Origin of the sequence: Roseomonas elaeocarpi (assembly GCF_042433915.1) — a bacterium.
Taxonomy (GTDB): Bacteria; Pseudomonadota; Alphaproteobacteria; order Acetobacterales; family Acetobacteraceae; genus Roseomonas; species Roseomonas elaeocarpi.
This window is the reverse complement of the sequence record NZ_JBHLUN010000006.1, coordinates 166,920-278,280: the sequence shown is the minus strand read 5'-3', so window position 1 is coordinate 278,280 and position 111,361 is coordinate 166,920. Positions and strand designations below refer to the sequence as shown.

The following is a 111,361-nucleotide window of genomic DNA, read 5'->3' as shown; positions in this document are numbered from 1 at the left end:
AGATGTACGCCGACCCATCCGGTGCGCGCCCGAGGCTGAGCGACGACGCCCTCGTCATCGAGGATCTCCGCACGGAGTTCCGCATCGGTGGCCGATGGCACCCGGCCGTGCGCGACCTGTCGCTGCACCTGCGGCGCGACGAAACCCTGGCGCTGGTGGGCGAGAGCGGTTCCGGCAAGAGCGTGACTGCGCTGTCGCTGATGGGGTTGGTCACCACCCCCGCCGGTCGCGTCGCCGCCGGGCGCATCCTGCTGGAAGGCCGCGACATCACCGCCCTGCCCGAACGCGAGCGCGAAGCCTTACGCGGCAACCGCATGGCGATGATCTTTCAGGAGCCGATGACCTCGCTCAACCCGGTGATGACGGTGGGCGACCAGGTGGCGGAGTCGCTGCGCGTCCATCGTGGCCTGGGACGCGCGGCGGCGCTGGAGCGGGCCCGCGCGCTGTTCGAGGAAGTGAAGATCCCCTCCGCCGCTCAGCGCCTGCGCGAATACCCGCACCAGTTCTCGGGCGGCATGCGCCAGCGCGTGATGATCGCCATCGCGCTGGCCTGCGATCCGGCGGTGCTGCTGGCCGATGAGCCCACCACCGCGCTCGACGTCACCATCCAGGCGCAGGTGCTGGGGCTGCTGGACGACGTGCGGCAGCGCCACGGCACCGCGGTGCTGTTCATCACCCACAACATGGGCGTGGTGGCGCAGATCGCCGACCGGGTCGCGGTGATGTACGCGGGTGAGATCGTGGAGGAAGCGCCGGTGCGGCGCATCTTCCGCGCGCCCGCCCACCCCTACACGCGCGCCCTGTTTGCCGCGATCCCGCGCCTCGATGCGCCCGAAGCGGCGCTGCGGGCGATCGGTGGCCGGGTGCCGCCGCTGGATGCCATGCCGGTGGGCTGCCGCTTCGCGCCGCGCTGCGAGCTGCGCCGCGCCGGCTGCGAGCGCGAACAGGTTCTGGCCCCGGTGGAGGAGGCGCACGCGGCGCGCTGCCACGTCGCCACGGGCGTACTGACGGATGGGAGATTGGCCGATGCTTGAGGCACGTGGACGCGTCGCGCTGGTGACGGGCGCCTCGCGCGGGATCGGCCGGGCGGTGGTGGAGCAGCTGCTCAACTCCGGCTTCACGGTGTCCGCCGGGGTGCGGCGGCCGGAAACGCTGGAAGCGCGGCCCGGGTTGGAGGCGCACCGCTACGATGCCGAGGACGCCGACAGCGCCCGCCGCTGGGTGGCGGCCGCGGCGGAGCGGCACGGGCGGATCGACGCGCTGGTGAACGCCGCCGGCGTCAACACCATGGCCACGCTGCACGACGAGGATGACGAGGCGCTCGACCAGCTCTGGCGCGTCAACGTCAAGGGACCGCGGCGGCTGATCCAGCTGGCCTGGCCGCATCTCGTGGCCGCCGGGCACGGGCGCGTGGTCAACCTCGCCTCGATGTCAGGCAAGCGGGTGCGCAACCGCAATCTCGGCTACGCCATGAGCAAGTTCGCGCTGGTCGCGATGACGCACGAGGTGCGCCGCGAGGGCTGGGACCACGGCATCCGCGCCACCGCCGTCTGTCCCTCCTTCGTGGCCACCGAGATGACCGGGCACGTCACCAGCGTTCCGCGCGAGCGCATGACCCAGCCGGCCGACCTCGCGCGGCTGATCGAAACCTGCCTGCTGTTGCCCGACGAGGCGGTGGTGGCGGAACTGCTGGTGAATTGCCGGTTGGAAGACATGCTCTGACCGTCTGCACGGCGGGGCCAGGAACGGGAGAACGGGAGATGCGCCTGGTAAGCTTGCGGATCGTGGCGGTGGCTGCCGCACTGGGTGTTCCAACGCTGGCGTTAGCGGAACCGCGCACCACGCTCAACATCGGTATGGCGGCGCAGGATGTCGGGCGCCTCGACCCGCATTTCGCGGTCAGCACCACCGACCGCATCCCGGTGTCCTGGATGTTCAACGGCCTCGTCCGGTTCAAGCCGGGCAGCATCGACCCCGCCACGATCGAGCCCGACCTCGCCGAGAGCTGGGAGCACAGCGAGGACGGCAAGGTCTGGACCTTTCATCTCCGCCAGGGCGTGCAGTTCCATGCCGGCATGGGCGAGATGACCGCCGACGACGTGGTGTTCAGCCTCCGTCGCGCGGCCGACAGCAAGAGCAGCGCCTTCGCCGCCGACTACCGCGCCGTCGAAAGCGTGGAAGCGCTGGACCCGCGCACGGTGCGCATCACCCTGCGCGAGGTGGTGCCCTCGATGCTCGGCCTGCTGGCCAATTATTCCGGCGGCTTCGTCGTCAGCCGCAAGGCGGTGGAAGCGCGCGGCGCCGACTTCGCCCGCCAGCCGGTCGGCACCGGCCCCTTCGCGCTGGATGCCGTGACGCCGAACCAGCAGGCGAGCTTCGTGGCCAACACCGCTTATTTCCGCGGCGCGCCGAAGCTGCAGCGCGTCAACTACCGCTTCATCCCCTCCGACGCCTCGCGCGACCTTGCCTATCAGAGCGGCGAGCTCGACGTGAACTATGCCCGCACCGACCAGGCCTGGGTGAACCGCACGCGGCAGCTGCCGAACACCATGGTGGACGTGTTCGAGCCAACCGAGCTCTCGACACTGAGCATCAACGTCACCAAGCCGCCCTTCAACGACATCCGCGTGCGGCAGGCGGTGGCCTACGCCATCAACCGGCCGGAGCTGGTGCGCTGGCGCGGCGCCGACGTGTCGCGCGAAGGGCAGTCGCTGATCCCTCGCGGCTACCTGGGCTTCACCGCCGACAACGGGCTGCTGCCCAACGACGTCGCCAAGGCCAAGGCGCTGCTGGCCGAGGCGGGCTACCCCAACGGGCTGACCGTGAAGATGATCCACACGCAGCTGCCCGACATGCTGGGCGGCATGCAGGTGATCCAGGCGCAGCTCAAGCGGGCGGGCATCAACCTCGACATGCAGGTGGTGGAGCACGCGACCTTCCACCAGCAGATCCGCCAGGACCTGTCGCCGCTGGTCTACTACGCCGCGGCACGCTTCCCCGTGGCCGATATCTACCTGTCGCAGTTCTGGCTCGGCCGTTCCACGGTGGGCACGCCGACGGCGGTGACCAACTTCTCGCACTGCGACGTGGCCGACAAGGAAATCGATGCCGCCCGCGTCGCGACCGACGAGGCGGAGCAGAAGCGCCTCTGGGCCGAGGCGCAGCGCAAGCTGGTGACCAATGTTTGCGGCGTGCCGCTGGCCGAGACCTTCCTGGTCTTCGCCCGGCGTGCCGACCTCGACTACGGCTACGAGCTGAAGGGCTCCATGAACCTCGGGCCCATGGTCACCGAAGCGACGCACTTCCGGTGAGAGCGGTGGAGGCGGCCAGATGATCGGTTACGTCGCGCGGCGGCTGCTGGCGGCGGTGCCGACGCTGCTGGCGGTGCTGACGCTGGTGTTCCTGATCGTGCGGATCATCCCGGGCGACCCGGCCCTGGTGATCCTGGGCGATCAGGCGACGCCCGAGGCGGCGGCGGCGCTGCGCGCCAAGCTCGGCCTCGACCAGCCGGTGGTCACGCAGTACCTCCAGTTCCTCGGTGCCGCGCTGCGCGGCGACTTCGGCACCAGCCTGGTCACCGGCCGCCCGATCCTGAGCGAGGTCGGCGCGGTGCTGCCGCACACGGTCGACCTCACCCTGGCCTCGATGCTGCTGGGCGTGGTGGTGGGCGTGCCGGCCGGCATCTGGTCGGCGCTGCGGCGCAACGGCGCGGTGGACATCGTCGCGCGGCTGCTGTCGCTGGTGGGGCTATCGCTGCCGGTCTTCGTGCTGGGCATCTACCTGCTGCTGGCCTTCTCGCTGCACTGGCGTCTGTTTCCGGTGATCGGCTCGGCGGATCTCGGCAGCCCGCTCGACCGGCTGCACAAGGTGGTGCTGCCGGCGGTCGCGCTGGGCCTGACCATGGCGGCCTACATCATGCGCGTCACGCGCGGCGCGATGCTGCACGCACTCGGCGAGGACTACATCCGCACCGCCCGCGCCAAGGGCATCCCGCGCTTGCGCATCATCTGGGTCCACGGATTGCGCAACGCGGCGCTGCCGATCGTGACGGTGGTGGGCCTCTACGTCGGCATCCTGATCGGCAACAGCGTCTTGACCGAGATCGTGTTCAACCGCCCGGGCCTGGGCAAGATCATCGTGGGGGCGCTGAACCAGCGTGACTACACGATGCTGCAGGGGCTGATGGTGATCTACTGCTTCCTGATCGTGGTGGTGAACCTCGTGACCGACCTGCTCTACGGCGTGATCGACCCACGGGTGAAGGCGTGAAGGCGATGCCACGCAGGAGGCCCCGGCCGTGAGCGCCACCATCCTGCCCGGCACGCCCGCGCGGCCCGGCATCCTGCGCCGCCTGGCACGCGGGCTGCTGGCGCACCCGATGACGGCGATCGGTGCCGTGCTGTGCCTCCTGATCGTGCTCGGCGCCGTGCTGGCGCCCTGGATCGCGCCCTTCGACCCGGCCGAGCAGGCGATCCTCGACCGGCTGGCCCCGCCCGGCGGCGACTACCTGCTGGGCACCGACCAGTTCGGGCGCGACGTGCTGTCGCGGCTGCTCTGGGGCGCGCGGATCAGCCTCGTGGTCTCGCTCGGTGCGATTGCCGCCGCCATGGTGGTGGGCGGGCTGATCGGCACCGTGTCGGGCTACGTCGGCGGCCGCTTCGACCTGTTCACCATGCAGGTGATGGACGTGCTGCTGAGCTTCCCGTCGCTGATCCTGGGGCTGATCGTGGTGGCACTGCTGGGGCCGGAGCTCGTCAACCTCGTGGTGGCGATCGCGCTCACCGCCGTGGCGCCCTTCGCGCGCATCGCCCGCGCGCCGACGCTGGCGCTGAAGGAGCGTGCCTTCGTGGAGGCGGGCCGTGCGCTGGGCTATTCCCACGCGCGCATCGTGCTGCGCCACATCATCCCCAACATCCTGCCGGAGGTTCTGGTGATGGCCTCGCTCTGGATGGCCACCGCCGTGCGCGTGGAAGCGAGCCTGAGCTTCATCGGCCTCGGCGTGAAGCCGCCCACCGCCACCTGGGGCGGCATGACGCGCGACGGCTTCGAGAACATCCTCGATGCCTGGTGGCTGGCGGTGTTCCCGGGCATCGCCATCCTGATCCTGGTGCTGGCGCTGAACATGGTGGGTGACGGGCTGCGCGACGCCACCGACCCGAAGCTGCGCGCCGAATGAGCGCCGTGGCGCAAGCGCGGCCCGACGGCGTGGCCGATCCCGCGACGCCCCTGCTTGAAGTCGAGGGCCTGCGCAAGCACTTCCGTGTCACGCGCGGCGTGGTGCGGCGCGAAACCGTGACCGTGCGCGCGGTGGAGGATGTTTCCTTCCGCATCCGCCCCGGTCAGGCTTTCGGGCTGGTGGGCGAGTCCGGCTGCGGCAAGTCCACCGCCGCGCGTGCGCTGCTGCGGCTGGTGGAGCCCGACGGCGGCAGCGTCCGCTTCCGGGGCGAGGATGTTCTGGCGGCGCGCGGCGCGGCGCTGACGCGGCTGCGGCGCCGGCTGCAGATCGTGTTTCAGGACCCGTATTCCAGCCTCAACCCGCGCCAGACCGTCGGCGAGGCGCTGACCGAGCCGATGCGCGTCCACGGCCTCGCCCACGGTGCGGCGGCGCGCGACAGGGCCGCGGCGCTGCTGGAGGAGGTCGGCCTGCCGCCCGCCGCCCTTCGCCGGTTGCCGCACGAGTTTTCCGGCGGCCAGCGCCAGCGGATCGGCCTCGCCCGCGCCCTGGCGCTGGAGCCGGAGCTGATCGTGGCGGATGAGCCGGTGAGCGCGCTCGACGTGTCGGTGCAGGCGCAGGTGCTGCTGCTGCTGCGTGAGCTTCAGGCAAGGCGCGGACTCGCCTTCCTGTTCGTCAGCCATGACCTGTCGGTGGTGCGCTGGTTCTGCGAGCGGGTCGCGGTGATGTACCTGGGCCGCATCGTCGAGGAAGGCCCGGCCGCGCGCGTCCTGGCGGAGCCGCTGCATCCCTACGCCCGGATGCTGCGCGATGCCTCGCCGATCCCGGATCCGGAACGGCGTGGGCAGTTACCGCGCATCGTGGGGGAAATCCCCTCCGCCGCGAACCCGCCGCCGGGCTGCCCCTTCCACACGCGCTGCCCGCACGTCATGCCGGTGTGCCGGACGGTGATGCCGGGCTGGACCGCCGCCGGGGATGGCGGCGGCGTGGCCTGCCACCTGCACAGCTGATCGGGGGTGCTGCTGATGGGCAGCGTCGGCGGGGGAGAGAAGGAATTCTCTCCCCCAGACCCCCACTCATCTTTCTCTGGAACGCTGCCGCGGGAACGGTGAAGGTTGGTCGCGATACGGCAGCCGCCAGCGCTACCCAGGAGAATTAAAGCTTCCTGTCAGCACAAGCTGATGCGTCCTTCGCTCCGGCTCGATGAGCCGGAGCGCACGACCCTGGCCACGCTCCTGCGGCAGCGTCTGAGAAAAAGATGAGGGTGGAGGGGTCCGGGGAGGGGGAGAACACCTTCTCCCCCTCCCCGGCGCTGCCAGCAGCCCTCAGCAGTTGAACGATGCCTCCACCGGCCTCAGCCGAAGGCGACCTCCTCCAGCGTGATCGGCGAGAAGAAGCTGAGCAGGCCCGGCAGGTTGGTGAAGCCCTGGACGTCGCTGGTCATGGCGTAGCCTTGGGCGCGGTAGCACAGGCCCACGATCGGCGCCTGCTCGGTAGCGAGTTGCTGCACCTCGTCGTAGATCGCCTTGCGCTTCGCCGGGTCGCTCTCGCCCCGTCCGGCCTCGAACAAGGCGTGCAGCTTCGGCACCGAGAAGCCGGTGGAGCGGATGTAGGAGGGCGCCAGCTCGTTGTCCAAGACGGAGCTGAGACCGTCCGGATCGGTGATCTCCGCCGCGGTGCCGTTCACCGCGATTTCGAACTGCCCGCGGTTGCCGAGGCTGACGCGCGTCGCCCAGTCCGGCGTGCTGAGCTGCGCCTGAACGCCGATCGCGGCCAGGTTCTGCTGCACGACCTCGGCGCTGCTGAGATGCATCCCGTACTGCGCGGTGGAGAGCAGCGTGCAGGAGAAGCCATTCTCGAAGCCGGCCTGGCGCAGCAGCGCCTTCGCACGCTCCGGATCGTGGCGGAAGTATTCGGCGCGCGCCTTGTCATAGAAGGGACTCTCGGGCATCAGCGGCACGCCGGACAGCGGCGCCCCGCGCCCGAAGAAGGCGGAGCGCACGACGTCGTCGCGGTTCACCGCGAAGCCCACGGCCTGCCGCACCAACGGGTTGCTGAAGGGCCCAGACTTGCCGTTGAAGGTCAGGTACATGAAGGGGCCGTTCTGCGTCGTCAGCCGCAGCTTCGGATCGGCCTCGATCCCCGTCATGGACTGCCAGGGCACGTAGTCGATCAGATCCACGTCGCCCGCCTGCAGCGCCGCCACGCGCGCGTTCTCGTCGGCATAGGCCACCACGCGGATCGCCTGGAGCTTCGGCAGGCCGGGCTTGTAGTACTTGTCGAAGCGCGCGAGGTCGATCGACACGCCGCGCTCCATGTTCTTGAGCATGAAGGGACCGGCGCCGATGCCGGGGCCGCCGCGCTCGATGGAATCGCGCGCCACGATCGGCATGTAGTAGTTGGCCAGCCATTCGGGGATGGTGACCATCGGCTGCCGCATCACCAGCCGCACGGTGCGCTCGTCGGGCGTGTCGATGCGCTCGACGTTCTGGAACTGCGTGCGCATGTAGGCGGTGGATTTTTCCGCCGCGACCTGTTCCAGCGACCACTTCACGTCGCTGGCCGTGACCTTGTTGCCATTGTGGAAACTCGCGTCGCGCAGGTGGAAGACCCAGTCCTTGCCGTCCGCTTCCCAGCGCTCAGCCAGCTCACCGCGCAGCCCGCCGTCGGGGCCGTAGCTCAGCAGCCCGCGGTGGATCAGCGTCATCACCGCGCCCGTCGCGCCGCCGGCGTTCAGCCAGGGCGCGAGGTTGGGCGGGTAGGAGGAAAGCCCGAAGCGCAGCGTGCCCGGTGTCCGCGCCGCGCGCGCGGGAACGCGCAGCAGCGGCAGCGCCGCGGCCGATCCCAGGAACGCCCGCCGCCCGATGGTCATGGACATGCTTCCCCTTTCCTCCCTCTCGTCCGGACCCTTCGGCGGGTCCCTCGCTCAGACGGCGCCGTAGACGGCGCGCGCCGTGGTCTCGTCGATGCGTCGCTCGGCGATGTCGCGCCGCACGCTCTCGGCATCGCGCTCGGCAGGCGGGCCGTAGCCGCCGGCGCCGGGCGTGATGATCTCGATGACCTGGCCCTTCCGCAGCTGGCCGGAGCCGTGGTCGAAGGGCACGACGCCCTCGCCGTAGCGGAAGCCGCCCTGCCCGCCCGGCAAGCCCCCGGCGAGACCCCAGGGCGCCGAGCGCAGGCGCGATCCGTCGACGCGCAGCCGGCAATCGGCCTCGGCGCGATAGACGCGGCGCAGGCCCATGCCGCCCCGGTGCCGGCCGGCGCCGCCCGAGCCGTCCACCAGCTCGTAGCGCAAGAGGGTCAGCGGGTATTCCAGCTCCAGCGCCTCGGCGGGCAGGTTGGAGGTGTTGGTCATGTGGACGTGGACGCCGTCGAGCCCGTCCTTGGTGGCGCGCGCGCCGGAACCGCCGCCGATGGTCTCGAGGTAGACCCAGATCTCGCCGGTGCCGGGCTGCTCGCCCACGAAGGTGGCGGAGGCGACGGAGCCGTTGGTGGCGGCGATCACGCGCTCGGGCACCACCTGCGCCAGGGCGCCGTGGATCAGGTCCACCACGCGCTGACAGGCGGCGATGCGGCCGTTCACCGCGGCAGGTGCCACGCAGTTCAGGATGCTGCCCGCCCGCGCCTCGACGGTCAGGGGACGCGCCAGCCCGGCATTGGGCAGGATGGTCGGGTCCACCACCGTCTTGACCGCGTAGTACACGGTGGAAAGCAGCGCGGTGTAGACCATGTTCAGCCCGGCGCGGACCTGGTCGGGCGATTCGAAGCGCAGGGTCATCGCGTCGCCGGCCACCGTGATGTCGCAGGACATCGGGATGTCCCGGTCGACCTCAGGGTTGTCGAACACGTCCGAGAAGCCGTAGGTGCCGTCCGGGATAGCGGCGATGCCGGCGCGCATCTTGCGCTCGGCATAGTCCAGCAGCGCGTCGCCGGCGGCCAGCACGGTGTCGGTGCCGTACTTGCGGCACAGCGCCACGAAGCGCTCCACCCCCAGCCGGTTGGCTGCCATCTGCGCGCGCAGGTCCGACAGGCGCTCGCGCGGGACCTGGCAGTTGAGCAGGAAGAGCTCCTGCACGTCGGCCTGCAGCTCGCCCGCGCGGTACAGGCGGATCGGCGGGATGCGGATGCCCTCCTGGAAGATATGCGCGTGGCCGCGGTCGGCGAAGTCGGCGTGGTGCGCGGTGTTCACCGCCCAGGCGACGATGCGCCCGTCGGCGAAGATCGGCTCGGCCAGAACGATGTCGGGCAGGTGCGTGCCACCGCCCTCGTAGGCGTCGTTGCCGATGAACACGTCGCCCGGCTTCATCTGGTCGACCGGGTGGCGCTTGAGGATGTGCGGGATGATGCCGATGAAGGATCCCAGGTGCATCGGGATGTGCTCGGCCTGGCACAGCGTGTTGCCGCGCGTGTCGAACAGCGCGGTGGAGCAGTCCCGGCGCTCCTTGATGTTGGTGGAATAGGAGGCGCGCACCAGCGCCTCGCCCATCTCCTCGACGATGGAGGAGAGCGCGGAGGAGATCACCTCGACGGTGATCGGATCGACCGTCACGTTCGCGGTCACGGCGGCGTCGCTCATGCGGCCTCCAGGATCAGGTTCAGGTAGGGCTCGACGGTGGCGGTCATGTCGGGCAGCACCACGGTGGTGGTGTCCATCTGCTCGATGATGGCGGGACCCTGGATGCGGTTGCCGGGCTTGAGCTTCGCGCGGTCGTAGATGGCGCAGGGCGTGAAGCCGCCGCGCTCGGGCATCCAGACGTCACGATGGCCGATGATCGCACCGCTCGCGTCGGGGCCGGCCTCGGGCTGCGGCTCGAAGCTGGCCTTGGGCACCAGCCCCGCCGCTTCCACGCGGAAGGTCACCAGCTGCACCGTCTCGCCCTCGGCCACGAAGCCGTAGCGCTGCCGGTGCGCGTTGGCGAAGCCTTCCGCCAGCGCGTCCAGCGACGCCTGGGTGACCGGCCCGTCCGGCAGGGGGATGCTCAGCTCGTAGTTCTGGCCGGCGTAGCGCATGTCCACGGTGCGGGTGATGCGGCGCGACACCGCCTCGATCCGCTCGGCCGCGAACCATGCCTCGGCACGCTCCACCAGCCCGGCGAAGTGGCGCTCCACCTCCGCCAGCACGCCCGGCGCCAGCACCGAGAGGCGGGTGGAGGCGAAGTCGGCGCGCAGGTCAGTCAACAGCAGCCCCATGGCGCAGAGGATGCCCGGCGTGCGCGGCACCAGCACGCGGCGGATGTCGAGCTCCTTCGCCAGGCGCGCGGCATGCAGCGGCCCGGCACCGCCGAAGGCGATCAGCGTGTAGTCGCGCGGGTCATGGCCGCGCTGCACCGAGATCACGCGGATGGCCTTGGCCATGTTGGCGGTGACGACGCTGATGATGCCCTGCGCGGTGGCCATGACGTCGAGGCCGAGCTTCTCGGCCAGCCGCCCGATCGCTTCCTTGGCCAGGTCCTGCCGCACCGGCATGCGGCCGGCCAGCAGGTGCGTGGGGTTGAGCGTTTGCAGCACCACGTTGGCGTCGGTCACCGCGGGCTCGGTGCTGCCCTTGTTGTAGCACACGGGGCCCGGGAAGGCGCCGCAGGATCGCGGGCCGACCTTGAGCAACCCGCCGCTGTCGACATAGGCGATGGAGCCGCCGCCCGCGCCCACCGTGTGGATGTCGAGCATCGGCGCCTTGATCGGGTAGCCATGGACCACCGCCTCGCTGGCCATGTGGCACTGGCCGCCTTCCAGCAGCGCCACGTCGGAGGAGGTGCCGCCCATGTCGAAGGTGATCAGGTTGGGCATGCCCACCATCGCGCCCACCGCCTGCGCCGCGACGACGCCGGTGGAGGGGCCGGACAGCACGGTGCGCACCGGCAGGCGCGCGGCCTGCTCGAAGCCGATGACGCCGCCGTTGCTTTGCGTCAGCTGCGGCGTGACCGTCAGCCCCAGGTCGCGCAACCGGCCCGACAGGCGGCGGATATAGCCCTCCATCACCGGGCCGAGGTAGCTGTTCACCGCCGCGGTGGACATGCGCTCGTATTCGCGGAACTCGGGCGCGACCTCGTGGCCGGTGCAGGTGAAGGCCTCGGGGAACTCCTCGGCCACGATGCGGCGGGCGGTTTCCTCGTGCTCGGGCCGCACGAAGCCGTACAGGAAGGAGATCGCCACCGCCTCGACACCCGCGGCCTTGAGCGCGCGGGCGGCGTCGCGCACCGCGTCCTCGTCCAGTGCGGTTTCCACGGTGCCGTCGTGGCGCACGCGCTCGGGCACTTCGAGGCGCAGGTCGCGGGCGATCAGCAGTTCCGGCTTGTCGGCCTGCAGGTCGTACAGGTCGGGGCGTTTCTGGCGGCCGATCTCGAGCAGGTCGCGGAAGCCGTCGGTGGTGATCAGCCCGGTCTTCACGCCGCGATGCTGGATCAGCGCGTTGGTGGCCACCGTGGTGCCGTGGCCGAAATAGCTGACCTCGGAAGGCTTCGCGCCCACGCGGGCGATGCCCTCGGCCACGCCCTGCGAGATGCCGCGCGACGGGTCGTCGGGGGTGGAGGACACCTTCCACACCTCCACCGCGCCGGTGCCTTCCTCGAAGAGGCAGATGTCGCAGAAGGTGCCGCCGGAATCGACGCCGATACGCCAGGTCATCGCAAACTTCCCCCTACCAGTGACACGCGGCGGACCATGGCGCGGACAGGAGATCCGCGCCGCATCTCAGGCGTCCGCCCGCGTGGCGGCCCGCCCGGTGATCTCCCTGCCCTCGCCGCTCCAGGGAGCGCCGTGGCCGAAGCCGCCGTGCCAGCCGCAAACCTCGGCAGCAAATTCCGCGCCAGCCCGCAGCGCCGCGGGCAGATCCCCGCCGCGGAGGCGCGACACGAGAAAGGCGGTGATGAAGCCGTCGCCGGCACCCAGCGTGTCCACCACGGTGGCCGGCACGATACCCTGCCGGTGCAGCGCGCTGCCATCGAAACCCACAGCCCCTGCCTCACCGCGCGTCACCACGGCCAGCCCGGCGCCGCGGGCGGTGCAGGACCGCAGGAGAGCTTCGCACTCGCTGTCGGAACGACCGGGCGCGCTGAGGAAGGCGATGTCCAGGAAGCGCAGCGTCCGGTCGAGGTAGGGCTCGGTCCAGCGCTCGGAGAAATCGAAGGAGAGCAGCGGCGCCGCCCGCCGCAGCTCGGGCAGCGCGCTGTCGATCTCGCTGTAGATGCTGGTATGCGTCAGTGCGTGTTGGGCGACGTAGCCGTAGTCTTCCGGCCCCAGGCCGATCTGCGCCCGCACGCCGGCGCGCGAGCCCAGGAAGCGGCGGTCGCCATCGGTGTGCCCGATCAGGGCGCGGGCATTGGGCCCGTCGCGGCGGCGCAGGCGGCTGAGGTCCACGCCCTCATCCGCCAGTGCGGCCTCGATCAGCGCGCCCGCCTCGTCCGACCCGACGGCGCCGAGATAGCTGCTCTCGACCCCCCGGCGCCGCGCCATCGCCGCGACGTTGACCGCGTTGCCGCCCGGGTACTGCGTCGCGGCATCCACGTAGGTGTCGACCGTGTTGTCGCCGAGGCCGAGGAGCCGGATCGTCACCGCTCGCCCCTCAGCCTGCCGCGGGGTCCGGCGCGCCGGCCGGAGATGCGCCCCGGCAGGACACCGCAACAGTCATGGCCGCGCCGCGCGTCACGGGTTCAGTACTCGGTCTTCCACATGTAGCGGCGCGTGGTCAGCGGCTGGTTGTGCCAGACCGAGAGCCGCGCCGAGAAACGCTTCAGCGCCGATTGCAGAATATAGGGCGCGACGAGCGGGCGGATTTCCGGGTCGATGCCGGGCATGGCGAAGTCGCGCGCGTCGTAGATCATCAGCCGCTCGGTGTACTTCTCGCAGAAGCGCACCACGCGCTCCATCAGCGGGCGGCTCGGGTCCTCGCCCAGGATCAGGATCAGCGGGGTGTTCTGGTCCACGATCTCGAAGGGGCCGTGGAAGAACTCGGCGGCCTCGATGGGATAGCTGTGCATCCACAGCATCTCCATCAGGATGCAGACGCCGAAGACGTAGGCGGTGGTGAAGCCCGGGCCGGAGGCGACATGGTAGAGGATGCGGTCGTCCTTGTAGATCCGCGCGTCCTCGGCCGCCCGCCGGTCGTTCTGCTCCGCCGCGTCGGCCACCGCGCCGGGCAGCGCCTGGAGCGAGCGCAGCAGCTTCGCGTCCAGCTCCCAGCCGTCCTTCGCCGCGAGGATGCCGCCCACCAGCGCCTGCATCAGCATGTACATGGCGATGAAGGACTCGTCGGTCGGCCCCGCCAGGAAGCGCGTCTCGACCTTCTGCGCCAGCGGCTTGTCGCCGTGGAGGCTGAAGCCCACGGTGCGGCAGGGCTTATCCTGCAGCCACTCCGCCGCGGCCACGGTTTCCGGCGTGGTGCCGGACTTCGAGGCCAGCAGCACCAGCGTCCGCTCATCGAGACGGCGCGGGTTCTGCGCCATCAGCTCGGAGGGGAAGTAGCGGCGCACCTCGATCGTGGGGCTGAAGTGCTCGATCCAGTATTGCAGCCCCAGCATCGCCCGGTTCGCCGAGCCGTGTGCCACCAGGTAGATGCGGTCGATTTTGGGGCCGAGCTCACGTCCCAGCGCCATGGCCTCGGGCAACAGCGACACCGCCTGGGCGAGCCCGTCCATGATTGCCGCCCGGTTCACCGCTACCGCCATCGCCGCAACACCGCCCTCGTTCTGCGGGCGGTATTTGGTATACTCCAATCACCTGCTGTCAACGGTTTTGGTGTATACCAACCCTGTGTGGCGGTTTTCGAACGGTTCGGTGACGTGAAGGATTGCGGCCGCCCCCGGCACGGGGCCTGATAACCGCTTCAGCCCCCTGAGGAATCCGCGTGATGCCGCCACAGATCGACACCGTTCCTTCCGACACCGAGATGCCGGCCCAGGCCGAGGTGGTGGTGATCGGCGGCGGCGTGATCGGCGTCAGCACGGCGCTGTTCCTGCGCCAGCGCGGCTTGTCGGTGGTGCTGTGCGAGAAGGGGCAGATCGCGGGCGAGCAGTCGAGCCGCAACTGGGGCTGGGTGCGCACCATGGGGCGCGATCCGGCGGAGATCCCGCTCTCGCTCGAAAGCCAGCGGATCTGGCAGGGGCTCGAGCGCAGCACGGGTGCCGAGACCGGCTTCCGGCAGTCCGGCATCCTCTACCTCTGCGACACCGAGCGCGACGTGGCGAAGTACGAGCAGTGGCTGGAACAGGCGCGGCCCTACCAGATCGGCAGCCGGCTGCTGTCGCAGGCCGAGCTCGCGGCCAAGCTGCCCGGGCTGCAGCGCCGCTTCGCCGGCGCCCTTTACACCGAGAGCGACGGGCGCGCGGAGCCGATGAAGGCGGTGCCGGCGCTGGCGGCCGCGGCGCGACGCGAGGGCGTGACGATCCTGGCGCCCTGCGCGGTGCGCGGGGTGGAGACCACCGGCGGTCGGCTGTCGGCCGTGGTGACGGAGCGCGGGGCGATCCGCTGCGGGAGTGCCGTGCTGGCGGGCGGCGCCTGGTCGCGGCTGTTCTGCGGCAACCTCGGCATCGACCTGCCGCAGCTGAAGATCCTGGGCTCGGTGCTGCGCACGCAGCCGATCGAGGGGCTGCCGGAGCTCGCGGCCGGCGCTTCGGACTTCGCGTTCCGCCGGCGCTTCGATGGCGGCTACAACATCGCCCATCGCGGGGCGAGCGTGGCCGAGATCGTGCCCGACACCTTCCGCCAGTTCTTCGAGTTCCTGCCGGCCCTGCGCGCGCAATGGGGCACGATGCGCCTGCGCCTGGGTCGCCGCTTCGTGGAGGAATGGCGCATCCGCCGTCGCTGGGCGATGGACGAGGTGACGCCCTTCGAGGAGGTGCGGATGCTGGACCCGGAGCCGGACGCGCATATCCTAGACGAGGCGATGCGAAACCTCCGCCGCGCCCTGCCCGGCTTCGCGGCGGCCAAGGTTGCCGGCAGTTGGGGCGGGCTGATCGACGCTACGCCCGACGCGGTGCCGATCATGGACCAGACGGCGCAGATCCCGGGCCTGTTCGTGGCCACCGGCTTCTCGGGCCACGGCTTCGGCATCGGCCCCGGCGCGGGGCGGCTGATGGCGGACCTCGTGACGGGGCGCGACCCGGTGGTGGACGCCACGCCCTTCCGCCTCAACCGTTTCCGGCGGGACGCGCGCCGGGCGGCGGCCTGAGCCACGGCCGGGCGGGTGGTTCAGAGAATGGGCAACGTATAGCTTCGGAAGGCGGCTCGGATGCTGGCCCAGCCACCGGCCTGAGCGGCAACCCGGAAAAGGGCCTGACCAGCGCCCCTCGCGCTCGGGCGCACCGGCCCGCTATACCGGCGCGGCAACCGCTGCGAAGGCTTCCCGCTTGGCGACACCTCCGGCACGAGGGCCGATCCTGCGGAGCCGGCACGCCGCCCTGCCGGTGTACCGCGCGATCCAGGAACACCTGCGCGCGCTGATTGCCGGCCCCGACTACGGCCCGGGCGACCGCGTCCCGTCGGAGCGCGCGCTGGCCGAGCAGCTGGGCGCCAACCGCATGACCGTGCGCAAGGCGATCGACGGGCTGGTGGCGCAGGGCGTGCTGGAGCGCAACGGCACCAGCGGCACCCTGGTGGCGGCGCCGCGCGTGCGCCGGCCGGTGGACGCCAACACCTCCACCGGCATCGCCCGCATCGTGCAGAGCGCCGGCGGCACGCCCGGCAACCGGCTGCTGCACTTCGAGGAAGCGCCGGCCAGCGCCTCGGTGGCCGGGCGGCTGCGGATCGCGGAGGGCGAGGCGGTGATGCTGTTCCGCCGCCTCTGGACCGTGGACGCGCAGCCCTTCTGCATCGAGACGAGCCACCTGCCGGCGCGGCTGGTGCCGGGATTGGCGGCGGAGGACCTGGTGGCGGGCCAGTCGCTCTACGCCCTGCTGCGCGCGCGCTACGGGCTGGGGCCGCTGACCGGCGAGCGCGAGATCGGGGTGGCCAGCTGCGGCGAGATGGAAGCGCGCCTGCTGGAGCTGGAACCCGGGGCGAGCTGCCTCCTGCTGCGGCTGGTGTCCTCGGACGCGGACGGGCGGCCGGTGGAATACACGCGCTCGGTCAACCACCCGGGACGCGTGGTGTTCCGCAGCTGGAAGGCCGAGCTGAACTAGGATCGCCCCGGGCTGGTCGCCCGTCGCGGGATGGCTGCGGCGGGACGGTCCGCGCGGATGGCTGCCAAAGGGTGGCTGTCAGGAGATGCGTGCCACCGGCTATCTGCCGCGGGCTGCCCCGCCGCCGGGAAACCGGCCGCGCCGCCCGGCGATTGCCGCCCGGGGCCGCCGCCGGTATATCCATCCGGACATAACGAAGGGATTGTTCCGGATGCTACGCCGTCGCTTCCTGCCGCTGGTCCTGGGGGCCCTGGCGCTGCTGCCCGCCACCCTTCCGATGGCCGCCCCCGCTGCGGCGCAGGCGCCCGAAGGCCCCGTGGTCTTCGCCGCCGCCAGCCTGACCGACGCCATGAAGGCGCTGGGCGAGCAGTGGAACAAGATGGGCCATCCGGTGCCGCGCTTCTCCTTCGCGGCCTCCTCCGCGCTGGCCCGGCAGATGGAGCAGGGCGCGCCCGCCGACATCTTCGCCTCCGCCGACGAGCCCTGGATGGACTACGTTCAGGAACGCAAGCTGATCGTGGATGGCACGCGCTCCAGCCCGCTGGCCAACAGCCTGGTGCTGATCGCCCCCGCCGATCGTCCGGCGCCGGCGGTGACGCTGACGCGCAGCACCGACCTCGCCGCGCTGCTGGGCGCCGACGGCAGGCTCGCCACGGGCGATCCGAGCAACGTGCCGGTCGGCAAGTACGCGCAGGCGGCGCTGACCTGGATGGGGCAGTGGGACAAGCTGTCGCCCCGCATCGCGCGCGCGGACAACGTCCGCTCGGCGCTGCTGCTGGTGGAGCGCGGCGAGTCGCCGCTGGGCATCGTGTATTCCACCGACGCCGCCGCCTCGAAGGGCGTTCGCGTGGTGGCGACCTTCCCGGCCGAAAGCCACCCGCCCGTGACCTACCCCTTCGCGCTGGCCAGCCGCGCCGCCGGCAACGCCGAGGCCAAGGCCTTCTTCGCCTTCATCACCGGGCCCGAGGCGGCGGAAACCTATCGCCGCTTCGGCTTCGTGCTGCGCCCGAAGTCCTGACGCTTCCGGGGTCGCGGCACCGTTGCTGTCTTCCGTCGCCGCGCCCGGAACCTGGCTGACGCCGGAAGAATGGCAGGCCGTCCATCTCAGCCTCGCGGTGGCGTTGCGCTCGGTGGTGTTCGGACTGCCGCCCGCGATCCTGGTGGCGGTGATCCTGTCGCGCGGGCGCTTCGCCGGGCGGGGCCTGCTGGACGCCTTCGTCCACCTGCCGCTGGTGATGCCGCCGGTGGTGGTGGGCTGGCTGCTGCTGGTCACCTTCGGCCTGCGCGGGCCGGTGGGATCGCTGCTCAACGAGTGGTTCGGCGTCCGGCTGGTGTTCACCACCGGCGGCGCGGCGCTGGCCACGGCAGTGATGAGCTTTCCCTTGATCGTGCGCGCGGTGCGGCTGAGCCTGGAGGCCGTCGACCCCAGGCTCGAGGCCGCGGCGCGAACGCTGGGCGCCGGTCCACTCGACCGCTTCGTGACGGTGACGCTGCCGCTGATGGCGCCGGGCATCCTGTCGGGCGCCATCACCGCCTTCGCGGCGGGCCTGGGCGAGTTCGGCGCGGTGATCACCTTCGCTTCCAACATCCCCGGCGCCACGCAGACGCTGCCGCTGGCGATCTACAGCGCCACGCAGACGCCGGGCGGCGAGGCGACGGCCGCCAAGCTCGCGCTGGTGTCCTTCATCCTCGCGGTTGGGGGGCTGATCCTGGCGGACTGGGCGGGGCGGCGGATGAACCGGCTGCTCGGCCGCACGGCGCGCTGAGGGCAGGCACGGTGATCGAGGTTTCCCTGCAACACCGCTTCGCGGGCGGCGATGGCGGACGGATGCAGGAGGCGGGGTTCGCGATCGACCTCGCCTTCCGCTCCCCCACGCCCGGCGTCACCGCGATCTTCGGCCCCTCGGGCTGCGGCAAGTCCACCACGCTGGCGGCGGTGGCCGGGCTGCTGCGGCCGCAGGCGGGGCGGATCGTGCTGGATGGCGAGGTCCTGTTCGACAGCGCCGCGCGGCGCATGGTGCCGCCGGAGCGCCGCCGCTGCGGCGTGGTGTTCCAGGACGCGCAGCTGTTTCCCCACCTCTCGGTGCGCTCCAACCTCCGCTACGGGCTGCGGCGGGCGCCGCGCGGGGCCGAGGGGCCGGCGCTGGAGGAGGTCGTGGCGCTGCTGGGCATCGAACCGCTGCTCGACCGCCGCCCGGCGCGGCTTTCGGGCGGCGAGCGTCAGCGCGTGGCGCTGGGCCGCGCGCTGCTGTCGCGCCCGCGCCTGCTGCTGATGGATGAGCCGCTCTCGGCGCTCGATGCCGCGCGCAAGGCGGAGGTGCTGCCTTTCCTGGCCCGCGTGCGCGACCGCTTCCGCATCCCGATCCTCTACGTCACGCACGCGATGGACGAGGTGGACGCGCTGGCCGACCGGCTGGTGGTGCTGGAAGCGGGCCGCGTGCTCGCCGAGGGCACGGTGGAGGCGCTGGCGGCGCGGCCCGACCTGCCGGCGCTGGCAGGGCGGCGGGACGCCGGCGCGGTGATCCGCTGCACGCTGGCGGAGCAGTTGCCCGGGCGCGGGCTGACGCGGCTGGATTTCGCGGGCGGCGCGCTGCTGGTGCCGGCCGTGCCGGGCGCCGTGGGCGAAGCCTTGCGGATCCGGGTGCCGGCGCGCGACGTTTCCGTGGCGGTGGCGAGGCCAGAGGGGCTGTCGGTGCAGAACATCCTCGCGGCGCGGCTGGAACAACTCACGCCCCTGCCCTCCGGCGAGGTGATGCTGGCGCTGGCGGTCGGCCCCACCTCGGTCCTGTCGCGCGTCACCGCCGATGCCGCGGCGCGGCTGGCGCTGCGCGAAGGAATGCCACTCTGGGCGCTGGTGAAGGCGGTGGCGCTCAGCCACCGGTCGGATGAAGAGGCTGCGGCCGGGTAAGCGCCGCGTCCCGCGCGGGACCGTTTTCCGGGGCCGCTCACGCGAACAATCCCGGGACTGTTCCCGGGACCAAACTCAGGGATCAATACCGGGGGCCAACCATGGGACCAAGCTCAGGGGCCAACCCTGGGCCACCCGAGGCGACCCGTGCAGCCCTCGAGGTCGCCGGCATGGACGGCGGCGGCCCCGCGTGATTGCCTGCTCGCCATGCCACGGACCAAGCGCGCACTTCCCCCGGACGCCAACCCTCCCGACACGGACGACGCGCCACGGCTGAGCCTGCGCATCGACCTCGGCCAGGGGCTGCGGATCGGGCCGGGCAAGGTCGTGCTGCTGGAGGAGATCGGTCGCAACGGCTCGATCTCCGCCGCCGGCCGGGCGCTGCGCATGTCCTACCGCCGTGCCTGGGAGCTGGTGGAGGATCTCAACCGCGGCTTCGGCACGCCGGTGGTGGAAACCGCGGCCGGCGGCGCCGGCGGCGGAGGCGCCCGGCTGACCCCGGCCGGCGCGGCGGTGGTGCAACACTATCGCGCGGTCGAGGCGCGCGCGGCCGAGGCGGTGGCGGAGCATCTCGGGGCGCTGAGCGCGATGCGGCGGGGCTGAGCGCGCGGCGGCGCGCCCGGCACCACGCCGGCCGGAGCGCCCCCCCCCCGCGTTACGCTGCCCGCCGCGTGGTCAGCCGGTTCCGCTGGCCGCCAGCCGCATCGCCTGGAACGGCACCGTGGCCAGGCGGATCGCCCAGCCCTTGCCGAAGGTCGCCCAGGTGGACAGCTTGGTGTGGAAGGTCACGCGCTCGCGCTGAAAGGCCTCGCCCAGCGTCACCGGATCGGCCAGGGCCAGGGCGGCGCGGGTCACGGGGCCGATCCTGCCGTCATCGGCCACGCCCAGCGCGCGCTGCAGGAAGCGCGCCGCGTTGCCGGGCCCATTGTTCACCGCGCTGTCGAAGACGAGGTCGCGCATCAGCGGCGGCAAGGCGTCGCAACCGGTGCGGCACCAGAAGTCGCGGAAATACAGCGCCTCGGCCCGTTCCGGCGTGAGGTTGCGGATGTCCTCCTCCGGATAGGAGGCGGCGGCGATGCCGTAGCGGGTGCCGTTGAGCACCCCCTTTCCCACCGCGCCGCCGGTCCAGTTGCCCGGGTCGGCGGCGTTGAGCGTCAGCCCGCCCTCGTTGCCGATCAGCGCCACGAAGTAGGGGTGGAAGGCGGCGCGGGCCGCGTCGTCGCTGCTGTCCGTCATGGCTCAGCCCGCCACCGGGGTGCCGCGCAGGCGGGACATCGCGGCCAGGATCGCGGTGGCGTCCGGCGCCGCGCTGCCGGTCGCGGCAGCGGCCTGGGCGGCGGCCAGGACCTGCGCCGGCAGCGCCTCGGCGGTCTTGCCCAGCACCAGCTGCTCCACGCCCCCTGGGCTGCCGCCGAGCTTGGTCAGGGTTTCGCGCACGTTGCCGGTCATGGTGGCGACCAGGGCGTTCTTGGCCTCCTCGATCGCGGCCGAAGCCTTGGGATCGGCCATGATGGTGGCGGCGAGCTGCGCCCCGGCGCGGGCGCCGATATCGCCCAGGCGGCCGAGCGCGCTGGCGCGGGCGGCCTCCCCGTTCACCACCGCGCGGCTCCAGGCCCATTTCAGCAGCGCCAGCGCGGCGGCGGGGATCGACACGGCCAGCGAGGTGGCGAGCGCCACCAGCGCCGGCTGCACCACGGGCATGGTGATGGACCAGAAGGCGGACATGCGGGCTCCTTCACCGCGCGGCGGACGCGCGGCGTTGCCCCGGGGGCGGGGCGCCACCGGGGGTGAGGTTCGGATGGGAAGCAGAGGATGCGCGCGGGGAGCGAGGGGCCCGCGACGCGGGCGCAGCTCACCCGCTGGCCCGCCGATATAGGATTATTTTCTCTCTCGCGTCAAGTGCCCGTGATGCGGCGCGGGCGGGTTCAGCCGCGGTAGAGTTCCGCCGTCATCTCCTGCAGGTCGAGTTCGCGCTCCAGCTCGGCCAGGACGTGGTCGTGGATCTCGCCCGCACGGTGCAGCCGCAGCACTTCCTCGCGGCCGGCGCGGATGGCGTCCAGCACCACGCTGAAATGCTCGATCTCCTTGGGCCGGTGGGCGGCGGTGTCGGCGGCGTAGCCGATGCTGATCCGGGCGCGGTAGCTGTATTGTTCCAAGAGGCGCGGATGCCGCTCCGTCCCGTCGGGCTGGCGCGACGCGGCCGCCACCGCCGCGAGCTGCGCCTGCGCCATGCGCGACCAGGCCATCTCCTCGGTGATCTGCCCCGCCGCCAGTGTTCCGACGCCGTCCAGACCCAGCCAGCGGATCAGCGGGCCGAGCGTGCCACCCTGCACCAGCACGGTGACCAGGATCACGCCGAAGCTCGCGGCCAGAACGAGGTCGCGGCCGGGCAGTTCCTCGGGCAGCGACAGGGCAGCGGCCAGCGTGACCACGCCGCGCATCCCGGCCCAGCTCATCACCGCGGCCGCCGCCGCGGAGGGCGGCTCCACCCGGTCGCGCCGCAGCGTCCAGGCGAGGCGCCGCACGAGGTCGGAGCCGAAGATCCAGAGGAAGCGCGACAGCACCACCGCGGCGATCACGCCCAGCACCGGCCAGAGCAGCGCTTCCGCCGCGTCGGCGGCACCGCCGAGGCGCTGCAGCACGCCGCGCAGCGACAGGCCGATCAGGATGAAGACCAGCGATTCCAGCAGGAACACCAGCACGCGCCAGAAAGCCTCGGAGCGCACGCGCGTGGCGGCGGTGAAGTCCTCGTGCTGCACGCGGCCCAGGATCATGCCGCAGGTCACCGTGGCCAGCACGCCCGAGGCGTGCAGCGTTTCGCCGCCGATATAGGAAGCCCAGGGCAGCAGCAGCGTGGTGACGATCGCGAGCTGCGTGTCGCGCAGCCGGCGCAGCACCGCGGTGCCGAGCAGGCCCACCACGGCACCCACCGCGACGCCGCCCACCGCCAGCACGCCGAAGGCCAGCGTCGCCTCGCCCAGGCTGAAGCTGCCGGTGAGCGCAGCGGCGACCGCGAAGCGGAACAGCACCAGCCCCGCCGCGTCGTTGAGCAGGCTTTCGCCGCGCAGCAGCGCCGTCAGCCGGCCCGGCAGGTGCAGCCGTTCCAGCACCGCCTCGGCCGCCACGGCATCGGGCGGGGAGACGATGGCGCCGAGTGCGAAGCAGACGGCCCAGGGCAGGCCCGGCACCATGGCATGCACCACCACGCCCACCAGCAGCGTGGTGAAGATCACCGCCCCCACCGCCAGCAGCAGGATGCCCGCGAGGTTGTCGCGGAATTCCCGCCACACGGTGAAGTAGGCGCTGCTCATCAGCAGGGGCGGCAGGAACAGCACGATCACCAGTTCCGGATCCAGCACCAGCTCCGGCACGCCGGGGGTGAGTGCCAGCGCCGCGCCGCCGAGGATAAAGGCCGCGGCCGGCGGCAGGCCCAGCCGGCGCGCGGCGAGCGTCAGCGCCAGGATCAGCACGAGGAGGCAGAGGACGAACTCGAGCTGGTGTACGGCGGTCAAGCGCATCTCCCGTTGCGGCAAGGTCGCCGCATGCTGCCATGGCGGCGGCGACGTGATGAAGGCTTCTCGCCGGTCCGGCCACGCCCGCTCTAGCCACCTGTGGCCCTGCCGCCGCATGCTGCGCGCCACACCGTCACGAGGAACCCCGCAGCATGGACGAACGCAGCCAGGCCCGAATCCAGGCCCTCCTGCCCGAACTCACCGCGATCCGGCGCGACATCCACGCGCATCCCGAGATCGGCATGGACGAGCACCGGACCTCCGCCCTGGTGGCGGCCAAGCTGCGGGAGTGGGGGCTGGAGGTGACGGAGGGCATCGGGCGCTTCGGCGTGGTGGGCACGCTCAAGGGCCGGCGCCCGGGGCAGCGGGCGATCGGGCTGCGCGCCGACATGGACGCGCTGGCGCTCGAGGAACAGACCGGCAAGCCCTATGCCTCGGAGAACAAGGGGCTGATGCACGCCTGCGGGCATGACGGGCACACCACCATGCTGCTGGGCGCGGCCAAGGCGCTGTCGGAGGACCCGGACTTCGGCGGCACGGTGCAGTTCATCTTCCAGCCGGCCGAGGAAGGGCGCGGCGGCGCGGTGGCGATGCTGAAGGACGGGCTGTTCGAGCGCTTCCCCGTGGACGCGATCTACGGGCTGCACAACGAGCCTGGTTATCCGCTGGGCACCTTCATGACACGCGTGGGGCCGGCGCTGGCGGCGGGCGACCGCTGGACCGTGACCTTCCGCGGTACGGGCGGGCACGGCGGCGCCACGCCGCACCTGAGCACCGACGTGCTGGTGCTGCAGGCGCAGTTCATCACCGCGTTGCAGACGATCGTGAGCCGCAACGTGGCGGCGGTGGATTCCGCAGTGATCAGCGTGGGCGCGGTGCATGGCGGCTCGGCCGAGGCGCTGAACGTCATGCCGGCCGAGGTGGTGCTCGGCGGTACCGCGCGCTCCTATACGCCGGCGGTGCGCGACACGATGGAGCGCCGGATGCGGGAGCTGGCGACCGGCCTCGCAGCCTCCTTCGGCTGCACCGCCGAGGTCAGCTATCGCCGCCACGGCACGGCGCTGGTGAACCACGCCGAGCAGACGGCGGTGGCGGTGGCGGCCGCCACGGCGCTGGTGGGCGCGGGCAAGGTGGACGGCAACTCGCCCCCGGTCACCGGCGGCGAGGACTTCGCTAACATGCTCGAAGTGCGGCCTGGCAACTTCGTGTTCATGGGCCAGGGTGCGGGGGGCGCCACCTCGGAGGGTCTGCACACGCCGACCTACGACTTCAACGACGAGGCCATTCCCTTCGGCGTCGGCTACTGGCTGAGCGTCGTGCAGCAGGAGATGGGCTGCGCGGCGGAGGCGGAAGGCTCGCCCAGCTGAACCTGGCGCGGCGCAACGGTCCGGGGATCGTCGCGCCGCCTGGACGCGGCTGGCGGCTGCGGCAGGACTGCCCGCCCCTGCCCAGCCGCCGGACGCGACCGGGCGCGCGGCGTCAGCCCGGCACGGTCGGCCCCTGCCCGCGCCCGGGCGCCCAGACATCGTCGGGCGCGTGCCACAGCGCCGGATCGCGGATCGCCGCCGCCAGTTCCTCGGCCAGGATCTGCAGGATCGCCTCGCCCTTCTCAGGGGTGCCGGCGCGCGGGTCGCCACGCGTGCCGGTGACGGGCGCGCGCTCGCTGAAGCTCCAGAAGCGGCTGTAGCCCGGCCGGCCTTCGCGCGGGGCGGGCGCCTGCTGAACCGCGTCCTCCAGCCGGTCGCGGCGGACGAGGGCGGGCGTCATACGCATCATCAGCGAGGTTTCGGCCTCGCAGGCGTGCTGCACGTTCCGCTGCCGCTCCAGCAGCGGGGCGATGCGCTCCGTGGTGCTGGCCCAGGGCGTGGTCGCCACCACGGCCAGGCCGAACTCGTGCGCCAGTTCCCGCGCCGAGACCGCCAGAGGGTCGATGTTGCCGCCATGGCCGTTGACCATCAGCAGCCGCCGGAAGCCCAGGGCGCGCAGCGAGCGGGTGACGCCGCGCAGCACGCCGTGGAATTCCGCGTAGTTGAGGCTGATGGTGCCGCCGAAGGGCAGGTGATGCTCGCTCATGCCGGTCCACATTCCCGGCAGCACCAGGGCCGGCGGCGTGCCGTCGAGCAGGCGCGCCGCACGGATCGCCGCCTCGCTGGCGGAGCGCGTGTCGGTGAACACCGGCAGGTGCGGCCCGTGCTGTTCCAGCGAGCCCACGGGCAGGATCGCGATCGCCGCGGGATCGGCCGCGACCTCGCGGATCTCGGGGCCGGTGAGATGCGCCCATTCGACGTCCCGGGGGGTCACGGCTGGCATGGTGTTTGGTCCTTCTCGGCTTGGCAGGCGGGAGGGGACACCATCACGCCGCCCGCCGCAACGCGGTGACCCGCGGGAAGACGCCGTTCCGACCGGACGATCCGCCCCCCCGGGCGCTTTCTCCCAGGCGCTCTTCCCCAAGCGCCTTCGCGGAGTCGATGCCTCAGCGCGGGCGGATATCCATCGCGCGCGTCAGCTCGTCCGCGCGGGGCGTGTGCACCAGCGTGTCGCGCATGGCCCAAACGTTGACCTGGGTGTGCAGCGGGATCCAGCCGATGTCCTGGGCCGCCAGGCGGGTGGCGTCCTGCCACAGCGCCTCGCGCTTCTCGTCATCGGTGGTGACCAGCCCCTGTTCCACGATCTTGTCGTAGGCCGGGTTCGAGTACAGCGCCGTGTTGACCGTGCCCCAGCCACGCGCCACGTCGCGCGTGCCGAGCAGGGCTCGCAGGCCGGAGGACGGCTCGCCCGTGCTGTTGGCCCAGCCGCCCAGCACCACCGAGAAGTCGCGCCGGAGGTTGCGCTGCGCGGTCACCGCGAAGGGCATGGTGTCCACCTTGGCCTTGATGCCGATGCGGGTCCACATCTGGCCGATGGTCTGGGCGATCTGCGCGTCGTTGACGTAGCGGTCGTTGCTGGCGTTGATCGTGATGGTGAAGCCGTTGGGGAAGCCCGCCTCGGCCAGCAGCTTCTTCGCGCGGTCGGGGTCGAAGGGCGGCGGCTGGATGTCGGCAGCAAAGCCGTAGGCGCCGGGCGGCATGAACTGGCCGGTCGGCAGAGCGGCGCCCGACATGATGCGCTCGGCGATGGCCTTGCGGTTGATCGCGATGCTCAGCGCCTCGCGCACCCGGTGGTCGAGCAGCGGGTTGGTGTCCAGCTTCTCGCCGTTGGGACCGCTGACGTAGGGGCTCGGACCGTCGGTGCGGAAATCCGTGCGCAGGTAGATCGAGCGCAGGCTGGTGGCCTGCGAGGTGGTGATATGCGGCTCGGCCTTGATGCGGGCGATATCCGCGGTGGGCACGGCGTCGATGAACTGCACGTCGCCCGCCTGCAGCGCCGCCACGCGCGCGCCGTCGTTGGAGATGAAGCGATAGTCCACCTTTTCCCAGGTGGGCTTCGCGCCCCAGTAGTTGTCGTTGCGCACGAACTCCGCACGGTTGCCGCTCTGGTAGCTCTGGAGGCGATAGGGACCGGTGCCGATGGCGTTCTTGCCGTTGTTGAAGTCGCCCGTGGACGGGTTCGCCCCCAGCCCGTGCCAGATGATCGCCACCTGCGAGATATCGGCCACCATCAGCGGGTCTACGGCGCGGGTGTGAAAGCGGATGGTGTGCGGATCGACGATCTCCACCCGCTCGATCGGCTTGGTATAGACCGCGTAGGAGCCGGGGCTGTTCACCACGTTGGGCACGCGGTCGATCGAGTAGGCCACGTCCTCCGCCGTGAAGTCCTCCCCATTGTGCCACTTCACACCCTGGCGAAGCTTGAACTCCCAGGTCTTGTCGTCGATCAGCTTCCAGGACTCCGCCAGCGCCGGAACCGGCTTACCGTCCGCGGTCAGGCCCACCAGCGTTTCGAAGATCTGCGATCCCACCGCGACGTTGGGCGAGAGCGTGTAGTAGTGCGGGTCCAGCGAATTGGGCGGCGCCGCCACCGCGAGAGTGAGGCTCTGCGCCCGCAGCCCGGCCACGGGCAGCGCCGTGGCGAGAGGCAGGGCGAGGCAGGCGAGCAGAACGGCCCGGTAAGCGCGCGGCATGCAATATCCCCACTCGGACCGCGGCGGCCCGGCATGGTGCCGGCCGGCAGGTCACGTTCGATTGCGCCGCGCGATCCTCGTTCCCGCCTTATCGGGCAGGTTCCCTGGCCCGGATGTCAGCAGCGCCCTGCCGCGCTTGTCAATCGCCGGCTCCGCTCATCCTCCGCGGTGGCACCGGGCTTTCCGACGATCCGGACCGGCAGGCCCGCCGGTCCGGAAGCCCCGGCGCCCGTGCGCCGAGGCAGGTCACGCGCTCTCAGCGCGGGTGGATGTCCATCGCGCGCGTCATCTCGTCGGCGCGCGGCGTGTGGCTCAGCGTGTCGCGCACGCCCCAAACATTGACCTGCGTGTGCAGCGGGATCCAGGCCACGTCCTTGGCGGCGAGGCGCGTGGCGTCCTGCCACAGCTTCTCGCGCGCCTCGTCGTCGGTGGTGACCAGCGCCTGCTCCACGATCTTGTCGTATTCCGGGTTGGAATAGAGCGCCTGGTTCACCGTGCCCCAGCCGCGGTTGAGGTCGCGCGTGCCGAGCAGCGCCTTCATGCCGGCCGAGGGCTCACCGGTGCTGTTGGCCCAGCCGATCAGGTTGGAGGAGCTGTCGTTGCGCGCCGCCCGCTGCGCCAGCACCGCGAAGGGCATGGTGTCGACCTTGGTCTTCACGCCGATGCGCGACCACATCTGGCCGATCGTCTGCGCCACCTGACCGTCGTTCACGTAGCGGTCGTTGGAGGAGATCAGCGTGATCTGGAAGCCGTTGGGGAAGCCCGCCTCGGCCAGCAGCTTCTTCGCGCGCTCGGGGTCGTAGGCGGGCGGCTGCAGGTCGGGCACGTAGCCGTAGGAATTCGGCGGCATGAACTGCCCGGTCGGGATCGCGGCCCCCGACATCACGCGGTCGGTGATGGCCTTGCGGTTGATGGCGATCGTCAGCGCCTCGCGCACCCGGTGGTCGAGCAGGATGTTGCGGTCGAGCTTCTCGCCGTTCGGGCCGCTGACGTAGGGGCTCGGGCCGTCGGTGCGGAAATCCGTGCGCAGGTAGATCGCGCGCAGGCTGGTGGTCTCGGAAATCTTGGTGTGCGCGTCGGCCCTGATGCGGGCGATGTCGGCCGGCGGCACGGCATCGATCAGCTGGACGTCGCCCGCCTGCAGCGCCGCCACCCGCGCGCCGTCGTTGGGGATGAAGCGCTCGGTGACGCGTGCCCACTCGGCCTTCGGGCCCCAGTAGGCGTCGTTGCGGGTGAACACGGCCATGTTGCCGCTCTGGTAGCTTTCCAGGCGGTAGGGGCCGGTGCCGATGGCGTTCTTGCCGTTGTTGAAGTCACCGGTGGACGGGTTCGGTCCCAGCCCGTGCCAGATGATCGCCACCTGGGTCAGGTCCGACACCATCAGCGGGTCGACGTCATGCGTGTGGAAGCGGATGGTGTGCGGGTCGACGATCTCCACCCGCTCGATCGCCTTAATGTAGGTCGAGTAAGAGCCGGGGCTGTTCACCACGTTGGGCACGCGGTCGATGGAATAGGCCACGTCCTCGGCGGTGAAGTCCTGGCCGTTGTGCCACTTCACGCCCTGGCGGAGCTTGAACTCCCAGGTCTTGTCATCGATCAGCTTCCAGGATTCCGCCAGCGCCGGAACCGGCTTGCCCTCGGCCGTGCGGTCCACCAGCGCCTCGAAGATGTGCGACGCCATCGCCGCGTTGGGCGTCAGCGTGTGGTAGTGCGGGTCCATCGAGGTCGGCGGCGCGGCCACCGCGAAGTTCAGGTTCTGCGCCTTGGCGAGCGCCGGAAAGGCGGAGGCCGCGGCAAGGATCAGGGCAGCGCGCAGCGCCGCCCGCTTGGCAAGAAACATCACGTTCTCCGCGCGGCGGGGCAGCCCGGCCTGGATCGGCGGAGGCACCCCGGACGCCATGGTTTGCAGCAGCCGCGCTGACCGGGCGCCGTCCTCTTGAGGTAACGGTTCTTCCCGAAAGGCGGGAGTGCAGCAGCGCCACGGCGCCCCGTCAATGGCCAGGTGGAACGATCGCGACGGCGCCCGGGGCGGCACCGGCTGGCCCCGCCGTCAGGCTCATGGCGGCCCGGCTCGCGACGGCCCGCCATGGGGCGAGGTTTGCAGGGCGGAGAAGCACGGCCCTTCCCGGTCGCGGAAACGGCAACCCCTGACAGGAGCCGGGTTCGGCGGCCGGAACGACAGAGGGCCGCCCCTCGCGGGACGGCCCTCCTGACGCTTCGGGATGAGGCGGGCGGCTTATTCGGCCGCCGCGGCCTCGTCGGCATCCGCCTCGGGGGCCGTCAGCATGGTCTCGGCCACCTGACCCGCCTGGGCACGGATACGCTGCTCGATGGAGGCCGCCATCTCCGGGTTGTCGCGCAGGTACTGCTTGGCGTTCTCGCGGCCCTGGCCGATGCGGGTGCTGTCGGCCGAGAACCAGGCGCCCGACTTCTCCACCACGCCGGCCTTGACGCCGAGGTCGATCAGCTCGCCCACCTTGGAGATACCCTCGCCATACAGGATGTCGAACTCGACCTGCCGGAAAGGCGGGGCCATCTTGTTCTTCACCACCTTGACGCGGGTCTGGTTGCCGATGACCTCGTCGCGGTCCTTGATCTGCCCGATGCGGCGGATCTCCATGCGGACCGAGGCGTAGAACTTCAGCGCGTTGCCGCCCGTCGTGGTCTCCGGGTTGCCGAACATCACGCCGATCTTCAACCGGATCTGGTTGAGGAAGATCATCATGCAGTTCGAGCGCGAGATCGAGCCGGTCAGCTTGCGCAGCGCCTGGCTCATCAGGCGGGCATGCAGGCCGACATGGCTGTCGCCCATCTCGCCCTCGAGCTCGGCGCGCGGCACGAGGGCGGCGACCGAGTCCACCACCAGCACGTCGATGGCACCCGAGCGCACCAGCGTGTCGGCGATCTCCAGCGCCTGCTCACCGGCGTCGGGCTGCGAGATCAGCAGGTCATCGACGTTCACACCGAGCTTCTTGGCGTAGCCCGGGTCGAGCGCGTGCTCGGCGTCGATGAAGGCGCAGGTGCCGCCCTTCTTCTGGGCCTCGGCGATGGCGTGCAGCGCCAGCGTCGTCTTGCCCGAAGACTCCGGACCGTAGATCTCGATGATGCGGCCCTTGGGCAGGCCGCCGATGCCCAGCGCCACGTCCAGACCCAGCGAGCCGGTCGAAACCACCTCGATGTCGGACATGTTCTGCTTGGCACCCAGCCGCATGACCGAGCCCTTGCCGAAGGCCCGCTCGATCTGGCTGAGCGCCGCGTCGAGCGCCTTGTTCTTCTCCATCCTGTCCCCTCTTCGCTCCCGCTCCGGGAGCACCCGTGCTGCAACTCTGGGTGGAGGCTGCCGGCGACACCGTCCGGTACAGACCCCACCGATTTCCCGTCAGCCTAGAGCGGGACGGACCCGCGCGCCACAACTCCCCGCCGGGAGGGCTTCGGCTTCGTTCTCTATATGTTCACTTCCGGCGGGTCGTTCAACCATTTTCCTGCACCGGCTGCGACACCGCGGCGCGTATCTGCTCGACCAGTTCGCGCGGGCGGTAAGGCTTGGTCACGAAGCGCACTTGGGGTTCCAGTGCCCCGCCATCCAGCGCTGCTTCGGCATAGCCGCTGACCAAAATCACCGGCAGGTCGGGGTGGCGCAGACGCACCTCGCGCAGCAGGGTGACGCCGTCCATGCCGGGCATCGCGACGTCGGACACGAGAACATCCGGCACGAAGCCCGCGAACAGCTCGTCCAGCGCTTCCTCGCCCCCTTCAGCCGCACGGACCTCCATGCCGGCCGCTTCCAGCGCACCGGCGGCGAGGCGGCGCAGCAGCGCCTCGTCCTCGGCCAGCAGGACCCGGATCGGCGCGGCACTCGGCAGGGGGGTGACGGCGGGCGCCTCGGCCGCGGCGGGCGCCTCGCCCTGGTGGCGCGGCAGGAAGATACGGAAGGTGGTGCCCTCGCCCGGCTGGCTGGTGACCTGCAGCGCGCCGCCCGACTGCCGCACGATGCCGTGCACGGTGGCCAGGCCCAGCCCCGTGCCGCCTTCCTCGCCGCGCGTGGTGAAGAAGGGCTCGAAGATGCGGCCCAGCAGCTCGGGCGGGATGCCGGGGCCGCTGTCGGCCACCGAGATCACAGTCCAGCGGCCGGGCGGCAGCGGGTCGGGCTCACCCGGCTCCTCGCGGATGGCGACGGCGGATTCGGTGGCGATGCGCAGCTGCCCGCGCGCCCCCATGGCCTGCCGGGCATTGCGGGCGAGGTTGAGCACCACCTGGTCGAGCTGTACCGGGTCCACCAGCGCCCGCCGGCCGGGGGCGTTGGGTTCCAGCACCAGTTGCACGCCGCGGCCCAGCAGCGGGCGCAGCAGGGCACGCATGCCCTCGATCGCCTCGTCCAGCACCAGCACGCGCGGTTCCAAGTGCTGCCGCCCGGCGAGCGCCAGGAGGCGGCCCACCAGCGCCGCGCCGCGGTCGGCCGCGGCCAGCACCGGCTCCAGCCCTTGCGCCAGTCCTTGGGTCAGCTCCTGGGTCGACTTCCGGGCCACCTCTTGGCCCCCCCTTTGGGCCACCCCCTGACCGCCCCCCTGGGCCAGTCCTTCCGCGCCCTGGGCTTCCTCGGTGAGGAGGCGCTCGCGGGTTTCCTCGGTGGCCGCGACGATGATGGCGAGGAGGTTGTTGAAGTCGTGCGCGATGCCGCCCGCCAGCTGCCCCACGGCACGCAGGCGCTCGCCCTCCTCGGCGCGTTCGCGGAAGCGGCGGCGCTCCGACAGGTCCTCGATCAGCAGCACGCGGTTGCCGCGCAACAGAGGGCGCAGGGTGCAGGCCGCCTCGGGCGGGCGGCTGCCTACCGGTGCAGCCAGCGCGGCTTCCAGCGTGGCGGAACCGCCGGCGGCCAGCCATTGCCGGGCCGCCGCGCGCGCCGCCGGGTCGAACAATTGTTCCGCCGGCATCGGCGCGACGGCCAGCGCCGGCCCCAGCAGCGCCCGAAGCGCGGGGTTGAGGGCGGTGACGGTGTTTCCGGCGTCGATCAGGGCGGCGGGGCAGGGCACGGCGTCGAACAGGCTGCCGAAGGCGCTCTCGCCGCGCCGGCCCAGGCGGTTCGGCAGGGCGCCGGCCCAGCGATTCGGCGCGGAGCGGCCAGGGGCCGGGGCATCGGGCAGGCGGGGTGGCGGATGGTCCGACCGGCCAGCCGCCGCGCCACCACCGGCTGGGAGCGGGTCGATGCCATGGCTAATGCCAGGGACGGTGCCAAGGGTGATGATGGGGGTGGCGGCCGGGACGCGGCCCAGGAACTGGCGCAGGGCGCGGCGCCACCCGCCGGAACGGCCGGCGCCGGGCGCCCCTCCCTCTTCCGCAGCCAAGCCCCGACTCCCACTCTATTCGCCGACGCATGGTGAGGGCGAGGATGCGGGGACGCAACATCTGGACCGTGATGGCCCTGCTGGTGGGCCTGACGGGAGCAGGGCTGCCGGGGTTCGGCGCCCCGGGGCTGCCCGGGCTGGGGCTGATCGGGGTGGCGCGGGCCGAGGGCCTCGATGGCACCGTGATCATGGGCTACCAGGGCTGGTTCGGCTGCCCCGACGACCCGGAAAGCCTGGGCCGCTGGGGGCACTGGATGCGTGAGCAGCCAAACAACCAGCCGCCGCGGGCCAGCGTAGACATGCTGCCCGACGTGTCGGGAATGCCGGAGGCCGCGCGCTGCGACACGCCGCTGCGCGACGCGCAAGGCAAGGTGATCCAGGTCTTCTCGCAGCTGCGGCCGGCGACGCTGGACACGCATTTCGCCTGGATGCAGCGCTACGGCATCGGCGCGGCGATGGTGGCGCGCTTCGCCATCGGCATCGGCACGCCGCCCTTCGCGGCCACGGACCGCACGCTGCGGCTGGCGCTCGACGCGGCGGAGCTGCACGGGCGACACGCCTTCGTCTCCTACGACCTGACGGACCTGTCGCAGGACAAGGTCGACGCAGTGGTGGAGGACCTGCGGCGGCTGCGGGCCGAAGGGCTGCTCGACCGGCCGGGCTGGCAGCGCCACCGCGGCAAGCCGGTGATCGACATCTTCGGCCTGGGCACGCCGGGCATCCACTTCGACGCGGCGCATGCCCGGGCGCTGCTGGAAGGCCTGCGCGCCACCGGGCCGCTGACGGTGATGGGCGGCGTGGGAGCGGGCTGGCGGACGCTGGGCGCGGCGTCCCGCAAGGAACCGGAATGGGCGGCGATCTACCGTTCCCTCGACATCATCAGGCCCTGGCCTGTCGGGGCCTTCACCGACGATGCCGGGGCTGACCGCTTCCTGCGGGATTACGTGATCCCCGACCTCGCGGAAACGCGGCGGCTGGGGATCGGCTACATGCCGGTGGCGATGCCGGGATTCTCGGCCATGAACCTGAAGACCCTGGCCGGAAACCATGGGCCGGTGAACCAGATCCCCCGCCGCTGCGGCGACTTCTACTGGCACCAGGTCCGCAGCCTCCTCGGCGCCGGGGTGACGATGCTGCAGGCCGGGCAGTTTGACGAGGCCGACGAGGGCACGGCGATGATGCCCTTCCGGGCCGACGTGCCCGCCGACGCGCGGGGGCAGCCGCTGTTCCTGTCGCGCGACGCGGATGGCTGCGCGCTGCCGGCGGACTGGTACCTGCGGCTGGCGCAGGAAACGGCGCGGGCACTGCGCAGCGGCCACGTGCCGGGACCGATGCCGCAGCCAACGGAACGGTAAGCGGAGGGCTTGGGCTCCGGCGCCTCAGCCCGGCGCCTCAACCCCGGCGGCGCCACACGAAGGCGATGATCTCGGCCACCGCGGCGTAGTGCTCTGGCGGGATCTCGGTGTCGAGCTCGATCTTGTAGAGGGCACGTGCCAGCGGCGGGTTGGCCATCAGCGGCACGCCAGCGTCGCGTGCCGCCTCGCGGATGCGCGCGGCCATGGCGTCCACGCCCTTGGCCACGATGCGCGGCGCGCCGCCGCCCTTCTCGTAAGCCAGCGCCACGGCGTAGTGCGTCGGGTTGGTCACCACCACCGCCGCCTTGGGCACCGCCGCCATCATGCGCTTGCGCGAGGCCTGCTGCTGCAGCTGCCGGCGCTTGGCCTTGATGTGGGGATCGCCCTCGCTGTCCTTGTGTTCCTCCTTCAGGTCCTCGCGGCTCATGCGCAGCTGCCGCAGGTGTCGGAAGCGGACCCAGGCGAAATCGGCACCCGCCAGCACCACGAGCGCCGCCAGCGTGGCGAGCAACAGCCGCTCGAGCTCCGCGGACATCAGCCCGCCCAGAACACCCGGCGGCATCAGCAGCGCGTCGCGCAGGACGGTCGGGGCGGGCAGCACCGCCCAGAGCGCGGCAGCCACCACCACGAGCTTGAGCACCGCGCGGAGCAGCTGCACCCCGCCCTGGATCCCGAACAGGCGCTTCAGGCCGGAGAGCGGCGACAGGCGCGATAATTGCGGCGTCAGCCCGCGCGCGCTGAACATCCCGCCCGTCTGCGCCAGCGTCGCCGCCACACCGCCGAGCGCAGCAGCGCCCGCCACCGGCAGCACCGCCAGCAGCGCCGGGCGCAGCAGCCCCCAGGCCTCGCCCGGGGCCAGGGTGGAGGACTGCGCCAGCAGCCCGCGCATGGCGCGCATCATCTCGGTGCCGGCCTGGGGCAGCAGGGTGGTGATCGCCACCGCCGCCAGCGCCAGCGCCGCCACCGAGGCGGCATCGTGCGACAGGGGAACCTGCCCCTCCTCGCGCGCCTTCTGCAGGCGCCGGGGAGTCGGGGCTTCCGTCCGGTCCTCGGCCTCCGAATCGCCCGCCACGGCTCGGCCTCAGCCGAGACCGGGCAGGCTGGCCCAGCCCTGCCGCAGCGCGTCAAGGAAGGCCGCCAGCAGCGGCCCGGCCAGGATCGCCAGCAGCGCCATGCCGCCCAGGATCTGCCCCGGCGCCACCAGCACGTTGACCTGCACCTGCGGCGCCACGCGCGACAGCAACCCGCTGGCGAGGTTGACCAGGAAGCCCGCGAGAACGAAGGGCGCGGCCAGGCGCAGCGCCAGTTCCAGCATACCGGCACCGGCCGCCAGCCAGGCCTCGGCAGCCTCGCCCGCCGGCCAGGGCGCGCCCGGCGGCAGCACCGCGTAGCTGCCGGCCAGCGCCTGCAGCGGCACGGCGTAGAGCCCGGTCGAGAACAGCAGCACCGCCGTGGCGAGGCTGCCCAGCCGCCCGAGCACCGCCGCCTGCGCGCCCATCTGCGTGTCGGGCGCCAGCACCGAGGCGATGCCCATCACGATCGCCACCACCTGCAGCCCCGCGGCCAAGGCCAGCGAGGCCACGCGGGCGAGACCGCCGAGCCAAAGGCCGGTCAGAACCTCCAGCACGAGGAGGCGCAGAAGCGCCGGGACGCCCGGGGGTTCCGCCGGCAGCACGTCGCCCAGCACCGGCAGCAGCAGCGGCACCAGCGCCAGGCCCAGGAGCAGGCGGACGCGGGCGGGGATCTCGCTCTCGCCCAGGCCGGGCAGCACCATGGTGGCGGCGCCCATGCGGGCGAAAAGCAGCACCGCCGCGAAGGCCAGCGACGGCAGACGCGCCAGGAACTCCGCTTCCGACACGAAGGTCAGCCCGCGCCGCCCAGGGCCACCATCCGGTCGAACAGGCCAGTCGCGTAGGCGCGCAGGACCCCCACCATGAAGGGGCCCAGCAGCAGCAGCCCGCCGCCGCACACCGCGAGCTTGGGCAGAAAGGCCAGCGAGGCCTCCTGCACCTGGGTCATCGCCTGGAACAGCGCGACCACGAGGCCCGCCGCCAGCATCGCGCCGAGCAGCGGCCCCGCGAGCTGCACCGCCACCCAGAGGGTTTCGCGCAGCGCGCCCGACAGCACGTCACTTTCCACCGTCGCATCCTCCGTCCTGGGGGCTTGCCACGATGCCGAAGGGGTCAGATCGGCATCCGCATGATGTCCTGGTAGGCGGCCACGACCTTGTCGCGCACCGCCACCGCCGTTTGCAGCGTGAGCTCCGCCTTGGACACGGCGAGCACCACGTCGGTGACGCTGCCCTGCCCCGTCAGCGCCTGGGTGGACGCCGTGTCGGCCTGGTGCCCGGCCTCCACCGCGCCCTGCATGGCGCGGGTCAGCACCGAGCCGAAGCTGTCCGCCGTGCCAGTGACGCCGGCAGTGGCGTCCCCGCCCGGCTGCGTTGCCGCGCGATAGGCCGAGAGCGCGGTGCTGACGGCGCCGACCGAGCCGGTCATCCGCGCAGCGCCTCGATCGTGCGCGTCAGCATCCCGCGCGTGGTTTCCAGCACGCTGAGGTTGGCGCTGTAGGAGCGGTTGGCCTCCCGCATGTCCATCATCTCCACGAAGCTGTTGACGTTGGGGGTGCGGACGTAGCCCTGCGCGTCGGCGGCCGGGTGCGAGGGCTCGTAGCGCGTAGGGAACTCGGCCGCGTCGGTGCCGACGCGCGACACCCGCACGCTTTCCTCGCCGGTGGCGCGGTCGACGCTGTTGCTGAAGGTCACGGTCTTGCGGCGATAGGGATCGGCGCCCGGCGCGTTGCCGGTGCTGTCGCGATTGGCCAGATTCTCCGCCACCACGCGCAGCCGGGTGGACTGCACGCTCATGCCGGCGGCCGAGATGCGCAGCGCGCGGTCGAGGTCCACGGCGATCCTCCCTTACCGCTGCCCGAGGGCGGTGCGGAACATACCCATCCAGGAATTGCGCAGCCCGGTGGCGAGCTGGTGCGCCGTGTCGGTCTCGGCGACCTTCAGGGCCTGATCCTCCAGCGAAACGGCGTTGCCGTCCGGCGCTTCCTCGGTCGCGCGGCGGTCCGACACCACGCGCCCCTGCCCCGCCCCGCTCGGCTGGATGTGCCCGGCCTGGGTGGCGGCCAGCGCCGGTCCGGCGGTGCCTGCCAGGACCTCGGCAAAGGGGGTGACGTCGCGCGCGCGGTAATGCGGCGTGTCGGCATTGGCGATGTTCTGCGCCAGCACCGATTGCCGGCGGTCCAGCCAGCGCAGCCGTTGTTCGGCCAAGGCAAGAGGATCGTTGCGCGTCGGGTCCATGCCGGCACTGTGCCGTCGAGAGATGAAGGCTCCGTCAACGGCGCGACGGTTCGGACCCATCCCGGCGCGACAGATGGAAAGGAGGAACGAAACGAGGCGGCGGAAACCGGTTGGCAAGGATTGCGGGCGCAGGCTGGCCCCGATGCAGAACAACCAGCCCCAACAGCATCGCGACGCGGTGCGTGCGGCCATCCAGGCGATGCAGGGCACGCTGACGGTGGCCGACGCGCTGCTGCGGCACGGGCGCGCCATCGATCTCGCGGGCCTCGATGGGGAGGTGGTGCGGATCTGCGCCGCCGCCCTGGCGCTGCCCGCGGCGGATGGCAGTGCCCTGCGCGATGACCTGGCGCTGCTGCTCGAACAGACCGTGGGGCTGGAGGCGCAGCTGCGCCGCTGAACCCGCTTTCCTTCCTGCTGGCAAAAGGCCGCGATGGAACATGCTTTCGACCTCGACACTGCTGCTCAGCGCGGGGGCCCTGCTGGGTATCCTGGGGCTGTTGTGGCTCCTCGCGCGCGGCGCGCGCTTCGCCGGGCTGGCGCAAGGCGGCCCTGGCAAGCGGATCGCGATCCAGGAGAGCGCCGTGCTGGATACGCGGCGGCGGCTGATCCTGGTGCGGGTGGACGGGCGTGAGGTGCTGCTGCTCACCGGCGGCACGCAGGACAGCGTGGTGGGGTGGCTGCCGTGAGCCCGCGTTACCGGTGGGTGCTGGTGGCGTCGCTGCTGCTGCTGCCCGTGCTGGCAATCCCCGCCGCGGCGCAGTCGGTGTCGATCGACCTGGGCGCCTCGGGACAGGCGGGGGCGACCTCGCGGCTGGTGCAGCTGACGGCGCTGATCGGACTGCTGTCGCTGGCGCCCTCGCTGCTGGTGATGGTGACGGCGTTTACGCGCATCACCATCGTGCTGAGCCTGCTGCGCTCCGCCATCGGCGCTTCGGGCGTGCCACCCAACACCGTGCTGGTGGGGCTGTCGCTGTTCCTGACCTTTTTCGTGATGCAGCCGGCGATGGAGCGGTCCTGGGAGAGCGGGCTGCAGCCGATGATCCAGGGCCAGATCAACGAGATGGAGGGGCTGCAACGCTCCGCCGAGCCGTTCCGCGCCTTCATGGCGGCGAATGTGCGCGACAACGACCTCGCGCTGTTCCTCGATATGGGTCGGCTTCCGCCCTCGGAACCTGCGGCGGCGCCCTGGCGGGCCCTGGTTCCGGCCTTCCTGGTGAGCGAGCTGCGGCGCTCCTTCGAGATCGGCTTCCTGTTGTTCCTGCCCTTCCTGGTGATCGACCTCGTGGTGGCGTCGCTGCTGATGTCACTGGGCATGATGATGCTGCCGCCCAGCGCCGTGGCGCTGCCGTTCAAGATCATCTTCTTCGTGATCGTGGATGGCTGGCGGCTGGTGGCGGGCAGCCTCGTGCAGGGCTTCGCGAACTAGCGCAGCCCCTGTGGACCGGAGGGATCATGCTCCCTCCGGCCAGGCGCGATCAGCAGTGCGACGGAATGGCGTCCAGCTTTTCCAGCACGCCGTTCACGGTGAACTCGCCGAAGTCCATCTTCATGTCGTCGGCCACGCCGTTGCTGTAGTAGCGCAGGCCGACCTCGTAGTCGGGCGTCGCGGCGCCGCTGCCGTTGCCGTCCTTGCCGAAGAAGGAGATCCGCATCCGGCCGCTGGGCAGGTTCGCCAGCAGCGGGAAGCGGGGGCTGGCGGGGCCCTGCGCGTTCCAGCCGAGCAGGAAGGTGCTGCTGTCCTGCGCCCCGTCCTCGTCGGTGCCGTCCATCAGCGGCGCCAGCATCAGCTTCTTGCCGCTGCGCACCGCGTCGATGGCGTGGATGGTGTGCATCATCGGAAAGAGCGTGCCCGCCGGCATGGCCACGTCCTTCTTCTCGGGCTGCTCGTAATGGATGGTGCCCGAACCGTCGGCCGATCGCGTCGCCTCGCCCTCGACGCGCTGGCTGACGGCGCCGCCGCTGCTCTGCGTCATCGAGAAGCGCAGGGTGTGGCCGTCCTTGCTCTCGTAGGTCGAGTAGTCCGACGCCGTTTCGACCTGCTGCCCGTCACGGTTGATGATCTGCAGCGTCAGGCGCTGGCGCGTGGTCCAGCCCTCGCAGGCATCGAGCACCTCGAACAGCATGGCGCCCTGGACGCCCATGATGTCGCTGTTCTCGCGGGTGCGGTCCAGCGTCAGCCGATAGGCCGCGCGATGCGCCGCCATCGCTTCAGCCCCCGGGATGTGCTCGGGGTGCGCAGCGCCGGCCGGCGCTGCGCCGGGCTGAGCCGCGCCAGGTTGGGCGACGCCGGAGGCCGCAGGAGGGGCGGCCTGCGGAGCGACGGGCGCCTGGGCGAACGCCGGCCCCGCCATCAAAGCGATGGCGAGGGTAGAAACGTGACGCAGGCGCATCAGGTGATCCTTGTGAACAGCCAACGCCTATCTAGGCATTCGCCTTGGGGGCGGAAGCCTCGGGCGCAGCCTTCGGTGTTTCCTTCTGTGACGACCCGCCCGGCACCGTGCCCCCCGCGGAGGCGGCAGGCTTGGCTGGCGGCAGGTCGAGCCTGATGGAAAGCTCCTTCAGCCGCGCGGGTTCCACCGGCGCGGGCGCGCCCATCATCAGGTCCTCGCCACCCTGGTTGAGCGGGAACAGGATGACCTCGCGGATGTTGGGCTCGTCGGCCAGCAGCATCACCATGCGGTCGATGCCCGGGGCCGAGCCGCCGTGCGGCGGGGCGCCGTAGCGGAAGGCGTTGAGCATGCCGCCGAAGCGCGCCTCGACCTCGTCGGCCGAGTAGCCGGCGATCTCGAAGGCGCGGATCATGATGTCGGGACGGTGGTTGCGGATGGCGCCCGAGCTCAGTTCGATACCGTTGCACACGATGTCGTACTGGAAGGCCTTGATCTCCAGCGGATCCATGGAGTTCAGCGCCTCGAGCCCGCCCTGCGGCATGGAGAACGGGTTGTGGCTGAAGTCGATCAGCCCGGTTTCCTCGTTCAGCTCGTACATCGGGAAGTCCACGATCCAGCAGAAGCGGAACTCGCCCCCCTCGATCAGGCCCAGCTCCTCGCCCAGCCTGGTGCGGACCTTGCCCGCGAACTTCGGCGTCTCATCCTTCTTGCCGGCGGCAAAGAACACCGCGTCGCCGGGCTGGAGGTTGCAGGCGGCCCGGATCGCCTCGACGCGCTCGGGCTCCAGGTTCTTGGCGATCGGGCCCTTGGCGCCGTCGGCCGCGAACTGGATGTAGCCCAGGCCCCCGGCGCCCTGCGCGCGGGCCCATTCGTTGAGCTTGTCGAAGAAGCCGCGGGGCTTGTCGGCCGCACCCGGCGCCGGGATGGCGCGCACGATGCCGCCACCCGCCACGACCTTGTTGAACAGGCCGAAGCCGGAATCCCGGAAGGGCTCCGTCACGTCGGTGATCTTCAAGGGGTTGCGCAGGTCCGGCTTGTCGGAGCCGTATTCCAGCATCGCCGTGTCATAGGCGATGCGCGGGAACGGGGTGTCCGTGACCTTCCGCCCGTTGCCGAACTCCTGGAACACGCCCGCCATCACCGGCTCGATCGCGGCGAAGACGTCTTCCTGGGTGACGAAGCTCATCTCGAAGTCGAGCTGGTAGAACTCGCCCGGCGAGCGGTCGGCGCGCGCGGCCTCGTCGCGGAAGCAGGGCGCGATCTGGAAGTAGCGGTCGAAGCCCGCCACCATGCAGAGCTGCTTGAACTGCTGCGGCGCCTGGGGGAGCGCGTAGAACTTGCCCGGGTGGTTGCGCGCCGGCACCAGGAAGTCGCGCGCCCCTTCCGGCGAGGACGCGGTCAGGATCGGCGTCTGGAACTCGACGAAGCCCTGCTCGATCATCCGCCTGCGGATCGAGGCGATCACGCCGGCGCGGAGCAGGATGTTGCGGTGCTGCTTCTCACGCCGCAGGTCGAGGAAGCGGTAGCGCAGGCGCAGGTCCTCGGGGAATTCCTGCTCGCCCGCCACCTGGATCGGCAGCACCTCGGCCGCGGACTGCACCGCCAGCTCGCGCACCCGCAGCTCGACCTCGCCGGTGGGCAGGCGGGGGTTCACGGTAGAGGGTTCGCGCAGCACGACCTCGCCGGTCAACGTCACCACGCTCTCGGGGCGCAGGGCGTCGGCGGCCTCGAACACGGGCGAGCCCTGCGCCACCACGCACTGGGTGATGCCGAAATGGTCGCGCAGGTCGAGGAAGAGCAGTCCCCCGTGGTCGCGCTTGCGATGCACCCAGCCCGAAAGCCGGGCAGTGCTGCCGGCGTCGGTGGCGCGCAGCGCGCCGCAGTTATGGGTGCGGTAGGCGTGCATGGGGAAACACCCTGGATCAGTGAGGCTGGAAAACGGAGCGGGCAGGAAGGGGATCGGGGGCGGTGCTGTCAAGCCTGCCGGGCGCTTGCCTGCTCCGTTCGGCCGGGAACGGCGTGTTCCTGATGGGCCGGCAACAGAATGGACCCCCTTCGGGCCGGAGAACCAAGGGGATTTACGCCCCGCCCCACCAGCCCCGCCGGGCACCGCCACCGGCATGACGAGGCATTTACCCGCCGGGCCACGATGGACCTTGCCCCGGCGCCCCCCTAGAAACACCGGAATGACCCGCCGTCCCCAGCACCGCGACGCCACCCCGACGCTGATCACCGACACCGAAACGCTCGCCGCCCTTTGCGCCCGCCTGCGCGAGGAAGCCTTCGTGACCGTGGACACCGAGTTCATGCGGGAGCGGACCTACTGGCCGGAGCTGTGCGTGGTGCAGCTGGGCGGTGAGGCGGACGTGGCGGTGGTGGACGCCCTGGCCCCCGGGCTGGACCTGGCCCCGCTGGGCGAGCTCATGGCCGATCCCAAGGTCATCAAGGTGTTCCACGCCGCGCGGCAGGATGTGGAGATCTTCCTGCTGCGCTTCGGCGACACGCCCAGGCCCATGTTCGACACTCAGGTGGCGGCCATGGTGGCAGGCTTCGGCGACCAGGCCTCCTACGACAGCCTGGTGCGGGCCCTGGCGGGGGCGCAGATCGACAAGGCACACCGCTTCAGCGACTGGGCGGCCCGCCCGCTCTCGCCGGCGCAGATCACCTACGCCGCGGCCGACGTGACGCACCTGCGCCGCGTCTACGTCGCGCTGCGCGACCGGCTGGAGCGCGAGAACCGGCTGGACTGGGTACGCGAGGAGATGGCGGCGCTGACCGAGCCCTCGACCTATCGCACCGAGCCGGAGAGCGCCTGGGAGCGGCTGCGCCCGCGCACCACGAACCGACGCTTCCTGGGCGCGCTGCGCGCCGCCGCCGCCTGGCGGGAGCGCGAGGCGCAGCGCGTCAACGTGCCCCGCCAGCGGCTGGTGCGTGACGAAAGCCTGCTGGAGATCGCGGCCACCATGCCCGCTGACGCGGCGGCCCTGGCGCGGGCGCGCGGCGTGTCGGAAGGCTTCGCGCGCGGCAAGTCCGGCGCCGGGCTGCTCGCCGCCCTGGCCGAGGCCAGGGAGCTGCCCGAGGAGCTGCTGCCCGAGCCGCCCAAGGACCGCGTCGGCACGCCGCCCTCGCCGGCGCTGGTGGCGCTGCTCAAGGTGCTGCTGGCCGCCAAGGCGGAGGAGCACCACGTCGCGCCCAAGCTGATCGCCAACAGTGAGGAGCTGGACCGCATCGCCTCGGAGGACGAGGGCGAGGTCCCGGCGCTCACCGGCTGGCGGCGCCGGGTCTTCGGCGAGGACGCGATCGCGCTGCGCTCAGGCAGGCTGGCGCTGGGCGTCGATGGCAAGCGGGTGCGCCTGATCCCGGCGGGGTAGCCCGCCCGGCCGCCGCGGAAGCGGCGGAGCCGCTGAACGGCTTCCGCGGTCAGCCCTCGACCAGTTCCGCCCGCAGGTTCAGCGCCGTCGCCAGCCCTTCGAGGCGGCGCAGCGCGCCCTCGCCGGCGAAGAGGCCCTTGCCCGCTTCCAGCGTCAGGCGCAGCGTGCCGTCCATCACCGACAGGGCCGAGGCGCGCAGCAGCGCCAGCGTGCCCCCCGACAGCGTATAGGCCAGCCGCAGCGCGGCGCCGAGCAGCTCGGCCTGCCGCACCTCGGCCGCCCCCAGGAGGGCGCGGGCCGGGGCGAGTGCCACGGGGTCGGGCGCGGCCTCGTAGCGCAGGGCCACGGCCAGGGCCAGGAAGGCGCGGGCATGGTGGTCCAGCCCGACGCCCGGCTGCCGCAGGATGCGCAGGAAGGCCTGCTCGGCGCGGTAGTCGGGATGATCGTGGCTGCCGACGTCGGACAGCCAGCAGGCGGCCTCGCGCAGGGCGCGCTCGAAACCCGTTTCCCGCGGAAACAGCGGCGCGGTCCAGTTGATCAGGGCCGGCGGCAGGGTCTCGTCGCGACCGAAGCGGGCCGACATCTCCAGGCTGGCGGCGAGCAGCGGGTCCTCGGCCCGCACTCCTGCCTCCAGGCGCCGGGCGTACCAGCCCTCGCGCAGCCCGTTGGCGCTGAACACCACCCGGTCGGCGCCGCTGGCCCGCAGGAGGCGGCGCAGCGCCACCGCGGCGAAGGGCAGGTCGGCGGCGCGCCTGGCCTGGGCGCCGGGCAGCTTTTCCAGCTGCGCCTTCTTGCTGGCGATGATCAGGGCGCAAAGGTCGCGCGCTTCCTCGCGCGGCAGCACGTAGTGATGCACGATCGAGAGCGGGTAGTGCGTCTGCGACATGTGGATCTTGGCCATGGCGCGCCAGGCCCCGCCCACCAGGTAAAGGTCCCGCCCCTTTCCGCCGGCGAGCCAGGGCACGGTGGCGAGGTCGGCCTCGGCGATGGCGCGGGCCTGGGTCACGTCGCCCCCCGCCCGCTCCGCCAGGCGGATCACGCCCAGTGGCAGGCTGGCGGAGTTCCGGGCTTCGCCATCCCGCAGGTCCACCACCTCCAGCGAGCCGCCGCCGATATCGCCCAGGATGCCGTTCGCCTCGGGGAAGCCCAGCAGCAGGCCCTCAGCCGACATGCGGGCCTCGCCCTCGCCGGTCAGGATGGTGACGGGCACCTCGGGCAGGCGTTCGCGCAGGCGGGCGGCGAAGTCCGGGCCGTTGCTGGCGTCGCGCATCGCCGCGGTGGCCAGGATCTCCATCGCAGGCGCGCCCATCGCCGTGGCGACGGCGTGGTAGCGGGCGAGCACCGTGAGCGCCTGCTCCACCGCCGCCTCGTTCAGCCGGCCCGTGCTCTGCAACCCGCGGCCCAGGCCCAGCACCGCCTTCTCGTTGAAGATCGGAACCGGGTTCCGGCCCAGCCCCTCGAACACCACCAGGCGCACGGAGTTGGAGCCGAGATCGACGATCGCGCTGCGCGGGGGGTGCTGCGGGGCCTGGAGGGCGGCGGAAGCGAGACCGTCCATACGGTTCCTTTGTTCAGTCCTGCGCGACGCGGTCGCGCCGCCGCTTCGGGGGGATACTGCGCGCCGGCTTCAATGCACTGCCGCGGCCGGAGAGTGAAGGGTTGGTCATGAACCAGTCATGAGCCGAGAGCGGCTTCTCGCCCGGGTCCACCCGGCGGTACTGGCCGTCCGGCCCCAGCGTCCAAGACTGCGCGGTGTCCTTGAGGTTCACCACCATGATCTGGTCGAGGATCTGGGCGTGCACGGTGGGGTTTTCCACCGGCACCATGGTTTCCACCCGCCAGTCCATGTTGCGCGCCATCCAGTCGGCCGAGGAAATGAACACGCGCGCCCGCCGCGACGGCAGGCGGTGGCCGTTGCCGAAGACCAGGATGCGGGAGTGTTCCAGGAAGCGGCCGACGATGCTCTTCACCCGGATGTTGGAGGACAGACCCGGAACGCCCGGGCGCAGGCAGCAGATGCCGCGCACCACGCAGTCCACGCGCACCCCGGCCTCGCTGGCGCGGTAGAGCGCGTCGATCAACGCTTCATCCACCAGGGAGTTCATCTTGAGCCAGATCATGGCCGGGCGGCCGGCCTGCGCGAACAGGATCTCCTGCTCGATCAGCCCCATGATGGTGGAGCGCAGCGTCAGTGGCGCGAAGGCCAGCGCCTGCATCTTCTCCGGCCGCGCGTAGCCGGTCAGGTAGTTGAACAGCCGCGAGGCATCGCCGGTCAGCCCGGGATCGGCCGTGAAGAAGGAGATGTCGGTGTAGATGCGCGCGGTGACCGGGTGGTAGTTGCCCGTGCCGAAATGCGCGTAGGAACGCAGCTGCCCGCCTTCGCGCCGCACCACCAGGCTGATCTTGGCGTGGATCTTGAGGTCCACGAAGCCGTAGACGACCTGCACGCCCGCGGCCTCGAGCTGGCGGGCGATGGCGATGTTGCGCTCCTCGTCGAAGCGGGCCTTGAGTTCCACCATGGCGGTGACGGACTTGCCGGCCTCGGCCGCCTCGATCAGCGCGCGGGCGATCGAGCTGTCGCGCGAGGTGCGGTAGAGCGTCTGCTTGATGGCCACGACGTTGGGGTCGCGTGCCGCCTGCCGGATGAACTGCACCACCACGTCGAAGCTCTCGTAGGGGTGGTGGACCACGATGTCCTTGGCGCGGATCGCGGCGAAGCAGTCGCCGCCGAAATCCAGGATGCGCTCCGGGAAGCGCGGCGTGTAGGGCGTGAACAGCAGGTCGGGCCGGTCGTCCACGATCAGCTGCGTCAGGTCGCTCAGGCCCAGCAGCCCTTCCACCGTGAAGACGCCGCCGCGATCGGCCTCGGTTTCCTCGGACACGAAGTCCACCATGTCGGCGGGCGTGTCGGAGGTGACGGTCAGGCGGATGGCGCGCCCGCGCCGGCGGCGCTTGAGCGCCGTCTCGTAGGACCGCACGAGGTCCTCGGCCTCTTCCTCGAACTCCACGTCGGTGTCGCGGATCAGGCGGAACAGCCCGCGCTCGGCCTGGATGTAGCCGGGGAAGAGGTGCGGCAGGTTCATCGTGACGAGGTCTTCCAGCGTCACGAAGCGGATGCCGCCCTCGGGGCGTGCGGGCAGGCGGATGAAGCGGTCAACCTGCGGCGGCAGCGGCACCAGCGCCCGCATGGTGCCGCCATCCTCCTCGCGGATCAGCTTCAGCACGAGGCAGAGCGCGAGGTTGGCGATGAACGGGAACGGGTGCGCCGGGTCCACCGCCAGCGGCGTGAGGATCGGGAAGACGCGCTCCAGGAACCAGTTCTCGAGCCAGCTGCGCTCGCTCTCGTCCAGTTCCACCGGCTCCAACACCGAGATGCCTGCCTCGCGCAGCAGGACGCGCATCTGGCGCCAGGCGGTCCGCTGGTTCTCGATCAGCGCGCCGGCACGCTCGTGAACGGCGGCCAGCTGCTGCCCCGGCGTGGCCCCGTCGGGGGACAGCTTGGTCAGCCCCGCGCGCGCCTGCCCGGCCAGCCCGGACACCCGCACGGAGTAGAACTCGTCGAGGTTGCTGGCCGAGATGGCGATGAAGCGCAGCCGCTCCAGCAGCGGGTGATCCGGATGGGCCGCCTGCTCCAGCACGCGCTCGTTGAAGGCGAGCCAGGAAAGTTCCCGGTTGATGAAGCGCCACGACGAGGACGCGAGGTCGCCGCCCGGCATGTCTGCGGGCAGTTCCACGGGGACGGTCGGTGTGTCGGCTTGGCTGAGGGCGTCCATGGCGCCGGAGCCTACAGCAGGGTCGGCGTGGCGTTCGAGTCGTCGGCAGCGCGTGCCACGGAAACGTCATCCTCGTCCCCCAGCCCCCCGTCACCGAAGCCGGGAAGGTCGGACAACACCTGCCGGGCCAGGGCACGGGTCACGGCGCCGCCGGTGCCCATCGCCGCGCGGTCGAGCCGGGCCGCGGCCGAGGCGACCGCGGCGGCCTCGCGCGGCAGGCGGAGCAGCAGCCAGTCCTGGGTGGCGGCATCCACCCGCACCTGCCGTTCGGCGAAGTGATGGGCGAGCAGGGTCCGCAGCAGGGCTTCCGAGGGTTCCTCGACCTCCACCGCGTGGGTGGCGCGCAGCCGGGAGGCGAGGTCCGGCAGCCGCACCTGCCAGCGCGCCGGCGGCTCCCGCCCCGCCAGCAACAGCAGGGCACCGGCGCTGGCGCAGGCGTTGATCAGGTGAAACAGCGTTTCCTCGTCGGCCGGGCAGTCGGCGTCGTCCACGGCGGAGGGCAGCCCGTCGGGCACGCCGCGCAGCGTCGGGCCTTCGAGCACCCGCAGGCCCAGCCGCGCCGCGGCCTGCCGCAGCAGCAGCGACTTGCCCACGCCCGCCGGGCCGAACAGCGCCAGGCGCCCGCCCGGCCAGTCGTCGGGCGCGCCGAGCCAGGTGCGCGCCACGGCGTTGGAGCCGTCATGCATCACCGGCGCCCCGCGCTCGGGCGGCAGGGCCAGCGGCAGGGGCAGCTGTCGCCCGGTCATGCGCCGGTGCCCGTGCGGGGCGGGTCGAGGTAGAGGGGGCTCGCCAGGTAGCGGCGCAGCCAGTGACGGGCCACCACGCCGATCGCGGCGGCCATCGGCACGGCCAGCAGCACGCCCAGGAAGCCGAAGGCCACGCCGCCCGCGAAGAGCGCGAAGATCACCCAGACCGCGTGCAGCTCCACCCGGTCACCCAGGAGGCGCGGATAGATCACGTAGCCCTCGATCATCTGCCCGAACACGAACACCCCCGCCACCAGCGCCACGCCCTGCCACGCCCCGAACTGCCCCAGCGCCAGCAGCAGCGCCGTTACCAGACCCGTCATGGAGCCGACATAGGGGATAAAGGAGAGCAACCCCGACAACAGCCCGACGAGCAGCCCCAGCTCGAGTCCCACGGCCTGGAGCGCCACCGCATAATACACGGCCAACAGCCCGCAGCAGATCAGCTGTCCGCGCAGCCAGGCCGAAAGCACCCGGTCCATGTCGCGGCCGAGCGAGCGGGCGGTGGCGGTGTAGCGGCGCGGCAGCCAGGATTCGACCCGCAGCACCATGCGCGGCCAGTCGCGCAGGAGGTAGAAGCCCACCACCGGCGTCACCACCGCGTAGGTGAACAGCGCGTAGCCCACCGACAGCAGCCCCGAGGCGCCGCCCACGAACTGCGCCGCGGTGGTGGCGACGTAGCCCAGGATGGCGCCGGTCTGGTTCACCGCGAGGTCCTGCAGGCGGCTGTTCAGCACGTCGGGCCCCAGCCGCTCCGACGCCGCGGCCAGGAGGTCGCGCACCCCCTCGCCGATGCGGGCAGCGTAGGCCGGCAATCTTTGCAGCAGCACGCCGGCCTGGGAGATCAGCAGCGGGTAGAGCAGCAGCAGAGCCACCAGCGCCACGGCGCAGACCGCCAGGATCATCAGGAAGGAGGCGAAGCCCCGCGGCACGCCCAGCCGCGCCAGCCGCGTCGTCGGGGGATCCAGGAAGTAGGCGATGCAGCCGGCCAGCACGAAGGGCGTCAGGATCGGCGAGAACAGCCAAATCCCCACCAGCAGCGCCGCCACCGCCCCGAGCAGCAGGCCGATCCGCTGCCCCCGCGTCGCGGTCTGCGGGCCGCGCTGCGGCAGCCCGGCGCCCGCCAGATAGCCGGGGGGCAGGTGGGTGCCACCAGCCTGAGCCGGGTGGTTCAGCGCACCCGCCGGAACGCCCGGGCGGGCGCCCAGGGGCGATCCCACCGGAAGAGCTGCCGGGGAACCTCCCGGGGAACCCCCTTGAGCACGCGCGGGGGCGCCGTGCAGGGCCGCCCCGGCAGACGCACCGGCCGAGCCCCCCGCCGCGCCCGGGTGGAGCCCCGTTGCGCCACCGGCCTTGGGCGGCGGCGCCTGGCCGCCGGAACGGAAGGGCTTCATGCCGCCCCCTGCCCGCGCAGCACGGCACGGACATAGGCGGCGCCGGACGCCACGGTAACCGCGGCGGTGAGCCAGACCAGCGCGTCCAGCAGGATCGGCGCATCGATCCGCCAGCCCTGGAACATCAGCGCCGTGGCCGCGAGAAGGATCTGCAGGACCGTGTTCACCTTGGAAATGAAAAGGGGGCGGATCGCCGGCGGCATGCCCAGCAGCAGCAGAACCGCCAGGCCGCCCACGATCAGCACGTCGCGGAACACCACCAGGATGGCCAGCCAGTCCGGCAGAACCTCCGTCACGGCGAGCGCGACGTAGATGCTCACCAGCAGCGCCTTGTCGGCCGCGGGGTCCAGCACGGCGCCCAGCGTGGAGCGCGCATCGAGCCGGCGCGCCAGCCAGCCGTCCACCGCGTCCGTCACCCCCGCCGCCACGAACAGCAGGAAAGCGAGGTCGGGCCGGTGATGGATCACCAGCCACACCGTCGCCGGCACGGCGAGCAGGCGCGCGAAGGTCAGGATGTTGGGCAGCGTCAGCAGCGTATCGTGGCGATGGGGGTCCGCCGCGACGGGACCACGCCTCAGGGCCGCCAGGATCCCCGGCGCCCGCGCGGGCTCCGCCGGGCCGGCGCCCCGCGCGCCGCGGTCGACGCGCGAAGGCTGCGGCCGGTCTCGGTCGGCCTCAGGCGCCTCCGGCAAGGCCGATGCGCCAGGTGCCGTCGGGCGCCGGCTCCATCGCCACGCCAACCCGCGCGAGATCCGGCGCCGCGAGGTTCACCGGGTTGCGCAGCCCCAGGCGGAAGCGGGCGCGGTCGGTGGAGATGGCGCGCAGCTCGACGCTGGCGACGTCGGGATTGGCCAGCAGCCGGCGCCGCAGGTCGAGCCACTGGCCCAGCGAGCCGTAGCTGGCGGCGGCATCCACCCAGGAGGAGGCGGGCGCCCCGGCACTCACCGGCGGCGGCGTCAGCGTGCCGCCCGAGGAGGTGCCGGAGGAAATACCCGATGACGCGCCACCCGCCACGGCGGTGCCAGCGTCGCCACCCGGCGTGCGGCCGCCCAGCGCCGCCACCCGGCGGGGATTGAAGTTCACGGTCACCCGGCCGTTGAAGCCGGTCAGCGTCGAGCGCTCCTGCTCCACCACCACGGAGCTGACGAGGCCGTCGATCTGCCCCGCCGACAGGCCCTGCGGCAGGCCGAGCTCGGTGGCCATGCGGCCGTAGGCGATGCGCTGGGCGGAGGCGTAGGCGAGCTCGCGCGCCTTGACCGCGTTCTCGGCGGTGGCCTCGGCCGGCACGCCGCGCTGGCTGTAGCCGCCACCCGTGGGGGCACCCGTGCTGGCCGTCGCGGCGGCGTCCTGCGCCCGGGCGCCGCCGCCCGGCAGCGGCGCGGCGGCCAGAAACAGCGCCGGCAGCACCGAGAAGGCAGCCGCCCGCAGCACGGCGGTTGCGCGGCCGCCGCGAACGTGGTGTTGGCTTCCGCGCGCCTCGCGGCTCGGCAGTGGGTTCGGCATCGTCCGCCCTTTGAGTCCCGAACCATGGGGCATAGCCGATCGGGAGCGACCATGACCAGCCTGACCTATCGCGACGCAGGCGTGGACATCGAGGCGGGCGACGCGCTGGTGGACCGCATCAAGCCTTTGGCGAAGAGCACGAATCGCGCCGGCACCATGGGTGGCCTGGGCGGCTTCGGCGCCTTGTTCGACCTCAAGGCCGCGGGCTTCACCGACCCGGTTCTGGTGAGCTCCACCGACGGCGTGGGCACCAAGCTGCGGCTGGCCATCGATTCGGGCCACCATGGCGGGGTCGGCATCGACCTCGTGGCGATGTGCGTGAACGACCTCGTGGTGCAGGGCGCCGAGCCGCTGTTCTTCCTGGACTACTTCGCCACCGGCAAGCTGGAGGTGGCGCAGGCCGCCGAGGTGGTGTCCGGCATCGCCGAGGGCTGCCGCCAGGCCGGCTGCGCCCTGGTGGGCGGCGAAACCGCCGAGATGCCGGGGATGTACGGCAAGGGCGACTACGACCTGGCCGGCTTCTCGGTGGGGGCCGCCGAGCGCGACACGCTGCTGCCGAAGTCCGACGTGGGCGCGGGCGACGTGCTGCTGGGCCTGATCTCCACCGGCGTGCATTCCAACGGCTACTCGCTGGTGCGGCGCATCGTGGAAGCGGGCAATGCCGGGCTGAACGACCCCGCCCCCTTCGCGGCCGGCAAGACCCTGGGCGAGGCGCTGCTGGAGCCCACCCGGATCTACGTGAAGTCCGTTCTCGCCGTGCACAAGGCGGGGCTGCTCAAGGCCGCGGCGCACATCACCGGCGGCGGCCTGCCGGGCAACCTGCCGCGCGTGCTGCCGGCGGGCACCCTGGCCGTGGTGGACGGCGCCTCCTGGACGCCGCCCGCCGTGTTCGGCTGGCTGGCCCGCACCGGCAACGTCGCGGCGGAGGAGATGCTGCGGGTGTTCAACTGCGGCATCGGCATGGTGCTGGCCGTAGCGCCCGAGCACGTCGAGGCCGCCACGGAGATCCTGCGCGAAGCCGGCGAAACCGTGGCCGCGATCGGCCGCATCGAGGCCGCGGCCGAGGGCGCGGACGCCTCGGTGCGGGTCGACAACCTCCCGGCCGGCTGGCCCCTGCGCCCGTGACCGAACCCGCGGCCGCCCCGGGCGCCCTCCCCCGCGATGGCGGTCGGCCGCGCGTCGCGGTGCTGATCTCCGGGCGCGGCAGCAACATGGTGGCCCTCCTGGAGGCGGCGACCGATCCCGGCTACCCGGCGGAGATCGCGCTGGTGCTGTCGAACCGCGCCGATGCCGCGGGGCTCGCGCGGGCGGAGGCGGCCGGGGTCGCCACCGCGGTGGTGGAAAGCCGCGGCTTCAAGGGTGACCGGGCCGGCTTCGAGGCCGCGATGCAGCGGGAGCTGGAGCGGCACGGCATCGCGCTGATCGCCCTGGCCGGCTTCATGCGGGTGCTGACGGAAGGCTTCGTGTCCCGCTGGTCGGGACGGATGCTCAACATCCATCCCTCGATCCTGCCCTCCTTCCCCGGCCTCGACACCCATGCGCGGGCCCTGGCGGCGGGGGTGAAGCTGCACGGCTGCACCGTTCACCTCGTCTCACCCGGCGTGGATGAAGGGCCGATCGTGGCGCAGGCCGCCGTGCCGGTGCTGCCGGACGACGACGAGTCGCGGCTCGCGGCCCGGGTGCTGGAACAGGAGCACCGGCTCTACCCGGCGGCCCTGGCCTGGCTGGCCACTGGGCTGGCCGGAAATGGCCCGCCGCCGCCCGGCGCCTCGGGCAGCCTGGCAAACCCCTTGCCGCGCTTCGAGCCGCTGCCTACACGGGAAGGCTGAGCTCCAGCGCAGCAGAATTGGGGACAAGATGGCCGAGCCGCAGCATCAGATCGACATGGTGGCCGTGGGCACGGACGACATCCTGCCCGAGCGCCAGAACATCTGGCATCGCTTCACCACCGCCGTGACCTACGGAATCGGCGTCGTGGCGGTGATCCTGATCGCCCTCTACCTCGTAACGGGCTGAGGCGGGGAAACAGCGCCGGGGTCGCCTGCGCGGCGGATCAGCGGCGCGCGTCCGGCCCTCATGCGGGCCGGGGTGCGGCGGGGCCGCGGGGATGAACCCCGCGACGCCCCGCCACGATCAGGCTCAGCCGACGATCTCGAGGCCGGCGAAGAAGTAGGCGATCTCGATCGCCGCGTTCTCCGGGCTGTCGGAACCGTGCACGGAGTTCGCCTCGATGCTCTCGGCGAACAGCTTGCGGATCGTGCCCTCGGCGGCGTTGGCCGGGTTGGTGGCACCCATGATCTCGCGGTTCTTGGCCACCGCGTTCTCGCCCTCGAGAACCTGCACCACCACCGGGCCGGAGGTCATGAAGGACACGAGGTCGTTGAAGAACGGACGCTCCTTGTGCACGCCGTAGAAGGTCTCGGCCTGCAGCTTGCTCATCAGGATGCGCTTCTGCGCCACGACGCGCAGGCCCTGCTCCTCGAACACGGCGTTGATCTTGCCGGTCAGGTTGCGGCGGGTCGCGTCGGGCTTGAGGATGCTGAAGGTGCGCTCGGTGGCCATGGCGGGGTGTTCCGTTTGAAAGATTGAGGCGCGCGCCCGATAGGCTGCCCCGCGCCGGGGCGCAAGCCTCTGCCGCGTGGCGCTTCGGTGACGGGGCCGTGGCCCGAGGTCCCGCGGCCCGCCGGCCGGACGGCCGCTCCGCAAGGTTCACGGGGCCGACACACCACACCGGTTGCGGCACGCGGCGGTCCTCGTTTAACGATAAACATGAGCCACGACGCCACGCTGGAAACCGTCGCCACCCCCGAAGCCGCGGTGGAGCGCCTCGAAGCCCTTTACGAGGCCGCGCTGGAGGCAGAGCGCCTCGCGCTGGATCGCTTCACGCGCGACGGAACGCCCCCCACGGCTGAGGAGCGCGCCCGGTTCCGTTACCCGCTGCTCAGCCTGCGCTGGCAGGCCGACGGCCCCCTGCCCCGCAATCGCCGCGCCTGGGGCAAGCTGCAGGTCGAGGGCGACCACCGCACCACGGTGACCCACCCGGCGGCCTTCCGCGACTACCTGCTGTCGCAGCTGCGCCCGCTGGTGGAGGAATATGGCGCCACCCTGTCGGTGGGGCGGAGCGAGCAGGAAATCCCCTATCCCTACGTCCTGGAGGGCGGCGACGAGCTGGCGCGCGGCGGCGTGTCCGCGGCGGCGCTGGCACGGCACTTCCCGGTGCCGATGCTCTCGGCCGTGGGCGACGAGATCGCCGACGGGCTGTGGCACTACCGCGAAGGCGCGCCGCGGCCGCTGGCGCTGTTTGACGCCGTGCGCATGGACTACTCGCTGCGCCGGCTGGTGCACTACACCGGCACCGACTGGCAGGCGGTGCAGCCCTGGATCCTGCTGACCAACTACCAGCGCTACGTCGATCAGTTCGTGGGCTGGGCGCTGGCGGAGCTGCAGCGCGACGGCAGCCCCTATACCGAGCTGGTGCTGCCCGGCGGCAGCACCGTCACCCGCGACGACCCGCCAGAGGCCGCGGCGGAGCTGGTGGCGGCCGCCCCCTGGCAGCGCTTCCAGATGCCGGCCTATCACCTGCGGCGCGGCGCGGCGGGCGGCGGCGTGACCATCGTCAACATCGGCGTCGGCCCTTCCAACGCCAAGACGATCACCGACCACCTGGCGGTGCTGCGGCCGCATTGCTGGCTGATGATCGGCCACTGCGGGGGCCTGCGCGCCAGCCAGGAGATCGGCGACTACGTGCTGGCGCACGGCTACCTGCGCCGCGACAAGATCCTGGACGATCTGGTGCCGCCCGAAATCCCCATCCCCGCCCTGGCCGAGGTTCAGGTGGCCCTTCAGGAGGCGGCGGCGGCGGTCACGGGCGACCGGGGTGAAGCGCTCAAGCGCCGCCTGCGCACCGGCACGGTGGTGAGCTACGACGACCGCAACTGGGAACTGCGCTGGTCGCAGGAACGCCGGCGCATCAACCTGTCGCGCGCCATCGCGGTGGATATGGAAAGCGGCACTCTGGCGGCGCAGGGCTACCGGCTGCGGGTGCCCTACGGCACGCTGCTGTGCGTGAGCGACAAGCCGCTGCACGGCGAGATCAAGCTGCCCGGCGCCGCCACCGCCTTCTACCAGCGCGCCGTGAGCGAGCACCTGCGCATCGGCCTTGAGACCTTCGAGATCCTGCGCGAACAGCTCGGCGCACTGCATTCGCGCAAGCTGCGGGCCTTCGACGAGACGCCGTTCCGGTAAGGGTCGGACCGACGCCGGGAGAGCCGCGCATGGCACCTCCCGGCGCCTGCCGCGGCGCGGCGCCCGGTCAGGCCACGAGAAATCGGCAGGAGAATAGGAATATGTTCTTTACGCGCCGTTCCGAACTGCTATGATGCCTCTGTCAGCGGGCGAACTATGCCCGGCGACAACGCCTTCCAAAGCCTGCCCCGATTGATCGGTGGCAGGCTTTTTTGTTGCGCGTCGATCAACCCGGCGACCCCGGAAAAGGAACCCTGTCGATGACCACCGATTCCCGCCCCGTTCAGCTGCCGATCATCAACAGCCCCGTCGTGACCGATGCCGGCGTGGTCCGTCTCGGCGGCCAGTCCCCGGTCTTTGCCCCGCCCGCCATCGCCGACGGCGGCAAGGTCCGCCTGGGTGGTCAGAGCCCGGCCTTCGCCCCGATGGCCGTGGCCGATGCCGGCAAGGTCCGCCTGGGCGGTCAGAGCCCCGCGTTCTGATGCCAGCCCCCGGGGCAGCGGGTGCTGCCCCGGGAATGCTTCCAGCACTCCCCGGCCGACGGAAAATCACGATGACGGATTTGGCAGCTTCTCCACTGGTCCGCTTTTTCAAGGTCACCGAGGAAGGTCGCCCGCCGCAGCGCGCGGACCGCGCGGCCGGTGGAACGCTGCCGACCCGTGCCTTCCGCTACTGCGAAGCCGTGACAACCGCGGCGGCGCTCGGCTGGTACATCTTTCCGCCCATCGACTTTCAGCTCTACTGGGACGGCGACGAGATCCTCTGGACCTACGAGAATGCGGGAGGATGGTTCCCGCTCGGCGCTTCGCAGTTCCCCAACTTCCGCACGCAGTTCGACGATGCCGCGCCGGAGGAGATCAAAGGCTACTCGCCCACCTTCCTCGGCGCGCTGCCGGAACCTGGCGTGGTCCAGGTCTGGTCCGGCCTCTTCGCGCGCAGCCGCCCGGGCTGGAGCCTGCTGGTCAGACCGCCCGTCAACCTGCCTCGCAGCCGCGGCTACGACCTGTTCGAAGGCATGGTGGAGGCCGACCGCTGGTTCGGGCCGCTCTTCATCAACGTCCGGCTTACGCGAACGCATGCGCCCGTCGAGTTCGCCGCCAACATGCCGCTGTTTCAGGTTCAGCCCGTTCACCGCGCGTCCTACACGGATGAGAACCTGAACAGCTTCGCCGTCGAGCCGGGGTTGTCCTCGCTGGGACCCGGTGAATGGAGCGCCTACCACGAGACCGTGGTCTGGCCGAGCCAGAACAAGTGCCCGCACGGACGCGATGCCACGGCCGTTCGCAAGCGCCGGCGCCTGGAGATGGCCGACAGCCAGAACTGAGCGCTTCCCCGCCACCCGGTCACGTCAGGCCAGCGAGACGCAGCCCCGTGAGGTAATGTTCCAGGTGATCGCGCCGCTTGTAGGGCGACATGAGCCGCATCTTCCGCAGGGAGAAATCAGGCTCCAGGCTGAGGAGCCGTCCGAGGACGGCGCGCGCTTCCTCCCTGCGCCCCGCATGGGCGAGCGCCGCGATATAGGCCTTGAAGGCCGAGGTGAAGCGGGGGTGCATCTGCGTGACCTCGCGACCCAGCGCGATGGCGGCATCGTAGTCGCCCGCCAGCATGTGGACGATCACGAAGGCGCCGTCGCGAAAAAAGGCGTGCGGATCGCGCGGTGCCAGGCGGCGGCACCGTTCCAGCCGCCTGCGTGCCTCGGACAGGTTGCCCGCGTAGGCATGCGCCATTCCCGAGAAGTGCCAGGCGGTGGCCAGGCTCGGATTCAGCAGCAGCGCGCGCTCATGCAGTGCGATCGCTTCATCGACCCGGCGGTGCAGGAAGGCACGCACGTGGCCTGCGATGGTCAGGCCGCGGGCATCGTTCGGGTCCAGCAGGATCGCGCGTTCGGCCACCTCCGAAGCGCGCGCGAGGGCACGGGCGGGCTCCCGCAACAACACCTCGCCATGCGCGAAGATATGCCAGTGCGCCAGCCAGGCATAGGCCGCCGCGTAGTCCGGCTCCATGGCGATGGCACGGTCCAGGAGAGTGCCGGCCTCCAGGAACGCTTCCCGGTCGAGCCTGTAGATCGCCGGGATGGCGCGCAGCACCAGGTCGTAGGCCGTCATGTTCTGCGGCGGGCGTCGGCGTATCCGCTCCGCCTCGATCAAGAGGATCTCGGGATCGAGCCCTGCCACCACGGCTTCGGCCACCTCGTCCTGCAGCGAGAAGATGTCGTCGCCGGCGCGGTCGAAGCGCGCCGACCAGACCACCGCGCCGCCCTGGTCGAGGTCCAGGAGCTTCACCGTCAGGCGAAGCTGATTGCCCGCCCGCTGCAAGGTCCCGTCGAGGATGAAGTCGATGCCGAAGCTTTCGCGCAGGTTCGAGAAGCCGGTGTCCGGGTCGCGCACGGACACGCCCGAGATCACGGTTGTCCAGCGCAGCCGCGACAGGGCCGTGCTGATCTCATCGGCGATGGCAAGGGGAAGGTAATCGTCGAGTCCCGGCCCGATCGGCCGAAGGGGGCTGACGCCGATCACGGTGGTGTTCCGGACGCGCTTCACCGGCGCGGTATCGGGCGTCGGCGGCGCAGCCGACTTCCCCAGCGCCTGGGTCTGGAGGCGCCAGCGCGTCCTGGCCGCGGTCAGCCATTCATCGAAGGCAGGGTCCAGAGCGTGAAGATCGGTCAGCAACTCGTCATTGACGAGACCATGGAGGTTTGCCGTCGCCCCGTCGCGAACATCGGTCCACACCGCGTTGGGCTGTAGTTGCAGGCGGTCGTTCTCCTGCCGCAGCACCGCACTCAGACCGCTTCCGAGCACCTTCCTGATGTCGTGCAGGACGTCCCGCAGACGTGCCAGTGCCTGGGAAACCTCCATCCTGCTCCACAACAGGCCCGCGAGCTGCCGGCGCGGCATCCGCTGCCCGTCCGCCAGCGCGAGCATCGCCAGCACGGCCCGGGCCTTGCGGCCCTGCGGCAGCACGCTCTCGCCGGCGACGTTCCAGGCCTGCATCGGTCCTAACAGATGCAGCCTCAGAACAACATCTACTTGCATCGGGCACCGGGCTCTGGGAGGCGGATGCAAGATCGTCGCTGCCCAGCACCCGTGCCCGAAGGCAAGCGGGGTTGAGGAAGGAGAATCTTCACCACCCTTAGGTTTATATTCGATTCAGGTGACACAACCAACAGGTGACGTAACAGTTCGTGGTTGAACAGACCGTCATCATAGGACTATATTCATTTCCGTGGTTGTGACGGGCGACGCTTAAGCGACGCCTGCCGACGCCCAAGCGACCTGCGGGGCCGGCCGGAATCAGGCAGAACGGGGTTCAGCCGAACACGCCGACGTGACGGCCTGAACAGGACCCAAAATGCTCCGCGACAGTTCTTCTCCGCCCTCGCCGTCCCCGTTCGGAAGCGACAGCGCTGCCGGGAACGTCATCAGCGAGCTCGAGCGTATCGGGGCGGAAGCCTTCGAAGCGAAGCTCGACGCGATCGCGAAGATCCTGATGAACGTCGCGTCCATCCTGCGCTGCCAGCCCCACCTCCAGCTGCCCTCGACCTGAGGCGATGGCGCTCGTCCTCCTGCGCGCCCCGGCCGAATGCCTCCTCGCCGAGGCGGAGATGTCCGAAGCGCCTGCCAACGGGATGATCCCGGATTCCCATCCGTGCTCCCCTGATTTGCTGGCAGCCCTCGGGCTCAGCGAGCACAGTCCAGCAGCGGACCCAGCTGCCCCATGCGCCCCCGGATCACCGCCGCATGCCCCCGCAGGTAGCGGCCCGGGCGGCTGGCGGACCAGTTCAGAGGGCTGGGCAGCACCACCGCCAGCTGGCTCGCTTCCACGGCGGTCAGATCGCTGGCCGGCTTGCGGAAGAAGGCGCGCGACGCGGCCTCGGCACCGTAGATGCCAGGACCGAACTCCACGCTGTTGAGGTAGACTTCCAGCACGCGCCGCTTGGGCCAGAGCAGCGCGACCTGCGGCGTCAGCCAGGCCTCGATCACCTTGCGAACCGGATCGCGCCCCGGCCAGAGCAGGAGGTTCTTGGCGGTCTGCATGGTGATCGTGCTGGCGCCGCGCGGGCGTTCGCCGTCCAGCAGCGTCTCGACCTGCCCGCGCAGGGCCGGGATGTCGAAGCCGAAGCTTTCCTCGCAGAAGAAATTGTCTTCCGAGGCGATCACCGCCCGTGCCAGTGCGGGCGCGATCTGGTCGTAGGGCACCCAGTCATGCTGCCAGCCATAGCCCTGCACCAGGCGGATCAGCATCAGCGGCGTCGCCGGAACCGGCACCACGCGAAAGATCAGGATCAGCGCCAGCGGCCCCGCCAGCAGCAGCAGAACGACGGTGCGCAAACGCTCCCGCCAGCCGCCGGGCCCCTTCGCGCCGGTGCGGCGCCAGCGCGGCAGCACGCCCCGCAGGGACCGGGGCGGACGGGCCAGGCTCCGCCACATCCGGGCAGCCCGGCGGCCGGACGAAGCGACGCTCAGGAGTTGTCCGCGGGATCGGGGCGATAGGGCTGCATCTGCAGGCCCAGCAGCACGCCGGGCTCACCGTCGGGACCGCCCTGCGCCAGCGTCACGAACTCGGCCTTCAGCTGCACCATGGGTGCCTGGCTGTCGGCGGCGTCGGGGTCGTGGCCGATCCAGGTGATCTCGCCCTTTCCTTCCGTCAGCGGCGCGCCGAAGCGCCGCTCCAGCTGCCGCCGCACAACCTCCGGCATCGCGCCGGGCAGGAAGCGCAGCACCGTGACCTCGCCCACCTGCGGTGCGGACACCTCCGGCGCCGGCAGAGCGTCGGCGGGATCGGACGACCGGGCGGCGGGCTTTCCGGACGGCTCGGTCGGTTCGGGGAGGGGCACCGCGGCCTGGAGCGCGACGCAGTGGCGGAAGCTGTGCCGCGGCGGCACGGCCTGGCCGAAGGCGCGCAGGTCGGCCACGATGCCGATGTCGCAGCGTGGCGCCCGCGGGTCGCGCCGGACGCCGGCCGCCAGCCCCTCGAACATCCCGTAGCCGGCCGGGGTGGCGCGCAGCCCGGGCAGGGCGGCACGCGCCTCGGCCAGCGGCATGCCCAGCCGCAGCCCATCGAGCTTGGCCGTCCCCAGCACCGGCGGACCGCGGCGCGGAATGCCCTGCCCGACGGTGCCGAAGTCGTGCACGACCTCGCCATCCCGGCTGACGAGGCGGGCGGAGAGCAGGCGCGCCGCGATCGGCGCCCCGCGCAAGCCGGGCGGGTGCGGCAGCACGCCGCCGAACACGAAGCGCAATTCCAGCACCCCGTTCCAGCCATCGTCGAAGCGCGGGTCGAATCCCGCCGTGGCCATGCGGTCGTCGGCCTCGCCCTCGTCGGCGACCGGAACGGTGCGCACCGCCCCGGCATTGTTGAAGCGGAGGATGAAGCCGTCCGTGCGCCAGGTCGGGTCGCGCACCCAGAAGGACGGGTTGAAGTCCAGCGGCAGCCCGCCCGCGGCCGCGTCGTAGCGGCCGATTCCCGTTTGCACGCGCAGCAGCAGCGGCCGGTTGATGTTGAACCGCTCGAAGGCACCGCGCAGCTCGGCGGTCTCGTCGCGCAGGGCGGTGCGGTAGCGGGCGGCCGCGGCACCGGGCACGGGCGAGTGGGTATCGGGCGGCGGCACCTCGACCCGGGCCAGTGCCTCGAGATCGGGGCGCGTGTCGGTCAGGTGAGCATAGGCGAAGAGCACGTCCTGCGCGCTCAGCACCGCGTCGCCGTCTCCCGCCGCCGCGTTCTGCGGCCTGCCCAGGGCAGCGCGATGCGAGGTTTCGGCCGAAGCCGGCAGGATCAGGAGCAGCGAGGCGGCGAGCAGAACAACGAGACGGGGCATCGGACCGGCAGGTGGTGGAGACCGCAGGGTAGCCCCACCGGCCGGCCGACGGAACAGCGCGCGGGGAGCGGGCGCGGCAACGTGTGGAGGAGGAAGGGAGAGATGCCCGTCCGATTCCCTGCGCAGCGCCCGCCCGACCCGGCTCCGGACGCCGCGTCCACCGCCCCGCCGCCGCGACTTGCGCCTCCGTCGGGCGTCTTTTCCGGCCCGCCTGCCGTCTTCCGGCCCGAATGTGGTGCCAGTCCGTGGCGCGTGGTGGAAACGGTGCCGCAATGGGTTAGACCCCTGCTGCACCTGGTTTCACCGCCAGCCCGGAACTCTGTCGCCCGACATGAACCACGACCTCCGCCCCCGGTTCCTCCTCAAGGTGCCGCATCGGCCGAAGCTGCACTTCCACGTGCGTCCGGCGCGCGGGGCGGCGGCCATCCGCGCCTGGGTCCGTGGGCACGAGGCCGGCGTGGTCATGCTGGCGATCCTGACCGGCGTGGCGAGCGGCCTGGTGGCAGTGGCAATGGGCGGCGCGGCGCGCGGCCTGCACCTGCTGATGTTCGGCCCCTCCGGTGCCAACGGCCTCAGCATCATGCGCCACGTATCGCCGCTGGTGCTGCTGACGGTGCCGCTGGCGGGCGGCCTCCTGCTCGGGCTGCTTAACCTCCTGGTGGCACGCTGGCGGCCGCGCCAGCCGGTCGACCCCATCGAGGCCAATGCCCTGCACGGCGGGCGTATGTCGATGCTCGACGGCCTCGTGGTGGCGGTGCAGAACATCGTGTCCAACGGGTTCGGCGCCTCGGTGGGGCTGGAGGCGGGCTATACCCAGGCGGCGGGCGGCATCGCCTCACGGCTGGGACGGCAGTTCGGCCTGCGCCGCGGCGACCTGCGGGTGCTGGTGGGCTGCGGCGCGGCCGGCGCCATCGCGGCGGCCTTCGACGCGCCGCTGACCGGCGCCTTCTACGCCTTCGAGCTGGTGATCGGCACCTACGCCATCGCCAGCCTGGCGCCGGTGATCGCCAGCGCCGTGTCCGCCACGCTGGTGGCCCGGGTCCTGAGCGGCGCGACCTACGCGGTGGAACCGGGGGGCGTCGGCTCGCCGGACTGGCAGGGCTACGTCGCGGTGCTGCTGCTGGCGCTGGGCTGCGGCCTGCTCGGCATCGCCGTGATGCGCGGCGTGACCTATGCCGAGGTGGCCTTTCGCCGCTTCGTCCCGTGGGCCTGGCTCCGGCCGGCGGTCGGCGGGCTGGTGGTGGGCCTCCTGGCGCTCATCTCGCCCGTGGTGCTTTCGGCCGGGCACGGGGCGCTGCACTTCGCCTTCGCGACCGAGGGCGGGGCGCTCGGCATCCTCGTGCTCGCGGTGCTCAAGACCGCGGGGGCGATCGTGTCGCTGGGGGCCGGTTTTCGCGGCGGTCTGTTCTTCGCCTCGCTGTTGCTGGGCGCGCTGTTCGGCAAGCTGTTCACCGTGGCCGTGGGCGTCCTCCTGCCCGGCGTCCCACTCGACCCGCTGCTCATGGCGCTCACCGGGATGAGCGCCTTCGGCACCGCCGTGGTGGGCGCGCCGCTGGCGATGACGTTCCTGGCGCTGGAAACCACCGGCAATTTCGAGGTCGGCGGCGCGGTGCTGATGGCGGTCACCGTGGCCGGCCTCGTGGTGCGGCGGCTGTTCGGCTACTCCTTCGCCACCTGGCGCTTTCACCTGCGGGGCGAAACCATCCGCTCGGCCCATGACGTGGGCTGGCTGCGCGATCTGACGGTGGGCAAGCTGATGCGCCGCGACGTCCGGACGGTGCGCGACGACACGCGCATGTCCTCCTTCCGGCGCGACTACCCCCTGGGCTCCACCGCCAGCGTGGTGGTGGTGGACGCGCAGGGGCGCTACGTCGGCATCGTTTCGGTGCCCGAAGCCTATACGCCCGACCTGGCGGCTGAGTCGGTTGCGGAACTGCTGCACCTGCGGGACCGGGCCCTGGTCCCGGCCATGAATGCCAAGGAGGCCATGGCCGTCTTCGATACGGTGGAGGCCGAGTCCCTGGCCGTGGTGGACGGCGCCGACAGCCGCAAGGTGCTGGGCCTGCTGACCGCCAGCCACCTCCTGCGCCGCTACGGCGAGGAAGTGGAACGCCGCCGGCGGGAAGAGATGGGTCTCGCGGCCTGAACACCGTTGCGCCGAAGCGGCTTTTCCTGACCGCCGCCGCCCGCCGCACCGTCCATCAAAGGCCCCACCGGGACGCCCATGGGATCGCCCATGCGAATGCCCACTGGCATGTAGGATCAAAAGGTCCAGCGCGACGCCAAGCAGCATCCGGCGGTCGCTGCTGCTCCGACGGCGGAGAAACGTCGCGCCGTAACTGTACATCCCGTCATGTATCGCAAAATCTCTTCCGCACGTCGCACTTCAAAATCCCGTGCGCGAGCTGTGGCTTACAGGTCTCGCCCGTCCCGAAATCTCCACGACAACATGGATCGGCGTTCATCCATGGTTGCCACTGCACGGCGCGGGCGTGCAGTTCCGAACCGACGGCCGTGCTTCGGGGGAAGTGCCGGTCGAGGGGGTTCTGCATGATCGAGACCGGCGTTGCCTTGCGACGCTGCGGGCGCGTCCTCGCGTTCGTGGCGGCGGCCAGCTTCTGGCTTTATTCCGGTGCCGCCCGGGCGCAGGTCGGAAGCGACCGCTATTCCTCGATCGTGGTGGATACCAGCACCGGCGCGGTGCTTTCGGCCTCGGCCGCGGATGAGCTGCGGCACCCCGCCTCGCTGACCAAGATGATGACCCTCTACATGCTGTTCCTGGCGCTGGAGGAGGGCAGCGTCTCCACGGCGACCCGTATCCCGGTGTCGCGCCACGCCGCGTCGCAGCCGCCCTCGAAGCTGTGGCTCAAGCCCGGCTCCACCATCACCGTGCGCGACGCGATCCTGGCGGTGGTGACCAAGTCGGCCAACGACGTGGCCTCGGCCGTGGGTGAGTTCCTGGGCGGCGGCAGCGAGCGGCGCTTCGCCAACCTGATGACGTTGCGAGCGAGGTCGCTCGGGATGAGCCGCACGGTGTTCCGCAACGCATCCGGCCTGCCCGACCCGGGGCAGGTCACCACGGCGCGCGACATGGCACTGCTCGGCCAACGCCTGATCAGCGATTTCCCGCGCCGCTACAGCTACTTCTCGACGGCCGGGTTCAACTGGCATGGGCGGCGCATCAACGGCCACAACCGCGTGGTGGAACAGTATGAGGGCGCCGACGGTATCAAGACCGGGTTCATCAACAGCAGCGGCTTCAACATCGTGGTCAGCGCGGCCCGCGATGGCCGGCGGCTGGTGGCGGTGGTGTTCGGCGGCGCCACCAGCAACGAGCGCGACCGTCACGTCATGGCGCTGATGGACCGCGGCTTCGGCACCACCGCGGTGCCGGTGGACACCGAGATGCGCGTCGCGCGGGCGCCCGTCTTCCCGGGGCTGGCGGGCTCGGCCAGGGCGGCGACGGTGCTGGCGCCGCTGCCCGAAACCAAGCCTTTGCTGCGTCGCGCCACCGCCGCGGTGCGGCTGCCGCCACCCGTGGCCCCTTCCACCACCGTCCGCACGCCCCGGACCGCCGGAAACCCGCACGCAGGCTGGGCGGCGCAGGTGGGCGCCCTGCCCTCCGCCCGCACCGCCCGGCAAGCGGTGGCTGACGCGCGTCGTCACGGCGCGGGCCGGGGCGGTCGCAGCCTGGTGGAACCTGTGCGGGTGCGCGGCGCCACGCTGTTCCGCGCGCAGATCGCCGGCCTGACCCAGGCCGAAGCGAGACAGGCCTGCCGGAAGCTCAGGCCACGCGCCTGCATGGTGGTTGCCCCCTGAGGTCACCGGACCACGTCCGTCGCGCCTTCCGTCGCGGTGACATGGAAGCCGGGACGGGTCGGACGTCTCCCCGCTCTGACGCTTGAGGGCAACCGCAGCCCTGCGCATGAGGGAGAAGTCGATCGCGGGTGACACGCCCCCTCACTCGATCAAACCAGGAACATCCGGAACCTTCCTACAGCCGCACCCCCCTCATGGCGCTCCGTAAAGAACAACCAAGGGGCGATAAAGAGACGAGGAAGTACGTTACTTTGCTACCACAGGTAGAAAATACGTCGATCTTCTTTACACGGGTCCCAAGATGTTCTGGCCAACGCTCTCCAGACCAGATTTCGGTGCAAAACTGAATCCAATTAACTTGGAGTATGAACGGTTGTGGAACATCGCCGCCCAGCCTGACGAAGGGTCCTTAGGGCTACGCGGTTGTTGGACCACCCTCCTGCCGTACAGCCCCGGGGCGTGCCCAGCGGGAGCGGACCGGCGCCGCTGCAGGGAACACCCAGGGCCATGCATCAGGCACAACCCCGGTGCCGCCAGGAGGGAACCGCTTCAAGACCGCGACGATCGGCTCTAGAACCCGCGCATGACCGTTCTCGCCATCAACGACATCACGGTGCGCTTCGGCGGGCGAACACTGCTGGATGGCGCATCGCTCCAGCTCGATCCCGGCCACAAGATCGGCCTGGTCGGTCGCAACGGCGTCGGCAAGTCCACGCTGTTCCGGGTCCTGACGAACCAGCTGCAGCCCGATGGCGGCGAGGTTCGCCTCGCGGCCAGGGCCCGCATGGCCTACCTCGCGCAGGAAGCGCCGAGCGGCGAGGGCTCGCTGCTGGACACGGTGCTGGAGGCCGATACCGAGCGCGCGGCGCTGCTGGCGGAACTGGAGGGCGGGGCGGAGCCGCTGCGCGAGGCGGAGATCCACGAGCGGCTGCGCGCCATCGGCGCCGACGCCGCGCCGTCGCGCGCCGCCACGGTGCTGGCCGGCCTGGGCTTCGACGCGGCGGCGCAGGCGCGGCCGGTGGGCGAGTATTCCGGCGGCTGGCGGATGCGCGTGTCGCTGGCCCGCGCCCTGTTCCTGGAACCCGACCTGCTCTTGCTCGATGAGCCGACCAACCACCTCGACCTCGAGGCGACGGTGTGGCTGGAAGGCTGGCTGAAGCGCTTCTCGGGTGCGGCCATCATCATCAGCCACGACCGCGACCTGCTGGATCGCTGCGTGGACGGCATCGCGCACCTGGATGCGGCCAAGATCACCACCTATCCCGGCGGCTATTCCGAGTTCATCCGTATCCGCACCGAGCGCCGGGCGCAGCAGCTGGCGGCCAACGCCAAGGTGCTCGCCGAGCGCAAGCACATGCAGGCCTTCGTGGACCGTTTCCGCGCCAAGGCCTCCAAGGCCCGGCAGGCGCAGTCGCGCCTCAAGGCGCTGGAACGTCTGCCGCCGGTGGAAGCGGTGATGGAGGAGCGCTCCGTCCACTTCTCCTTCCCCGAGCCGGCCGAGGTCGCGCCGCCGATCCTGACCATGCGCGAGGCCTCGGTGGGCTATGACGGCCGCACCATCCTGCGTGGCCTGGACCTTCGCCTGGACAGCGAGGACCGCATCGCGCTGCTGGGCGCCAACGGCAACGGCAAGTCCACCCTGGCCAAGCTGATCGCCGGCCGCATGACGGCGCAGTCCGGCGAGGTCCGCCGCACGCCGCGCCTGAAGGTCGGCTTCTTCGCGCAGCACCAGGCGGAGGAGCTCGACCTCGACGGCACGGCGCTGACGCATATGCAGCAGGCCATGCCCAAGGCCACGGAAACCCAGTGCCGTGCGCAGCTCGCGCGCTTCGGGCTGGACGAGGACCGCGCCACCACGCCGGTGCGCGACTGCTCGGGTGGGGAAAAGGCGCGGCTGCTGCTGGCGCTGTGCACCCGCGACGCGCCGCAGCTGCTGATCCTGGATGAGCCAACCAACCACCTGGACATGGACGCGCGGGAATCGCTGATCCGTGCGCTGGCCAACTACGGTGGCGCGGTGCTGCTGATCACCCACGACCCACGGCTGGTGGAACTCGCGGCCGACCAGCTCTGGCTGGTGGGCGACGGCACGGTGCGCCCCTACGACGGCGACATGGACGACTACCGCGCCTACCTGCTCGATCGCGCCCGTCCGGTCGCGAAGGACAGCGCGCCCGCCGGCAAGCGCGACGATCGGCGGGAGCGCGCGGCGAACCGCGCCGCCCTGGCCCCGCTGCGCGAGCGGGTGCGGGAGATCGAGGCGCGGATCGAGAAGCTGAAGCTCGAGGACGGACTGATCGAGCGGAAGCTCGCGGACCCTGAGTTCTACACGAAGCGCAAACCTGCCGACATCACCTGGGCCAATACCCGGCGGGCCGCGATCGCCCACCAGATTGGCGTGCTGGAAGAAGAGTGGCTGTCGCTCAGCGAACAGCTCGAGGCGGCCTGAGGGTCGCCCGCGGGGCTCAGCTCCGCTCGGGATGAACGATCGCCGCCTGCTGGCCGGCAAGGCCCGTGCCCTGCCCCAGCACGATCGTGCCATCGGCCTGGGGCACGGCCAGCGGCGCGATCACCACCGGCGCGCTCCCGCTCTCGGCGAAGCCCAGGCGGTCCGCCACCCGGCTGCTGACGTTCAGGGCTGGCCCGTCCTCACCCGCATTGGTGGCGCGGACGCGGACCAGCGCCCAGCGGCCGTTCCGGGGGTTGGTGACACGCGCTGTTGTGCCGACGGGCAGGCTGTTGCTCGCGGCGAGGTCGGCGGCGCCACCCCGGACGTCGTCGGGGTTCACGCCCGGCAGCCCGCCCCGGTACACGAAGGCATGCGCCTGCTGTTCCCGACCGGAGCGATCAACCTGCGGGCGGTCCGCCCAGGCCGGCTGCGCCAGCACGGACAGCGTCAGGAGAGCACTGCACGCGAAACCCTGCCAACCCTTCATCCTTCTGCCCTCCCGAGCCTGTTCCGTTAAAGCTGTCTGTTAAGACGCTCTCGGAAAGCACGGGTTTGCTTCAGATCAGGGGATTGGGATTCCTGTCCCGACACGAGATCGGGAGGTTGTTTGATTACAGCAACATCCGGAGTCGACGCCGTCGGCTCAGCGGCCGCTTCGCTTCCAGCGCACGCGCGGTGTCTCCTCGGAGGGCCAGAGGCCGGGCCATTCCACCACGTGATCCTCCAGCGCACCCGCTTCGCGCTCGCTGACCACGCGGTTGCGCACCGAAAGCCCCGCCTTCTGCACGGTGTCGTAGGTGCCTGAGATCAGCGGGTGCCAGGACGGCAGGTCGGAGCCTTCCGCCACCAGGCGATAAGCGCAGTTCGGCGGCAGCCAGTCGATACGGGCCAGCCGCGCGGGGGTCAGCTTGATGCAGTCCGGGACCTTGGCGCGCCGGTTGGCATAGTCGCTGCACAGGCCCGTACCGGTGTCGAGCAGCCGGCAGGCCACCTCGGTCCAATGGATCTCGTCGGTGTCGTCGTCGCGGATCTTGTGAAGGCAGCAGCGCCCGCAGCCGTCGCAAAGGCTTTCCCATTCGGAACGGCTCAGGGCGCGGAGGGGTTTTGCCTTCCAGAAAGGCAGGTCGGCATTCATTGCCGCAGGATGGGGACGAGGCGGCAGCGAAACAAGGCCTGATTGCAGGGGGCCGGGATGCCCACCCTGAGATGCCTGTCACCAAGGGGCAGGCACCGGGCAGGCCGCTGAACGGCGACGCGGCGCCGGACGGTGGTCCGGCGCCGCGTCAGACCAAGCCTCCGAGTCAGGCGCGGCAAACCATCACGCCGATCGGCGCAGCCCGCGCAGAAGATCACCCAGGAGGCTGCCGCCCCGCTTGCGGGCATAGTCGGCGTAATCCGCCGCCTCGTCGCGCAGCGTGTCCAGCGTGCCGCGGGCCTGCTTCCTCAGATCGGAGGTGTCGTGCCGCGCCCGGCGGAAGAGGCCCTTCGCCTGATCGTTCAGCTCCTGCGCCTGGGAGCCGGCGCGGTCACGCCAGTCCGCCGCGCTGCCGCGCGCCTGGCTGCGCACTTCCTGGAGGCGTTCCGCGAGGTCGTCCACGCTGTGGCGGGCGCGTCCGAACAGGGAATGCGCTTCCTTGCGGGCACGGCCGCTGTTCTCCTGCGCGCGGTCGGTCAATTCCTCGACCTCCTCGCGCAGCCGGGCCAGCAGGCTGTTGGCGCCGCCGCGCAACCCGCGGGCGCGGTCCTGAGCCTCGTCGCGCGCCTGCCCGAAGAGCGACCAGGCCCGCTTGTGCTCGCGCTTCGCTTCCGCCTGGGCGCTGCCGAACAGCGAGGCCAGCAGGCTCTGCCCCTGCTCGGCGCGGTCCGAGGCCTGGGACACCAGCTGGCGGCCGCCCTTGCGGACGCTGTTTCGCAGGTTGCGCAGATCGTCCTCGTGGTCGCTCAGCAGCCGGCCGCCGAGGCGGCGGGCCCGGTTGCCCAGCGAACCGGACTGGCTTTGCGCCTGCTCGAGCAGCCGGGCTGCGCGGCTGCGGCGCTGATGCCGCAGACCGAGCGAAACGCCCAGCACCAGGGCGCCGACGCCGAACAGGATGCCCGTGGCACCCAGCGGATGCATCTGCGCTTCCAGGAAGTAGGAGGTTCGGCGGGTCATCGGTTTGTCCTTATAGGAGCCGGTTTCCGCGAGGTCGGCGCGCGGCTCGTACAGGTTGTCGTGGCGGTCCTTGCGGCCCGGGTCCTTGCGGGTCTGCGCCTTGCTGGCGGTCGCCTCCATCAGGAGGTCCGTCAGGCGCGGGAAGTGGTTGCCGAGCAGCGAGATCGCGTAGCCGCCCATGCCTACCACCAGGGTGCGCGGCGCATGTTCCGCGGCGTGCAGGATGGCCTTGCCCACGACGCGCGGGTGATAGGTCGGCGGCGGCAGGCTGAGGCCGGGCGTGTCCGTGTGGTTGCGCGAGTGTTCCGGAAACAGCGTGTCGATGGAGCTGGGCTTCACCAGCGTGACCCCGATGGGGTAGCCGGCCGACTCGTATTCCATGCGGAAGGTGTCGGTGATGCCCTTCACCGCGTGCTTGGCCGCCGAGTAGGTGCCCTGCAGGGCGATGGTGCGGTCCGACAGCACCGAACCCACGTTGACGATGACGCCGCCGCGCCGCTTCAGGTGCTTCGCCGCCGCCTGGGTGCCGTTGACGACGCCCCAGTACAGGACGTCGAAGGCCCGTCGCTGATCGGCCAGCGGCGTGTCCTCGACCGTGCCGTACATGCTGCCGCCGGCGTTGTTCACCCAGGTGTCGAAGCCGCCGAACACCTCGATGGCCTTCTGCGCCGCCGCTTCCACGGCCTCGGCATCGGCCACGTCGGCCACGGCGTACTCGGTGCGGCCGCCACGGGCCCGCAGCTCGTCCCGCAGGGAACGGAGCGCGTCCTCGTTGCGCGCCACCAGGAACAGCGAGGCCCCGCGCTCCGCGGCCATGCGCGCCGTGGCGAGCCCGATGCCGGAGGTGGCGCCGGTCAGCACGATGACCTGATCGCGCACTGGCTTCAGGTGGAGCTTGGGCATGGGCGAAACGACTCCGTTGTTTGTTCGGGCACTCCCGGCAGGGCCGGAGGCTACGTGGGGGCTCAACGCAGCGACGCCGCAGAGGTTGGCGGGGTTGTTCCGTGGTTCGGTTGATGCGGCGGACACCGGAAACCCACGGCTGGCCAACACATCGCGCCCGTTCGCAGATGTCGGAGTGGAAGCGGGCCCGCCGCGTCACCGAGCAGCAGCCTGCCCGGCGGCCCACATTGGCCGCGTCCCTGCCGGGCCGCCTCCCCTGCTCATAGCGTGAGCGTGCCGACCCTGGCGGCAGCGTAGCGCCCGGTGATCGCCTGCCAGTTCAGCACGTTCCACCAGGCCTGAAGGTAGTCCGGGCGGCGGTTGCGGTAGGTCAGGTAATAGGCGTGTTCCCAGACGTCGTTGCCCATCAGCGGCATCGCGCCGGTCATCAGGGGACTGTCCTGGTTGGGCAAGTCGGTCAGTGCCAGCCGGCCCGCCCGATCCACCGTGACGAAGACCCAGCCCGAGCCGAAGCGCGCCGCGCCGCGACGGTTGAACTCCGCCTTCATCGCCTCGAACCCGCCGAGGTCGCGGCTGATCGCCGCCGCGAGCTCGCCGTCCGGCGCCCCGCCCCGGCCGCCCATGATCGTCCAGAACATCGCGTGGTTGGCGTGGCCGCCGGCATTGTTGCGGACCGCCGTGCGGATGGCCTCGGGCACGCTGTCGAGCCTGGCCAGAATATCCTGCACGGGCATGGCCGCGAGTTGCGGCTGGTCCCGCACCAGCGCGTTCAGGCCCGTGACGTAGGCGGCGTGGTGGCGATCATGATGCAGCTCCATGGTTTCCGCATCGATCGAGGGCTCGTTGGCGCTCGCGGCATAGGGGAGCGGGTCGAGGCGGAAGGGACCGTCTGCCGCTGCCGCCCCAGCCGGAGCAGGCACCTGGGCAGCGCCAGGGCGGGCGTTTCCCGCCAGGAGGGCTGCGGCGCCGAGGCCCATGGCCGAGCCCACGAGTTCGCGTCGTTGTAGAGGAAAGCGCACGTTCCAGCTCCTCCCCGGGCGCCACGAGGCATCCGGGCGGAGGTTGGAACGCGGCGAGAGCCGGAAGCAAGAAAGAAGCAGCGCTCCGCTGCCTGCTGTGCGCAAACACGCACGGCTTGGGCGTTGGGCGGGGCGCTTAACCCCGCCCAGCCGCCATCAGCGCCAAACGCGGCGGCACACCTGACGGCTCATCACCCGGCGATGGCCGAAGCGATCCCGGCGGACGACGCGCTCGTTGCGGCAGCTGCGAACCCAGCGAACGTCCTGCAGCAGCGGGCTGCCACCCTCGACCGCCGCGCCCTGCACCGACGCCGCCGCAGGCATCGGCGGTGCCGCCGAGGCCGGCATCGCGAGGCCGCCACCCACACCCAACCCCAGGGCCAGAACCAGCGCCAGCCGGGACACCACTGCCATGATCACTCCTCCGTACGATCAGGTGAAACGCGAGGATCTAACCGGCGCGGGAGGGTCGGGTTCCGCACCGTTCTGGGCATTTTCAGGGCATTGCATGACGATCCGGTAAGCTGTGGCCGCGGCGGCGAGGCCGCCGTCCCTGCCGGCCCCGCTCAGGGTCTGGCGCGGCGCAGCCAGGCCGTCAGCAGCAGCAACAGGATCGCCAGCAGGATCATCAGCGAAGCAGCGGCGGCGATCGTGAGGCTGACCTGATCGTTCAGCCCGGAAAACATCTGGCGCGGCAGGGTCCGCTGCCCTGGGCCAGAGATGAACAGGGCCACCACCACCTCGTCGAGTGAGGTGGCGAAGGCGAACATCGCCCCGGCCGCCACGCCCGGCGCGATCCGCGGCAGCGCCACGCGGCGGAACGCCGTCACCGGTCCGGCGCCGCAGGCCGCGGCCGCGCGCAGCAGCACCGGGTCGAACTGGGTCAGCGAGGCCGAGACCGTGGTGACCACGAAGGGGACGCCCAGCGCCGCGTGCGCCAGGATCATGCCCGTGAAGGAGTTGGTCAGGCCCAGCGGCCCGAAGAACAGCAGCAGCGACACCGCCACCACGATCGACGGCACCACCAGCGGCATCATGATCAGCGCCAGGATGAACTGGCGGCCGGGAATACGCGCCTGCCACAGCCCGAAGGCCGCAACCGTTCCCAGCACCGTGGCGATGGCGGCCGCACCGGCGCCGATGGCGAGGCTGTTGCGCAGCGCCGGCATCCAGAAGTCGGAGCCGAAGAAATCCGCGTACCAGCGCAGCGACAACCCGGGCAGCGGGTAGCGCAGGAAGGAGCCGGCCGAGAAGGACAGCGGCAGGATGGCCGCGAGCGGCGCCAGCAGGAAGCCGATCACCAGGAGGCCGAAGGCCCAGAGCAGCGCGCGGCTCATGCGGGCCGCGTCCGCTCGAAGCCCACGAGGCGGGCGTAAAGGCCGACCACGATCGCCACGGCCAGCAGCAGCGCAACCGACAGCGCGGCGGCCAGCCCCCAGTTCACGGTGCGGTTGGCGTAGAAGCCGATGAAGTAGGGCAGCATCTGGTCGTTGGGGCCACCCAGCAGGGCCGGCGTGACGTAGAAGCCCAGCGCCTGGATGAACACCAGGATCGCCCCGGCCCCGACGCCCGGCAGCGTCAGCGGCAGCGTCACCCGCCAGAAGCTGCGCCAAGGCGTCGCCCCCAGCGACAGCGCGGCGCGCGGCAGCCGCCAGTCCAGCCCCCGCAGCGCGGCGTAGATCGGCAGCACCGCGAAGGGCAGCAGGATGTGCACCATCGCCGCCAGCACGGCCCCGCGGTTGAACAACAGCGGCAACGGCGCCTCGATCAGGCCGAGGCCCGCCAGCGCCGCGTTCACGATGCCCTCGCGCTGCAGCAGCACCCACCAGGCGGCGGTGCGCACCACGAGGCTGGTCCAGAAGGGCAGCATCACCCCGGCCAGCAGCCAGGGGCGCCAGCGCGGCGCGGCGGTGGCGATGAGGTAGGCCAGAGGATAAGCAAGCAGGAGGCTGAGCGCCGTGGCCAGGACCGCGATCCACAGCGTCCGCAGCAGGATCGTGCGGAAGATGGCACCCTCCGGCGGCACGGCGGCGAGCGCCCCGGTGCTGTCGCGGCGAAGGTCCAGCACCGCCAGAAGGTTGCTGTCGCCCAGCGGCCCGGCGGTGCGGCGGATGGCGGCCCAGCTTTCGGGCGTGCTCCAGTCCGGGCTGGCGGCCAGGATCGTGTCCCGCGCCGGTGCCGCCGGATCAGCCAGGCGCCGCGCCGTGGCCGGCAGGGTGGAGCGGAAGCCCGGAACCTCGCTGTTCAGCCGCGCCGCGGCGGCCGGGATCAGCGGCGCGCCGACGCCCGCCTGGTCATGAGCCCGGGCGGCGCGCAGGTCGGCGGCCAGCGCCTCGAAGGCGGCATCCGGCGGCAGGGCGCGGCCGTCCCAGTCGCGCAGCGCCAGCACCGTGCGCGGCAGGGCCGGCGCCACGTCGCGCTCCGCCACGGCCTGCCACAGGAAGGTGCCGATCGGCAGCAGAAACACCAGGAACAGGAAGATCAGCAGCGGCGCCACGAGCGCCGCCGCCCACCAGCCCGATCGGCTTGCCCGCATGTGATCCGGCTCCGTGTCAGCGCATCAGGCGGTGGGGATCGGGCCGCACCGGGGCTGCCCGATCCCTTGCCGGCTCAGCGCGACAGCCAGGTGTTGAAGCGCTGGTTGAGCCGGTCGAGGTTGTCGAGCCAGAACTGGTCATCGATCCGCAGCGCCCCTTCCATGTGTGCCGGCGTGGTGGGCAGGGTTTCGCGCACCTCGGGCGTCAGCAGGTCGTTCACGCCCTTGGCCGTCATGCCGTAGGGGATGCGCGGCGACATGCCCGCCTCGACCTCCGGCTGGCTGACGAAGCGCAGGAAGTCGAGGGCGCGCGCCTTGTTGGGCGAGCCCTTCATGATCACCCAGCTGTCCACGGTGTAAAGGTTGCCGGGCCAGGAGATCGCGAAGTTCTGCCCGTCGGTGCGGTTGGCGGCGTCGATGCGGCCGTTATAGGCCACCACCATCGCGGCATCGCCCGAGGCCAGCAGTTGCGGCGGCTGCGACCCGCGTTCCCACCAGATCAGGCTGTCGCGGATGGTGTCGAGCTTGCGGAAGGCGCGCTCCACGCCGGCCGGCGTGCCGAGCACCTTGTAGACGTCGCCTGCCGGAACGCCGTCCGCCAGCAGCGCGATCTCCAGCGTGGTTTTCGGCCCGCGGCGCAGCGCCCGCTTGCCCGGGAACTTCTTGGTGTCGAAGAACTCCGCCCAGTTCGCAGGGCCCGTCGCCATGCGGTTGCGGTCGTAGGACAGCACGAAGGAATACAGGATCGCGCCGACGCCGCAGTCGCTCACGGCCTGGGGGATGTAGTGGTCGCGGCCGCCGATGGCATCCCAGTCCATGCGCTCGAACAGCCCTTCATCGCAGCCGAGCAGCAGTTCCTCGCTCTCGACCTGGACGAGGTCCCAGTTGTTGGCGCCGGACTGGATCTTGGCGCGCAGCACGCCCACGCCGCCGTCCCAGGTTTCTTCCAGCAGGCGGGTGTTGGTGCGCGCCTGGAAGGGGCGGAAGAAGATCTCGCGCTGGATGTCCTGGTAGGCGCCGCCCCAGGACACCACGGTCAGGTCGCGTTCCTGGGCGCGAAGGCCGGGGGCCGTGCCCGCCAGGAGGCCGAGACAGCCCAGGCCGGCAAGCAGCGCCCTTCTGCCCAAGCGAGCCTGAGAACCAAGAATCCTGCAGAGCATCCCGACCCCTCCCACGAGCGACTCGCGAAGGCTAGAACAGGGCGGGGCGCCCGCAAACGCCCCGCTGCGCTTCCGAGAGCAGTTTGATGCCCGCGGAAGCCGCCTGGTGCCTTCCGTCCCGCTGGTTCGCGGAACAGAGGGCAGCGGGTCACCGGTCGTCAGGATCCCTGACGGTCGTGCAGCTCGGGCATGAACAGGTCCTTCCAGCCGGTGGGACGGGTCTTGATGGTGCCCACCGCCCCCATGAAGTTGGCGAACTCCATCACGCCGTGCGGCGTCGCGGAAAAGCGCGTGTCGGGCTCTTCCAGCATCTTCACCACGTCCTCGTCGGTGGTGCCGCTCGGCGAAACACGGTTGAAGATCGCCGCGGCCTCGGCCTTGTTCTTGGCGATGAAGTCGTTGGCCTCATCCTGCGCCGCCAGGAAGGCCGTCATCATTTTCGGGTTGTTCAGGGTGAACTGCTTGGGCGCGAAGATCACGTCCAGGGTGGAGTCCCCGAGCGCCTCGCTGGCCGCGATCACCTTGTGGATCTTCGGATCGGCCAACTCGCGATTGGAATAAGGCGGCGAGGCGAAGTGCGCCACGATCTCGGTCCGGCCGCTGGTCAGGGCGGCAAAGGCATCCGGGTGCGGCAGGCCCACCGTCATGGGATCGAGCTTGGCGTAGTTCGCCTGCCCGAACTGCTTGGCCACCAGGATCTGCAGCACCACCGCCGCGAGCGAGGTCTTGATGCCCGGCAGGGCGATCTTGTCGCTGGCGGTGAAGTCCCCCAGCGTCTTTATGTTCGGCTTGTTGGTGTTGAGCACCAGCGCGCAGGTGCTCATGCCCGAAACGCCGATGATCTCGGAGCGCGGAATGCCGCGGGCCCGCGACCACAGCGTCATGAAGCCCGGCGCGCCGGTGCCCGCGATGTCGAGCGACCCGGCCAGCATGGCGTCGTTGATGACATTGCCGCCGTCGAGGTTCTGCCAGGTGACCTCGATCGTGCCGAGGCCTGCCTTCTCGGCCTGCTTTTCCAGCAGCTTGCGGTCGCGCATCACGATCAGCGGCAGGTAAAGGATGCCGTAGCCATGCGACAGGCGGACCTTGCTCACCTCCGCATGGGCGGGGCGCGACAGGATCGCGGGCGCGGCGGACAGGAACGGCAGCGCCGCGCCGGTGCGCAGCAGATCACGACGGTTCATGGTGCTCTTCCTCCAGTTTCTTGCTTGTTGGATGTGAGGGGCGCCGGGACCCGTGGGCCCCGGCAGGGCGCATCAGTTCTGCATGCCCCAGCGGCGGATCGTGCGCTTCTCGATGTTGGCGAAGATCACGCTTTCCACGAAAAGGCCGATCAGGATCACGAAGAACAGTCCGGCGAAGACGTTCGCGGTCTCGAGCTGGTTGCGGTTCTCGAAGATGAACCAGCCCAGGCCGCCGGAGCCGGAGGACACGCCGAACACCAGCTCCGCCGCGATCAGCGTACGCCAGGCGAAGGCCCAGCCGACCTTGAGCCCGGTCAGGATCGACGGGAAGGCTGCCGGGATCAGGATGTCCTTCACCAGCCGCAACCCGCCCAGCCCGTAGTTCTGGCCCACCATCCTCAGGGTCTTCGACACAGAGCGGAAGCCTGCATGGGTGTTCAGCGCGATAGCCCAGAGCACGGAATGCACCAGCACGAAGACCACGCTGCCCGAGCCCAGTCCGAACCAGATCAGCGCCAGCGGCAGCAGGGCGATCGCCGGCAGCGGGTTGAACATCGAGGTCAGGGTTTCCAGCAGGTCGGTGCCGATGCGCGAGCCGATCGCCACCACCGTCAGCAGCGCCGCCAGCACGATGCCGATGCCGTAGCCGATCAGCAGCGTTTGCAGCGACACCAGGGTCCGCGCGGGAATGATGCCGTTGGCGAGGTTGTCCACCAGCGCCTCCACCGTAGCGGAGAAGGGCGGAAACAGCAGTGGGTTGTCGAGCCAGCGGCCATAAACCTCCCAGATCACGGCCAGCACGAGGAGGATCAGCCCCTTTCGCACCGCGCTCAGGCGATACACGGACTCCCAGGCGGAAATCGGCTTGTTGATCTCGCCGATGCCGGCGCGCGACGGCTCGCGCACGATCTCGGGGCGTTGCACCAGCGGGGCGTCGTTCACGGTGATGCTCATGGCCATTCCCTTCCTAGTGCACGAAGAGCATGTCGTTGATGCGCGTCTCGAGCTCGGCGGCCGCGGCGGTGCCGAGCTGGTCGGGCGACACGCTGTTCAGCTCCGCCTTGACCTGTCCGGGATGCGGCGAGAGCAGCAGGATGCGCGTGCCGACGCGGATCGCCTCCTCGATGGAATGGGTGACGAAGAGCACCGTGAAGCGCGTATCGTCCCACAGCCGGAGCAGTTCTTCCTGCATGCGCCGGCGCGTCAGCGCGTCGAGCGCCGCGAAGGGCTCGTCCATCAGCAGCACGTCGGGCTCCATCGCCATGCCGCGGGCGATCGCCACGCGCTGCTTCATGCCGCCCGAGAGCATGTGCGGGAAACTGTCGGCGAACTTCGCCAGCCCCACCTTCTCGATGTAGCTGTCGGCGCGGTCGCGCGCCTCGGCGCCGCGGGCGCGGCCGCTGGCGGTGAGCGCGAACATCACGTTTTCCCGCACCGTCTTCCAGGGCAGGAGCTGGTCGAATTCCTGGAACACCATCATCCGATCGGGGCCCGGTGCGCGGACCTCGCGGCCTTTCAGGCGGATCTCACCTTCCGACGGCGTCAGGTAGCCGCCGATCGCCTTGAGCAGCGTGGACTTGCCGCAGCCCGAGGGGCCGAGAAGGATGTAGCGGTCCGACGAGTACACGTCGAAGTCCACGCGGTGCGTCGCGGTCACCACGGCCTCGTCGGTCTTGTACTGCAGCGTGACGTTCTGCACCGACAGCAACGGTGTGGACGCGTCGGCGGTGACCATCCCCGGAATCCTTTCTTCCCTCGCGCCCCTGGCCTTGATGACCGGGCATTGCCTTTCGGATAGCTTCGGAACCTGTCGCCAAGCTGACAGCGCCGCGGAAATCGTTGCTGCGGCGCAGCAAGAAGGACATCGGGCACGGGAACATGCGTATCCTGCTGGTGGAGGATACCGCCGATGTCGGCGAGGGAATCGTGGCGCGGCTGGAACGCATGGGCCACGCCGTCGAGTGGGAACGTGGCGGCGAGGACGCGGCGGCGCGCATCGCGCTACAGTCCTACGACCTCCTGATCCTCGACGTCATGCTGCCGCCGCCCGACGGACTCGCACTGCTGCGGCAGGCACGCGAGCGCGGCCTGCGCACGCCGGTGCTGATGCTGACGGCACGCTCGGAGGTGGCGGAGCGGGTCGGGGCGCTCGACCTCGGGGCGGACGACTACCTCACCAAGCCCTTCGACTTCCTGGAGCTGGAAGCACGCGTGCGGGCGCTGCTGCGCCGTCACAGCGGCGGCGCCACCAACCGGCTGAGCCTGGGCGACATCGAGATCGACCTGGAAGGCCGCGGCGTACAGGTCGCAGGCCAGCCGGTGGAGCTGACGGCGCGCGAGCTGGCGCTGCTCGAGATCCTCGTCGCGCGGCAGGGCCGGATCGCCGCCAAGGAGCAGATCGTGGACCGCCTGTTCGGGCTCGACAGCGCAGCCGGCAGCAACGCCGTGGAACAGTACGTCGCCCGGCTGCGCCGCAAGATCGCGGCCTCGGCATCCGAGATCAGGACGCTGCGCGGCCTGGGCTATCAGCTGGTGGCGCGTTGACGGCGATGCACGGCCGCGCGACGGGGCGGCCGTGAGCGCGACACGCTCGCTGCACGCGCGCATCGCGCTGCTGCTGGTGCTGCTGCTGGGCAGCGTGTCCGCCGGCTTCTCCGTGGCCGGCTGGTACTACGCGCGCCTGACGGCCGGCGGTGCCTTCGACGCGCTGCTCTCGGCAGGTGCTGCGCAGATTTCCGAGAACACCTATCAGCAGGGCGGCGTGGTCACGGTGGACCTGCCGGTCTCGGTCCTGGCGGGCCTGTCGGTGGAGGACAGCGCCGCCTACAAGGTTGTGGACTGGCGGGGCGTGGTGGTGGCGGGCGCGGCCGACCTCGACGCCGCCGTGACGCCGGAGGCGCTGGGCAACGGCATGCTCAGCAACGGCCCGGTGCTGCGCGATGCGACCTGGCGTGGGCAGCCGGTGCGCGCCGCGGTCACGGCGCGCCGGCTGAGCGGCGGCTGGGTCACGGTCACGCTGGCGCAGACGCTCAATGCCCGCACTGCGCTGGCGCGCGACATCGCGGCCCGGGCGGTGGTGGCGGTGCTGGTGCTGGACGGGCTCGCGCTGGTCATCACGCTGGTGGCGGTGAAGCGCGTGCTGGCGCCGCTATCGGCGGTGCAGCGGGTGCTGCGCGAACGCGATCCGCGCGACCTCAGCCCCCTGGCGGTGGAGGCGCCGCCCGAAATCGGTGCCCTGGTGGGCGCGATCAACGATTTCATGGCGCGCCTGGAGGGTCGGATCGCGCTGATGCAGCGCCTGATCGGCGACGCGGCGCACCAGCTGCGCACGCCGCTGGCGGCGCTGGCCTCGCAGGTCGACCTGCTGACGGTGGAACGCGATGCCGCGCGTCGGGAAGCGCAGATGGCCCGGGTCGCCGCGCGGACCGAGCAGCTCGGGCACCTCGTCGGGCAGTTGTTCAACCACGCCATGGTCACCCACCGGGCCGGCGTCGCGATGCTGGAGCCGGTGGACCTTGTTCTGCTGACACGGCGCGTGATGCTGGACGTGCCGCCCGCCGCCCGGATGCTGGAAATGTCGCTGGACGCCCCGGAAGAGCCGGTGATGATCCAGGGCGATGCGATCAGCCTGCGCGAGGCGATCGGCAACGTCGTCGGCAACGCGCTGCGCCACGGGGCACGCTCCAGGCTCGAGGTGCGGGTGCTTCGCGACGCCGCGGGATGCCGCGTGGAAGTGCTGGATGACGGACCCGGCATTCCACCCGCCCAGTGGGCGCGGGTGCGCGAGCCCTTTCACGGCCGCGACGACGGCCAGCCGGGCGCCGGGCTCGGCCTCGCCATCGCGGACGAGGTGGTGCGTGCCCATGGCGGTGAGTTGCAGTTCAGCGCCCACTCGCACGAGGGTTTCGCGGTGATCCTGCGCTTCCCTCAGGCTGGCTGAGGGTCCGGGCCGGCACCGGCCTTCCTTCGCGCGGCCGCCCCATCAACCCGCGCGTGATGCCGGGCGAAAACCGGGACCTCCGCGCGGCGGCTCACCCCTCGATCGGAAAGGCCACCGCGTCGCCGAGGCTCCAGGCCAGCGCCGCCGCCCCTCCGGGCGTGGGCAGCAACCCTGCGCCTGCCGGCCGCTTGGCGATCACCACGCTGCGGTTCGCCTCGCCCTCGCCCAGCGAGAAGCGCAGGCGCAGGTGGTCGCCGGCGAAGATGGCTTCCTCCAGCCGCGCGGACACGGCGCCCTCGCCCACCTCCTCGGCGCGCAGCGCGGCGACTGCGACGCGCTCGGGCCGGATCGTGACGAGGCAGCGGCTGCCGGGGCCGACGCCCACCGCGGCGGTGGCGAGCACCACGGTGCCGCAGTCGAGGCGGACCTCCGCTTCCTCCAGCTCCATCCGCAGCACCTGGCCCGGGAGGCGGTTGTTCTCGCCCACGAAGCCCGCCACGAAGGCGTCCGCCGGCCGCTCGTACAGGGTGCGCGGCGCGGCCAGCTGGCGGATGCGGCCGCCGCGGAACACCGCCACCCGGTCGCTGAGCGTGAGCGCCTCGCCCTGGTCGTGGGTGACGTACATCATGGTCACGCCGAGCTCGCGGTGCAGGCGGCGGATCTCGAACTGCATTTCCTCGCGCAGCGCCTTGTCCAGCGCGCCCAGCGGCTCGTCCAGCAGCACAATCGGCGGCTCGAACACCAGCGCCCGGGCCAGCGCCACGCGCTGCTGCTGCCCGCCCGAAAGCTGTGCCGGACGGCGCTCGCCCAGGTCCGGCAGGTGCACGGTGTCCAGGGCGCGCCGCACCCTCGCCTCGCGCTCGGCACGCCCGATGCCGCGCACCTCCAGCGGAAAGGCGATGTTCTCCGCCACCGTCATGTGCGGAAACAGGGCGTAGCTCTGGAACACCACGCCGATGCCGCGCCGGTGCGGCGCCACGGCCACGAGGTCGCGCCCTTCCAGCAGGATGCGCCCGGTGCTCGGCTGCTCGAAGCCTGCCAGCATCATCAGCGTCGTGGTCTTGCCGGAACCGGACGGGCCCAGCAGCGACAGCAGCTCGCCCCGCTGGATCGCCAGGTTGAGGTCGCGCACCGCGGGCGCGCCGTTGTCGTAGCGCTTCTCGACGCCTTCGAAGCGCACCAGATCGTTCGTCATCGCCCGCGAGGGTGTTGATCCTCCGCCCGCCCGTCAATCCGCATCCCGCCAGCCCGCGCCCCCGGCCCGCCCGCGCCCCGGCCGGAACCCGGTGCCCGCACGGCAGCCCCGAGATGGGCGGGGTGCCCAACCCTGCCGCGGCGCGGCATGGTGCGGCCCCCATGAGGCACTTGCGGCGGGAAACCACATCCATGACCGATCCACGGGTCATCGCGCGCGTCGAGGGCACGGCGGGCACCATCCTGCTCAACCGGCCCGAAGCGCTGAACGCCCAGGATCTCGGCATGGTGGAGGCGATCGTCGAGGCGCTGGAACGCTTCCGCGACGATCCGGCGGTGCGGCTGGTGATTTTGGAAGGCGCCGGCGGCCGGGCCTTCTGCGCCGGCGGCGACATCCGCGCGGTGCGTGAGGCGGTGTTGGCGGGCGACGCCGCCCCGGCGGAACGCTTCTTCGCGCTGGAATACGCGCTCTGCGGTACCATCGCCCGCTTCCCCAAGCCCTGGATCAGCCTGATCGACGGGATCTGCATGGGCGGCGGCGTCGGGCTGTCGGTGCACGGCTCGCACCGCGTGGTGACCGAGGCCGCGACGGTCGCCATGCCGGAAACCGCGATCGGCTTCTTTCCCGACATCGGCAGCAGCCACGTCCTGCCCCGGCTGCCGGGGGCGATCGGCAACTGGCTCGGCCTGACGGGCGCCCGGCTGCGCGGCGCGGAAGCGGTTGAGGCGGGGCTTGCCACCCATTTCTGCGCCCGTGACGCGCTTCCGGCGCTGCGCCAGGCGCTGCTGTCGGGCGACGCGGAGGCGGTGGAAGCCCATTGCCGGCCGGTGCGCCCCGGCGCTGTCGCGGCGACGCGCGAGGCGATCGAGCGCTGCTTCGCGGTCGGCACGCTGCCGCGGATCGTGGCGGCCCTGGAAGGCGAGAACAGCGACTGGTCCCGCGCGCAGCTGGCGGCGCTGCGGCGATGCTCGCCCACGGCGCTCTCGGTCACGCGGGAGATGCTACGCCGCGGCGCCGCCTGGGACCTGGACACCGCCCTGCAACACGAGCTCGCGCTGGCACGGCGGATGATCCGCCACCCCGACTTCTCGGAAGGCGTCCGGGCCCTGCTCGTCGAGCGCGGCGACCAGCCCCGCTGGCAGCCCGCCACGCTGGAGGAGGTGGACGCGGAAGCGATCCGCGCCGCCCTGTCGGACCATCCCGCCGAGGCCTGAGAAACATGAGGCTCCCCAGGGGTTTCCTGGGGAGGCCGCGGGAACTCTCCCGGGAACCCTGGGGAACTCCCCCTGCCCCTCCTTGGGGAACCTCAGGAGAAACACGGGCACGGCGGCCCAGGCCGCGGCCAAGTCTCGCCTCCGGCGCGGTTCCGGCCTATCTCCTGCCCGACCACCAGCCGAGGGGCCCAGCATGACCGCCCACGACGCCTACGTCGCCACCACACGCGACATCCGCGTGACCGTGCGCACCTTCTTCCTCGCCGATCAGAGTGCGCCGGAGGAAGGACGCTACGCCTGGGCCTACCGCGTCGAGATTCGCAACGAGGGAGCGGAAACGGTTCAGCTGATGCGCCGCACCTGGCTGATCACCGATGCCCTGGCTCGCACCCAGCGGGTCCACGGCGACGGGGTGGTGGGGGAACAGCCCGTGCTGGAGCCGGGCGAGGCCTTCGAGTACACCTCCGGCACGCCTCTGCCCACGCCCTCCGGCTTCATGCGCGGGGCCTACCACATGGTGGTCACCGCCAGCGGGGAAGCCTTCGACGTCGAAATCCCGGCGTTCAGCCTGGACAGCCCCGAGCAGCGTCGCAGCCGCCTGAACTGAGGCTGTTAACGCGCTCTTCCCGCATCGCGGGTACCCTGCTCATGCTCTGCAAGCGGCGAATCGAAGCCGCTGGCATCAAGGCCGACGGCTGCCTCAGCGTCGCGGCTCCTTCTAGGATGGTCCCATGCCCCCCGAAGACGACGCAAACCCGCCCAGCGTTCCGCTCGGTGCCTCGCCCCCTCCGGCCTCGCCGCCGCCGACCCGGGAAGAAGCGGAGAACGCCATCCGGACGCTGCTGCGCTGGGCCGGCGACAACCCCGGCCGCGAGGGCCTGCTCGACACGCCCAAGCGCGTGGCCAAGGCCTATCGCGAATGGTTCGCCGGCTACGAGGAAGATCCGATGGAGCTGCTGCAGCGCTCCTTCGAGGAGGTCGAAGGCTACGACGAGATGGTGCTGCTGCGCGACATCCGGCTCGAGAGCACCTGCGAGCACCACATGGCGCCGATCATCGGCCGGGTCCATGTCGCCTACCTGCCGCGCGGTCGCGTGGTCGGCATCAGCAAGCTGGCGCGCGTGGTGGACGCCTATGGCAAGCGGCTGCAGATCCAGGAAAAGTTGACGGCTCAGATCGCCAACACGATCGAGCAGGTTCTGAACCCCTTCGGCGTCGCCGTGGTGGTCGAGGCCGCGCACCAGTGCATGACCACGCGCGGCGCCCACAAGCCGGGCGTCACCATGGTCACCAGCCGGATGCTGGGCGCCTTCCGCGAGAACCGCTCCACCCGGCAGGAATTCCTGGCGATGATCGGCGCTCCCCGCGCCACGCCGGTGATCTGAGCCCACCGCGAAGCGGCGGACATCCGGCAGGACCGGAGCCTCACCGCGCTGCGCGGTGAGGCCCGGCCTTCAACCCTCAACCGGGATGTGCAGCGCCGGCGCCTGCGGCTCACCCAGGTAGTCCGGCTGCGCCACGCCCGGCGGCGGCACGTAGGGGCGGACATAGGGCGGGTTCGCGGCGGTCGGCGGCACGTAGGGTGTCTGGTAGGTGCGGGGCGGCTCCACCTGGTAGGGCGGCGGCCCGCAGCTGATCAGCGGCGCGGCCAGGGCCAGGGCCCCGAGCAGGAGCGGCAGGCAGCGTAGCATCGGGGATGTCTCCGGCGGGCGGTCTCGGGAAAAACGGGTCACTCAGCAGCCCTGGGTTGCCTGGTGGGCCAGCCAGTCGTCGCGCGTTTCGGTGTCGCGCGGGTTGCGGCCGCTGAACCAGGGACGCTGCTGATCGGCGATGCTCGCCATGCGGCGGCAGTAGTCGGGGCTGGCGAGTCGGTCCGGTCCCATGACCGGACGCCCCGCGAGTTCCACCCCCGGCACCGGCGCGGTTTCCAACTCGGCGCGCGACCCGCCGCTGGCGGCAGGCGCCCCGGGCTGGTCGCCCACGGCGGGGGCCGGCGGAACGGTGTCGGGCAGCCGCGGTGCCGGCGCCGCGCAGGCCGCGAGCAGAAGCATTCCGGCACACGCGGCCAGCCGCGCGGTCATGCCGCCACCGCCTCAGCCTCGATCTCCACCACGAAGCGCGGGTCGGCGAAGCCGGACACCAGCACCAGGGTCGCCGCCGCCGCGTGCCCGGCCAGGAAAGAATCCCGCCGCCGGCGCCAGGGTGTCACCAGCATCCGGTCGGTCAGGAAGGCAGTCAGCTTGACCACGTTCGCGGGCTCCATGCCGTTGGCCCGCAACACGGCCTCCAGGTTCTGGAAGGCCTGGTCGATCTGGGCATTGCCCTGGGCGCTGATGCGGCCATCGGGCATCACCCCGGCCTGGGCGCTGATCACGAGGCGCCGGCCCGGGCCCTCCACCAGGGCGGCGTGGGAATAGGCGGCCTGCGGGGCGTGGACGCCCTCGGGGTTGGACAGGCTGATGGCGGCCATGATCGGGAACTCTCCTCCGCTGTCCGGTTATTTTGCGGCGCTCAGGTCCCGCGCGGAAGCTCCTCGCGCTGAATGCTGCCCGGAGGGGGCTCGTTCACGATCGGGTTGGTGACCTGCAGCCAGTCGCGGAGGTTGCGGCGCACCTGGACCTCGAACTCCACGTTCAGGTCGTCCATGGCCTTGCCCACCACCTGCCGCGCGTTGCCGGCCGGGGTGTTGGCGCCGCCCTCCGCCATGGTGGCGGTGCGGCGCACCTCGGCCTGGGCAAAGGCGACGCGACGGTTGCCGGCGTCCAGGATCTCGACCTGGCAGCGCAGCACGCAGTCAAGCCGCTCGCTGGGCTCGCTGAACAGCCCGCCGCCGCCCAGGCGCGTGCGCAACAGGCTCGCGGTTTCCACCGAGAAGCGGGCCGTGCCCGTGCTGCCCACCGCGGACAGCCGGTCGCGGCCCATGCGCAGAACCTCGTCCACTGGGTTCAGCGGTGCGGGCTGCGACACCCGCACGTCGGCGCCGGGCTGCGGCGGCTGGATGTCAAGGCTGGCGACGTTCAGCCGCAGCGGCGTCAGATAGCTGTAGCCCTCGATCCGCGGCAGCTCGGTGACCGGCGCATCCCCCCCGCCGCAGGCGGCCGCCAGCAGCGGCAACGGCAGGACGAGGGCGTGGCGACGGCTGAGCATGCAGGAAACCCCGGAAGCGAATCGCGTGAGCGGCTGCCCCCGGAAGGAGGGCCGCAACAGGGGTTAGCCGATCAGGCGCGCCCGGCGCCAGAGCGCACGTCGGCGCGGTCGAAGTGGAAGGCGACGTTGCAGAACTCGCAATTCATGGTGATCGCCCCGTCCTCGGCCATGTGGTCGAGGTCGTCGGTCGGGAATCGCTGCAGCACCGAGGCGAGCCGCGCGCGCGAGCAGCGGCAGCCGTAGCTGAGCGCCCGTGCCCGGTCGAGGCGGAGGTCCTCTTGGTGGAAAAGCCGATGCAGCAGCTGCTCGGAGGGCAGCGCGTCGTCGAGCAGTTCCTCGTCCTTGATCGTCGAGGCCAGGATCTTGGCGGTGCGCCAGGCCTCGTCTCCTTCCTCGGTGGCCAGGGCGTTGAACCCGCCCTCCCCCGCCACGCGCTCTAGGATCAGGGCCGAGGCGCGCCAGCCGCCGGGCGTGTGCTCGGCCGACAGCCGCACCCAGGCATCGAGCTGCTCCGAGGTGCGGAAGTAGGTGTCGGTCATCGCCGCCAGCGTGTCGCCTTCGATGGGGACGATGCCCTGGTAGCGGTCCATCTCCAGGCCCTGGTCGCAGGTGAAGGCGAGGTAGCCCTGGCCCAGCAGCGCCGCGGCCTCCCCGGTGACCGAGGAGGCATCCTCCGCCACGCGGGCGTAGCCGCGCAGGTCGCCGCTGTCGGTGCAGTCCACCACCAGCATCGACACCGGCCCGTTGCCCTTGGCCTGGACCGAGAAGGAGCCGCGGAACTTCAGCGCCGCGGCGAGCCCGGCCCCGAGCGCCAGCGCCTGCCCCAGGAGCCGGCCCACGTCGGGGGCGTAGTCGTGGCGCGACAACAGCGCGTCGGCCAGCGGGCCGAGGCGGACGAGCCGGCCGCGCACGGGCCGGTTCTCCAGGTGAAAGGGCTGCACGGCGCGCGACACCACGAGGTCCGGCACGGGCGGCCGGTCGTGGTTCAGGAAGTCGGGCGTGCGGGAAGGGTCGGTGACGTCGTTCACGCCGCACTAGATAGGGCGCGCCCGCCGCGGCTGCGAGAGGCGCCCGGGGCCTCACGACGGCGGGGCCGCCCGGCGCCCCGCCCTGCCCTCGCGCCCCTCAGTCCACCGAAGCGCCGGACGCCTTCACGATCGGCACCCAGACGTCGATCTCGTCCTTCACGTACTGGGCGAAGCGCGCGGGCGTGTAGCCCCGCATCGCCGGCGTGCCCATTTCCTCCAGCCGCTGGCTGATGAGGGGGTCGGCCAGCGCCTGGTCGATGGCCTCGGCCAGCCGTGCCACCACCGGCTGGGCCATGCCGGCGGGGCCGAAGATGCCGTACCAGGAATAGGCCTTGTAGCCGGGCAGCCCCACCTCGGCCGCCGTCGGCACCTCCGGCATCAGCGGCGAGCGGTCGTCGGTCGCCACGAACAGGGTCTTCACCTGCCCTTCGCGCTGGAATGGCAGCATGAAGCTCGGGATGTCGCTGTTGAACTGCACCTCGCCCGCCACCATCGCGGTGAAGACCTGGCCGGCGCCGCGATAAGGCACGTGCACCGCCTCGGCCCCGACGCGCTGGAGGAAGTTGGCGCTGGCCAGATGCCCGGTCGATCCGATGCCGCTGCTGCCGTAGGAGTACTTGCCGGGACTGGCCTTGAGCTGGGCAATCCAGTCCGCCGTATCACGCACCTTGAGGCCAGTGGTGGTGACGCTGTGGCAGATCGGCACGAAGTTGGTGGGCGCCACCGCGGTCAGGTCGCGCACGGGATCGTAGGGCAGGTTGCGATAGAGCCCCGCCGCCACGCCGGTGGAGGACAGCGTCGCCAGAACCAGCGTGTAGCCGTCGGGCGCCGATTTCGCGACGTAGTCGGTGCCGAGCGTGCTGCCGGCGCCGGGACGGTTCTCCACCACCACCGACTGCCCGAGGATGGCGGAAAGCTTCGGCGCCAGCAGGCGCATCACCACGTCGGTGCCGCCGCCGGTGCCGAAGGGCACCACCATGCGGATCGGCCGGTCGGGCCAGCGGCCGGTGGCCTGCGCCCAGCTGCGCGCGGGCAGGATGGTGGGGGCCGCCACGGCGAGGGCGGCGAATGAGCGGCGGCTCAGGAGATGCTTCGTCATGGTTGCTGTTCCTTGGCGGCTGGTTCCCGCGTGTTGCTGGCCAGGTTTCCGCGGGGGCTGCGGCTCTGCGGCCGCTTCCACCCCGATTTCGGGTTGCTCAGGAGGCGGCGCGCCGGCGCGGATCGAGGCCGGCGTCCCGCGCTTCCTCCGCGTCGCGCAGCAGTTGCAGCGCCAGGGCGGCGCCGTCCTCGCTGTGGCGCAGGCAGAGCTCCTCCGCCAGGCGCGCCTCGCCCGCCACGATGGCGTCGCGGATCGCGCGATAAGCGGCAATGCCCGCCTGCACCCGTGCGGGTCGCGCCATGGCCAGGCTGCGCAACAGGAACAGCCGGTTGTGCACCGAGAGCAGCAACTGCCGCAGCACGCCGCTGCCGCTGCCCTCGGCGATCGCGGCATAGAAGCTGTCGCCCGCCGCCACCACGGCCCGCGTGTCGCCCGCCGCGGCCGCGGTCTCGAGCGCCTCGGTGGCGCCCTCGATGGCGCGCAGCGAGGGCTCTGGCTGCAGGGTGGCACAAAGCCGGGCGGCATAGCCTTGCAGCACGCCGCGCACGCCGTAGAGTTCCCGCGCCTCGTCGGGGCGGATCGCGGTGACGGACGGGCCGCGGTGCGGCCGGATGGTCACCAGCCCCTCGCCCTCGAGCCCCCGCAACGCCTCGCGCACCGAGGCACGGCTGGCGCCGGTCAGGGCGCAGAGCTCGCGCTCCGGCAGGCGTTCGCCGGGCTGGAAGCGCCCGCCCAGGATGGCGGCGCGCAGCGTTTCCTCCAGCGCGGAGCGCAGCGTCACGACCTGGGGCGCGACCGGAAGCGGAACGTCGTTCATTGCGGCGAACGATAGTATTTCGTCAGACAATCGGTCAAACCTGTTGACGCCTGCGCAGCCCTGCGGAAAGATTTTGCGTCAAGCGGAGCGACGGCATGGACGAGAGGATCGTGATCTGGGGTGCGGGCGCCATCGGCGGCACCATCGGCGCGTTCCTCCGCAGGGCCGGGCACGACGTCCTGTTCGTCGACCTCGTGCCCGAGCATGTCGCCGCGATCCGCGAGGGCAGGCTGCACATCGAGGGCCCGGTCGCCGATTTCACGACCGGTGGCGAGGCGGCGCTTCCGGAAGACGTCCGGGGAACGCACCGGCTGATCCTGCTGGCCGTGAAGGCGCACCACACCGAGGCCGCCACGCGCGCCCTGCTGCCGCACCTGGCGCCGGACGGCGCCGTGGTCTCGTGCCAGAACGGCTTGAACGAGCTGCTGATCAGCGAGATCGTCGGCCGCGAGCGCACCGTGGGCGCCTTCGTCAACTTCTACGCCGACTACATGGCGCCGGGACGGATCAACTATGCCAAGCGCGGCGCGGTGGTGGTGGGCGAGCTGGACGGGCAGCACTCGCCGCGTGTCGCCGCGATCCACGCCCTGCTGCGGGACTTCGACGGCGACGCGGTGCTGAGCAGCAGCGTCTTCGGCTACCTTTGGGGCAAGGCCGGCTACGGCGCGATCCTGAAGGCCTCGGCGCTGACCGACGACACCATCGCCGACTTCATCGCCGATCCCGCCCGCGCGCTGCTGATCCGGCGCCTGGTGGCGGAACTCCTCGCCGTCGCGCGGGCCGAGGGCGTGGTGCCGCTGGGCTTCGACAGCTTCGACCCGCAGGCCTTTCTCAGCGGCGACGAGGCGGCCATCGCGGCCTCGATGCGCGCGATGGAAGCCTTCAACCGCGGTTCCGCCAAGCCGCGCAGCGGCATCTGGCGCGACCTCGCCGTTCGCAAGCGGCCCACCGACGCGGGGGCGCAGCTGGCACCGGTGCGGGCGGCGGCCCGGCGCCACGGCCTCGCCACCCCGATCGCCGACGCGCTGGTCCACCTCATCGCCGAGGTGGAAGCGGGGCGCAGGACGATCGGAACCGCGCTCGCCGATGAGCTGTCGGAGGTGGCGCGTGCCGCCTGAGCCCGCTTCGCTCAACCACGCGCCGATGGGCGCCGATCACGGCAACGGGTACGCTCTCCGCCGAGCCCCGACGCGCTCTCGCAACCGGCGGAACACCCATGGAGGCTTCCCCTGATGTTCCGGCGTTCCCTGTTGCGGACCACGCTTCTCACGGGCCTCGTGCCCCTCGTGCCCGCCGCGTTTTCGCCGGCCCGCGCCCAGGCCGCGGCCAAGGAGGAGCTGGTGGTGGACCTCGCCAGCGATCCCGCGACGCTGGACCCGCACCTGCAGTGGAACACCGACAGCTACACGGTGTACCGCAACATCTTCGACAACCTCGTCACGCGTGACGGCACCGGCAAGATCGTGCCGCAGGTGGCCAGCGGCTGGAAGTACGCCGACGACACCACGCTGGTCTTCGACATCCGCAGCGACATCACCTTCCACGACGGCACGAAGCTGACGCCCGCCGACGTCGTCTTCAGCATCCTCCGCATCATCGACCCGGCGCTGAAGAGCCCGCAGCTCAGCCAGTACGACCAGATCACCGGGGCCGAGGTGACGGGCGCGTCGCAGGTCACGGTGAAGACCAAGACCGCCTACCCGGCCCTGCTGGCGCAGCTGGTGAAGCTGTCGATCGTGCCGGAAGCGGTGGTGAAGCGCGTGGGCAACGGCGACTTCAACCAGAATCCTGTCGGCAGCGGCCCCTACAAGCTGAAGGCCTGGCAGCGCGGCGTGCAGACCGTGCTGGAGCGCAACGACACCTACTGGCGCGGCAAGCCGCCCTTCCGCACCGTCACCTTCCGCGCCGTGCCGGACGTGCCGACGCGCGTGGCCGACCTGCGCGCCGGCCGCGCCGACATCGTGACCGGCCTGACGCCCGACGATGCCGAGGCCCTGAAGTCCGAGCGCGCGGTGCAGGTGCTCTCGGCGCCGACGGAGCGCGTCGCCTACCTGTCGGTCAACGCGCTGGCCGGCCCCACCAAGGATGTTCGCGTGCGCCAGGCCATCGCCATGGCAATCGACCGCGACACGCTGATCGAGGCGCTGCAGCAGGGCTACGCCAAGCCGGTGAACGAGGTGCTGACGCCGGCCAACTTCGGCTACACCGACAAGGTGCAGCCCTGGCCCTACGATCCGGCGAAGGCGCGCGCGCTGCTCAAGGAAGCGGGGGCTGAGGGCGCCACGATCACCTTCATCAGCTCCCCCTCCTACGACCGCCGGCTGAACGAGGCGGTGCAGCAGATGCTGGGCGAGGTCGGGCTGAAGGTGTCCATCGAGATGATGGACCAGCCCACCTTCCTGCGCCGCCGCCAGGGGGATCCGGAAAACGCCGGCGCGCTGTCGCAGGGCCGCTGGAGCTGCGCCTGCCAGGATGCGGACGGCGTGATCTTTCCGCTGTTCCGCTCGGGCAGCATCTGGGCCAAGTACGGCAACCCCGAGTTCGACCGCGAGGTCGATGCCGCCCGCTCCACGCTGGACGAGGCGGCGCGCAAGGCCCATTACGAGCGCGCCTTCGCCATCCTGCGTGAGGACGTGCCGGGCATCGGCTTGTTCCAGGACGTCGCGATCTACGGCGCGCGGCGGGAGATCAAGTGGCAGCCCACCGCCAACGAAGCCTTCTTCGTGATGGACATGCAGTGGCAGGCCTGACGCGGAACGCCGCGGCGTGAGGCGCTACCTCGCCGCACGCCTCCTGCAGGCCGCGATCGCCATCTTCGGCGTTCTGACACTGGTGTTCTTCGTGATGCACCTGTCGGGCGATCCGACGCTGCTGCTGGTGCCCGAGGGCGCCTCGGCGGAACAGATCGCGCAGCTGCGCCACGCGCTGGGCTTCGACCGGCCGCTGCCGGTGCAGTACCTGGGCTACCTGGCGCAGCTCGCGCATTTCGACCTGGGCGAGTCCCTGGTGCAGCGCGCGCCCGTGTCGGTGATCCTGGGCTCGCGCATCCCCTACACGCTGGCCCTCGCCGGCGGCGCCCTGGTGGTGGCGCTGGGCGTCGGCATCCCGGCCGGCGTCGCCATGGCGGTGTGGCGCGGCAGCTTCGTCGAGCGCGCGCTGACCGGATTCGTGCTGACGGGGCAGAGCCTGCCGACCTTCTGGTCCGGCATCCTGTTGATCCTGTTCTTCGGCGTGACGCTGGGCTGGCTGCCGACCTCGGGTGCGGACGGCTTCGCCTCACTGATCATGCCTTCCGTGGCGCTCGGCGCGCTGGCGATGTCCACCTTCGCGCGCATGACCCGCATCGCGGTGCTGGACGAGCTCGGCCGCGACTACGTCGCCGCCGCCCGGGCGCGCGGGTTGTCGATGGGCCGCACCGTGGCGCGCCACGTGCTGCGCAACGCCGCGATCCCGGTGATCACCGTCACGGCGCTGGAGGTCGGCAACCTCCTCGCCGGCGCGGTGATCGTGGAAACCGTGTTCGCCTGGCCCGGCATCGGGCAGCTCGCGATGCAGTCGATCTCGGCGCGCGACTTCCTGGTGGTGCAGGCCGTCGTGCTGTTCGTGTCGGTGGCCTATATCGGCACCAACCTCCTGGCCGACCTCACCTACGGCCTGGTCGACCCGCGCATCCGGGGGGCGGCATGAGCGACCAGCCGGCCACCCGCTCCACCATCCGCCCACTCCGTCGCCTCGCGCCGCGCCTGCCCTGGGGCCTGTCGCTCGGCATGGCCCTGGTGCTGCTCCTGCTGCTCGCCTTCGTGGTCGCGGCCATCGCGGCGCCGCTCCTCGCCCCGCACGACCCGCTGCGGCAGTCGCTGCTGCTGCGCCTGCGGCCGCCCGGCAGCGGCACCGCCAGCGCCGGCACCTTTCCGCTGGGCACCGACGATCTCGGCCGCGACCTGCTGTCGCGCATCCTGTTCGGCGCACGCGCCTCCTTCATCGTGGCGATCCTGTCCGTTACCGTGTCGCTGACGGTGGGCACGGCCCTGGGCCTGGCCGCCGGCTGGTTCCGCGGCTGGACGGCCACGATCATCATGCGCGTGGTGGACACCATGCTGTCGATCCCGGCGATCCTGCTGGCGGTGCTGACGGTGGCGGTGTTGGGGCCGAGTTTCCTCAACCTCGTGCTGGTGCTGGGGCTGACGCGCTGGCCGCGCTACACGCGCGTGGCCTATTCCTCGACGCTGCAGGTGGCCTCCCTGCCCTACATGCGCGCGGCCGAGATGGCCGGCGCCCGCGCGGGGCGGCTGCTGTTCCGCCATGTCCTGCCCAACATTGCCGGCCCCCTGATGGTGGTGGCCACCAGCGAGTTCGGCCTGATGATCCTGAGCGAGGCCGGGCTGTCCTTCCTGGGCCTCGGCATCCAGCCGCCCGCCCCCTCCTGGGGCTCGATCATGAGCGCCGGGCGGCAATACGTGGCGCGCGCCTGGTGGCTGACGGTGTTTCCGGGCCTCAGCCTGTTCGTGCTGGTGCTGTGCGTGAACCTCGTGGGCGACTGGCTGCGCGACCGGCTCGATCCACGCTCCGTCGGACGATAAAGAAGGAAGAAGAGCAATGCAGTTCCGCGACAAGCGCGTGGTGATCACCGGCGCCGGCGGCATCTTCGGCGGCTGGATCGCCGAGGCCTTCGCGGCCGAGGGCGCCCGCCTGCTGCTGTCCGACAACCGGCCCGAGGCCGTGGACGCGCTGGTGTCACGCCTCGGCCCCAACGCGGCGCCCGTGCTGCGGCACCGCACCGAGTTGACCGACGCCGCCTCGATCGAGGACCTCGCCGCCTTCACGGCGCGGGAATGGGGCGCGCCGGACTTCGTGGTGAACAACGCCGGCATCTACCCCCGCAGCGGCCCCTTGCTGGAGCTGGACGTCGCCGACTGGGACCGGCTGATGGACGTGAACTTCCGCGCGCCCTTTATCCTGACGCGCGAGATGGCGAAGCTGATGATCCGCGAGAAGGTGGAAGGGTCCATCGTCAACATCGGCTCCGGCGCTGCGCGCAAGATGAACCTGGGCTCGGTGCCCTACTGCACCTCCAAGACCGCGCTGGAACGGCTGAGCAAGGGCCTCGCGCTGGAACTGGCGCAGCACCGCATCCGCGTGAACGTGGTGGAGCCCGGCTTCGCGCCCGGCAGCGACGTCAGCCTCCTGCCGCCGGGCTATGCCGAGGACATGATCGCCCGCATCCCGCTCAACCGCGCCAGCGGCCCGGGCGACGCGCCGCGCGCCGTGCTCTACCTGTGCTCCGAGGCCGCGTCCTTCATCACCGGCGCGGTGCTGAGCGTGGATGGCGGCAACTCCATCGGCACCTACCAGCGACCGAAATGAGCGGCACCGCCTCCAGCCTCGCCATGCCGGCCGCCGCGCCGGCGGCGTCCCCGCCGGCCCTCGCGGTCCGTGACCTGTCGCTCTCGATCAACGGGATCGAGATGGTGGACGGCATCGACGTCAGCGTCGGGGCCGGCGAGGTCCTGGCGATCGTGGGGGAATCCGGCTGCGGCAAGTCGCTGACGGCGCAGGCCATCATGCGCCTCCTGCCGCGCGCGGTGCGGCAGGGGCGCGGCCGGATCGAACTGGCGGGCGAGAACATCAGCACCCTGTCGGAACGGCAGATGCGCCGCGTCCGCGGCCGGCGGATGTCGATGATCTTCCAGGAACCGCAGGCCGCCCTCGATCCGCTCAGCACCGTGGGCGCCCAGGTGGCCGAAGCCACGGGGCTGCGCGGCCGCGCGGCTCGCGACGCGGTGCTGCGGATGCTGACCGAGGTCGGCATCTCCGACCCCGCGCGACGCATCGACCAGTATCCGTTCGAACTGTCGGGCGGCATGTGCCAGCGCGTGATGATCGCGACCGCCCTGGTGGCGCGCCCGCTGGTGCTGGTGGCCGACGAGCCCACCACCGCCCTCGACGTGACGATCCAGGCGCAGATCCTCGACCTCCTGCGCAACCTCGCGGCCGAGCGCGGCACCGCCATCGTGCTGATCACCCACGACATGGGCGTGGTGGCCGACGTGGCCGACCGGGTGGCCGTGATGTATGCCGGCCGCATCGCCGAGAGTGGCCCGACTGGCGAGCTGTTCCGCGCCCCCCGCCACCCCTATACCGCGCTGCTGCTGGCGGCCCTGCCCCGTCTGGACGATGCGCCGAAGTCGCGCCTGGCGGTTATCGAGGGCCGCGTGCCGACGCCGGCGGAATTCCCACCCGGCTGTCGCTTCTCGTCGCGCTGCCCGCTGGCCGACGACCACTGCCGCGCGGTGCAGCCGCCGCTGCGCGACATGGGCGCCGGCCACCTGTCGGCCTGCTGGCACGCGGAGGAGGTGCGATGAGCGGCGCCACCACCAGCCCCGCGCCGCAAGCGCTGCGCGTGTCCGACCTCGCGGTGCACTACGCCGGGCGCAGCGGCCCGCCGGTGCGCGCGGTGGACGGCGTGTCCTTCTCGGTCGCGGCGGGCGAGACGCTGGGCCTCGTGGGCGAATCCGGCTGTGGCAAGTCCTCGGTCTCCAACGCCGTGATGGGGCTGCTCAGCCCAGCGCGCGGCAGCATCCAGGTCGCCGGGCAGGAAGTCGTGGGCGCGGACCGCGGGCGCCTGCGCGAGATCCGCACCCAGATGCAGATGGTGTTCCAGGACCCGGCCACCTCGCTCAACCCGCGCATGACGGTGGGCGCCGCGGTGGGGGAACCGCTGCTGGTGCGCGGCCTGGCCCGCGGGCGGGCACTGCGGGACCGGGTGGCCGCGCTGCTGACCGAGGTGGGCCTGCGCCCCGAACACGCCGACCGCTACCCGCACCAGTTCTCGGGCGGCCAGCGGCAGCGCGTCGTGATCGCCCGAGCCCTGGCGCTGCGCCCGGCCCTGCTGGTCTGCGACGAGCCGGTCTCCGCCCTGGACGTGTCGGTGCGTGCGCAGATCCTGAACCTGCTGGTGGAGCTTCAGCGCACGCATCACATGGCCTCGCTCTTCGTGTCGCACGACCTCGCGGTGGTGCGGCACGTCTGCGACCGGGTGGCGGTGATGTACCTGGGCCGGCTGGCGGAGCTGGCACCGCGCGACGCGCTCTACGCCGCTCCCCGCCACCCCTACACGCGCGCCCTGCTGGCCTCGGTGCCCGAACCCGACCCGGTGCGACAGCGCGCCAAGCCGCGCGTGCCGCTGGCGGGCGAGATCCCGAGCCCGGCGCGGCCACCCTCGGGATGCCGCTTCCACACCCGCTGCCCGATGGCGCAGGAGGTCTGCCGGGTGGAGGAGCCGGTCTGGAGACCGGTGGGTGAATCGATGGTGGCCTGCCACTTCGCCACGGCGTGAGCGGGACAAGGCCGGCGGGGCATCCCGGCAGGGCCTCATGGCAGGCGCTGCCTCGCGCCTCATCCGCGGGCCGGCCAAACTGTTCCGGTCGCGGGCCGCACGACGCGGCGCGCTTCCACCTGCGCCACCGTCAAAACAGCAGCTGCGGCGGAACCTCCGCTTCCGGCACGCCGATCCGGCCGAGATTGGCCACCAGCCGCGCCCGCAGCCACCCGGCGGACCGCCGCTGGCTGACCCAGCCATCCACCGTGTCGCGCCAGGACGGATCGGGGTTCTTGGCCACCATGGCCGCGGTGGCCGAACCATGGAGCGGCTCCGGCACCACCAGGTGACCCAGCCTGCGGTTTCGGGCCAGGGCGCTGAGGGCCAGGATCACCACCAGCATCTGGCAGTCGGCGCGTCCGGCCTGCACCGCGAGCAACGCGTCGTTGTTGGTGGGCAGGCGCAGCACCGTCGCCCTGGGGCACAGGGTCGCCACCGACTGATCGTAGGCGGAGCCCAGCTCCACGGCCACGCGCACAGCGGGATCGTCCAGCTCGCTCCACCCCTTCGGGTCGAAGCCTGCCCGCGCGATCAGGGCAAAGGCGTTGTCGTAGAGCGGGCGGGTGAAGTCGACGGCCAGCGCCCGCTGCGCCGTGGGGGCCAGGCCGAAGAAGATGTCCACCTTGCCGGCCTGAACATCCAGCACGGCGTTGCCCCAGGTGGACTCCACGGGCTCGACACCCGCGCCGAGGGTGTTCGCCAGGTCGCGGGCGCAGTCGGTGATGAAGCCGGCCCATTCCCCCGTGGCCGGGTCCTTCCAGCAATAGGGCTGCTGCCCGGCCACCACGCCGAAGCGCAGCCGCCCCGTGGCGCGGATCCGCTCCAGCACCGGCCCGGTGCCCTGCGCCGCCAGCGGCGTGGCGAGCGCCGCGGTGGCCAGGCAGGCCGCAAGGCTCCTCCGTCCGATCACGGTCCGCTCCCTTGCCGTTTCCAGGGCACTATGGCGGCCGGATCGCGCGGCACAAGCGCGTGATTGCAAGCGCTGCGGGCGTGCGGTGTAATCCCGCGCCATGACATTCCCCCTGCCCGACGCCGGGCCAGACACGCGGCAGTTCTTTCTCGACTGGCTGGAGCGGTTTTCCGGCTACGTGCGGGAGGTGGACTACGCCTCCGCCCGGCCGCTGTTCCACCCCGACGTCCTGGCCTTCGGCACCCACAACGACGTCATTCCGGGCCTGGAGGCGTGGCGGGACACGCAGTGGAACAACGTCTGGCCCCGCACGACGGATTTCCGCTTCACGGCCGAGGCCGTGCGCGTCCTGGCATCCCCGGACGGTGGCATGGCCGTGGTCCTGGCCCCCTGGACCAGCACGGGCTACGGCCCGGATCAGACATCCTTCGACCGGCCGGGGCGGGCCACGATGGTGTTCAGCCACGGGCCGGAAGGATGGCTCTGCGTCCATTCCCACATGTCGCTGAACCGCGGCGTGCCGCAGTCCAGCCACGCCGACCGCCCCGTCAAGGCTTGGTAGGTCCCCGACGAGGGGGAAAAGGGTTCCGCGCAGCGCCGGACATCCGGACCGGGGCCGGGCCGCCCGGGCTTCCAGAGCAGATCCCGATCGGGCGATGACGCTCCGGAAAACAACATTCCAGAGCGCTTCCCGCGCACCAAGGCGATCGGAAGCCGCTCTAGAAAGGCACCGACAGGCTGAGCGAGCCGAAGCTCTGGCCGCCGCGCTGGTTGGTGAACTCCTTGGTCTGCCAGACCTGGGTATAGGCCAGCCGCATCCCGCGCCACAGGATCGCGGCGCCCAGCTGCGCCTCGCCCACGTCCCACTTCTTGTCGACGCTGGCGCTGTCGCGGAAGGTGTTGCCGTCCAGGAACAGGTTGCGCGCCACCGCCCGGCCGCCGACGCCGCCGAAGACGTACCAGCCGAATTCCCGCTGCGGCCGCAGCAGCGGCGAGGAGCTGATCGCCGGCCGGATGCGCACCGGGCCCCAGTCCGCCTCCAGCGCCGAGCCGATGCGGAAGTTCACCCCCGCCCCGGCATAGGTATAGGCCGTGCCGGCGGCGAGCGTGCCGGTCGGGATCGCCTCGGTGCGTAAGCCCGCGACCTCGCCCAGCGGCACCCGCCAGGACCGCTCCGCCAGGGCGCCGAAGGTCACCTCGTCGCCCAGCTGATAGTCCCAGCCCTCGGCATGGTACTTGTTGATCACGTCGTGCCAGCGGTTCTGCACGAACTCGCCGCCCGAGGCGGAACCCACCACGCCCAGTTGCAGCTCCAGCACTGTGCGCTGCCGCTCGTTGGATCGCTCCATGCTGAAGGTGCCGAACAGGTGCCCGGCATAGGGACGGTCGGTCGGGTCGGGCACCTGCCGGCGGATCTCCTCCGGCGTGAAGATCGACTGGCTGAGCGACAGGCCCCAACGGAACTCGCCAGGACCCAGCAGCCAGTCGAATTGCCGCCCCATCCACTCCACCGGCGCGGGGCCGGGCCCGGCGGCGGAGGTCCAGTCCAGCTTCAGCCCGTTGGTGTAGTACCGGTCGGTGCCGCCCCACATGTCGTTCTCGTCGGTGAAGCTGAGCGTGCCGCCCGAATAGGGCGAGGTGGCCTGGCTCTCCGCAGGCTGAGTTTGGGCAGGCTGAACGGCGTCCTGCGCGCGCAATTGGGCGCCGGCCGGTGTGGGCGCCCCCAGGGACAGAACGAGGCAGGCTCCGAGGCCCAGGCGAAGGCAGGTCAGCGTCATGCGGCGCCTTCTCGCACGGGCGGGCGGGCAAAATCGAGGCAGCCCGTTCGTTCGCCGCGGCGAGGGTGCCAAGCCCGCCCCGCATGGCAGGAAACGCAAGGGTCCGAACGGGTCTCGGGGCGGCTCACTGGCCCCGGGATCGGATCACGGCAGGGAAGCCGCTGCCACCCGGCGGCACCGGCCAAGCACCGGTACCGCCGAGGGGGCGCGTCAGCCGGCGCGCAGGGCGTCCAGCGCCTGGGCCACGTCCTCCAGCAGGTCGTCCACATCCTCAAGCCCGACCGAGAAGCGCACGGTGCCCGCGGTGATGCCGAGGCGGGCGCGTTCCTCCTCCGCCACGCGCATATGCGTGGTGGTGGCGGGATGAGTGATCAGGCTCTTGCTGTCGCCCAGGTTGTTGGACACGTCCACGATGCGCAGCGCGTCCATGAAGCGGAAGGCCGCTTCCTTCCCGCCGGCCAGGTCGAAGGTGACCATGGTGCCGCCCGCGCTCATCTGCCGCATCGCGAGCTCGCGTGCCGGGAAGGAGCGCAGCGTCGGATAGGCCACGCGCGACACCTCGGGGCGCGTTTCCAGCATCTCCGCGATGGCCTCGGCGCTGCGGCACATGGCCGGCACGCGCAGGTGCAGCGTTTCCAGCCCCTTCAGGATCACCCAGGCGTTGAAGGGCGAGATCGAGGGCCCGGTGTTGCGGGTGAAAGGCTGCAGCACCTCCTCGATCCACTTCTTGGTGCCCAGCACGGCGCCGCCCAGCACGCGGCCCTGGCCGTCGAAGTGCTTGGTGGCCGAATACACCACCACGTCGGCACCGAATTCCAGCGGCCGCTGCAGCAGCGGCGTGGCGAAAACGTTGTCCACCACCACCACCGCGCCGGCTCGGTGCGCCAGCTCGCTCACCGCGCGAAGGTCCACGATCTCGAGCATCGGGTTGGAGGGGGTTTCCAGCAGCACGAGGTCGGCCGGCGTCGACAGCGCCTTTTCCCAGGCGTCGAGATCGCCGCCGTCCACGAATTCGGTGCGGATGCCGTAGCGCGGCAGCAGCGTCGAGACGATCCAGTGGCAGGAGCCGAACAGCGCCCGCGACGCCACCACGCGGTCGCCGGCCTTGAGGTGGCTGAGCATGGCCGACGACACCGCGGCCATGCCGGTGGCGGTGGCGCGACAGGCCTCCGCCCCTTCGAGGGCCGCGAGGCGGTCTTCCAGCATCTGCACGGTGGGATTGCCGAAGCGCGAATACTGGAAGTGCTGCTCGGTGCCGAGAAACACGTTCTCGGCCTGCTGGGCGCTGTCGTAAACGTAGCCGGAGGTGAGGAAGAGTGCCTCCGACGTCTCGTCGATGTTGGTGCGCGCGGTACCGCCGCGCACCAGCAGCGTGGCGGGACGGAGCGGCTTGTCGGAGAGGGGCTTGGCCATGGAGCGGGTTCCCTGCTGCGGAAGCCGGCCCGGTCGGGCGGCGCCGACGCGACGGCACCGCCACGGCCGTTTAGCGCGCTTCTTTTACCTCGCCGCAAGCTGGCCGGACAAATCGCGAGGGCGCCGTTCCCGGCGCGGCACCGGTTCTAGAGCAGATCGACCGGGCGTGGGAACCCCGGCCGGCGTCATCCCGGCAAGGGTGTTGCAGCATCGCCGCCTGCTCGCGTGACAGACGGAAGACGCGCGTGATAATCACTCTCACGTCATTTGCCTCGCGGAGCGCCCTGCCATGCTGGTCCGTATTCCCGGCCTCCTCACCCCCGAGGAGGTGGCGCATTGCCGCGACATCCTGGAGGCCGCGGCCTGGGTGGACGGCCGCGCCACCGCCGGGGCGCAGGCGGCACTGGCCAAGAACAACCTCCAGGTGCCGGAAAACACGCCCACCTCCCGCGAGCTGGGCGACGTGGTGCTGCGCGCCCTGGGCCGCTCCCCCATCTTCAGCAGCGCAGCCCTGCCGCTGCGCGTCTACCCGCCGATGTTCAACCGCTACGACGTGGGGATGGAGTTCCGCGCCCACGTGGACAACGCCATCCGCGCGGTTCCGGGCGCCGGGATGCGCATCCGGGCCGACGTGTCCTCCACCCTCTTCCTCACGCCCCCTGAGGACTACGAGGGCGGCGAGCTGGTGATCCAGGACAGCTACGGTGAGCAGGCGGTGAAGTTCGCGGCGGGCGACATGGTGGTCTACCCCGCCACCAGCCTGCACCACGTCCGGCCGATCACGCGCGGCTCCCGCTGGGGGTGCTTCTTCTGGACGCAATCCATGGTCAAGGACGACGGGCAGCGCGCGATGCTGTTCGACCTCGACATGGGGATCATCGAGCTGCGCAAGTCCCTGCCAGACGACCATCCCGGCGTGCTGGCCGTGACGGCCACCTATCACAACCTGCTGCGGCGCTGGACCGAGATGTAGCCGCTTGCCCGGCACCGGCCGGGGGTGTTAGTCATGCCGCCGTCGGCGACGCCGGCCGCGGGCGTAGTTCAGAGGTAGAACGTCAGCTTCCCAAGCTGAATGTCGTGGGTTCAATTCCCATCGCCCGCTCCATCGCCCCTTCCCAGGATCCACCGGGACTCCAAAATCTCGCAGAGTTACGTTCCACCGCAGCTATGCGAGTGGCGCAGATAGTCCCGATCTTTGTTGGCCAGTGAGTGGAACCAGTGGCAGTGCGGCTGCGGATTCCAAGGGCTTCATCCTCAGTCCTGCGCAGCCCGTTCCTCGGCCTGCCGTTCCAGAATCACCTCGAGCGCCGCAAACTCCGGTCCCGCCCCACCGATGCTCAGGAACTCCCCCACCTCCATGTCGGTCACCTGACCGCCCGAGGCCGCGTTCGCCTCGTGCCGGACCACCTGGCGGCCGCCAGGCTCTCCCTGGATGAGGCTCCACCGATCGCCGTTCGAACTGCGGTAAAGGTCGGTCGCCTTCGGGGCCATGGGACGCCGCTCCTGATGCCGGGTGCCGACCCGTGATGTCAGCGAAGGTATGATGGCGACGCTGGCGTAACAACGGTGTGACACCGGTCTGACCCTCGTTTACTCGGGGGCTCCGACGGGCGTTAAGGGTGGCACGGGCTCAGTGACCCAGAGGAACGACCTCAGTGTGCGACGTTCTTCTGGTTGATGATGAGGATCTGGTTCGAGGCACTCTCGTCGCGATCCTCGAAGAGGATGGCCTGACCGTGCATGATGTGGGCAATCCCGCTCAAGCCATGGAGTTCATCCACGACACGCCCGGCTGCCGCATTCTCGTCACGGACATCGATCTCGGCGCCGGGGCCTACAATGGCTTTGCCCTGGCTGACGGTATGCGCCACGACCAACCAGACATACCGATCCTGTTCATCTCGGGCCGCCCGTGGTTGTTGAAGGCGCGTGTGCGGCATCCCCTTGAGCGAGCCCTGCCTAAGCCGTTCAGCATCGAGGTCTTCACGCACTTGGTGCGGCAGTTGCTGGAGCTGAGACCTGAACCGAGATTCACGCCTTCCGTAGCGCCTGGTCACCTCGGCTAGGAGCCGCTAGGCGGCGGAGGTGACCTCCGTCCCGATGACCGGCTCGCAAGTGGAGCGACGAGCCGCCCACAGGCGCTCATGTGCTCCTACAACATCCTCCATCCGCCTCCGCCGGTCCGCAGATGTTGCGGCAGAAGGCCTCAGAAGCAGCGCCTCAAGGATCGCGAGAAGCTCTCTCGCGACCTCGCATTCGCCCTGGTCGCAAGCCTGCTCAAAGGCAACCATGATCTTGTCGCTGAGACGACGACCGCGCCTGTAGTCTACGACCGGGCTGGCGGCGAAGGCTTGATTTCCCACTGTGACGCGGCTCCTGACAGGGCGTGCGGTTCAGGAAACGGGAAGACCTTGCCGCGCGCTGATCCCGATTCGTCGTTGGGGTGCAACAACTCTCGGCGGGCTCAGGATTAACCTAAGCTATAATTCTGCTCAATAGAATGAAACGGTATCGGCTTATTCCACTACCGATAGGTGCCATGCGTACCGCCGGGCACGTGTCCGCCTATGGCACCAGGGCACACCGCCACCGCCCGATGTCATGGGTTCGATTCCCGTCTCCCGCTGCACGGCCCTTTCCCGACCAGCCTCGCATCGCCTCAGCGGCGCGCGTTCAGGCATGCCTGCTGAGCCTGGTTGCCGGCATCGATGGTGTCGAACTGGTCGCTGGCGGAACGTCCCGCTTGCGTCTGGCGCGCCTGCTCGGCGCAGAAGGCCGCCACCTCCTGGGGGCTGCCCGGCGTGTTCGCCGTCCGCACGACGCCTGAGCAGGCGGCAACGGACAGCAGGAGAAACAGGCCAAGCAAGCGCATCCGACGGCTCCTGATGAAATATCCCTGCCCCGCGTGCTGCCGCCCCGCGGCGCGCCTGGCAAGCCCGGCCGGACGAACCCCGCGTCGCGCTGCCTGGGCCTGCCGCGGGACGAGCGGCCCGGAAGGGAACAGCGAGGAGATGGGACCGCGCCCGGCGCGTGGCATCCCCGGCCGTTTCCTCGCCACGCCATGTTGAATATCCCCGACCCGCCCCCCTCCATTGCCGGTCCGGGGAAGTGCAGGCAATGAGGCGCATCGGTCCCGCCCGCGGCCAAGGACGTTCATGCCTCTTTCCTCCGACTCCGATTTCTCCGCGACCGGCATCCCCGCCATCCTGGCCGAGGGGGAAGCGGAGCTCACCCGCGCCTGGAACGAGGCCAACGCCGCCCTGATCAGCGACGGCCGGATCGGCCGGGGCGAGCTGCTGACCCAGTGCACCGACCTCCTGCATGCCCTTCAACAGGCCGTGGCCTCCGGCCGGTCCGACGTGAACGGTTCCGCCTATACCCCTGTGCGCGACCTCCTGGGCGACCTGTCGCGCAGCCGCGCCCTGCAGGGCTTCAGCGCCACCGAGACGGCGAGTTTCGTGTTCTCGCTGAAGGAGCCGCTCTTCGCGCTGCTGCGCCGGCACCACGGCGACCAAGGTTCTGCCCTGGCGGAGGCCACCGGCGCGGCCAGCCGCCTGATCGACGCGCTCGGCCTTTACACGATCGGGGTGTTCCAGCGCTCGCGCGAGGAGATCATCGTGCGCCAGCAGCAGGAGCTGCAGGAACTCTCGACCCCCGTGGTGAAGCTGTGGGACGGCATCCTGGCGCTGCCGCTGATCGGCACGCTGGACAGCACGCGCACCCAGGTGGTGATGGAGAACCTCCTACAGGCCATCGTGGACCATGAGGCCGAGATCGCCATCGTGGACATCACCGGCGTGCCGACGGTGGACACGCTGGTGGCGCAGCACCTGCTGAAAACCATCTCCGCCGCCCGGCTGATGGGCGCCGATTGCATCGTCAGCGGCATCCGGCCGCAGATCGCCCAGACCATGGTGCACCTGGGCGTGGAGCTGAACGTGGTGAGCAAGGCCACGCTCGCCGACGCCTTCGCCCTGGCGCTGACCCGGCTGGGGCGGCGCGTGGTGCGAAGCCGCCCCGGCACGACCCCTTCCACCCCGGGCGCTTCCCCGGGCAGCGCCGACCGGGCGGCCTGACGCCATGGAGCGAATCCCGATCCTGAAGATCGGACCGGCGCTGCTGGTCACGATCCAGGTGGACATGCACGACCAGCTGGCCCTCACGCTGGAGGAGGACCTGACCAACCGCATCGTCGCCACCGGTGCCAAGGGCGTGCTGATCGACATCTCGGGCCTCGAGATCGTGGACAGCTTCATCGGCCGGATGCTGGCCAACATCGCCAGCGTGTCGCGGATGCTCGACGCCGAAACCGTGGTGGTCGGCATGCGCCCGGCCGTGGCCATCACCCTGGTGGAGCTGGGCCTGTCGCTGCCCGGCGTCCGGACCGCCCTGAATGCCGAGCGCGGCATGGCGCTGATCAGCGCGCGCCTGGCCGCCCTGGCGCGGGACGACGCGGCTGACGAGGACGACGAGGATGCCGCCCCCGGTGCTTAGCACCCTGCCCATCCGCCGCAGCGAGGACGTGGTCAAGGTCCGCCAGGAAGTCCGCGCCCGCGCCGTGCAGGCGGGCCTGGGGCTGGTGGACCAGACCAAGATCATCACCGCCGCCAGCGAGCTCGCGCGCAATGCCCTGGAATACGGCGGCGGCGGCGAGGCGGCGGTGGAGGTCATCCAGGAGCCGGCGCGGCGCGGCGTGCGCATCACCTTCACCGACCAGGGCCCCGGCATCCCCGACATCGAGCAGGCCCTGCGCGACGGCTTCACTTCCGGCAAGGGCATGGGGCTCGGCCTCGGCGGCGCCAAGCGGCTGAGCAGCGAGTTCCACCTCCATTCCGCGCCCGGCCAGGGAACCCGCGTGACCATCGCGCGCTGGAAGTAGAAACATGGAAAGCCTTCCCATCCTCGACCAGAGCCAGGTCGCCGCGGCACGCCGCCAGGCGGCGGCCCTGGCGAAGCGGGTCGGCTTCGGGGAAGAGGACGCCGGCCGCGTCGCCCTGGTGGCGAGCGAGCTGGCCGGCAACATCCTCCGCCACGCCATCCCCCGCGACGCCGGCCCGCGCCACGCGCCGGGCGGCACGGGCGAGATCCTGCTCGGCACGGTGGAGGAAGACGGAATCGAGGCGGTGGAGATGATCGCGCTCGACCGCGGGCGCGGCATGGACAACATTTCCGCCTGCCTGGAGGACGGGTTTTCCACCGCCGGAACCCCGGGCACCGGCCTGGGTGCGGTGCGGCGCCAGTCAGACCTGTTCGACATCCACTCCACGCCCGGCCAGGGGACCGCCGTGCTGGCGCGGCTGCGGCGCGACCGGGGCACCGTTCCGCCCGCCCCCCTGCGCCACGGCACCGTCAGCCTGCCCAAGCCCGGCGAGGAAGTGTGCGGCGACGGCTGGGCGCTGCGGACCGAGGGCGAGCACTGGCTCCTGCTGGTGGCCGACGGACTGGGCCATGGCCCGCAGGCGGCGGAAGCCTCGCTCGAAGCAGTGCGCCGCTTCCGGCAGGCCGATCCGGCGGAAGACCTGGCCTCCGTGCTGCGGCGCCTCCACGATGGGCTGCGTCATACCCGCGGCGCCGCGGTGTCGGTCGCGCGCGGCGCGCTGCCCTTCGGGGAAACGCCGGGGCAGGTCACCTACGGCGGCGTGGGCAACGTCGCGGGCCTCATCCTGGACGGGCACAAGCCGCGGCACATGGTGTCGCACAATGGCACCCTCGGCCACACCGCCTCGCGCTTCCAGGCCACGCCCTATCCCTGCCCCCGGGATGCGCTGGTGGTGCTGCACTCCGACGGCATCGCCACCTCCTGGAAGCTGGACCACCTGCCCGGCATCACCCGCCGGCATCCCACGCTGATCGCGGGCGTGATCTACCGCGACGCCGCGCGCGGGCGCGACGATGCCACCGTCGCCGTGCTGGCCCCGGGCCGGGCGGAGATGCCGGCATGAGGTGGCCCCTGCTGATCCTCGGCCTGCCGCGGCCCGAAAGCCTGGTGAAGGCCCGCAGCATGGCCCGCAGCATCGCGGCACGCCTGGGCTTCGACGTGCAGGACCAGGCGCGCATCGCCACCGCCGTGTCGGAGATCGCGCGCAACGCCATCCGCTACGCCGGCGGCGGCACCGTGAGCTTCGCGCTGGAGCGCTCCGCCGCGGGAAGCGCCGGCGCGGTCTACAGCCTGGCCGTCGAGGTCGCGGACGAGGGGCGCGGCATTCCCGACCTCGATGCGGTGCTGGGCGGCGGCTACGTGTCGCACACCGGCATGGGCCTGGGCATCGCCGGCACGCGCCGGCTGATGGACGAGTTCCGGATCGAGAGCTCCGCGCACGGCACGCGCGTCCGCTTCGCCCGGCACCTCCCGCCCGGCGCCCATCCCGACGAGGCTGAACTCGCCGCGCTGCGCGGGGAACTCTCGCGGCAACCGGGCGACGATCCGGTGGCGGAGCTGCAGGCCCAGAACCGGGAACTGCTGGCCAGCCTCGACGCCCTGCAGGGTCGGCAGGAAGATTTCAACCGCGTCAATGCCGAGCTGGTGGACACCAACCGCGGCGTCGTCGCCCTGTATTCCGAGCTCGAGGAACGCGCCGAGGAGCTCCGTCGCGCCAGCGAGCTCAAGACCCGCTTCCTGAGCAACATGACGCACGAGTTCCGCACGCCGCTGAACTCGATCCTGGCCCTGTCGCGCATGCTGCTCGACCGCCTGGACGGGGAGCTGTCATCCGAGCAGGAGCGGCAGGTCACCTATATCCGCCAGTCCGCCGAGAACCTGAGCGAGCTGGTCAACGACCTGCTGGACCTGAGCAAGGTCGAGGCCGGCAAGGCGGAGCTGCGCCTCAGCCGCTTCAACATCGTCACCCTGTTCGGCGCGCTGCGCGGCGTCCTCCGCCCCCTGCAAACGCGCGACACCGTGGAACTGGTGTTCGACGACAGCACCTGCTGCGTCACGCTGCACACCGACGAGGGCAAGGTCGCCCAGGTGCTGCGCAACCTCGTGAGCAACGCGCTGAAGTTCACCGAGGCCGGCGAGGTGCGCGTCAGCTGCCGCCACGACAGCCGCACCGGCTTCTGCCACTTCAGCGTGGCGGATACCGGCATCGGCATCGCGCCCGAGGATGCCGAGCTGATCTTCCAGGAGTTCGGGCAGGCGGAAAACCCGCTCCAGCGCAACACCCGCGGCACGGGTCTCGGCCTGTCACTGTCGCGCAAGCTGGCGGAGCTGCTGGGCGGCGACCTGACCTTCACCAGCACGCCCGGCCAGGGCAGCACCTTTGTTCTCCGCATCCCCTCCGACATCGCGAAGACGGCCGATCCGGGTGGTATCCACCCCCGCATCCTGCTGATCGACGACGAGGAAACCTCGCGCTACGTGCTGCGCCACGCCATGCCTGCCGGCATCGAGGTCACCGAGGAAGAAGGCGGCCGGGCCGGCCTGCGGCGGGCCGAGGCGGAGCCGCCGGAGATGATCTTCCTGGACCTGCGGATGCCGGACCTGGACGGAACCGAGGTGCTGCGCCGCCTGGCGGAGGGGCCGGCCGCAACCGTGCCGGTGGTGATCTGCACCTCCTCCATCCTCGAGCCCGCGGACCGGGCGCAGCTGGCCCGCGCCCAAGCCATCCTGACCAAGGACGCGATCACCCGCGAGCGCGTGCTGGACGTGATGCGCGCCGCCCTTCCCCACTGGAGACCGGCGTGAGCGAGCTGATCCTCAACGTCGACGACACCGAGGCCGGCCGCTACGCCCGGACCAGGACGCTGGAACGCGGCGGCTTCGCGGTGATCGAGGCGCGCAACGGCGCAGAAACGCTGCAACTGGTGGCGGAGCGCAGGCCGGCGCTGGTGCTGCTGGACGTGAAGCTGCCCGACATGGACGGCCACGCGGTCTGCGCGGCCATCAAGCGCGACCATCCGCGGGTGCTGGTGCTCCAGACCTCGGCCAGCTTCATCGCCAGCGACGACCGCGTCCGCGGCCTCGACGGGGGCGCCGACGGCTATCTCAGCCAGCCGACGCCGCCGCAGGAACTCCTGGCCGCCGTGCGCGCGCTGCTGCGGATCCGCCGCGCCGAGGACGCGACGCGCCTGACCGAGGAACGCTACCGCCTCGCCCAGCGCGCCACCAACGACGCCATCTGGGACTGGGACGTGGTGCAGAACCAGGTCACCTGGAACGACGCGCTGCAATCCCTGTTCGGCCACGCGCCGGGCCTGACCGGGCACGCCGGCGGCTGGTGGCTCGGCCAGATCCACCCCGACGACCGTCCCCGCCTGGAGCGCAGCATCCAGGACACGCTGGCCGGCACCGCCTCGACCTGGTCCGACGAGTACCGCTTCCGCCGCGCCGACGGCCGCTACGCCGAGGTTCACGACCGCGGCTACGTGCTGCGCGACGGCGCGGGTCGGGCCCTGCGCATGATCGGCGCCATGGCCGACATCACCGAGCGCAAGCGGGCCGAGGCGGAGCGCGAAGCGCTGCTGCTGCAGCTCGCGCAGGAACGCGCGCGCTTCGCCACGCTGTTCGAGAACGTGCCGGTGGGCGTCCTGCTGGCCGAGGCGCCGAGCGGCCGCATCGTGCTGAGCAACCGCCGCATGTCGGAGATCATCCGCAGCCCGGTGCCCTTCTCCCAGCGCCACGAGGACTACGGCGAATGGCAGGGCTGGCTGCCCGACGGGCGGCCGGTCACGCCGGGCGACTGGCCGCTGCGCCATGCCGTGCGGGGCGACAGCACCACCGAGGAGGTCCTCTACCTGCGCGGCGACGGCAGCCGCGGCTGGCTGCGCATCTCCGGCGCCCCGGTGCGCGACGCCCAGACGCAGGAGGTGGTGGGCGGCTGCGTCGTGGTGCACGACATCGACCGCGAAAAGCACAACGAGGCCGAGCTGCTGCGCTTCAACCAGCAGCTGGAAGCGCTGGTGGCGGAACGCACGGCGGAGCGCGACCGCATCTGGGCACTGTCGGACGACCTGCTCGGCGTGTACGAGCCCGGAACCGGGTGGCGCAGCGTCAATCCCGCCTGGCAACGCCTGCTCGGCTGGAGCGAGGCGGAAATCCTGTCCATGGCGCCCGGAACGCTCGATCACCCCGAGGACCAGGCTTCCTGGCAGGCCGCCTTCGCGCATCGCCCGGATGCCGGCGCGCCCTTGAGCCACGAGGGTCGGCTGCGGGCGCAGGACGACGGCTACCGCACCGTGGCCTGGAAGGCGGTCGCCGGCCAGGACGGGTTGATCTACGCCTTCGGGCGCGACGTTTCCGCCGAGAAAGCAGCCCAGGAGGCGCTGCGCCGCACCGAGGAGCAGCTGCGGCAGTCGCAGAAGATGGAGGCGCTGGGCCAGCTCACCGGCGGCATCGCGCACGACTTCAACAACCTGCTGACCGGCATCGTCGGCTCGCTGGAGCTGATGGGCAAGCGCATCGCGCAGAACCGCGTCGGCGAGCTGCGCCGCTACATGGACGCGGCGATGACCTCGGCCAACCGCGCGGCGGCGCTGACGCACCGGCTGCTCGCCTTCGCGCGCCGGCAAAGCCTCGCCCCGCGGCCCACCGACGTGAACGCGCTGGTGCAGTCCGTCACCGAGCTGCTGCACCGGACCGTGGGCGAGAAGGTGCGGATCGAGACCTCGCTCGCGGACGATCTCTGGTCCACGCTGTGCGACCCGAACCAGCTCGAGAACGCGCTGCTCAACCTGGCGATCAACGCCCGCGACGCGATGCCCGACGGCGGCACGCTCACCATCACCACCGGCAACATCGAGGTTGCAGGCACCGCCGCTCCGGACGCCGCCGGGCGGCATGAGCAGCCCGGCAGCTACGTCAGCCTGTCGGTCGCCGACAACGGCACGGGCATCCCGGAATCCGTGCTGGACAAGGTTTTCGACCCCTTCTTCACCACCAAGCCGCTGGGCAAGGGAACCGGCCTCGGCCTGTCGATGCTCTACGGCTTCGTGGCGCAGTCGGGCGGTCACGTCCGCCTCGCGAGCACCCTGGGCCAGGGCACCACGGTGACGCTGCTGCTGCCGCGCCACCAGGGCGAGGAGCTGCGCACCGAAGCGCCTGGAACGCTGCAGCCGCTCGCCCCCGGCGCCGGCGAAACCGTGCTGGTGGTGGAGGACGAGCCCAGCGTCCGCATGCTGGTGCTGGAGGTGCTGCGGGAGCTCGGCTACGTGGCGCTGGAAGCCGGCAACGCCGCGGATGCGCTGGCCATCCTGCGATCGGGTGCCGCGATCGACCTGCTGCTCACCGATGTGGGGCTGCCCGGCGGCATGAACGGGCCGCAGCTGGCCGAGGCCGTGCAGCAGTCGCATCCCGGGCTGCGGGTGCTGTTCGTGACCGGCTACGCCTTTGACGGCACGAACGGGCAGAGCCTGCTGCCGCCCGAGGCACCGCGGATCAACAAGCCCTTCGCGATGCACGAGCTGGCGGCCAGGATCCGGGAGATGATGTCCTCGCCCCCGGCCGCCTGAGTTCGGGCAGCCGGACCTGCCCGCCGGGGCGGGCAGGCAGGCCGCTCAGCCGATGCCGAGCGCCCAGAGCAGCACGCCCTTCTGGGCGTGCAGGCGGTTCTCGGCCTCGTCGAACACCACCGACTGCGGCCCGTCGATCACCTCGTCGGTGATCTCCTCGCCACGATGGGCCGGCAGGCAGTGCATCACGATGGCGTCCGGCGCCGCGTGTCGCAGAAGTGCTGCGTTGAGCTGATACGGTGCGAGCTGGTTGTGGCGGCTGGTGGGGCCGCCCTCCTTCTCGTCCGACATGCTGACCCAGGTATCGGTCACCACGCAGCGCGCCCCGCGCACCGCCGACACCACGTCGGCCGTGACCTCGATGCGCGCCCCTTCCGCCCGGGCCCAGTCCACCAGTTGCGCCGGCGGCGAGAGTTCCGGCGGCGTCGCGACGCGCAGCGTGAAGTTCAGCCGCGCCGCCGCCTGGATGAACGACCGTGCGACGTTGTTGCCGTCGCCCGTCCAGGCCACGACCTGTCCGGCGATGGGGCCGCGATGTTCCTCGAAGGTCATCACGTCGGCCATCAGCTGACAGGGGTGCGACAGGTCGGTCAAACCGTTGATCACGGGAACGGTGGCGTGCGCCACCAGCTCCTGCAGCTTCGACGCCTTGTCGGTGCGCAGCATGATCGCGTCGACGTAGCGCGACAGCACGCGCGCCGTGTCGGCCGGGCTTTCGCCACGGCCGAGCTGGCTGTCCTTGCCGCTCAGCACCACCACGTCGCCGCCGAGTTGCCGGATGCCGACCTCGAAGGACACGCGCGTGCGGGTCGAGGGCTTCTCGAAGATCAGCGCCACGGTCTTGCCGGCAAGCGGCTTGTCGGCGATCTCGCCGCGCTTGCAGCGCACGCCGAGGTCGAGCATCCGGCGCAGCGTCGCAGTGTCGTGGTCCGCGAGGTCGAGGAAGTGGCGCAGCGGCGATGCCGCCTCGCCACTTCCCCGGTTGTCCCCTGGGCCGCCGTCCACGCTCCGGAGAACCGCGCTCACTTGGCCGCCACCTGAGCGTTGCCCGGCGTCATGCGCAGCGCCGCGCGGTCGAGCAGGCGCAGCGCCTCGTCGGCCTCCGCCTCGGTGATGATCAGCGGCGGTGCCAGGCGCAGCACGTTCATCCCCGCCGCCACGGTCAGCAGCCCTTCCGCCACCGCGGCGCCCTGCATCTCGGTGTTGGACACCGCGTCGTGCAGCTTCAGCCCCAGCAGCATACCCGCGCCCTGCACGCCCGACACCACCGTCGGGTGACGCGCCGCGAGGTCGAGCATGCCGCGCCACAGGTAGCGCCCCACGCGGTCGACGTGCTCCAGGAAGCCCGGCGCCAGGATCACGTCCAGCACGGCATTGCCGGCCGTGGTGGCCAGAGGGTTGCCGCCGTAGGTCGTGCCGTGCGTGCCGGGCTTGAGGTACTGCGCGACCTTTTCCTTGGCCAGTACGGCGCCCAGCGGGAAACCGCCGCCGATACCCTTGGCGGCACTCATCACGTCGGGCTCGATCCCGGCCCACTGGTGCGCCCAGAGCTTGCCCGAGCGGCCCATGCCGGTCTGCACCTCATCCAGCGCCAGCAGCAGCCCGAACTCGTCGCACACCGCGCGCAGTTCCTGCAGGAAGCGCAGGTCGGCCGGACGCACGCCGCCCTCGCCCTGGATCGGCTCGATCATGATCGCGGCCGTGTTCGGGCCGATGGCGTCGCGTACCGCGTTCATGTTGCCGAAGGGCACGTGGTCGAAGCCGTC

General features: G+C 71.3%; 106 protein-coding genes, 1 tRNA gene and 1 riboswitch (2 of these 108 only partly in view). Of the genes, 50 read left to right on the top strand and 57 right to left on the bottom strand.

From position 1 onward, the window contains the following. The 6 genes in view from ACFFGY_RS09820 to ACFFGY_RS09795 are tightly spaced (at most 38 nt apart) and all read left to right on the top strand, a layout consistent with a single transcriptional unit that may run on beyond the window. Positions 1-1,034 carry the 3' portion of an ABC transporter ATP-binding protein gene (locus ACFFGY_RS09820; RefSeq protein WP_377044298.1) on the top strand. 10 nt of this gene lie to the left of the window's left edge, so only the last 1,034 of its 1,044 coding nucleotides appear in the window; its start codon lies off the left edge, out of view; it ends in the stop codon at positions 1,032-1,034. Continuing rightward, the gene (locus ACFFGY_RS09815) at positions 1,027-1,722 is read left to right on the top strand and encodes an SDR family NAD(P)-dependent oxidoreductase (protein WP_377044297.1); all 696 of its coding nucleotides are present in this window, start codon (positions 1,027-1,029) and stop codon (positions 1,720-1,722) included. Before ACFFGY_RS09820 ends, ACFFGY_RS09815 begins: the two co-directional genes overlap by 8 nt. Before the next feature lie 38 nt (positions 1,723-1,760). Further along, positions 1,761-3,311 carry an ABC transporter substrate-binding protein gene (locus ACFFGY_RS09810; RefSeq protein ID WP_377044296.1) on the top strand — a complete coding sequence of 517 codons (1,551 nt, stop codon included), beginning with the start codon at positions 1,761-1,763 and terminating at the stop codon, positions 3,309-3,311. Positions 3,312-3,330: 19 nt separating this feature from the next. Beyond that, the gene (locus tag ACFFGY_RS09805) at positions 3,331-4,269 is read left to right on the top strand and encodes an ABC transporter permease (protein ID WP_377044295.1); all 939 of its coding nucleotides are present in this window, start codon (positions 3,331-3,333) and stop codon (positions 4,267-4,269) included. Positions 4,270-4,297: 28 nt separating this feature from the next. Beyond that, a complete protein-coding gene (locus tag ACFFGY_RS09800; protein ID WP_377044294.1) occupies positions 4,298-5,176 on the top strand; it encodes an ABC transporter permease in 879 nt (292 codons plus the stop codon). Next, positions 5,173-6,183, top strand: a complete 1,011-nt coding sequence (locus ACFFGY_RS09795) for an ABC transporter ATP-binding protein (RefSeq protein ID WP_377044293.1) — start codon at positions 5,173-5,175, stop codon at positions 6,181-6,183. Before ACFFGY_RS09800 ends, ACFFGY_RS09795 begins: the two co-directional genes overlap by 4 nt. Positions 6,184-6,527: 344 nt before the next feature. Here ACFFGY_RS09795 and ACFFGY_RS09790 read toward each other — a convergent pair whose 3' ends face one another. The 5 genes from ACFFGY_RS09790 to ACFFGY_RS09770 all read right to left on the bottom strand — a co-directional run bounded on the left by ACFFGY_RS09790 (position 6,528) and on the right by ACFFGY_RS09770 (position 13,884). Beyond that, a complete protein-coding gene (locus ACFFGY_RS09790) occupies positions 6,528-8,051 on the bottom strand; it encodes an ABC transporter substrate-binding protein (RefSeq protein WP_377044292.1) in 1,524 nt (507 codons plus the stop codon). A 48-nt stretch (positions 8,052-8,099) separates the two neighbouring features. Next, positions 8,100-9,749 carry a hydantoinase B/oxoprolinase family protein gene (locus ACFFGY_RS09785; RefSeq protein ID WP_377044291.1) on the bottom strand — a complete coding sequence of 550 codons (1,650 nt, stop codon included), beginning with the start codon at positions 9,747-9,749 and terminating at the stop codon, positions 8,100-8,102. Further along, on the bottom strand, positions 9,746-11,797 hold the full coding sequence (locus ACFFGY_RS09780; protein ID WP_377044290.1) for a hydantoinase/oxoprolinase family protein: 2,052 nt from the start codon (positions 11,795-11,797) through the stop codon (positions 9,746-9,748). Before ACFFGY_RS09780 ends, ACFFGY_RS09785 begins: the two co-directional genes overlap by 4 nt. Before the next feature lie 66 nt (positions 11,798-11,863). Continuing rightward, the gene (locus tag ACFFGY_RS09775; RefSeq protein ID WP_377044289.1) at positions 11,864-12,724 is read right to left on the bottom strand and encodes a PfkB family carbohydrate kinase; all 861 of its coding nucleotides are present in this window, start codon (positions 12,722-12,724) and stop codon (positions 11,864-11,866) included. A gap of 98 nt (positions 12,725-12,822) precedes the next feature. After that, entirely contained in the window at positions 12,823-13,884 is a 1,062-nt protein-coding gene (locus tag ACFFGY_RS09770; RefSeq protein WP_377044288.1) for an SIS domain-containing protein, read from the bottom strand. A gap of 134 nt (positions 13,885-14,018) precedes the next feature. Between ACFFGY_RS09770 and ACFFGY_RS09765 the strand changes: the two genes are divergently transcribed. The 6 genes from ACFFGY_RS09765 (at position 14,019) to ACFFGY_RS09740 (ending at position 19,798) form a co-directional block, all read left to right on the top strand. Then, positions 14,019-15,338, top strand: coding sequence for an NAD(P)/FAD-dependent oxidoreductase (locus ACFFGY_RS09765; protein WP_377044287.1), 1,320 nt, complete (start codon positions 14,019-14,021; stop codon positions 15,336-15,338). A gap of 178 nt (positions 15,339-15,516) precedes the next feature. After that, complete coding sequence (locus ACFFGY_RS09760) at positions 15,517-16,287, top strand: GntR family transcriptional regulator (RefSeq protein WP_377044286.1); 771 nt, start codon at positions 15,517-15,519, stop codon at positions 16,285-16,287. A gap of 211 nt (positions 16,288-16,498) precedes the next feature. Then, positions 16,499-17,305 (top strand): molybdate ABC transporter substrate-binding protein, encoded by an 807-nt coding sequence (modA, locus tag ACFFGY_RS09755; RefSeq protein WP_377044285.1) that lies wholly within the window; start codon positions 16,499-16,501, stop codon positions 17,303-17,305. Positions 17,306-17,327: 22 nt separating this feature from the next. Beyond that, the gene (gene modB / locus ACFFGY_RS09750) at positions 17,328-18,053 is read left to right on the top strand and encodes a molybdate ABC transporter permease subunit (protein WP_377044284.1); all 726 of its coding nucleotides are present in this window, start codon (positions 17,328-17,330) and stop codon (positions 18,051-18,053) included. Positions 18,054-18,064: 11 nt separating this feature from the next. Beyond that, the gene (modC, locus tag ACFFGY_RS09745) at positions 18,065-19,195 is read left to right on the top strand and encodes a molybdenum ABC transporter ATP-binding protein (RefSeq protein WP_377044283.1); all 1,131 of its coding nucleotides are present in this window, start codon (positions 18,065-18,067) and stop codon (positions 19,193-19,195) included. A 207-nt stretch (positions 19,196-19,402) separates the two neighbouring features. Next, complete coding sequence (locus tag ACFFGY_RS09740) at positions 19,403-19,798, top strand: winged helix-turn-helix domain-containing protein (RefSeq protein ID WP_377044282.1); 396 nt, start codon at positions 19,403-19,405, stop codon at positions 19,796-19,798. A gap of 72 nt (positions 19,799-19,870) precedes the next feature. Here ACFFGY_RS09740 and ACFFGY_RS09735 read toward each other — a convergent pair whose 3' ends face one another. From ACFFGY_RS09735 to ACFFGY_RS09725, 3 genes are all read right to left on the bottom strand, one after another. Next, complete coding sequence (locus tag ACFFGY_RS09735; protein ID WP_377044281.1) at positions 19,871-20,431, bottom strand: glycoside hydrolase family 108 protein; 561 nt, start codon at positions 20,429-20,431, stop codon at positions 19,871-19,873. A 3-nt stretch (positions 20,432-20,434) separates the two neighbouring features. Beyond that, positions 20,435-20,920 (bottom strand): hypothetical protein, encoded by a 486-nt coding sequence (locus ACFFGY_RS09730; protein ID WP_377044280.1) that lies wholly within the window; start codon positions 20,918-20,920, stop codon positions 20,435-20,437. Positions 20,921-21,120: 200 nt separating this feature from the next. Next, a complete protein-coding gene (locus tag ACFFGY_RS09725; RefSeq protein WP_377044279.1) occupies positions 21,121-22,707 on the bottom strand; it encodes a Na+/H+ antiporter in 1,587 nt (528 codons plus the stop codon). A gap of 152 nt (positions 22,708-22,859) precedes the next feature. Between ACFFGY_RS09725 and ACFFGY_RS09720 the strand changes: the two genes are divergently transcribed. Next, positions 22,860-24,074, top strand: coding sequence for a M20 aminoacylase family protein (locus tag ACFFGY_RS09720; RefSeq protein WP_377044278.1), 1,215 nt, complete (start codon positions 22,860-22,862; stop codon positions 24,072-24,074). A 112-nt stretch (positions 24,075-24,186) separates the two neighbouring features. On the opposite strand, the gene ACFFGY_RS09715 is transcribed toward ACFFGY_RS09720, so the two are convergent. The 5 genes from ACFFGY_RS09715 to ACFFGY_RS09695 all read right to left on the bottom strand — a co-directional run bounded on the left by ACFFGY_RS09715 (position 24,187) and on the right by ACFFGY_RS09695 (position 32,109). Next, positions 24,187-25,017 (bottom strand): creatininase family protein, encoded by an 831-nt coding sequence (locus ACFFGY_RS09715; protein ID WP_377044277.1) that lies wholly within the window; start codon positions 25,015-25,017, stop codon positions 24,187-24,189. Between the two features lie 163 nt (positions 25,018-25,180). After that, a complete protein-coding gene (locus ACFFGY_RS09710; RefSeq protein WP_377044276.1) occupies positions 25,181-26,767 on the bottom strand; it encodes an ABC transporter substrate-binding protein in 1,587 nt (528 codons plus the stop codon). Positions 26,768-27,023: 256 nt separating this feature from the next. Beyond that, positions 27,024-28,607 carry an ABC transporter substrate-binding protein gene (locus ACFFGY_RS09705; protein WP_377044275.1) on the bottom strand — a complete coding sequence of 528 codons (1,584 nt, stop codon included), beginning with the start codon at positions 28,605-28,607 and terminating at the stop codon, positions 27,024-27,026. A 396-nt stretch (positions 28,608-29,003) separates the two neighbouring features. Next, positions 29,004-30,047 (bottom strand): recombinase RecA, encoded by a 1,044-nt coding sequence (gene recA / locus ACFFGY_RS09700; RefSeq protein ID WP_377044274.1) that lies wholly within the window; start codon positions 30,045-30,047, stop codon positions 29,004-29,006. A gap of 190 nt (positions 30,048-30,237) precedes the next feature. Next, a complete protein-coding gene (locus ACFFGY_RS09695) occupies positions 30,238-32,109 on the bottom strand; it encodes an ATP-binding protein (protein WP_377044273.1) in 1,872 nt (623 codons plus the stop codon). 44 nt (positions 32,110-32,153) lie between these two features. On the opposite strand from ACFFGY_RS09695, the gene ACFFGY_RS09690 reads away from it, so the two are divergent. After that, positions 32,154-33,464: a glycoside hydrolase family 71/99-like protein gene (locus ACFFGY_RS09690; protein WP_377044272.1), complete on the top strand. Its 1,311-nt coding sequence runs from the start codon at positions 32,154-32,156 to the stop codon at positions 33,462-33,464. A gap of 37 nt (positions 33,465-33,501) precedes the next feature. Here ACFFGY_RS09690 and ACFFGY_RS09685 read toward each other — a convergent pair whose 3' ends face one another. Genes ACFFGY_RS09685 through ACFFGY_RS09660 form a run of 6 tightly spaced genes read right to left on the bottom strand, consistent with a single transcriptional unit; the run spans position 33,502 to position 36,741 of the window. Then, positions 33,502-34,536, bottom strand: coding sequence for an EscU/YscU/HrcU family type III secretion system export apparatus switch protein (locus tag ACFFGY_RS09685; protein ID WP_377044271.1), 1,035 nt, complete (start codon positions 34,534-34,536; stop codon positions 33,502-33,504). A 9-nt stretch (positions 34,537-34,545) separates the two neighbouring features. Then, positions 34,546-35,322 (bottom strand): flagellar biosynthetic protein FliR, encoded by a 777-nt coding sequence (locus ACFFGY_RS09680; protein ID WP_377044270.1) that lies wholly within the window; start codon positions 35,320-35,322, stop codon positions 34,546-34,548. 5 nt (positions 35,323-35,327) lie between these two features. Beyond that, positions 35,328-35,603 carry a flagellar biosynthetic protein FliQ gene (locus tag ACFFGY_RS09675; RefSeq protein ID WP_377044269.1) on the bottom strand — a complete coding sequence of 92 codons (276 nt, stop codon included), beginning with the start codon at positions 35,601-35,603 and terminating at the stop codon, positions 35,328-35,330. A gap of 44 nt (positions 35,604-35,647) precedes the next feature. Beyond that, a complete protein-coding gene (fliE, locus tag ACFFGY_RS09670; protein ID WP_377044268.1) occupies positions 35,648-35,962 on the bottom strand; it encodes a flagellar hook-basal body complex protein FliE in 315 nt (104 codons plus the stop codon). Then, positions 35,959-36,369: a flagellar basal body rod protein FlgC gene (flgC, locus tag ACFFGY_RS09665; RefSeq protein ID WP_377044267.1), complete on the bottom strand. Its 411-nt coding sequence runs from the start codon at positions 36,367-36,369 to the stop codon at positions 35,959-35,961. Before flgC ends, fliE begins: the two co-directional genes overlap by 4 nt. A gap of 12 nt (positions 36,370-36,381) precedes the next feature. Beyond that, entirely contained in the window at positions 36,382-36,741 is a 360-nt protein-coding gene (locus ACFFGY_RS09660; protein ID WP_377044266.1) for a flagellar basal body rod protein FlgB, read from the bottom strand. Positions 36,742-36,913: 172 nt separating this feature from the next. Between ACFFGY_RS09660 and ACFFGY_RS09655 the strand changes: the two genes are divergently transcribed. The 3 genes from ACFFGY_RS09655 to fliP are packed head-to-tail and all read left to right on the top strand — an operon-like array spanning position 36,914 to position 38,197. Next, complete coding sequence (locus ACFFGY_RS09655; RefSeq protein WP_377044265.1) at positions 36,914-37,168, top strand: hypothetical protein; 255 nt, start codon at positions 36,914-36,916, stop codon at positions 37,166-37,168. A gap of 40 nt (positions 37,169-37,208) precedes the next feature. Further along, a complete protein-coding gene (locus ACFFGY_RS09650; protein WP_377044264.1) occupies positions 37,209-37,457 on the top strand; it encodes a flagellar biosynthetic protein FliO in 249 nt (82 codons plus the stop codon). Beyond that, positions 37,454-38,197: a flagellar type III secretion system pore protein FliP gene (gene fliP / locus ACFFGY_RS09645; protein ID WP_456316156.1), complete on the top strand. Its 744-nt coding sequence runs from the start codon at positions 37,454-37,456 to the stop codon at positions 38,195-38,197. The genes ACFFGY_RS09650 and fliP overlap by 4 nt, the downstream gene beginning before the upstream one ends. Before the next feature lie 49 nt (positions 38,198-38,246). Here the strand turns inward: fliP and ACFFGY_RS09640 are convergent, their stop codons facing one another. Together ACFFGY_RS09640 and aspS are read right to left on the bottom strand one after the other, a co-directional pair. After that, entirely contained in the window at positions 38,247-38,975 is a 729-nt protein-coding gene (locus tag ACFFGY_RS09640; RefSeq protein ID WP_377044262.1) for a cell envelope integrity EipB family protein, read from the bottom strand. A 217-nt stretch (positions 38,976-39,192) separates the two neighbouring features. Further along, entirely contained in the window at positions 39,193-41,067 is a 1,875-nt protein-coding gene (gene aspS, locus ACFFGY_RS09635) for an aspartate--tRNA ligase (protein WP_377044261.1), read from the bottom strand. A 280-nt stretch (positions 41,068-41,347) separates the two neighbouring features. Between aspS and rnd the strand changes: the two genes are divergently transcribed. Then, complete coding sequence (gene rnd / locus ACFFGY_RS09630; protein ID WP_377044260.1) at positions 41,348-42,532, top strand: ribonuclease D; 1,185 nt, start codon at positions 41,348-41,350, stop codon at positions 42,530-42,532. A gap of 49 nt (positions 42,533-42,581) precedes the next feature. On the opposite strand, the gene ACFFGY_RS09625 is transcribed toward rnd, so the two are convergent. From ACFFGY_RS09625 to ACFFGY_RS09600, 6 genes are all read right to left on the bottom strand, one after another. Next, the gene (locus tag ACFFGY_RS09625) at positions 42,582-44,090 is read right to left on the bottom strand and encodes a Ppx/GppA phosphatase family protein (protein WP_377044259.1); all 1,509 of its coding nucleotides are present in this window, start codon (positions 44,088-44,090) and stop codon (positions 42,582-42,584) included. Positions 44,091-44,103: 13 nt separating this feature from the next. Continuing rightward, positions 44,104-46,248 (bottom strand): RNA degradosome polyphosphate kinase, encoded by a 2,145-nt coding sequence (locus tag ACFFGY_RS09620; protein WP_377044369.1) that lies wholly within the window; start codon positions 46,246-46,248, stop codon positions 44,104-44,106. Between the two features lie 68 nt (positions 46,249-46,316). Next, positions 46,317-47,051 carry a P-loop NTPase family protein gene (locus ACFFGY_RS09615; RefSeq protein WP_377044258.1) on the bottom strand — a complete coding sequence of 245 codons (735 nt, stop codon included), beginning with the start codon at positions 47,049-47,051 and terminating at the stop codon, positions 46,317-46,319. Next, complete coding sequence (locus ACFFGY_RS09610) at positions 47,048-48,271, bottom strand: AI-2E family transporter (protein ID WP_377044257.1); 1,224 nt, start codon at positions 48,269-48,271, stop codon at positions 47,048-47,050. The genes ACFFGY_RS09615 and ACFFGY_RS09610 overlap by 4 nt, the downstream gene beginning before the upstream one ends. 170 nt (positions 48,272-48,441) lie before the next feature. Further along, positions 48,442-49,137 (bottom strand): CDP-alcohol phosphatidyltransferase family protein, encoded by a 696-nt coding sequence (locus ACFFGY_RS09605; RefSeq protein ID WP_377044256.1) that lies wholly within the window; start codon positions 49,135-49,137, stop codon positions 48,442-48,444. Then, complete coding sequence (locus ACFFGY_RS09600; RefSeq protein ID WP_377044255.1) at positions 49,121-49,876, bottom strand: hypothetical protein; 756 nt, start codon at positions 49,874-49,876, stop codon at positions 49,121-49,123. The genes ACFFGY_RS09605 and ACFFGY_RS09600 overlap by 17 nt, the downstream gene beginning before the upstream one ends. Before the next feature lie 123 nt (positions 49,877-49,999). Between ACFFGY_RS09600 and purM the strand changes: the two genes are divergently transcribed. The 3 genes from purM to ACFFGY_RS09585 are packed head-to-tail and all read left to right on the top strand — an operon-like array spanning position 50,000 to position 51,964. Further along, complete coding sequence (gene purM / locus ACFFGY_RS09595; protein ID WP_377044254.1) at positions 50,000-51,073, top strand: phosphoribosylformylglycinamidine cyclo-ligase; 1,074 nt, start codon at positions 50,000-50,002, stop codon at positions 51,071-51,073. After that, positions 51,070-51,777 carry a phosphoribosylglycinamide formyltransferase gene (gene purN, locus ACFFGY_RS09590; protein WP_377044253.1) on the top strand — a complete coding sequence of 236 codons (708 nt, stop codon included), beginning with the start codon at positions 51,070-51,072 and terminating at the stop codon, positions 51,775-51,777. Before purM ends, purN begins: the two co-directional genes overlap by 4 nt. A 28-nt stretch (positions 51,778-51,805) precedes the next feature. Next, positions 51,806-51,964: a preprotein translocase subunit SecE gene (locus ACFFGY_RS09585; RefSeq protein ID WP_377044252.1), complete on the top strand. Its 159-nt coding sequence runs from the start codon at positions 51,806-51,808 to the stop codon at positions 51,962-51,964. A gap of 123 nt (positions 51,965-52,087) precedes the next feature. Here the strand turns inward: ACFFGY_RS09585 and ndk are convergent, their stop codons facing one another. Continuing rightward, entirely contained in the window at positions 52,088-52,510 is a 423-nt protein-coding gene (gene ndk / locus ACFFGY_RS09580; RefSeq protein WP_377044251.1) for a nucleoside-diphosphate kinase, read from the bottom strand. Positions 52,511-52,717: 207 nt separating this feature from the next. Between ndk and ACFFGY_RS09575 the strand changes: the two genes are divergently transcribed. The 3 genes from ACFFGY_RS09575 to ACFFGY_RS09565 all read left to right on the top strand — a co-directional run bounded on the left by ACFFGY_RS09575 (position 52,718) and on the right by ACFFGY_RS09565 (position 55,517). After that, positions 52,718-54,193, top strand: a complete 1,476-nt coding sequence (locus ACFFGY_RS09575; protein WP_377044250.1) for an AMP nucleosidase — start codon at positions 52,718-52,720, stop codon at positions 54,191-54,193. 260 nt (positions 54,194-54,453) lie between these two features. Next, on the top strand, positions 54,454-54,675 hold the full coding sequence (locus ACFFGY_RS09570) for a hypothetical protein (protein WP_377044249.1): 222 nt from the start codon (positions 54,454-54,456) through the stop codon (positions 54,673-54,675). Positions 54,676-54,746: 71 nt separating this feature from the next. Beyond that, positions 54,747-55,517 carry a DUF6065 family protein gene (locus ACFFGY_RS09565; RefSeq protein ID WP_377044248.1) on the top strand — a complete coding sequence of 257 codons (771 nt, stop codon included), beginning with the start codon at positions 54,747-54,749 and terminating at the stop codon, positions 55,515-55,517. A gap of 19 nt (positions 55,518-55,536) precedes the next feature. Here the strand turns inward: ACFFGY_RS09565 and ACFFGY_RS09560 are convergent, their stop codons facing one another. Then, positions 55,537-57,183 carry a tetratricopeptide repeat protein gene (locus tag ACFFGY_RS09560; protein ID WP_377044247.1) on the bottom strand — a complete coding sequence of 549 codons (1,647 nt, stop codon included), beginning with the start codon at positions 57,181-57,183 and terminating at the stop codon, positions 55,537-55,539. A 358-nt stretch (positions 57,184-57,541) separates the two neighbouring features. Between ACFFGY_RS09560 and ACFFGY_RS09555 the strand changes: the two genes are divergently transcribed. Beyond that, positions 57,542-57,736 (top strand): hypothetical protein, encoded by a 195-nt coding sequence (locus ACFFGY_RS09555; protein WP_377044246.1) that lies wholly within the window; start codon positions 57,542-57,544, stop codon positions 57,734-57,736. A 134-nt stretch (positions 57,737-57,870) separates the two neighbouring features. Here the strand turns inward: ACFFGY_RS09555 and mtgA are convergent, their stop codons facing one another. Next, a complete protein-coding gene (mtgA, locus tag ACFFGY_RS09550; protein WP_377044245.1) occupies positions 57,871-58,521 on the bottom strand; it encodes a monofunctional biosynthetic peptidoglycan transglycosylase in 651 nt (216 codons plus the stop codon). Positions 58,522-58,652: 131 nt separating this feature from the next. After that, entirely contained in the window at positions 58,653-60,008 is a 1,356-nt protein-coding gene (locus ACFFGY_RS09545) for a hypothetical protein (protein WP_377044244.1), read from the bottom strand. 331 nt (positions 60,009-60,339) lie between these two features. On the opposite strand from ACFFGY_RS09545, the gene ACFFGY_RS09540 reads away from it, so the two are divergent. The 3 genes from ACFFGY_RS09540 to ACFFGY_RS09530 all read left to right on the top strand — a co-directional run bounded on the left by ACFFGY_RS09540 (position 60,340) and on the right by ACFFGY_RS09530 (position 66,276). Then, positions 60,340-62,154, top strand: a complete 1,815-nt coding sequence (locus ACFFGY_RS09540; RefSeq protein WP_377044243.1) for a chloride channel protein — start codon at positions 60,340-60,342, stop codon at positions 62,152-62,154. Between the two features lie 404 nt (positions 62,155-62,558). Then, entirely contained in the window at positions 62,559-63,827 is a 1,269-nt protein-coding gene (locus tag ACFFGY_RS09535) for a serine hydrolase (protein ID WP_377044242.1), read from the top strand. A 583-nt stretch (positions 63,828-64,410) separates the two neighbouring features. Then, complete coding sequence (locus ACFFGY_RS09530) at positions 64,411-66,276, top strand: ABC-F family ATP-binding cassette domain-containing protein (protein ID WP_377044241.1); 1,866 nt, start codon at positions 64,411-64,413, stop codon at positions 66,274-66,276. A gap of 16 nt (positions 66,277-66,292) precedes the next feature. Here ACFFGY_RS09530 and ACFFGY_RS09525 read toward each other — a convergent pair whose 3' ends face one another. From ACFFGY_RS09525 to ACFFGY_RS09475, 11 genes are all read right to left on the bottom strand, one after another. Beyond that, positions 66,293-66,763 carry a hypothetical protein gene (locus ACFFGY_RS09525; RefSeq protein ID WP_377044240.1) on the bottom strand — a complete coding sequence of 157 codons (471 nt, stop codon included), beginning with the start codon at positions 66,761-66,763 and terminating at the stop codon, positions 66,293-66,295. Between the two features lie 156 nt (positions 66,764-66,919). Next, positions 66,920-67,411, bottom strand: a complete 492-nt coding sequence (locus ACFFGY_RS09520) for a YcgN family cysteine cluster protein (RefSeq protein WP_377044239.1) — start codon at positions 67,409-67,411, stop codon at positions 66,920-66,922. 183 nt (positions 67,412-67,594) lie between these two features. Then, a complete protein-coding gene (locus ACFFGY_RS09515) occupies positions 67,595-69,331 on the bottom strand; it encodes an SDR family oxidoreductase (protein WP_377044238.1) in 1,737 nt (578 codons plus the stop codon). Positions 69,332-69,591: 260 nt separating this feature from the next. Beyond that, a complete protein-coding gene (locus ACFFGY_RS09510; protein ID WP_377044237.1) occupies positions 69,592-70,350 on the bottom strand; it encodes a superoxide dismutase in 759 nt (252 codons plus the stop codon). 156 nt (positions 70,351-70,506) lie between these two features. Then, positions 70,507-70,764, bottom strand: coding sequence for a hypothetical protein (locus ACFFGY_RS09505; RefSeq protein ID WP_377044236.1), 258 nt, complete (start codon positions 70,762-70,764; stop codon positions 70,507-70,509). 152 nt (positions 70,765-70,916) lie between these two features. Then, complete coding sequence (locus tag ACFFGY_RS09500) at positions 70,917-71,687, bottom strand: ABC transporter permease (protein ID WP_377044235.1); 771 nt, start codon at positions 71,685-71,687, stop codon at positions 70,917-70,919. After that, complete coding sequence (locus ACFFGY_RS09495; protein ID WP_377044234.1) at positions 71,684-72,886, bottom strand: ABC transporter permease; 1,203 nt, start codon at positions 72,884-72,886, stop codon at positions 71,684-71,686. Before ACFFGY_RS09495 ends, ACFFGY_RS09500 begins: the two co-directional genes overlap by 4 nt. Before the next feature lie 74 nt (positions 72,887-72,960). Beyond that, positions 72,961-74,013, bottom strand: a complete 1,053-nt coding sequence (locus tag ACFFGY_RS09490; protein WP_377044233.1) for an ABC transporter substrate-binding protein — start codon at positions 74,011-74,013, stop codon at positions 72,961-72,963. Between the two features lie 191 nt (positions 74,014-74,204). Further along, positions 74,205-75,230 (bottom strand): ABC transporter substrate-binding protein, encoded by a 1,026-nt coding sequence (locus ACFFGY_RS09485; RefSeq protein WP_377044232.1) that lies wholly within the window; start codon positions 75,228-75,230, stop codon positions 74,205-74,207. 72 nt (positions 75,231-75,302) lie between these two features. Then, entirely contained in the window at positions 75,303-76,184 is an 882-nt protein-coding gene (locus ACFFGY_RS09480) for an ABC transporter permease (RefSeq protein WP_377044231.1), read from the bottom strand. Positions 76,185-76,197: 13 nt separating this feature from the next. After that, positions 76,198-76,965: an ABC transporter ATP-binding protein gene (locus ACFFGY_RS09475; protein ID WP_377044230.1), complete on the bottom strand. Its 768-nt coding sequence runs from the start codon at positions 76,963-76,965 to the stop codon at positions 76,198-76,200. Between the two features lie 143 nt (positions 76,966-77,108). Between ACFFGY_RS09475 and ACFFGY_RS09470 the strand changes: the two genes are divergently transcribed. Both ACFFGY_RS09470 and ACFFGY_RS09465 read left to right on the top strand, forming a co-directional pair. After that, positions 77,109-77,774, top strand: coding sequence for a response regulator transcription factor (locus ACFFGY_RS09470; protein ID WP_377044229.1), 666 nt, complete (start codon positions 77,109-77,111; stop codon positions 77,772-77,774). Between the two features lie 31 nt (positions 77,775-77,805). Further along, complete coding sequence (locus ACFFGY_RS09465; protein WP_377044228.1) at positions 77,806-79,170, top strand: sensor histidine kinase; 1,365 nt, start codon at positions 77,806-77,808, stop codon at positions 79,168-79,170. 91 nt (positions 79,171-79,261) lie between these two features. Here the strand turns inward: ACFFGY_RS09465 and ACFFGY_RS09460 are convergent, their stop codons facing one another. Continuing rightward, positions 79,262-80,365, bottom strand: a complete 1,104-nt coding sequence (locus ACFFGY_RS09460) for an ABC transporter ATP-binding protein (protein ID WP_377044227.1) — start codon at positions 80,363-80,365, stop codon at positions 79,262-79,264. A gap of 191 nt (positions 80,366-80,556) precedes the next feature. Between ACFFGY_RS09460 and ACFFGY_RS09455 the strand changes: the two genes are divergently transcribed. From ACFFGY_RS09455 to folE, 3 genes are all read left to right on the top strand, one after another. After that, the gene (locus tag ACFFGY_RS09455; protein WP_377044226.1) at positions 80,557-81,579 is read left to right on the top strand and encodes an enoyl-CoA hydratase/isomerase family protein; all 1,023 of its coding nucleotides are present in this window, start codon (positions 80,557-80,559) and stop codon (positions 81,577-81,579) included. 193 nt (positions 81,580-81,772) lie between these two features. After that, complete coding sequence (gene apaG, locus ACFFGY_RS09450) at positions 81,773-82,186, top strand: Co2+/Mg2+ efflux protein ApaG (protein ID WP_377044225.1); 414 nt, start codon at positions 81,773-81,775, stop codon at positions 82,184-82,186. Positions 82,187-82,310: 124 nt separating this feature from the next. Further along, positions 82,311-82,964: a GTP cyclohydrolase I FolE gene (gene folE, locus ACFFGY_RS09445; RefSeq protein WP_377044224.1), complete on the top strand. Its 654-nt coding sequence runs from the start codon at positions 82,311-82,313 to the stop codon at positions 82,962-82,964. A gap of 69 nt (positions 82,965-83,033) precedes the next feature. On the opposite strand, the gene ACFFGY_RS09440 is transcribed toward folE, so the two are convergent. From ACFFGY_RS09440 to ACFFGY_RS09410, 7 genes are all read right to left on the bottom strand, one after another. Then, positions 83,034-83,270 (bottom strand): hypothetical protein, encoded by a 237-nt coding sequence (locus tag ACFFGY_RS09440; protein ID WP_377044223.1) that lies wholly within the window; start codon positions 83,268-83,270, stop codon positions 83,034-83,036. Positions 83,271-83,312: 42 nt separating this feature from the next. Beyond that, positions 83,313-83,630 (bottom strand): hypothetical protein, encoded by a 318-nt coding sequence (locus ACFFGY_RS09435; RefSeq protein ID WP_377044222.1) that lies wholly within the window; start codon positions 83,628-83,630, stop codon positions 83,313-83,315. Between the two features lie 26 nt (positions 83,631-83,656). Further along, on the bottom strand, positions 83,657-84,049 hold the full coding sequence (locus tag ACFFGY_RS09430; RefSeq protein WP_377044221.1) for a RidA family protein: 393 nt from the start codon (positions 84,047-84,049) through the stop codon (positions 83,657-83,659). Between the two features lie 41 nt (positions 84,050-84,090). Further along, a complete protein-coding gene (locus ACFFGY_RS09425; RefSeq protein WP_377044220.1) occupies positions 84,091-84,726 on the bottom strand; it encodes a hypothetical protein in 636 nt (211 codons plus the stop codon). Between the two features lie 71 nt (positions 84,727-84,797). Next, positions 84,798-85,754, bottom strand: coding sequence for an Hsp33 family molecular chaperone HslO (gene hslO / locus ACFFGY_RS09420; protein ID WP_377044219.1), 957 nt, complete (start codon positions 85,752-85,754; stop codon positions 84,798-84,800). A gap of 97 nt (positions 85,755-85,851) precedes the next feature. Beyond that, on the bottom strand, positions 85,852-86,853 hold the full coding sequence (locus tag ACFFGY_RS09415) for a Bug family tripartite tricarboxylate transporter substrate binding protein (RefSeq protein ID WP_377044218.1): 1,002 nt from the start codon (positions 86,851-86,853) through the stop codon (positions 85,852-85,854). A gap of 97 nt (positions 86,854-86,950) precedes the next feature. Beyond that, the gene (locus ACFFGY_RS09410) at positions 86,951-87,670 is read right to left on the bottom strand and encodes a GntR family transcriptional regulator (protein WP_377044217.1); all 720 of its coding nucleotides are present in this window, start codon (positions 87,668-87,670) and stop codon (positions 86,951-86,953) included. 95 nt (positions 87,671-87,765) lie between these two features. On the opposite strand from ACFFGY_RS09410, the gene ACFFGY_RS09405 reads away from it, so the two are divergent. The 7 genes from ACFFGY_RS09405 to ACFFGY_RS09375 all read left to right on the top strand — a co-directional run bounded on the left by ACFFGY_RS09405 (position 87,766) and on the right by ACFFGY_RS09375 (position 95,006). Beyond that, on the top strand, positions 87,766-88,788 hold the full coding sequence (locus ACFFGY_RS09405; protein WP_377044216.1) for a ketopantoate reductase family protein: 1,023 nt from the start codon (positions 87,766-87,768) through the stop codon (positions 88,786-88,788). 114 nt (positions 88,789-88,902) lie between these two features. Then, positions 88,903-90,420, top strand: coding sequence for an ABC transporter substrate-binding protein (locus tag ACFFGY_RS09400; RefSeq protein ID WP_377044215.1), 1,518 nt, complete (start codon positions 88,903-88,905; stop codon positions 90,418-90,420). Positions 90,421-90,436: 16 nt separating this feature from the next. Continuing rightward, positions 90,437-91,357 (top strand): ABC transporter permease, encoded by a 921-nt coding sequence (locus ACFFGY_RS09395; RefSeq protein ID WP_377044214.1) that lies wholly within the window; start codon positions 90,437-90,439, stop codon positions 91,355-91,357. After that, positions 91,354-92,250 (top strand): ABC transporter permease, encoded by an 897-nt coding sequence (locus ACFFGY_RS09390; RefSeq protein ID WP_377044213.1) that lies wholly within the window; start codon positions 91,354-91,356, stop codon positions 92,248-92,250. Before ACFFGY_RS09395 ends, ACFFGY_RS09390 begins: the two co-directional genes overlap by 4 nt. A 16-nt stretch (positions 92,251-92,266) precedes the next feature. Beyond that, positions 92,267-93,034: an SDR family NAD(P)-dependent oxidoreductase gene (locus tag ACFFGY_RS09385; RefSeq protein ID WP_377044212.1), complete on the top strand. Its 768-nt coding sequence runs from the start codon at positions 92,267-92,269 to the stop codon at positions 93,032-93,034. Continuing rightward, on the top strand, positions 93,031-94,032 hold the full coding sequence (locus ACFFGY_RS09380) for an ABC transporter ATP-binding protein (RefSeq protein WP_377044211.1): 1,002 nt from the start codon (positions 93,031-93,033) through the stop codon (positions 94,030-94,032). Before ACFFGY_RS09385 ends, ACFFGY_RS09380 begins: the two co-directional genes overlap by 4 nt. After that, positions 94,029-95,006, top strand: coding sequence for an ABC transporter ATP-binding protein (locus tag ACFFGY_RS09375; protein WP_377044210.1), 978 nt, complete (start codon positions 94,029-94,031; stop codon positions 95,004-95,006). The genes ACFFGY_RS09380 and ACFFGY_RS09375 overlap by 4 nt, the downstream gene beginning before the upstream one ends. Positions 95,007-95,136: 130 nt before the next feature. On the opposite strand, the gene ACFFGY_RS09370 is transcribed toward ACFFGY_RS09375, so the two are convergent. Beyond that, positions 95,137-95,958, bottom strand: coding sequence for a transporter substrate-binding domain-containing protein (locus tag ACFFGY_RS09370; RefSeq protein WP_377044209.1), 822 nt, complete (start codon positions 95,956-95,958; stop codon positions 95,137-95,139). Positions 95,959-96,058: 100 nt separating this feature from the next. Between ACFFGY_RS09370 and ACFFGY_RS09365 the strand changes: the two genes are divergently transcribed. Then, positions 96,059-96,520: a YybH family protein gene (locus ACFFGY_RS09365; protein WP_377044208.1), complete on the top strand. Its 462-nt coding sequence runs from the start codon at positions 96,059-96,061 to the stop codon at positions 96,518-96,520. Between the two features lie 157 nt (positions 96,521-96,677). Here the strand turns inward: ACFFGY_RS09365 and ACFFGY_RS09360 are convergent, their stop codons facing one another. Together ACFFGY_RS09360 and metZ are read right to left on the bottom strand one after the other, a co-directional pair. Next, positions 96,678-97,736: a lipid A deacylase LpxR family protein gene (locus tag ACFFGY_RS09360; protein ID WP_377044207.1), complete on the bottom strand. Its 1,059-nt coding sequence runs from the start codon at positions 97,734-97,736 to the stop codon at positions 96,678-96,680. A 210-nt stretch (positions 97,737-97,946) separates the two neighbouring features. Then, positions 97,947-99,149 (bottom strand): O-succinylhomoserine sulfhydrylase, encoded by a 1,203-nt coding sequence (gene metZ, locus ACFFGY_RS09355; protein ID WP_377044206.1) that lies wholly within the window; start codon positions 99,147-99,149, stop codon positions 97,947-97,949. Between the two features lie 50 nt (positions 99,150-99,199). Continuing rightward, positions 99,200-99,278: riboswitch (SAM riboswitch) on the bottom strand. Positions 99,279-99,438: 160 nt separating this feature from the next. On the opposite strand from metZ, the gene ACFFGY_RS09350 reads away from it, so the two are divergent. Together ACFFGY_RS09350 and ACFFGY_RS09345 are read left to right on the top strand one after the other, a co-directional pair. Continuing rightward, positions 99,439-100,122, top strand: a complete 684-nt coding sequence (locus tag ACFFGY_RS09350; protein ID WP_377044205.1) for a Fe2+-dependent dioxygenase — start codon at positions 99,439-99,441, stop codon at positions 100,120-100,122. A gap of 57 nt (positions 100,123-100,179) precedes the next feature. After that, positions 100,180-100,254: transfer RNA gene (locus ACFFGY_RS09345), tRNA-Gly, on the top strand. 149 nt (positions 100,255-100,403) lie between these two features. Here ACFFGY_RS09345 and ACFFGY_RS09340 read toward each other — a convergent pair. Beyond that, a complete protein-coding gene (locus tag ACFFGY_RS09340; protein ID WP_377044204.1) occupies positions 100,404-100,640 on the bottom strand; it encodes a hypothetical protein in 237 nt (78 codons plus the stop codon). Positions 100,641-100,804: 164 nt separating this feature from the next. Between ACFFGY_RS09340 and ACFFGY_RS09335 the strand changes: the two genes are divergently transcribed. Further along, positions 100,805-101,215 (top strand): response regulator, encoded by a 411-nt coding sequence (locus ACFFGY_RS09335; protein ID WP_377044203.1) that lies wholly within the window; start codon positions 100,805-100,807, stop codon positions 101,213-101,215. A 593-nt stretch (positions 101,216-101,808) separates the two neighbouring features. Here ACFFGY_RS09335 and ACFFGY_RS09330 read toward each other — a convergent pair. Further along, the gene (locus ACFFGY_RS09330; protein WP_377044202.1) at positions 101,809-102,021 is read right to left on the bottom strand and encodes a hypothetical protein; all 213 of its coding nucleotides are present in this window, start codon (positions 102,019-102,021) and stop codon (positions 101,809-101,811) included. 283 nt (positions 102,022-102,304) lie between these two features. Between ACFFGY_RS09330 and ACFFGY_RS09325 the strand changes: the two genes are divergently transcribed. From ACFFGY_RS09325 to ACFFGY_RS09300, 6 genes are read left to right on the top strand one after another with little or no spacing between them, the layout of a single operon-like run. Continuing rightward, positions 102,305-103,225 carry an STAS domain-containing protein gene (locus tag ACFFGY_RS09325; protein WP_377044201.1) on the top strand — a complete coding sequence of 307 codons (921 nt, stop codon included), beginning with the start codon at positions 102,305-102,307 and terminating at the stop codon, positions 103,223-103,225. A gap of 4 nt (positions 103,226-103,229) precedes the next feature. Continuing rightward, on the top strand, positions 103,230-103,643 hold the full coding sequence (locus tag ACFFGY_RS09320) for an STAS domain-containing protein (RefSeq protein ID WP_377044200.1): 414 nt from the start codon (positions 103,230-103,232) through the stop codon (positions 103,641-103,643). Then, positions 103,636-104,028, top strand: coding sequence for an anti-sigma regulatory factor (locus ACFFGY_RS09315; protein ID WP_377044199.1), 393 nt, complete (start codon positions 103,636-103,638; stop codon positions 104,026-104,028). The genes ACFFGY_RS09320 and ACFFGY_RS09315 overlap by 8 nt, the downstream gene beginning before the upstream one ends. Before the next feature lie 4 nt (positions 104,029-104,032). After that, positions 104,033-105,091: an ATP-binding protein gene (locus ACFFGY_RS09310; RefSeq protein WP_377044198.1), complete on the top strand. Its 1,059-nt coding sequence runs from the start codon at positions 104,033-104,035 to the stop codon at positions 105,089-105,091. After that, on the top strand, positions 105,088-106,833 hold the full coding sequence (locus tag ACFFGY_RS09305; RefSeq protein WP_377044197.1) for an ATP-binding protein: 1,746 nt from the start codon (positions 105,088-105,090) through the stop codon (positions 106,831-106,833). Before ACFFGY_RS09310 ends, ACFFGY_RS09305 begins: the two co-directional genes overlap by 4 nt. Beyond that, positions 106,830-109,595 carry a response regulator gene (locus ACFFGY_RS09300; RefSeq protein ID WP_377044196.1) on the top strand — a complete coding sequence of 922 codons (2,766 nt, stop codon included), beginning with the start codon at positions 106,830-106,832 and terminating at the stop codon, positions 109,593-109,595. The genes ACFFGY_RS09305 and ACFFGY_RS09300 overlap by 4 nt, the downstream gene beginning before the upstream one ends. A gap of 45 nt (positions 109,596-109,640) precedes the next feature. Here the strand turns inward: ACFFGY_RS09300 and argF are convergent, their stop codons facing one another. After that, positions 109,641-110,600: an ornithine carbamoyltransferase gene (argF, locus tag ACFFGY_RS09295; protein ID WP_456316157.1), complete on the bottom strand. Its 960-nt coding sequence runs from the start codon at positions 110,598-110,600 to the stop codon at positions 109,641-109,643. A 17-nt stretch (positions 110,601-110,617) separates the two neighbouring features. Next, positions 110,618-111,361, bottom strand: the 3' portion of a protein-coding gene (locus tag ACFFGY_RS09290; protein WP_377044195.1) for an aspartate aminotransferase family protein. It continues 459 nt past the right edge of the window; only the last 744 of its 1,203 coding nucleotides appear in the window; the start codon falls outside the window, past its right edge — the gene reads right to left on this strand; the stop codon is at positions 110,618-110,620.

What these genes read in the sequence shown, in the direction of transcription:
- rnd (WP_377044260.1), top strand. Translation starts at nt 41,348, where the DNA reads ATGACCCGCCGTCCCCAGCACCGCGACGCCACCCCGACGCTGATCACC.
- aspS (WP_377044261.1), bottom strand. Translation starts at nt 41,067, where the DNA reads ATGCACGCCTACCGCACCCATAACTGCGGCGCGCTGCGCGCCACCGAC.
- metZ (WP_377044206.1), bottom strand. Translation starts at nt 99,149, where the DNA reads ATGGCCAAGCCCCTCTCCGACAAGCCGCTCCGTCCCGCCACGCTGCTG.
- ACFFGY_RS09790 (WP_377044292.1), bottom strand. Translation starts at nt 8,051, where the DNA reads ATGTCCATGACCATCGGGCGGCGGGCGTTCCTGGGATCGGCCGCGGCG.
- ACFFGY_RS09310 (WP_377044198.1), top strand. Translation starts at nt 104,033, where the DNA reads ATGGAAAGCCTTCCCATCCTCGACCAGAGCCAGGTCGCCGCGGCACGC.
- ACFFGY_RS09640 (WP_377044262.1), bottom strand. Translation starts at nt 38,975, where the DNA reads ATGGCGGCGCATCGCGCGGCCTATCGGCTGACGCTGGACCGCACCCGC.
- ACFFGY_RS09505 (WP_377044236.1), bottom strand. Translation starts at nt 70,764, where the DNA reads ATGGCAGTGGTGTCCCGGCTGGCGCTGGTTCTGGCCCTGGGGTTGGGT.
- ACFFGY_RS09390 (WP_377044213.1), top strand. Translation starts at nt 91,354, where the DNA reads ATGAGCGACCAGCCGGCCACCCGCTCCACCATCCGCCCACTCCGTCGC.
- ACFFGY_RS09565 (WP_377044248.1), top strand. Translation starts at nt 54,747, where the DNA reads ATGACGGATTTGGCAGCTTCTCCACTGGTCCGCTTTTTCAAGGTCACC.
- ACFFGY_RS09525 (WP_377044240.1), bottom strand. Translation starts at nt 66,763, where the DNA reads ATGAAGGGTTGGCAGGGTTTCGCGTGCAGTGCTCTCCTGACGCTGTCC.
- ACFFGY_RS09520 (WP_377044239.1), bottom strand. Translation starts at nt 67,411, where the DNA reads ATGAATGCCGACCTGCCTTTCTGGAAGGCAAAACCCCTCCGCGCCCTG.
- recA (WP_377044274.1), bottom strand. Translation starts at nt 30,047, where the DNA reads ATGGAGAAGAACAAGGCGCTCGACGCGGCGCTCAGCCAGATCGAGCGG.
- ACFFGY_RS09690 (WP_377044272.1), top strand. Translation starts at nt 32,154, where the DNA reads ATGCGGGGACGCAACATCTGGACCGTGATGGCCCTGCTGGTGGGCCTG.
- ACFFGY_RS09495 (WP_377044234.1), bottom strand. Translation starts at nt 72,886, where the DNA reads ATGCGGGCAAGCCGATCGGGCTGGTGGGCGGCGGCGCTCGTGGCGCCG.
- ACFFGY_RS09545 (WP_377044244.1), bottom strand. Translation starts at nt 60,008, where the DNA reads ATGCCCCGTCTCGTTGTTCTGCTCGCCGCCTCGCTGCTCCTGATCCTG.
- ACFFGY_RS09435 (WP_377044222.1), bottom strand. Translation starts at nt 83,630, where the DNA reads ATGCTTCTGCTCGCGGCCTGCGCGGCGCCGGCACCGCGGCTGCCCGAC.
- ACFFGY_RS09455 (WP_377044226.1), top strand. Translation starts at nt 80,557, where the DNA reads ATGACCGATCCACGGGTCATCGCGCGCGTCGAGGGCACGGCGGGCACC.
- ACFFGY_RS09350 (WP_377044205.1), top strand. Translation starts at nt 99,439, where the DNA reads ATGCTGGTCCGTATTCCCGGCCTCCTCACCCCCGAGGAGGTGGCGCAT.
- ACFFGY_RS09710 (WP_377044276.1), bottom strand. Translation starts at nt 26,767, where the DNA reads ATGCCGCGCGCTTACCGGGCCGTTCTGCTCGCCTGCCTCGCCCTGCCT.
- ACFFGY_RS09440 (WP_377044223.1), bottom strand. Translation starts at nt 83,270, where the DNA reads ATGCTACGCTGCCTGCCGCTCCTGCTCGGGGCCCTGGCCCTGGCCGCG.
- ACFFGY_RS09430 (WP_377044221.1), bottom strand. Translation starts at nt 84,049, where the DNA reads ATGGCCGCCATCAGCCTGTCCAACCCCGAGGGCGTCCACGCCCCGCAG.
- ACFFGY_RS09475 (WP_377044230.1), bottom strand. Translation starts at nt 76,965, where the DNA reads ATGGTCACCGCCGACGCGTCCACACCGTTGCTGTCGGTGCAGAACGTC.
- ACFFGY_RS09530 (WP_377044241.1), top strand. Translation starts at nt 64,411, where the DNA reads ATGACCGTTCTCGCCATCAACGACATCACGGTGCGCTTCGGCGGGCGA.
- purM (WP_377044254.1), top strand. Translation starts at nt 50,000, where the DNA reads ATGACCAGCCTGACCTATCGCGACGCAGGCGTGGACATCGAGGCGGGC.
- ndk (WP_377044251.1), bottom strand. Translation starts at nt 52,510, where the DNA reads ATGGCCACCGAGCGCACCTTCAGCATCCTCAAGCCCGACGCGACCCGC.
- ACFFGY_RS09480 (WP_377044231.1), bottom strand. Translation starts at nt 76,184, where the DNA reads ATGAGCATCACCGTGAACGACGCCCCGCTGGTGCAACGCCCCGAGATC.
- ACFFGY_RS09415 (WP_377044218.1), bottom strand. Translation starts at nt 86,853, where the DNA reads ATGACGAAGCATCTCCTGAGCCGCCGCTCATTCGCCGCCCTCGCCGTG.
- ACFFGY_RS09380 (WP_377044211.1), top strand. Translation starts at nt 93,031, where the DNA reads ATGAGCGGCACCGCCTCCAGCCTCGCCATGCCGGCCGCCGCGCCGGCG.
- ACFFGY_RS09560 (WP_377044247.1), bottom strand. Translation starts at nt 57,183, where the DNA reads ATGCAGGCCTGGAACGTCGCCGGCGAGAGCGTGCTGCCGCAGGGCCGC.
- ACFFGY_RS09765 (WP_377044287.1), top strand. Translation starts at nt 14,019, where the DNA reads ATGCCGCCACAGATCGACACCGTTCCTTCCGACACCGAGATGCCGGCC.
- ACFFGY_RS09730 (WP_377044280.1), bottom strand. Translation starts at nt 20,920, where the DNA reads ATGTCCGCCTTCTGGTCCATCACCATGCCCGTGGTGCAGCCGGCGCTG.
- ACFFGY_RS09375 (WP_377044210.1), top strand. Translation starts at nt 94,029, where the DNA reads ATGAGCGGCGCCACCACCAGCCCCGCGCCGCAAGCGCTGCGCGTGTCC.
- ACFFGY_RS09340 (WP_377044204.1), bottom strand. Translation starts at nt 100,640, where the DNA reads ATGGCCCCGAAGGCGACCGACCTTTACCGCAGTTCGAACGGCGATCGG.
- ACFFGY_RS09570 (WP_377044249.1), top strand. Translation starts at nt 54,454, where the DNA reads ATGACCACCGATTCCCGCCCCGTTCAGCTGCCGATCATCAACAGCCCC.
- ACFFGY_RS09655 (WP_377044265.1), top strand. Translation starts at nt 36,914, where the DNA reads ATGCAGAACAACCAGCCCCAACAGCATCGCGACGCGGTGCGTGCGGCC.
- ACFFGY_RS09740 (WP_377044282.1), top strand. Translation starts at nt 19,403, where the DNA reads ATGCCACGGACCAAGCGCGCACTTCCCCCGGACGCCAACCCTCCCGAC.
- ACFFGY_RS09515 (WP_377044238.1), bottom strand. Translation starts at nt 69,331, where the DNA reads ATGCCCAAGCTCCACCTGAAGCCAGTGCGCGATCAGGTCATCGTGCTG.
- ACFFGY_RS09720 (WP_377044278.1), top strand. Translation starts at nt 22,860, where the DNA reads ATGGACGAACGCAGCCAGGCCCGAATCCAGGCCCTCCTGCCCGAACTC.
- ACFFGY_RS09385 (WP_377044212.1), top strand. Translation starts at nt 92,267, where the DNA reads ATGCAGTTCCGCGACAAGCGCGTGGTGATCACCGGCGCCGGCGGCATC.
- ACFFGY_RS09625 (WP_377044259.1), bottom strand. Translation starts at nt 44,090, where the DNA reads ATGGACGGTCTCGCTTCCGCCGCCCTCCAGGCCCCGCAGCACCCCCCG.
- ACFFGY_RS09795 (WP_377044293.1), top strand. Translation starts at nt 5,173, where the DNA reads ATGAGCGCCGTGGCGCAAGCGCGGCCCGACGGCGTGGCCGATCCCGCG.
- ACFFGY_RS09535 (WP_377044242.1), top strand. Translation starts at nt 62,559, where the DNA reads ATGATCGAGACCGGCGTTGCCTTGCGACGCTGCGGGCGCGTCCTCGCG.
- ACFFGY_RS09715 (WP_377044277.1), bottom strand. Translation starts at nt 25,017, where the DNA reads ATGCCAGCCGTGACCCCCCGGGACGTCGAATGGGCGCATCTCACCGGC.
- ACFFGY_RS09585 (WP_377044252.1), top strand. Translation starts at nt 51,806, where the DNA reads ATGGCCGAGCCGCAGCATCAGATCGACATGGTGGCCGTGGGCACGGAC.
- ACFFGY_RS09735 (WP_377044281.1), bottom strand. Translation starts at nt 20,431, where the DNA reads ATGACGGACAGCAGCGACGACGCGGCCCGCGCCGCCTTCCACCCCTAC.
- ACFFGY_RS09410 (WP_377044217.1), bottom strand. Translation starts at nt 87,670, where the DNA reads ATGAACGACGTTCCGCTTCCGGTCGCGCCCCAGGTCGTGACGCTGCGC.
- ACFFGY_RS09460 (WP_377044227.1), bottom strand. Translation starts at nt 80,365, where the DNA reads ATGACGAACGATCTGGTGCGCTTCGAAGGCGTCGAGAAGCGCTACGAC.
- ACFFGY_RS09360 (WP_377044207.1), bottom strand. Translation starts at nt 97,736, where the DNA reads ATGACGCTGACCTGCCTTCGCCTGGGCCTCGGAGCCTGCCTCGTTCTG.
- ACFFGY_RS09470 (WP_377044229.1), top strand. Translation starts at nt 77,109, where the DNA reads ATGCGTATCCTGCTGGTGGAGGATACCGCCGATGTCGGCGAGGGAATC.
- ACFFGY_RS09780 (WP_377044290.1), bottom strand. Translation starts at nt 11,797, where the DNA reads ATGACCTGGCGTATCGGCGTCGATTCCGGCGGCACCTTCTGCGACATC.
- folE (WP_377044224.1), top strand. Translation starts at nt 82,311, where the DNA reads ATGCCCCCCGAAGACGACGCAAACCCGCCCAGCGTTCCGCTCGGTGCC.
- ACFFGY_RS09365 (WP_377044208.1), top strand. Translation starts at nt 96,059, where the DNA reads ATGACATTCCCCCTGCCCGACGCCGGGCCAGACACGCGGCAGTTCTTT.
- ACFFGY_RS09425 (WP_377044220.1), bottom strand. Translation starts at nt 84,726, where the DNA reads ATGCTCAGCCGTCGCCACGCCCTCGTCCTGCCGTTGCCGCTGCTGGCG.
- modA (WP_377044285.1), top strand. Translation starts at nt 16,499, where the DNA reads ATGCTACGCCGTCGCTTCCTGCCGCTGGTCCTGGGGGCCCTGGCGCTG.
- ACFFGY_RS09305 (WP_377044197.1), top strand. Translation starts at nt 105,088, where the DNA reads ATGAGGTGGCCCCTGCTGATCCTCGGCCTGCCGCGGCCCGAAAGCCTG.
- ACFFGY_RS09805 (WP_377044295.1), top strand. Translation starts at nt 3,331, where the DNA reads ATGATCGGTTACGTCGCGCGGCGGCTGCTGGCGGCGGTGCCGACGCTG.
- ACFFGY_RS09785 (WP_377044291.1), bottom strand. Translation starts at nt 9,749, where the DNA reads ATGAGCGACGCCGCCGTGACCGCGAACGTGACGGTCGATCCGATCACC.
- ACFFGY_RS09500 (WP_377044235.1), bottom strand. Translation starts at nt 71,687, where the DNA reads ATGAGCCGCGCGCTGCTCTGGGCCTTCGGCCTCCTGGTGATCGGCTTC.
- ACFFGY_RS09810 (WP_377044296.1), top strand. Translation starts at nt 1,761, where the DNA reads ATGCGCCTGGTAAGCTTGCGGATCGTGGCGGTGGCTGCCGCACTGGGT.
- ACFFGY_RS09540 (WP_377044243.1), top strand. Translation starts at nt 60,340, where the DNA reads ATGAACCACGACCTCCGCCCCCGGTTCCTCCTCAAGGTGCCGCATCGG.
- ACFFGY_RS09555 (WP_377044246.1), top strand. Translation starts at nt 57,542, where the DNA reads ATGCTCCGCGACAGTTCTTCTCCGCCCTCGCCGTCCCCGTTCGGAAGC.
- apaG (WP_377044225.1), top strand. Translation starts at nt 81,773, where the DNA reads ATGACCGCCCACGACGCCTACGTCGCCACCACACGCGACATCCGCGTG.
- ACFFGY_RS09575 (WP_377044250.1), top strand. Translation starts at nt 52,718, where the DNA reads ATGAGCCACGACGCCACGCTGGAAACCGTCGCCACCCCCGAAGCCGCG.
- ACFFGY_RS09330 (WP_377044202.1), bottom strand. Translation starts at nt 102,021, where the DNA reads ATGCGCTTGCTTGGCCTGTTTCTCCTGCTGTCCGTTGCCGCCTGCTCA.
- ACFFGY_RS09705 (WP_377044275.1), bottom strand. Translation starts at nt 28,607, where the DNA reads ATGTTTCTTGCCAAGCGGGCGGCGCTGCGCGCTGCCCTGATCCTTGCC.
- ACFFGY_RS09620 (WP_377044369.1), bottom strand. Translation starts at nt 46,248, where the DNA reads ATGCCGGGCGGCGACCTCGCGTCCTCGTCGTGGCGCTTCATCAACCGG.
- ACFFGY_RS09615 (WP_377044258.1), bottom strand. Translation starts at nt 47,051, where the DNA reads ATGACCGGGCGACAGCTGCCCCTGCCGCTGGCCCTGCCGCCCGAGCGC.
- ACFFGY_RS09400 (WP_377044215.1), top strand. Translation starts at nt 88,903, where the DNA reads ATGTTCCGGCGTTCCCTGTTGCGGACCACGCTTCTCACGGGCCTCGTG.
- ACFFGY_RS09320 (WP_377044200.1), top strand. Translation starts at nt 103,230, where the DNA reads ATGGAGCGAATCCCGATCCTGAAGATCGGACCGGCGCTGCTGGTCACG.
- ACFFGY_RS09650 (WP_377044264.1), top strand. Translation starts at nt 37,209, where the DNA reads ATGCTTTCGACCTCGACACTGCTGCTCAGCGCGGGGGCCCTGCTGGGT.
- ACFFGY_RS09815 (WP_377044297.1), top strand. Translation starts at nt 1,027, where the DNA reads ATGCTTGAGGCACGTGGACGCGTCGCGCTGGTGACGGGCGCCTCGCGC.
- ACFFGY_RS09485 (WP_377044232.1), bottom strand. Translation starts at nt 75,230, where the DNA reads ATGAACCGTCGTGATCTGCTGCGCACCGGCGCGGCGCTGCCGTTCCTG.
- ACFFGY_RS09325 (WP_377044201.1), top strand. Translation starts at nt 102,305, where the DNA reads ATGCCTCTTTCCTCCGACTCCGATTTCTCCGCGACCGGCATCCCCGCC.
- ACFFGY_RS09405 (WP_377044216.1), top strand. Translation starts at nt 87,766, where the DNA reads ATGGACGAGAGGATCGTGATCTGGGGTGCGGGCGCCATCGGCGGCACC.
- fliE (WP_377044268.1), bottom strand. Translation starts at nt 35,962, where the DNA reads ATGACCGGCTCGGTCGGCGCCGTCAGCACCGCGCTCTCGGCCTATCGC.